Annotated in this window: 58 protein-coding genes and 3 pseudogenes; 22 read left to right on the plus strand and 39 right to left on the minus strand. The window is 68.0% G+C overall.

The annotated features are described in order from the left end of the window. Positions 1–52: 52 nt before the first annotated feature. The 9 genes from J2850_RS26925 to J2850_RS26965 all read right to left on the minus strand — a co-directional run bounded on the left by J2850_RS26925 (position 53) and on the right by J2850_RS26965 (position 11,607). Complete coding sequence (locus tag J2850_RS26925; RefSeq protein ID WP_209989095.1) at positions 53–535, minus strand: hypothetical protein; 483 nt, start codon at positions 533–535, stop codon at positions 53–55. Between the two features lie 118 nt (positions 536–653). Continuing rightward, a complete protein-coding gene (locus tag J2850_RS26930; RefSeq protein WP_209989097.1) occupies positions 654–1,025 on the minus strand; it encodes a hypothetical protein in 372 nt (123 codons plus the stop codon). 2 nt (positions 1,026–1,027) lie between these two features. Next, positions 1,028–1,264 (minus strand): hypothetical protein, encoded by a 237-nt coding sequence (locus J2850_RS26935; RefSeq protein WP_209989099.1) that lies wholly within the window; start codon positions 1,262–1,264, stop codon positions 1,028–1,030. A gap of 210 nt (positions 1,265–1,474) precedes the next feature. Continuing rightward, a complete protein-coding gene (locus J2850_RS26940) occupies positions 1,475–3,010 on the minus strand; it encodes a Dyp-type peroxidase (RefSeq protein ID WP_209989102.1) in 1,536 nt (511 codons plus the stop codon). A 317-nt stretch (positions 3,011–3,327) separates the two neighbouring features. Then, positions 3,328–4,620, minus strand: a complete 1,293-nt coding sequence (locus J2850_RS26945; protein ID WP_209989106.1) for a hypothetical protein — start codon at positions 4,618–4,620, stop codon at positions 3,328–3,330. After that, positions 4,614–7,907: a trypsin-like peptidase domain-containing protein gene (locus J2850_RS26950; protein ID WP_209989109.1), complete on the minus strand. Its 3,294-nt coding sequence runs from the start codon at positions 7,905–7,907 to the stop codon at positions 4,614–4,616. Before J2850_RS26950 ends, J2850_RS26945 begins: the two co-directional genes overlap by 7 nt. A gap of 454 nt (positions 7,908–8,361) precedes the next feature. Continuing rightward, entirely contained in the window at positions 8,362–10,542 is a 2,181-nt protein-coding gene (locus J2850_RS26955) for a TonB-dependent receptor (protein WP_209989112.1), read from the minus strand. 139 nt (positions 10,543–10,681) lie between these two features. Further along, positions 10,682–11,074 carry a DUF2946 family protein gene (locus J2850_RS26960; protein ID WP_209989115.1) on the minus strand — a complete coding sequence of 131 codons (393 nt, stop codon included), beginning with the start codon at positions 11,072–11,074 and terminating at the stop codon, positions 10,682–10,684. A gap of 332 nt (positions 11,075–11,406) precedes the next feature. After that, complete coding sequence (locus J2850_RS26965) at positions 11,407–11,607, minus strand: hypothetical protein (protein ID WP_209989118.1); 201 nt, start codon at positions 11,605–11,607, stop codon at positions 11,407–11,409. Positions 11,608–12,488: 881 nt separating this feature from the next. Between J2850_RS26965 and J2850_RS26970 the strand changes: the two genes are divergently transcribed. Continuing rightward, complete coding sequence (locus J2850_RS26970; protein ID WP_209989121.1) at positions 12,489–14,381, plus strand: multicopper oxidase family protein; 1,893 nt, start codon at positions 12,489–12,491, stop codon at positions 14,379–14,381. A 175-nt stretch (positions 14,382–14,556) separates the two neighbouring features. On the opposite strand, the gene J2850_RS26975 is transcribed toward J2850_RS26970, so the two are convergent. Next, positions 14,557–15,453, minus strand: coding sequence for a LysR family transcriptional regulator (locus J2850_RS26975; protein ID WP_209989124.1), 897 nt, complete (start codon positions 15,451–15,453; stop codon positions 14,557–14,559). A 229-nt stretch (positions 15,454–15,682) separates the two neighbouring features. Here J2850_RS26975 and J2850_RS26980 point away from each other — a divergent pair, with 229 nt between their 5' ends. After that, positions 15,683–16,990, plus strand: coding sequence for an NAD(P)/FAD-dependent oxidoreductase (locus tag J2850_RS26980; protein ID WP_209989127.1), 1,308 nt, complete (start codon positions 15,683–15,685; stop codon positions 16,988–16,990). 80 nt (positions 16,991–17,070) lie between these two features. On the opposite strand, the gene J2850_RS26985 is transcribed toward J2850_RS26980, so the two are convergent. Then, positions 17,071–18,450 (minus strand): aminotransferase-like domain-containing protein, encoded by a 1,380-nt coding sequence (locus tag J2850_RS26985; RefSeq protein ID WP_209989129.1) that lies wholly within the window; start codon positions 18,448–18,450, stop codon positions 17,071–17,073. On the opposite strand from J2850_RS26985, the gene J2850_RS26990 reads away from it, so the two are divergent. The 3 genes from J2850_RS26990 to J2850_RS27000 all read left to right on the plus strand — a co-directional run bounded on the left by J2850_RS26990 (position 18,431) and on the right by J2850_RS27000 (position 21,252). After that, complete coding sequence (locus J2850_RS26990) at positions 18,431–18,649, plus strand: hypothetical protein (protein ID WP_209989131.1); 219 nt, start codon at positions 18,431–18,433, stop codon at positions 18,647–18,649. The genes J2850_RS26985 and J2850_RS26990 overlap by 20 nt on opposite strands. Then, positions 18,646–19,929: a hydroxymethylglutaryl-CoA reductase, degradative gene (locus J2850_RS26995; protein WP_209989135.1), complete on the plus strand. Its 1,284-nt coding sequence runs from the start codon at positions 18,646–18,648 to the stop codon at positions 19,927–19,929. Before J2850_RS26990 ends, J2850_RS26995 begins: the two co-directional genes overlap by 4 nt. A 75-nt stretch (positions 19,930–20,004) precedes the next feature. Next, positions 20,005–21,252 carry an ABC transporter substrate-binding protein gene (locus J2850_RS27000; protein ID WP_209989138.1) on the plus strand — a complete coding sequence of 416 codons (1,248 nt, stop codon included), beginning with the start codon at positions 20,005–20,007 and terminating at the stop codon, positions 21,250–21,252. A 78-nt stretch (positions 21,253–21,330) separates the two neighbouring features. On the opposite strand, the gene J2850_RS27005 is transcribed toward J2850_RS27000, so the two are convergent. Both J2850_RS27005 and J2850_RS27010 read right to left on the minus strand, forming a co-directional pair. After that, the gene (locus J2850_RS27005) at positions 21,331–21,825 is read right to left on the minus strand and encodes a GNAT family N-acetyltransferase (protein ID WP_209989141.1); all 495 of its coding nucleotides are present in this window, start codon (positions 21,823–21,825) and stop codon (positions 21,331–21,333) included. 71 nt (positions 21,826–21,896) lie between these two features. Then, positions 21,897–23,318: an aminotransferase-like domain-containing protein gene (locus tag J2850_RS27010; RefSeq protein WP_209989144.1), complete on the minus strand. Its 1,422-nt coding sequence runs from the start codon at positions 23,316–23,318 to the stop codon at positions 21,897–21,899. A 139-nt stretch (positions 23,319–23,457) separates the two neighbouring features. Between J2850_RS27010 and J2850_RS27015 the strand changes: the two genes are divergently transcribed. Beyond that, entirely contained in the window at positions 23,458–24,390 is a 933-nt protein-coding gene (locus J2850_RS27015) for a DMT family transporter (RefSeq protein ID WP_209989149.1), read from the plus strand. 19 nt (positions 24,391–24,409) lie between these two features. Here J2850_RS27015 and J2850_RS27020 read toward each other — a convergent pair whose 3' ends face one another. Continuing rightward, on the minus strand, positions 24,410–25,624 hold the full coding sequence (locus J2850_RS27020; protein WP_209989152.1) for an MFS transporter: 1,215 nt from the start codon (positions 25,622–25,624) through the stop codon (positions 24,410–24,412). A gap of 149 nt (positions 25,625–25,773) precedes the next feature. Between J2850_RS27020 and J2850_RS27025 the strand changes: the two genes are divergently transcribed. Beyond that, entirely contained in the window at positions 25,774–26,661 is an 888-nt protein-coding gene (locus J2850_RS27025; protein WP_209989155.1) for a LysR family transcriptional regulator, read from the plus strand. A 9-nt stretch (positions 26,662–26,670) separates the two neighbouring features. Here the strand turns inward: J2850_RS27025 and J2850_RS27030 are convergent, their stop codons facing one another. Continuing rightward, complete coding sequence (locus J2850_RS27030) at positions 26,671–29,646, minus strand: PAS domain-containing protein (protein WP_209989158.1); 2,976 nt, start codon at positions 29,644–29,646, stop codon at positions 26,671–26,673. A 316-nt stretch (positions 29,647–29,962) separates the two neighbouring features. Here J2850_RS27030 and J2850_RS27035 point away from each other — a divergent pair, with 316 nt between their 5' ends. The 6 genes from J2850_RS27035 (at position 29,963) to J2850_RS27060 (ending at position 35,199) form a co-directional block, all read left to right on the plus strand. Then, the gene (locus tag J2850_RS27035) at positions 29,963–30,574 is read left to right on the plus strand and encodes a glutathione S-transferase family protein (RefSeq protein WP_209989162.1); all 612 of its coding nucleotides are present in this window, start codon (positions 29,963–29,965) and stop codon (positions 30,572–30,574) included. A 59-nt stretch (positions 30,575–30,633) separates the two neighbouring features. After that, positions 30,634–32,730, plus strand: coding sequence for a 2Fe-2S iron-sulfur cluster-binding protein (locus tag J2850_RS27040; RefSeq protein WP_209989164.1), 2,097 nt, complete (start codon positions 30,634–30,636; stop codon positions 32,728–32,730). 68 nt (positions 32,731–32,798) lie between these two features. Next, on the plus strand, positions 32,799–33,344 hold the full coding sequence (locus J2850_RS27045; RefSeq protein ID WP_209989167.1) for a carboxymuconolactone decarboxylase family protein: 546 nt from the start codon (positions 32,799–32,801) through the stop codon (positions 33,342–33,344). Positions 33,345–33,417: 73 nt separating this feature from the next. After that, entirely contained in the window at positions 33,418–33,882 is a 465-nt protein-coding gene (locus tag J2850_RS27050; protein WP_209989169.1) for a nuclear transport factor 2 family protein, read from the plus strand. A 29-nt stretch (positions 33,883–33,911) separates the two neighbouring features. Continuing rightward, positions 33,912–34,115 carry a hypothetical protein gene (locus tag J2850_RS27055; protein ID WP_209989172.1) on the plus strand — a complete coding sequence of 68 codons (204 nt, stop codon included), beginning with the start codon at positions 33,912–33,914 and terminating at the stop codon, positions 34,113–34,115. 211 nt (positions 34,116–34,326) lie between these two features. After that, positions 34,327–35,199, plus strand: a complete 873-nt coding sequence (locus tag J2850_RS27060; protein ID WP_246513611.1) for a LysR family transcriptional regulator — start codon at positions 34,327–34,329, stop codon at positions 35,197–35,199. Between the two features lie 24 nt (positions 35,200–35,223). On the opposite strand, the gene J2850_RS27065 is transcribed toward J2850_RS27060, so the two are convergent. Next, entirely contained in the window at positions 35,224–36,210 is a 987-nt protein-coding gene (locus J2850_RS27065) for an NADPH:quinone reductase (protein ID WP_209989179.1), read from the minus strand. Positions 36,211–36,325: 115 nt separating this feature from the next. Here J2850_RS27065 and J2850_RS27070 point away from each other — a divergent pair, with 115 nt between their 5' ends. Continuing rightward, positions 36,326–36,658: a winged helix-turn-helix transcriptional regulator gene (locus J2850_RS27070; RefSeq protein WP_209989182.1), complete on the plus strand. Its 333-nt coding sequence runs from the start codon at positions 36,326–36,328 to the stop codon at positions 36,656–36,658. A 199-nt stretch (positions 36,659–36,857) separates the two neighbouring features. Here the strand turns inward: J2850_RS27070 and J2850_RS27075 are convergent, their stop codons facing one another. The 7 genes from J2850_RS27075 to J2850_RS27105 form a co-directional block, all read right to left on the minus strand. Next, on the minus strand, positions 36,858–37,448 hold the full coding sequence (locus J2850_RS27075) for a DUF3102 domain-containing protein (protein WP_209989184.1): 591 nt from the start codon (positions 37,446–37,448) through the stop codon (positions 36,858–36,860). Then, positions 37,441–38,076 carry a ParA family protein gene (locus J2850_RS27080; protein ID WP_209989186.1) on the minus strand — a complete coding sequence of 212 codons (636 nt, stop codon included), beginning with the start codon at positions 38,074–38,076 and terminating at the stop codon, positions 37,441–37,443. Before J2850_RS27080 ends, J2850_RS27075 begins: the two co-directional genes overlap by 8 nt. 201 nt (positions 38,077–38,277) lie before the next feature. After that, positions 38,278–40,707: an ATP-binding protein gene (locus J2850_RS27085; protein WP_209989189.1), complete on the minus strand. Its 2,430-nt coding sequence runs from the start codon at positions 40,705–40,707 to the stop codon at positions 38,278–38,280. Positions 40,708–41,431: 724 nt separating this feature from the next. Beyond that, positions 41,432–42,868, minus strand: coding sequence for a dihydrolipoyl dehydrogenase (lpdA, locus tag J2850_RS27090; protein ID WP_246513613.1), 1,437 nt, complete (start codon positions 42,866–42,868; stop codon positions 41,432–41,434). Next, positions 42,865–44,211 (minus strand): dihydrolipoamide acetyltransferase family protein, encoded by a 1,347-nt coding sequence (locus J2850_RS27095; RefSeq protein ID WP_209989192.1) that lies wholly within the window; start codon positions 44,209–44,211, stop codon positions 42,865–42,867. The genes lpdA and J2850_RS27095 overlap by 4 nt, the downstream gene beginning before the upstream one ends. Before the next feature lie 2 nt (positions 44,212–44,213). Beyond that, positions 44,214–45,227: an alpha-ketoacid dehydrogenase subunit beta gene (locus J2850_RS27100; protein ID WP_209989195.1), complete on the minus strand. Its 1,014-nt coding sequence runs from the start codon at positions 45,225–45,227 to the stop codon at positions 44,214–44,216. A gap of 3 nt (positions 45,228–45,230) precedes the next feature. After that, complete coding sequence (locus J2850_RS27105; RefSeq protein ID WP_209989199.1) at positions 45,231–46,475, minus strand: thiamine pyrophosphate-dependent enzyme; 1,245 nt, start codon at positions 46,473–46,475, stop codon at positions 45,231–45,233. Between the two features lie 222 nt (positions 46,476–46,697). On the opposite strand from J2850_RS27105, the gene J2850_RS27110 reads away from it, so the two are divergent. Then, positions 46,698–47,174, plus strand: coding sequence for an Lrp/AsnC family transcriptional regulator (locus tag J2850_RS27110; RefSeq protein WP_209989202.1), 477 nt, complete (start codon positions 46,698–46,700; stop codon positions 47,172–47,174). A gap of 16 nt (positions 47,175–47,190) precedes the next feature. Here J2850_RS27110 and J2850_RS27115 read toward each other — a convergent pair whose 3' ends face one another. After that, the gene (locus tag J2850_RS27115) at positions 47,191–47,820 is read right to left on the minus strand and encodes a TetR/AcrR family transcriptional regulator (protein WP_209989204.1); all 630 of its coding nucleotides are present in this window, start codon (positions 47,818–47,820) and stop codon (positions 47,191–47,193) included. Between the two features lie 568 nt (positions 47,821–48,388). Between J2850_RS27115 and J2850_RS27120 the strand changes: the two genes are divergently transcribed. After that, on the plus strand, positions 48,389–48,925 hold the full coding sequence (locus J2850_RS27120; RefSeq protein WP_209989208.1) for a hypothetical protein: 537 nt from the start codon (positions 48,389–48,391) through the stop codon (positions 48,923–48,925). A 4-nt stretch (positions 48,926–48,929) separates the two neighbouring features. Here the strand turns inward: J2850_RS27120 and J2850_RS27125 are convergent, their stop codons facing one another. Beyond that, on the minus strand, positions 48,930–49,190 hold the full coding sequence (locus J2850_RS27125) for a hypothetical protein (protein WP_209989210.1): 261 nt from the start codon (positions 49,188–49,190) through the stop codon (positions 48,930–48,932). A 477-nt stretch (positions 49,191–49,667) separates the two neighbouring features. After that, the gene (locus J2850_RS27130) at positions 49,668–63,302 is read right to left on the minus strand and encodes an Ig-like domain-containing protein (protein ID WP_209989217.1); all 13,635 of its coding nucleotides are present in this window, start codon (positions 63,300–63,302) and stop codon (positions 49,668–49,670) included. Between the two features lie 363 nt (positions 63,303–63,665). On the opposite strand from J2850_RS27130, the gene J2850_RS27135 reads away from it, so the two are divergent. Continuing rightward, complete coding sequence (locus J2850_RS27135; protein ID WP_307354555.1) at positions 63,666–65,015, plus strand: glycosyltransferase family 9 protein; 1,350 nt, start codon at positions 63,666–63,668, stop codon at positions 65,013–65,015. 9 nt (positions 65,016–65,024) lie between these two features. On the opposite strand, the gene J2850_RS27140 is transcribed toward J2850_RS27135, so the two are convergent. From J2850_RS27140 to J2850_RS27150, 3 genes are read right to left on the minus strand one after another with little or no spacing between them, the layout of a single operon-like run. Then, positions 65,025–66,890 (minus strand): O-linked N-acetylglucosamine transferase, SPINDLY family protein, encoded by a 1,866-nt coding sequence (locus J2850_RS27140; RefSeq protein WP_209989220.1) that lies wholly within the window; start codon positions 66,888–66,890, stop codon positions 65,025–65,027. Beyond that, complete coding sequence (locus J2850_RS27145; RefSeq protein ID WP_246513615.1) at positions 66,887–68,731, minus strand: tetratricopeptide repeat protein; 1,845 nt, start codon at positions 68,729–68,731, stop codon at positions 66,887–66,889. The genes J2850_RS27140 and J2850_RS27145 overlap by 4 nt, the downstream gene beginning before the upstream one ends. Then, positions 68,706–70,688, minus strand: a complete 1,983-nt coding sequence (locus tag J2850_RS27150; RefSeq protein ID WP_209989226.1) for a tetratricopeptide repeat protein — start codon at positions 70,686–70,688, stop codon at positions 68,706–68,708. The genes J2850_RS27145 and J2850_RS27150 overlap by 26 nt, the downstream gene beginning before the upstream one ends. Between J2850_RS27150 and J2850_RS27155 the strand changes: the two genes are divergently transcribed. Next, positions 70,587–72,182 carry a glycosyltransferase 61 family protein gene (locus J2850_RS27155; RefSeq protein WP_343206900.1) on the plus strand — a complete coding sequence of 532 codons (1,596 nt, stop codon included), beginning with the start codon at positions 70,587–70,589 and terminating at the stop codon, positions 72,180–72,182. The two genes, J2850_RS27150 and J2850_RS27155, sit on opposite strands and share 102 nt — an antisense overlap. A 16-nt stretch (positions 72,183–72,198) precedes the next feature. Here the strand turns inward: J2850_RS27155 and J2850_RS27160 are convergent, their stop codons facing one another. Both J2850_RS27160 and J2850_RS32380 read right to left on the minus strand, forming a co-directional pair. Then, positions 72,199–73,344: a class I SAM-dependent methyltransferase gene (locus J2850_RS27160; protein WP_209989231.1), complete on the minus strand. Its 1,146-nt coding sequence runs from the start codon at positions 73,342–73,344 to the stop codon at positions 72,199–72,201. A gap of 21 nt (positions 73,345–73,365) precedes the next feature. Next, a pseudogene (locus J2850_RS32380) lies at positions 73,366–73,518 on the minus strand (hypothetical protein); the annotation flags it as partial. 68 nt (positions 73,519–73,586) lie between these two features. Here J2850_RS32380 and J2850_RS27165 point away from each other — a divergent pair. After that, positions 73,587–76,370 (plus strand): O-linked N-acetylglucosamine transferase, SPINDLY family protein, encoded by a 2,784-nt coding sequence (locus J2850_RS27165; protein WP_246513617.1) that lies wholly within the window; start codon positions 73,587–73,589, stop codon positions 76,368–76,370. On the opposite strand, the gene J2850_RS27170 is transcribed toward J2850_RS27165, so the two are convergent. Then, positions 76,339–80,166 (minus strand): tetratricopeptide repeat protein, encoded by a 3,828-nt coding sequence (locus J2850_RS27170; RefSeq protein WP_209989233.1) that lies wholly within the window; start codon positions 80,164–80,166, stop codon positions 76,339–76,341. The two genes, J2850_RS27165 and J2850_RS27170, sit on opposite strands and share 32 nt — an antisense overlap. 121 nt (positions 80,167–80,287) lie before the next feature. Between J2850_RS27170 and J2850_RS27175 the strand changes: the two genes are divergently transcribed. The 3 genes from J2850_RS27175 to J2850_RS27185 are packed head-to-tail and all read left to right on the plus strand — an operon-like array spanning position 80,288 to position 86,032. Continuing rightward, on the plus strand, positions 80,288–81,451 hold the full coding sequence (locus tag J2850_RS27175) for a glycosyltransferase family 4 protein (protein ID WP_209989235.1): 1,164 nt from the start codon (positions 80,288–80,290) through the stop codon (positions 81,449–81,451). 1 nt (position 81,452) lies between these two features. Continuing rightward, positions 81,453–84,221: a glycosyltransferase gene (locus tag J2850_RS27180; protein WP_209989237.1), complete on the plus strand. Its 2,769-nt coding sequence runs from the start codon at positions 81,453–81,455 to the stop codon at positions 84,219–84,221. Further along, a complete protein-coding gene (locus tag J2850_RS27185; RefSeq protein WP_209989239.1) occupies positions 84,197–86,032 on the plus strand; it encodes a tetratricopeptide repeat protein in 1,836 nt (611 codons plus the stop codon). Before J2850_RS27180 ends, J2850_RS27185 begins: the two co-directional genes overlap by 25 nt. Positions 86,033–86,127: 95 nt before the next feature. Here the strand turns inward: J2850_RS27185 and J2850_RS27190 are convergent. The 7 genes and pseudogenes from J2850_RS27190 to J2850_RS27220 all read right to left on the minus strand — a co-directional run. After that, positions 86,128–87,131, minus strand: a pseudogene (locus J2850_RS27190) (DDE-type integrase/transposase/recombinase). 290 nt (positions 87,132–87,421) lie between these two features. After that, positions 87,422–89,323 carry a tetratricopeptide repeat protein gene (locus J2850_RS27195; protein WP_209989242.1) on the minus strand — a complete coding sequence of 634 codons (1,902 nt, stop codon included), beginning with the start codon at positions 89,321–89,323 and terminating at the stop codon, positions 87,422–87,424. Next, positions 89,320–90,288, minus strand: a complete 969-nt coding sequence (locus J2850_RS27200; RefSeq protein WP_209989245.1) for a GDP-mannose 4,6-dehydratase — start codon at positions 90,286–90,288, stop codon at positions 89,320–89,322. Before J2850_RS27200 ends, J2850_RS27195 begins: the two co-directional genes overlap by 4 nt. 10 nt (positions 90,289–90,298) lie before the next feature. Next, on the minus strand, positions 90,299–92,233 hold the full coding sequence (locus J2850_RS27205; RefSeq protein WP_209989247.1) for a tetratricopeptide repeat protein: 1,935 nt from the start codon (positions 92,231–92,233) through the stop codon (positions 90,299–90,301). Positions 92,234–92,548: 315 nt separating this feature from the next. Further along, complete coding sequence (locus J2850_RS27210; RefSeq protein ID WP_209989249.1) at positions 92,549–93,346, minus strand: hypothetical protein; 798 nt, start codon at positions 93,344–93,346, stop codon at positions 92,549–92,551. 420 nt (positions 93,347–93,766) lie between these two features. Further along, positions 93,767–94,738 (minus strand): amidohydrolase family protein, encoded by a 972-nt coding sequence (locus J2850_RS27215; RefSeq protein WP_209989251.1) that lies wholly within the window; start codon positions 94,736–94,738, stop codon positions 93,767–93,769. Between the two features lie 79 nt (positions 94,739–94,817). After that, positions 94,818–95,135 (minus strand): annotated as a pseudogene (locus J2850_RS27220) (TRAP transporter large permease subunit); the annotation flags it as partial.

Raw genomic sequence — 95,135 nt, forward strand, 5'->3', positions numbered from 1 at the left:
CTGCCGTCCGCGCATACCCGTGACCTCACCTGACCACCGCAGGGAAAGCGAATCACAACCATGCCGCGCCGGGAAGGGTGTTTTTCAGCAGCCTGTTAGGTGATTGTCGTAAATTTCTGGCATGCACTTCGATAATGCTGATTGCCTCATCGGAGGCTGAAGGCTCAAAATAAAGAGCTTTTGACAAAACGACAATTGCTCCAGATCGCACCGATTCATTCTCAGAAGCCAGCATGCCGACCGCCTCCTTTACTTGAACAGAGGCTTTCAGTCTTAAATCCTGGCGCCTCGTGTCGCTATCTTTAATCAGAGTGTAACCAAAAGAACATAGCAAGGCGACGCCTCCAAGAATTTGCGCGATTGTTTTTGTGTATTCGTTTCTCAGTGATAGTCTTTTTTCGGGATCAAACACTATGTCCTTTGTAACAAAAATCTTAGGAATGAGAATGGCTGACAATAAGAATATGATTGATATCGCAGCAACTAATAGGGATATCTCTGCTATATCTTGATCACTTGTCGCAAGGTTGTCCATTTTTTCCTCCTTCGCCAAGCTCATTGAGCACTGGCGGCAGCCGTCAGACTGCCGCTAACCAATGCATCCGCAATCCAATCAGTTACGCCCGGCGCTTCCGTTTGGAATTCAAACCAGATTACTGACCATTGTTTTGGCTTTGCGTCGGTGCGTTCTGCTGCTCCATGGCGGGTAGATTTGGTGCGGTCAAGCCAATAACGATCCCAACTGCACCTCCCACCACGACCCAGGTTAGGCGAGCTTTTTGTTGGGCGTCTCGGAACCGCCTAATCTTGGCGGGATCACTGCCATCCGGCGCAAACCAGACATCTTCGAGCATGAACCATGCAGGTAAAAGAAACGCCCAAAGGGCTACAGAAATATCACGTAGGGATCGAGGTAGACCCAATTGTCTTTCGAGCGTCACTTGGTGACCGAAAAGCATGCCAACAAGGAGAGCGATTGCACATAAGATCGCCAGAACAATTGCAAAAATATGGAGGCGTGTCACATTCATCTCCTTCTTTTTGGTAGTCCCGACATTGGATTTTTGGAAGACTCGGTTACGAAGTGAATGTCTTGACGCTGGGTGTGTTGCACTGCTTGGCTGTTAACAACCATTGGCTTGAGCTTTCGCCGAATGGCGGGACCGTCTTCAGCGGCGTTGGCAAGATGACAACCGCCCCGCTCGGCCGACTGACGCATGACTGAAACATCCTCAGAATCCGCCAAAGAAAACTGACGGTTCAAGAACCGTTCCTGGACAGTCCATTCCAGCCCCCACGCTGCCCAAGGGAACCTGTCCAAGGGAACCCACCGGCCCCTTTCACGCGTGCCGCCGTGCCAGCGTTGACGGCAAGGCGCGGCACGCGCGGGACCATCCCGTGAACAACCGCTTCGGCAGCCTTAAGCATGGCTGACTATTGGAGGCTGATTGACAACGGACGGAATGGATAGGGGTCAGGTCGGCGGTGTGGCGGCGGCGGCGTCGGGATTCAACAGAAACGGAATCGACGGCGCAAAGAAATAATCGCCGCCCTGCATGGTCACGAAACCGCCGAAACCGTGGGTCACCACTGCGCCATCGACACCGTAGGCGGCTTGCCAACGATGTGGATCGGAGCCTCCCTGCCCAATCACCGGATCGATGCCCACCCCGTTCGTCACGAAGTCGTTCGCGTTGACCCAGGAGTTCTGCATGAAGGCGAACTGGTGCCTGATGCTCGCCTGGAAGCACATGAACAGCAGCCCGACGCCATCCGACGGCAGGTCGTCCAAAGCTTGGAAAGCATTTGGGTGGCGATTGCGCGACCCGAACGGGATGCCGCGCCTGACGATGCGTCGTGATCGTTCAGCGTCGTCGTCGGGCAGCCCAAACCGACGACGGATGTCACCCCGTGGATTGGTCTTGCGGATGTGAGCCTGCAACGGGCACCGTCGGCCCGCTGGACGGTTCTCCGCGTTGACGTCGACTCCATAGTTGAAGTCATTCTCCTTCGGCGGCGAGGCCCCGTCGAACTCCGAGATCACCAATGGCGTGCCGTCCCGGAAGCGGCCGACAGCCATCGCGCCGGCTCGTTCCCGATCACGCTCTTTCAGGCCAAGCGAATCGGCTAAACGCTGCTCCTCGATCGTGAAGCCGCGAACGTTCTGTTCGAGCTTGCGGAATACGAACAGGCTGCCGAACGCTGCGTCGTCGTCGACCAGCGGATCGGACTTGAGGACGAGGCCGAGCGAGGCAAATGGATTCCAGTTGTTCAGGCCGCCACCGCCCGCCTCTTGCGTCGTCGCCGGGTCGATCGATCCGTCCTCGGCCAAACCCGTGAAATCGCTGGTTAGAAACAGCGGTTGGCTTCGGCCGTCGACATAGCCGAAATGCTCGATACCCTCGCCTGTGTCCGTTCGCAGCGCTGAGCCCCGAACGACCTGGGCGATCTCGCAGTCGGCCGCCTCCAGACGGTCCTTGACGTCGCGGCCCCGGCGGCCCAGTTCGCCGACGTCATCGTCGCCGAGCAGGACCAACAGGTCGACCGGGTTGCCCGGCCCACCGAACAACCATCCCGCCGGGTCCGGATCGGCCAAGTCGGACACCGCATCCTCGGCCATGCCGGAGAGAAACGTCGCCTTCAGCGTAGTTTTGCCTTCAACGGTCAAGTCGGTGAATTTGGCGAGCCGGTCGGCGTTAACGCCGAGCGCCCGCAACCCGTGCGCAGTCAGCAGAAGATTACAGAACAGTCGCCCAGGAAGGCCGTTGGCCTTGAAATCATGACGTTCGGCTTCCTGGCGCAGAGCCGAGGTCACCATCGGTGCCAACGCCTTCAACAGCGTCCTGGCACTGTCGGCGTCGGCCGGCAGGCGCACGAACAGGTTGATGGTGTGATCACGGCCATGGCCATTCAGTATGTTGCCCTGCAGCTTGGAAAGCCATTCGCGATGGGCAGGGAGCGCCGGATCGATCGGCTTGGCATTGGTCAGAAGATCAGCGGGTATAGCCATGGAGTCCTCCCCAAGCGCCGTCCAGGCGCGAGAAATGATTGCCGATGCAGCATGACGCGAGGATGAAGTGGCGGCCGCCCGTCATATTGCTTAAAGAAAATGTGTGGATAAAGCGAACATTATCGTCGAAAGTTCTCCGGAATATATAGATTTTCATTCGTGAATGTTACAGTGCATCTCGTAATTTATTTGTGTATTGGGAAATTAATTCGAAGAGCATGAGGGTGTTGTTTTTTAAACCGCTTTAGTGTGCTGCGATCGCGTAGCGCCGGTTATGGCGGTGCGAGCGAGCTGCTGCGCGGGCGGCGGTCGTATGATTACGGCGCAAGGTCAGGCGGTGTGACACCCGCCTGCGCCGCCGCGAGTCGAACCGAAAGAATTGCGCTCTCAACGATTGCGTTTTGTTGCGCCTGGATTGCGTTTTGCACCACCACAGACTTTGTCGCCGATGCCGCCTTCGCCTGCTCACGGTCGTCGATCGCTTGCCGGTAGGCGGCAAGCGCCTTGCGATATGCCTCCAAACCCGTCAAACGCGCTGTCAATGCGGTTCGTCGCTCCTCCTCCGTCGGAAACAGATCGCGACGGAGTGCCGCGGCGATGTCGTCGCCCTGCTTGCCGGACAACAGCGTGCCGAGCGCTGCAAGGACCGGCCGGCCATTTCGGACTTCGACGATGCGCATCTCGATGTTCAGGATGCTTGGCGCCGCTGTGGTGGCGGACGGGGAGGCGGTCCATAGCATCTCCGGCATCCGGGGGTCCGGGCCCCGGAAGACAAGCGAAGTCTGGCCGGGTACGACGATGCCGATCGGCAGCGTCCCCCGACTAGCCTTGTCCGAAGCCAGGGAATTGGGTGCCGAATTGATGCCGAATTCGACAAAGAGGCCACGTTCGCCCCCGACCTGTCGGGTGTCCAGCCCAGCTTCGTACTGGAGGATCGTCGGGCGCAGGCGGTAGACCTTGCCGTCCGGACTGGTAATCAGTTTTGCTTCGAGGAACAGCACCGGACGCTCTGCCAGGAAGATGCCACGGCTGCCGAACTCACCGGAGAGAACGTCGGGGGTTTCGCCCAACGTGTCGGCGAGCATGGGCGAAGCGGCTCCTATAGACGCGGTTTCAGGACCGGGTGCGAAGCGGGCGAGCACGAACTGGACGCATTCGGGCAAACCCTTCTGCTCCGTCGCCGCCGACTGGGGAGGCTTCTCCTCTGGGACGAGCCGACCGCCTGCATCAGCGGGGGCTGGATCGCTGCGGGCTGTGGGGGGGGCGTAGGCACGCGCGGCATAGACCGCCACGGCTCGCTCCGCACCTGCACGGGTCAATATCTTTCCCAAGGAATCTACGGCGAAGTCTAGGAGGGCCGGGGCCAGAGCAGCAATCGCCGCGCCTGAATCCTTGGGTTTGTAAATGCATCGTCCGGTGAACAGGCGGGCGATCTCCCCTGTCACCGGCCCGCCGAGCGCCTGAGGGCTGTCGTAGGAGATGCTGCGCCCATCGACGTTGAGCGTACCCGTCGATGATGCGTTACCGAGGAGGCTGCAGCCATTGAGTGCCCCGGCCACGCTCATCACCATCGCAGCACGGAGCATAGGAAACCGGGCCGGCTTCACCATGAACTGATCTCCTGCAAGCGTCTGGGTGTCAGGTGGATTCCGGCATTGACGTTGCGCAGCGTTGGGTGTTCCGCCCCAGTGAAACTGAAGGCATGGATGCCCACCACCTCCTGGGTCCCGGCGAGCACGATCGGGCCGCCGCTCTGCCCGCTGTCAGTGTCGATCCCACTGTAGAAGATGCGGCCGTCATGGATGTCGGTGACGGTTCCGCGGTGGCGCAGGATCGCTGTATGTCGGGGCGCGTTTTGGAAATGCTCGCTGTAGCCGATGACCTCGATTTCCCGCTGCAGCAGATCCGCCGCCCCCAGGGCCGACGGGCGAAGCATGAGCCTGAAGCGGCGGGCCGCTTCGAGCCGCAACCCGATCAGTTCGGCACCGCCATCCTCGATGGCCGTGCGGAGTACGGTGTAATAGTCGGCCTTCAAGGTCTCCAGCACGTCTTCAGGCGGCTTTCCGCGGAAATGCCGCATCAGGCGGATTGCCGTACCATCCAGGTTGTGGGCGACCGAGAGCAGCAGGCTGGGACCGACGGCGAAGGCAGTTCCGGGGATTCCGGAGGCGGTGGTGAGAGCGAAGACGGCGCCGTGGCGCGGATCCTGCTCCGGCAGTTCCTCGCGGTCGTCCGTTTCACCGGTAATCGATTCGACCGTCGACAGGCGGCCGCGTCCCGGGGCCTCCCCGGTGATCCAGCGGCCCTCTCCCGGCATGGCGGCGGTCGCTCCCGTCCTTGACCCACCGCGGCCGGCAAGGCCCGCCGCCGCTGGGCAGGGGGGGAGCGCCGGCGGCGGCTGCGCCGACAATCGGGCGGCGGCGGTGGCGCCCATTTCGGGTTCCGTCGATCCCTGCGCGGCAACGGTGCCGCCGCCGAACGGCCGTTCAGCCGCCTTGCGGCCTTCTTCCAGCACGCTCTCGATCAGGCGTGCCGACGAAGTGCCGGGCTCCGTCTCTCCAGCCACCCGTTGCAGGTCACGCACGAGGCGCGACACGCGGATGCCCTCATTGGCGAGCCATCGGACATCCTTCAGATCCGCTTCGGCCGCCGAACGGGCGGGGCCGGACTGGTGCACCCACAAACCGTCCTTGTCCAGTTCCGGCACGGCCGAATGATGGAGTGCGATGACTTCCCAGAAATCGTTGAAGACGGGCGAGCCGGAGGATCCCGGTTCCGTGTCGCCAGTGTAGTGGAGGATGTGGTCGGGATCGTCCGGCAGCGGCAGCAGGGTGCTCTCGCGGAACACCACCTCCTTACGCCGCCCTTGGGGATGCTGGATGATGTTGACCGGCTGGCCCGCCATGATCTTGCCGACTTGACCGACCAGCGGCAACCACCCGTGGCTTTCGATGGCGCCGCCGTCCTCGCCCCGCGGCGCCACCGCCACCAAGGCATAATCGAGCTGCTCGCTGGTGATGAAGAGCCGTTCAGGCTCTAGACGGAACACCTCGCCCCGCTGTTCGCGGAACCCCATGTCGAGTTCATAATCGAACTGGACCGCCGACATCTCGGCATCGCGGGGACTGCCCAGGACATGCTTGTTGGTGATCAGCACCCCTGGCGCCACCAGGAAGCCGGTGCCGAAGCCCGCCGCCTGCGGCCAGGTGACGATGCGGCCGACGCTCCGTGCGACCCGGTCGGCGCGCTTCAGGAACAGAACCGACAGGAACTCGTTTGCCGCTCCGATGATGCGTTCGTTAAGCATCTGGCGGGCCGATCCGCCTTCCGGTCCTTCGGCCCCGTGCAGCATGTCGCGCACCAGGGGCGGCAACTCCCGTTGTGCGAAAGTCGGCAGAGCCTCAAGTCCCTGGCGGACTCGCCTGACATAGGCGCTGATACGCCCCTCCTCCTCAGCGGGAGCGAACATGTTGTCCGCCGCCCGCGTTGCGGCACGCTCGCGCTTGTCCTTGGCGTCACGCCAGTGCTGCGCGGCGGCCACCGCCCGCTCCCGGTCGAAGGCCGGGGAAACCTCGGGAACGCCGATGTTCTTCGACCGTGGCCGTACCGCCTCGGACGCCGCAAGAGGCGGTGGGACCGGCCTCCGGGAAACAAGCGACGGGTCGCGGTCGAACATGCCGGTACCGAAGCTGTCCAGCACCGCCACCTCCGGGGGCCGGCCCAGCAATGCTTGGGCATGCGCTTCCGCCTCCCGACGGACCATGGCCTCGTCAACGGTTTGTTCCGGCATGATGCTTTCGGTTATCCCTGTCGGCAGCCGATCAGTCGCACCATGCTTGATCAAGTCGGCGACCGCGTCGATAACCGGAAGCTGATTGCAGAGCCAACCATGGACCCCCTCAAAATAGAAACGGGGCACATTGGCGAATTCCGCCAGGTCGCGGGGCACCGTGCCGTCGCCATCCCTGCTGCGGTCGTAGACGATGACACCGTCTTTCACAGATGCGCGCTGAATCGTTTCCTGCCCCGTTCCTACGATCTGGAAGAATCGTCCGTCAGGCGGGGGAAGGCTCGCTCTTGCCTTGCGGGCACGCTCCAGGACCTCCTTGAGCGGTCGGATGCCGGTGGACGGCCAAAATTTAGGATCGAAAAAATCCTCGCCCGGCCGGAGTTCCGGTGACGGCAGCATCTGCAGCAGGCCCGGGAAGTCACGGAGAAAATCGCTTGTGATTTCCTCGGCGGTCCTCGTCTGGTCGAGACGGGCCAGAAAATGGACCAGGCTGTGCTCGAGCCGAAGCACCTGAACGGGAGAATAGGACCCGTGGTTCGGTGTGCCGATGGTGATCACCCGCGCTATCGCGCTGCGGTCCGGATCGAGTGACGCCATGCCGCGGGCCACCAATCCGCCCATGCTGTGACCGATCAACGTCGCGCCGACGACCTCGCCTGCCTTGAACCTTTGCATCAACCGGCGCGCACAATCCATCGGCGCTCGTCGCCAGTCATAAGGCAGGAACTCCACCCGGAAACCTGCCACGGTCAGGCGCAGCTTCATGCGGAGATAGGCGGTCAACAACACACCGGTCGCGATAACCCGATCGTCGTTTCCCGACCATTTGAGCTTTGAAACACCACCGAGAATGAGATCGTCGGGATCGACCCAGACAAGATCGTTGAACGGAAACCGTGGCAACGACAATTTTGATCCTACAATACCGGGCAGGATGAACACTGTCCTGGCGGCGGTCTCGCGCAGCATTGGGCTCTGGTTCATCGTTCGGGCGGTCTGCGTCAGGTCTTCGTAGAGCAGGTCGCCAAAGAGCTTCCGAAGTTCCGCTTCACGGCTGCCGGTTCTAAGGAAATCTTCTACCTGTGTGTCAGTCAGGTACTCCATCATGGTGCCCCTCCCGAAGACCATGGTGCCCGCCTTTAAAGGGACCGGGTGTTGGTCTCATCGGGTCAGTATTTTCAGGCAATCACCGAACTTCCATGAATCTTTTGATCGCCAAAGTGGTGACGATGTGGCCTAAATCGGCTTTAAGCGCGATTTACTGGATGAGCTTCATCACCTATAGGCGTACAGCGCCGGGGTTATAACCTTGCCGCGAAATCCAACGAGAATCGTCCGGGCGGTCGAGATGTGGCTTGTGGGCGGCCGTGGTTGGCCGAGAGTGCCATTCCTGCCGGCCTGTTGCGGCGAGGCGGGCGGGCAAGGCGGCCCGACCTAACGTCGGCAGCCGCTGCGATCACCGCGCTGCTGCGCGACACCGCCGAAGCGATGCCGACGCAGCGCGACCGGCACCGCTGCTGGAGCCCCGGACCGGGCGATTCAAGCGGGTGGCGCCGGCATCTCAGAACGTCACGGTCAGGCCGGCGAGGAAGGAGCGTCCCGGCCCCGCCAACGGCCCGGCGGTGCCCTGCCGCCCTCCGGCCCGATAGTCGGCATAGCCGATGCCTGCCAGCGGCGGGTAATAGGTCCGGTCCAGCAGGTTCTCGATGCCGGCGTCGAGCCGGACATTGCCCCACTGGTACGAGGTCCGCAGGTTGACGAGGGCGTAGCTTGGGGTTTGCGGTTCGTTGCGCAGTGCCTCCACCCGCTCCTTGCGGGCGGTCAGTTGCAGTTCGACCGCGCTGCTCCAGCCGCCCAGCCGGTGCTCGGCGGTCAGCAGGGCGTTGACCGGCATCATGTGGTAGAGGGCGTCGCCGGTATCGAGGGTGCGGCCCTGCGTCCAGCCGACCGTTCCCGACAGGCGGACCGCGCCGAACCGCTCGTCGTCGTAGACGGTCGCCGCCGCCGAAAGGTTGGCGCCGAAGAGGATCGCGTCGTGGTTGGCGAAGCGCAGCTTGGCGAAGCCGTCGCCGAGCGCGCCGATGCGGTCGACGCCGATGAAGTCCTGCACGTAGCTGTAGTAGGGCGTGAGCTTGACCTCCCACGACTTGCGGGCAGCGTCGTGCAGCGCCAGGGTGGCGCTGGCGGTGTGGGCCACCTCGGGCTTGAGGTCCGGGTCGCCGGCATAGCCGTTGGCGTCGCCGAACCAGCCGTTCATGCTGCTGGACATCGCGCCGGTGCCCCAGGCATAGCGCTCGTACAGGTTGGGCGAGCGGGTCTTGCGGGCGTAGCCGGCCTCGATCTCGGCGTTGTCCGAGGCGGTATAGCGGGCCAGCGCCGTCAGGTCGACATTGACGTCGGTGCGGCCGTGATGGCGGGCGTTGAAGGCGCGGGCATCGGCGGCATCGGGGTTGGCCATCGCCATCATGCCCATGCCGACGGGGTTCCGCCAGGAATAGGGCTGCACCGCCCCGGTGTCCATCCACACCACGTCGTTGCGCAGGCCGAGAAGGGTCGTCCAGGCGGGCGACCAGACCGCCTCCCACTCGGCGAAGGTGCCGATGCGGTTGCGGGTGCCGCCTTTGACGTTCCAGTAGGTCTGCGGCCCCATCATCATGCTGCCCGCCACCGGGTCCCACCAATCGTCCAGGCGGGTATGGCGGAACTCGTTGCCGATATGCAGGGTGTCGCGCGCCGAGAGCGGCAGGCTCGCCTTGACCGAGTAGCCGGCATCGGTGGTCAGGGTGTCCATCGGCATGCCGCCGCCGGCGGTGCCGCCCTTGTCCTCCAGGAAGTTCATGGTGTGCCGGGTCCGCCGCCAGTTGGCGCGGGCGTCCAACGTTCCCCAGTCGAAGCTCCCCTCGTAGCGGCCGTTGAGGAAGCCGCTGCGGTTGTCGGTCAGATCCATCCGCTGGGTGGGGAAGCCCTGGTAGGGCATGGTCTGCAGGCCGCCCTGCAACGTGACCAGATGACCGTCCCGGCGTGCCCCGAAGGTCAGGACGTTGTCCTGCACATTGAAGAGCGTCGAATGGACGGTCCGGCCGTCGCCCGCCCGGTAATTGCCGGCGCGGCTCCAGGAGCCGTCGTAGCGCAGGCTCGCCATGTCGTCGGACACCGAGGCCGTGGCGGCGCCGGCGACGGCGTGGCTGTTGGAGCGGTAGACGGCCGACAGGCTGCCCTCGCCGTGCACCGCCTCGCCCGGCGCGGCGAAGACCGGGGGGGCGCTTTCGACGGTGATGGTCCCGGCGATGCTGTCGCCGCCGACGCTGACCGGGGTGATGCCGGCCAGCACCTCCAGCCTGGACACCCGCGACGGCGAGAGGGTGGACATCGCCGGGTTCATCTGGTTGGGGCAGGCAGGCGCGATCGGGGCGCCGTCGACCAGCAGGTTGACGCGGTCGGCGGCCAGCCCGTTCAGCACCGGCAGGCTCGACACGCCGCCGTTGCCGTAGAGGCTGACGCCGGGCAATCCGCGCAGCAGGGCGGCCGCGTCGCTGGTGGCGGGGCGGCGGGCGGCGAGGCCGGACCCGCCAAGCGCGGCGCCGGACAGCATGGGGGGCTCATCGGGGCTGGCGACGACGGAGATCGCGGGCAGGGATTGAACGGTCTGGGCCAGGGCGGCGGCGGGCGGCAGCCCGACCAGGGCAGCACCCGACAGCAGGGCCGCGCGCAAGGCGTCGGCCGCGGCGAAACGCGACGTCATGAGGAACCTCGATCCGGGGACAGCCGGGCACGGGCCGCGCCCCAAGGGGTGCGGTCGCGTCGTGCGGCTGGGAGTCAGGAGAGACGGCAGTCGCGGTCGATGGCGCGGCAAAGCCGCGCGGCATCCCGCATCCCGGTCGTCAGGCCGGCGGCGCGCGGGCCTGGAGGGTGGAGAGGAACCAGCCGGCGAGGACCAGCCTGCCCGGCAGGGACAGAGGGCTGTGACGGGCGACGGCAGCCTGCGGCACCAGATGGAGCGGCGGCGGCAGATGGAGCCCGCCGACCAGCGGGCACAGAGGGCAGCCTCCGGTGTCCGGGGCCTTGGCCGGCAACTCCTTGCCGGCCGTCCCGGCCGGCGGTCCGTCGACGTCGAGGTGGACCAGCCCCTCGGCGGTGCAGACGATGATCCAGTTCGCCGGCGACGTCCTGGCGGGCATGACCAGCGTCCAACTGAAGAGCTGGAGCAGCAGCGCCAGGACACCGGCCAGCAAGGCGGTGCCGCGCATCCGTCGGCTGACCGTGGCCACGATCATGGGGGACCCTGTCCCGGCTGGCCACTCCGCCGGCAGGGACAGGGCCGGGGCACCCGCGGGACGGGCCGTGTCGGGCGGGGTGTGGGGAAAGGGACCTGAAGCGGATGCGGACGGCAACCGCAGGCATCCCTGCCGGTTCGTCCGGAGAAGCCGGCCGGCCGATCGGCCGGTGCATGGTGCCACACATCGCGCATGGCGGTGGGTATTACACGAACGTCATAGGGTGTAAAGCGACGAACCCGGGCGGGATTCAACCGCAGGATCGGGACTCCCGGCCGTGCTTGGGCTGCGCCGGCAGCATTCCCGTCGGCGCGCCGATTTGTCGCGGCCGGTCAGAGCCGTAAGGCGGCCCAGACCACGCCCGCCGCGACGCAGGTCACCGCCAGGACCAGTCCGGTGAGCGAGCGGCGTCTCTTCGCCTCGCGCTGTTCCACCTCGCGCCGCCGCTTCAACAGGAACTGTTGTTCGGGGCTGAGGAAACGGCCGGCGTCGGCGTTGCCGGCGAACCGGGGGCCGTGCCGCTGGGAGAGCATCGCCGTCGTGCCCTCCCTGGCCGTTCCCCTGGCCGACGCCGACAAGCCGGCGGGCTGTTGCCCCGGGCTGCCGTTCAGCCCGCGCACCGATCCCGCAGCCCTCGCCGGTATCCGTCTTTTGCTGCTCTTCCGTTGTGGCTTGCGCCGCTTGCTTGCCATTCCACGCCCTCGCTTGCCGCCCCTGCACTCGCAGGGGGCGGAGCATAGCGGCTCGGCCCAGCCAAGGCAGCCGGTGACATGGGGGTCTGCTGAAGGTCATACATGGTTGCGGCGGCTCCAGACGCTGCGGCCGGCGCAATCGCTGGCCAAGGCGTGCCGGGGTTGCCGCACCGGTGGCAGTCCGCCGCCTTGGCGGCGGCCGGGCCGGGACAGGGCGCATTGAAGATTTCCCGCGACGATATGGGGTCGAACCCGAGCGTCGCATCGCCAGCCGCCAGCCGTTTGGCTCCGCCCCGATCCGGGTCGGGGTGGACCCTCAGTCGAAGCAGACGGGACTCTTGCTGGGGGCGTCGACCGTCATGCGCTCCGTCTCCTCGGTCGTCCGGCAACCGGATACGACAGGGCGTGCCTGCCCGGAACGTTGCATTTTACCAGAAACTGCCCATCACCGCCGCGTCCTGGGTTGCGCAGGCATTCGCCTGGTTTGCACCCGAAGTGGGTTTCTGCGGATTTGTGTCGAAGGTTGAATCGTGATAATGAAATACACCTAAAAAGGGATATTCTTTGAAACCAGTAAATTTTATCACGACAGTGAGTAGATAACATTCCGCGTAAGCGCATGAAATTTGAAGGAAATATAGCCTCTGGGTTGAGAAGAGGGGATGGCGTGCCGCAAGTCCGGGCGGTCGCCTGCGGCACATGACGTGAACGGGGGAAACGGAATGGTAAAGACGGGACTTGGAAAGTGGTCGATCTCGCGGCGTTCCGCGCTGTTGGGCAGTTCGGCCGCGGTGGCGGCGGCGGTGACCGGGACCGGGTGCACCCAGACCACCGCGCAGACGGCGCAGGGACGGATGGGCGGGACGCAACCGGATGCCGGCCACGCCGGCCACGGGCGGTCCGGCGGGTTGGCGAACGTCGTGCATGATCATCCCGGCGAACTCGGCAGCCGCATGCGGGCGGCGGGCGAGCAGCCGCGGGCGGCGGCGATGGCGGGCGAAGCGCTGCCGATGCCGCCGGTGATCCGGGTGGCCCCCGGCGCCGCCGGGACGCTGGCGATGCGGCTGCAGAGCTGCACGGTCGGCGACCGGCAGGCCAGTGGCCTGCGGACCTACGACACCCTGTCCCAGCGCCAGTATGTGATGGCGCCGACCCTGGAGTTCGGCCAGACCGGCGTTTTCAAGGTCAATCTGGTCAACAACCTGCCGAAGAACCCGGACCAGGCGCAGCCGCACCTCGTCGACATCCCCAGCCAGTTCAACACGACCAACCTGCACACGCACGGGCTGCACGTCTCGCCGAGCGGCCACAGCGACAACGTCTACCTGGAGATTCTGCCCGCGGGCACCGACCGGAAATACGCGCAGAACGACACCACGGTCGTCGGTGCCCTCACCTATTCCTACGCGCTGTCCAACCACACGCCGGGCACCTTCTGGTACCACCCGCACCGGCATGGGTCGGTCGCGGTGCAGGTGGCGAGCGGCGCCGCCGGCGCGTTGATCGTGCGCGGCGGTCCCGGCACCGTCGATGCCGTGGCGGGGATCGCCGGCGTGACGGAACAGGTCCTGCTGCTTCAGCAGGTGATGCTGGACAGCAAGGGCGAGCTGCCGGACTTCGACACCATCTGGAACTCCCCCCACAACGGGGCCGTCGCCGACTGGACGGTGAACGGCACGGTCGGCCGGACGCTCGCCATGCGGCCGGGGGAGGTCCAGCGCTGGCGCATCGTCAACACCGGCTTCCAGAGTGAAGCGAAGTTCCGGCTCCTCCAGCCGGGGGCCTCGGGCAGGGCTCCGACGCCGGTCGCCGTGACGCTCATCGCCATGGACGGCGTGAACTTCACCAGGACGGCGACGGTGCAGGGCGTCTATCTGCCGCCGGGCGGCCGCGCCGACATCCTGGTGCGTGCACCGTCGACGGCCACGACGCTGCAGGCCCAGGTCGGCAGGTATATCGGGAGCAAGGAGGATGTTGCCTACGGCATCGCCGCCGGCTTCGAGATCGATGGCGTCTGGCAGGAGGCGGACTTCAAGGAAGCGCCCACCCACCTGTTCCAGGTGGCCGTGTCCGGAGCGCCGCTGTCGATGCCGCTGCCCAGCAGCGCCCTGCCGGCGCCGGCCGTCCCGGACATCACGGCCGACACCAAGCCCGACGCCTACCGCTACGTCAACTTCAACGTCCTCCAGGTCTCCGATCCCGGCAATCCGCCGTCGAACGGACTGCCGACCTACCGCCCCGACGCTCTGCCCTACTGCTTCAAGCTCCAGATCAACGCGGAGCTTTTCTGTCCCGGCCGCGTCATGTTCCAGCCGCCGCTCGGCTCCGTCGACCAGTATTACGTCGACTCTCCCGGCGTGCATGTCTTCCACATCCACGTCAACCCGTTCCTGGTGACCGAGGTGGCGGGCCGGAGGCTGTCGACGCCGATGTGGCGCGACACCATGCTGGCCGGCCCGCAGGGCTATAAGGCACTGACCAAATACACCGACTATTCCGGCACCTTCCCGATCCACTGCCACATCCTGGACCATGAGGACGCCGGCATGATGACGAACGTCACCGTGGTCGATGCGGCCAACCCGTCGGCGTCCTTCCCGGCGCACGGTCACTAGAGTGTGATCGTTTCAAGCGGTATCGTTTGAAACGTGAATCACACGGAAACCCAAAGGCCTAGGGTCGGTCGGATGCTTGTTGAAGCATCCTCCCCCGACTCCAGCGTCTTGTCTTTCCGTGTGATCGGTTCGGGCGTTTCGGCCCGGACCGATCACGCTCCGAGGCGCGGCGCCCTCACCGGCACTCCCGCGTCTCGGCCAGGATCCAGTCGCGGAAGGCGGCCAGCGGCGGGTAACCCGCCCGCTCGGCCGGCCAGGCGAGGTAATAGGCGTTCCCGCTCGCCATCGGCAGGTCGAGCGCCGGCACGAGCCGGCCGTCGCGCAACTCCTCCTCGATCAGGAACAGCGGCAGCAGCGCCAGCCCGAGCCCGGCGGCCGCGGCCTGGGCGGCGGTGGCGAACTGGTCGAACAGCATGCCGTGCACCGCGTCGGCCGGCGCGTCGTGCAGCGCCAGCCAGCGTTCCCAGGCGTCGGGGCGGCTGGTCAGGTGCAGCAGCGGCGCCCGGCGCAGGTCGGCGGCCTGACGGAAGCCGTGGCGGTCGCGCAGGTCCGGGCTGCAGGCCGGCACGACGGTTTCCCGCCGCAACAGCGCAAGCTCCGCCCCCGGCCAGTCGGGCCGCCCGCAATGGATCGCCGCGTCCATCGGGTCGAGGCGGAAATCGAAGGCCGACGGACGGGTCATCAGGTTGACGGTGATGCCGGGATTGTCCCGCAGGAAGCCCGGCAGGCGTGGCGCCAGCCAGCGGGCGCCGAAGGTCGGCAGGACCGCGATGGTGAGGGTGCCGCCGAACGGGTTGGCGCGCAGGTTGAGCGAGGCCGATCCGATCTTGCGCAGGGCGTCGCGGATCTCCCGCACATAGTAGTCGCCGCCGGCGGTCAGGCGGATCGACTGCTTCTCGCGGTGGAACAGCGCGACCTCCAACTGCTCTTCCAGCGCCTTGATCTGGCGGCTGACCGCGCCCTGCGTCAGCGACAGCTCCTTCGCCGCCGCGGTGATGCTGCCGGTGCGAGCCGCAGCCTCGAAGGCCGACAGCAGGGAGAGCGAGGGGAGGAAACGGCGCGGGCTCTGCATCTCATTCTCTGATGGAATGACCGGTTGAAAAAACAGCAATTGGACAGAGGCGGGAGGCCAAGTCAATCTGAGGCATCAAGCGCAGCGGGATGCGGCGGTTCGCCGTGGCCGGCGGTGCCGGGAACGGAATCCGCACATCATTCCCGACGGGAATGACGGCGGCCCCCCTTCCGGGCTGTCGATGCCACCGCTCCGGCCGCGCCAGGCATCGGAACGGGGACGCGGTGGGATGCTGAACGACAAGCGGACACATGGGCTCTGGGAGCAGACCGCACCGGCCGCACCGGCGACCACCGTCCTGTCAGGGACGGTGAAGGCGGACGTCGTCATCGTCGGCGGCGGCTACACCGGCCTGTCGGCCGCGCTCCACCTCGCGGAAAGCGGGATCGACGCCGTGGTCGTCGAGGCGGTCGAGGTCGGCTTCGGCGGGGCCGGGCGCAATGTCGGGCTGGTCAATGCCGGCATGTGGGTGATGCCCGACCAGCTTGTGGAGACGCTCGGCCCGGTCTACGGCGAGCGGCTGATCGAGCTGCTGGGCAACGCCCCGCGCTATGTCTTCGAGATGATCGACCGGCACAAGATCGCCTGCGAGGACGTGCGCAGCGGCACGCTCCATTGCGGTGTCGGGACGGCGGGGCTGCGCGAGCTGGAGCAGCGGGCGGCGATCTGGCAGAAGCGCGGGGCGCCGGTGCGCCTGCTGGACGCGGCCGAGACGGCGGAGAAGGTCGGCACCCGCGCCTACAGCGCCTCGCTGCTCGACCTGCGCGCCGGCACCATCCAGCCGCTGGCCTATGCCCGCGGGCTGGCCACCGCGGCGCTGGCGGCGGGCGCGCGGATCTTCACCGGCAGCCCGGTGCTGTCGACGGGGCGGACGGGCAGCCAGACGGGTGGCTGCTGGGAGGTGAGGACGGCCGGAGGGGCGGTGCAGGCCGACTGGGTCGTGGTCGCCACCGACGCCTACAGCACCGGACCCTGGACCGCCATCCGCAACGAGCAGGTCCACCTGCCCTACTTCAACCTCGCCACGGAACCCCTGCCGGACGCGATGCAGCGGGCGATCCTGCCGGAGCGCCAGGGGGTGTGGGACACAAGGCAGGTGCTGAGCTCCTACCGGTTCGACCGGCAGGGGCGGCTGGTGTTCGGCAGCGTCGGCGCGCTGCAGGGGACAGGGGCGTCGGTGCACCGCGCCTGGGCGCGCCGCGCGCTGGCCAGGCTGTTCCCGCAGCTTGGGCCTATACGGTTCGAGCAGGAATGGTACGGCCAGATCGGCATGACCAGCGACAACCTGCCCCGCTTCCACCAGCTCGGCCGCAACGTCATCGGCTTCAGCGGCTACAACGGACGCGGCATCGCCCCCGGCACCGTGCTGGGGCGCTGCCTCGCCGAGCACATCGCCGGCAGGCTGCCGGACCGCGACCTGCCGCTGCCCGACAGCCTGACCGAGACGGTGCGGGGACGCGCAGCGCGCGAGGCGTTCTACGACTATGGCGCCCAGGCGACGCATATGGTGGGAGCGCGGCTGCCCGGGCATTTCTGAGGCGGCCCCTCGCCTCTAAGCTTTTGGTCTTCCGTGTGTGTCACGTTTCAAGCGTTAGCGGTTGAAACGTGACACACACTCTATCCGCGATCCCGCCCCAACTCCTCCTCCAGGAAGCGGGTGAAGAGCGGGTCGTCGGCATAGGCGACGTTGATGCGCAGTGCCGGGGCGGCCGGCACCCTGGACGGACGGAACAGCGTGCCGGGCGCCAGGAAGATGCCGCGCTCCGCCGCGCGGCGCGTCAGCGCCTGTTCGTCGACGTGGCCGGGAAGCTCGCCCCACAGGTAGTAGCCGCCGGTCGCCGCCGGCGGCAGCCGCAGGCCGAGGCGGCCCAGCGCCGGCACGGCTCGCTCGGTGTGCTCCTCGATCCGCGTCCGCAGCTTGCGCAGGTGGCGCAGGTAGTTGCCCGAGGCGATGAAGCCGTAGACGATCCGCTCGACGTAGTCGGAGGTGCTGACGACGGTCAGCATCTTGACGTCGCACAGCCGGTCGATCAGCGGGCGCCGCGCCGCCACGTAGCCGACGCGCAGGCTGGCCGAGAGCGTCTTGGAGAAGGTGCCGACATAGATGACCCGTTCGAGCTGGTCGAGGGCGGCCAGCCGCGGGCTGGAGACCGGCAGCACGTCGGCGAAGGGATCGTCCTCGACCACATGGAAGCCATGGCGGCCGGCGATCTGCAGCAGGCGGTGGGCGACCGCCGGCGTGAGCGAGCCGCCGGTCGGGTTGTGGGCCAGCGACTGCGTGAAGAACAACTTGGGCTTGTGGGCCGCGGCGCTGGCCTCCAGCTCGTCGAGGTCGGGGCCGTCGGGCCGGCGCTGCACGCCGACCATGGCGACGCGCGACAGCCGCAGCTTGCCGAACAGAGGATAGTAGCCGGGACTGTCGACCAGCACGGTGTCGCCCGGCTCCAGCATCTGCCGGGCGACCAGATCGAGCGCGTGGTTGGCGCCCTGGGTCAGCAGGATCTGGTCCGGCGACGCCTTGATCGACCGCTCTCCCAATGTCAGGGCCAGCCGTTCCCGCAGCGGCAGGAAGCCCCAGGGCGACCCGTAGCCGTGCTCCGCGGCCAAGCCGCGGGTGGCCGCCATGAAGCGCGGAGGGCTGGCCATCTCGAACCGCTCCGTCCAGGAGGGCGGCGGGCGGCCGTCGCCGATGCGCACGGCGTAGGTCTGCTCAAGCTGCTCCCGCAGCAGGGAGACGAAGTCAACCGCCTCGGCGATGTGCGGCGACTGCTGTCCGGCGGCGGCGCGGCGAACCCGCGCCACGTAATAGCCGGAGCCCTGCTTGGCCTCCAGGTAGCCCAGCGCCACCAGGCGGTCGTAGGCCTCGGCCATCGTGTTCTTGGAGACGCCGTGCTCGACGGCGCCGGCGCGGACCGACAGCAGCCGTTCCCCCGGCGTCAGCAGGCCGTCGCCGATCAGCCCGGCGATCTTGTCGACGATGCCGCCCACCCTGCTCATCCCGCGCACCCCCCTGCCCGTCGCACTGTCCCGCGCCGTCGACTGGGACAGTGTCCCGGATAATCCGGCGAACTGTCCCTTGTCCTGTCCCGTTGTATCACTGATCATCGCAAAGACGAACTGGTCCGGCGCGACCGCGGGCGGCAACGCCGCGACGCACCGCTTCAAGACCACGCCCCACGACAAGGTTCTGGAATGACCAACCCCGACCGCAGTTCCCGCATTTCCGGATTCCACAAGAAGCCGCCGGCGGAGCGGCTGGCGATCGTCGCGGACTTCGCCGGCCTCGATGCCGCCGCCGCCGCACGGCTGTCCGGCACCGGGAGTCTCGACCTCGACCTTGCCGACCGGCTGGTCGAGAACGTCATCGGGTCGATGAACATCCCTCTCGGCATCGCCACCAACATGAAGATCGACGGCGGGGACGTGCTGATCCCGATGGCGACCGAGGAGTCCTCGGTGGTCGCCGCCGTCTGCAACGCCGCCCGCCAGTGCTATGATGCGGGCGGCTTCGCGACGTCGATGTCGGGCACGCTGATGATCGCGCAGATCCAGGCCGTCGGGGTGGCCGATCCCCATGCCGCCCGCCTGCGCATCCTGGAGCGGCGCGACGAGATCAAGGCGCTGTGCGACGGCTGCGACCCGGTGCTGCTGTCGTTCGGCGGCGGCTTCCGCGACGTCGAGGTGCGGGTGATCGACAGCCAGGGCGGGGTGATGGTGGTGACCCACCTGATCGTCGACACCCGCGACGCCATGGGGGCCAACGCCGTCAACAGCATGGCGGAAAAGCTCGCCCCGCACGTCGCCGCATGGACGGGCGGCCGCGTCTACCTGCGCATCCTGTCCAACCTGGCCGATCGCCGGCTGGCGCGGGCGCATGCGGTGTGGCCGCTCGACCAGATCGGCGGCGAAGCGGTGCGCGACGGCATCGTCAGCGCCTACCACTTCGCCGACGCCGATCCCTACCGCGCCGCCACCCACAACAAGGGCATCATGAACGGCATCAGCGCCGTCGTGCTGGCGACCGGCAACGACACCCGGGCGGTCGAGGCCGGCGCCCACGCCTACGCCGCCCGCAACGGCCGCTACTCCAGCCTGACACGCTTCGAGGTGACCGCCGGCGGCGACCTCAGCGGCTCCATCGAGCTGCCGATGGCGGTGGGCCTGATCGGCGGCGCCACCAAGGCGCATCCGACGGCGCAGGCCTGCCTGAAGATCCTCGGCGTCTCCAGTGCGGACCGGCTGGCCCGGATCATCGCCGCGGTCGGACTGGCGCAGAACTTCTCGGCGCTGAAGGCACTGGCGACCACCGGCATCCAGAAGGGCCATATGGCCCTGCATGCCCAGAACATCGCCATGATGGCCGGCGCCGTCGGCGAGGAGATCGACCGCGTCGCCCGCGTCCTGGTGGAGCGCGGCACCGTCCGCCAGGACGTGGCGCAGGCGGTGCTCGGCGAACTCCGCACCCAGGCACGGTAAGCCGCCCTGCCCCAACAAGAGCACCGGCCGGGCGAACGGCCGGTCCGATCAACGAACAATGGGAGGATCAGGACCATGTGGACACATCGTTCGAGTGCCGGCCGCTTGGCCGCCGGGGCTGCCGGAACCGCCGCCGGCTGCCTCGCCCTGCTGCTGGCCGGCGCCGGGGGTGCCGCCGCCGAGATCCCGAACAAGCATGTCAAGCTGGGCGTGCTGACCGACATGAGCGGCTTCGCGTCGGACAGCACCGGCCGGGGGTCGGTGGTGGCGGCGGAGCTGGCGGCGGAAGATTTCGCCAAGGAGCTGCCCGGCGTCACCATCGAGGTGGTCCACGCCGACCACCAGAACAAGCCCGACATCGGCGCCGCCACTACGCGCCGCTGGCTGGACCAGGAGCATGTCGACGCCATCCTGGACGTTCCCTTCTCGTCAGTGGCGCTGGCGGTCAACGAGGTGACCCGCAACTCCAAGGCGATGTTCATCGCCTCCGGTCCCGGCACCACCGAGCTGACCGGCGCCAAATGCTCGGCCAACACCGTGCAGTGGACCTACGACACCTGGGCGCTCGCCAACGGCACCGCGCGGGCGGTGACCGAGGCCGGCGGCAGGAACTGGTATTTCCTGACCGCGGACTACGCCTTCGGCCATGCGCTGGAGCGCGACGCGTCGGCGGTGGTGACCGGCATGGGCGGCAAGGTGGTGGGCAGCGTCCGCCATCCGCCGAGCGCGTCGGACTTCTCCTCCTACCTGCTGCAGGCCCAGGCCAGCGGCGCCCAGATCATCGGCCTCGCCAACGCGGTGGGCGACACCATCTCCTCGGTCAAGCAGGCGACGGAGTTCGGCATCACCAGCAGCGGGCAGCGGCTGGCGGCGCTGCTGATGCAGTTGAGCGACGTGGCGGCGGTCGGGCTGAAGGACGCGCAGGGGCTCTACTTGACCGAAGCCTTCTACTGGGATCTCAACCCCGGCACCCGCGCCTTCGCCGACCGCTTCGCCGCGCGGATGGAGGGCCGCCGCCCCACCGGCAACCAGGCCGGCGTCTATGCCGGCGCCCTGCATTACCTGAAGGCGGTCAAGGCGGCGAACAGCACCGATGCGACCGTGGTCGCCGCGAAGATGCGGGAACTGCCGACCGATGACCCGCTGTTCGGCAAGGGCAGCGTGCGCGTCGACGGCCGGGCCGTGCACGACATGCTGTTCTTCGAGGTGAAGTCGCCCGACGAGTCCAAGGGGCCGTGGGACTTCTACAAGCTGGTCAGGACCATTCCCGGCGACCAGGCCTTCCGCCCGCTGGGCGAAGGCGGCTGCCCGCTGGTAAAGTAGCAGGGCTGGGAACGCCCCCCGTCGCACGAGCGGTCGCGGTGCCGGCGGCACCGCGGCCCGCGCCGCCGCCATGGGGCGCTACGGGGCGAGAACCTTCACCATCAGAAGCTCGTCGATGTAGCGCCCGTCGATCTTCAGGGCGCGGGGTTCCGTGCCGTAGGTCTCGAAGCCCAGGCGGCGGTAGAACCGGACGGCGCGAAGGTTGGTGGCCGCCACGGAGAGCTGCACCTGCTCCACCTGCCCGGCGGCATGGGCGAGGACCGCCGTCAGGAGCGCCTGCGCCAGCGTCCCCCCCTGCCGGGCCTCCCGCACATAGACCCCCCAGAGTGTCGCCTTGTGCCGCTGCTTGGCGGATGGCGGCACCAGCAGTCCGGCGGTGGCATCGAGCCGGCCGTCCACGAATCCTCCGAAGATGCAGCCCTCGGCGAGCCGTTCGGCGAAACCGGCGGCGGACCGCGCCTGCTCCGCGGCGAGATCGGCCCCGAACGCTTCGGGATGGAGCGCCAGCGCCTCCAGCCGGATCTCGCGAAATGCCGGCGCGTCGTCCGGGACAAGCCGTCTCACCAGGTCCATCGTCATGCACTCCGTTGTTGGGCATGCCGGCACCGGGCAACCCGCCCGCGTCGCCGGAAAGGCCGCCTCCCCTACCGCGCAATGGCCCGCGCCAGCACCTCGTAGACGCGGGGATCGGCCATCTGGGCGACGTTGAAGCGCAGGAATCCGGAAGCGGTCTGCGACACGCTGAACACGTTGCCGGGGGCGAGGACGACCTTGTCATGGAGCGCCGCCCGCGCCAGCTCGGCCGCAGCGTCGCCGGGGAAGCCGCCTTGAGAGCCGCCTTGAAAGCCGTCCGGCAGGCTGCACCAGAGATAGAAGCCGCCGCGCGGCATCAGCCAGGGCCGCAGGCCGAGCGCGTGGAGCCTGTCCGCCGTCTCGCGCCGCGCCCGCGCCAACCGGCGGCGCAGCGCTTCCAGATGCTTGCGGTGGCTGCCGTCGCCGAGTGCCGTGAGCACGATGTCGGCGGCGACCGGGCTGGGACCGCCGAAGGCCGTCGCGACCTGGAGGTCGACCAATGCCTCCACCCAGTCGGGCCGCGCCGCGATGTAGCCGCAGCGGATCGAGGCGGACAGCGTCTTGGAAAAGCTGCCGATGCGGATGACCCGTGCCAACCCGTCGAGCGCCGCCAGCCTCGGCGACGGTTCCGGCTCGAAGTCGGCGAAGATGTCGTCCTCGACGATGGTCAGGTCATGGGCGGCAGCCTCGGTGAGCAGCCGGTGGATGGTCTGCGGCGACGGCGTCGCCCCCGTCGGGTTGTGGAGGGCGGAGTTGGTGATGTAGAGGCGCGGCCGGTGCCGGGCGAGGGCCTCGGCGAACAGGACGGTGTCGGGGCCGGTGGAGCGGTAGGGCACGCCGACGATCCGCACGCGGTGGGCGCGCAGCAGGGCCTGGAAGTTGAAGTAGCAGGGGTCGTCGACCAGCACCGTGTCGCCGGGGCGCAGCAGGAAACGGCAGATCAGGTCGATCGCCTGGGTGCCGGACCCGGTCAGCAGGATCTGGTCCGGGCCGGCGTCGATCCCCTCGTCGGCGAACTGGCGGGCAAGCAGGCGCCGCAGGGCCGGCGAGCCGCGCGTGCCGCCATAGTCGGCCAGCAGGGCGTCGCCGGCGCGGGCGAGCTGGCGGATGGCGCGGCGGATGGCGGCGTTGGGCATCCAGTCGGCCGGCAGCCAGCCGCAGCCGGGCTTCAACGTGTCGTCCCCTGCGTCGAGCGACTGCCGCGACACCCAGAGGGGGTCGATCGCCCGGTCCAGCCGCGGCTCCGCATCCGCCAGCGCCAGCGGCGGCATGCCGCCGCTGGCGTAGAAGCCGGAGCCGGGCCGGGAGCGGATCACCCCCTCGGCCGCCAGCCGGTCATAGGCTTCCACCACCGTGGAGGGAGACACGCCCATCGCGGTGGCGAAGCGGCGGATCGACGGCAGCCTTTCGCCCGGCGACAGCGTGCCGCCCGCCATCCTGCGGCGGATGGCGTCCATCACCTCGCCGGTGCGGGTGCCCTTGCGGCCGTCCATACCGGCGCCTCCTGGCAAAGCGTATGGTTTCCATCAGCCATACAGTTCGGCGTGATTGTATGGGACCGTCGCTGTCCCCGCCAGTGCCGTCCGCCTAGGCTCGCCGGATGTCGGACGGAGCATGGCGGAGAGGGTTGGAATGCGGCGGGAGACAGGTCCGGCCGGGACCGGGCGACGCGGCGGCCGGAGTGGCGGCCGGAATGGCGGTCAGGGCAGCGGCTGGGGCAGCGGGCTGCTGGGGGTGGCCATCTTCAGCGGGTCGCTGCCGGCGACGCGGGTGGCGGTCGAGGGCTTCTCGCCGCTGTTCCTGACCGCCGCGCGGGCGGTGATCGCGGCATGCCTGGCCGCCTGCCTGCTGCGCGGGCTGCGGCAGATGCGTCCGGAGCGGGGCGACCTCGCCTCGCTGGCCGTCGTGGCGTTGGGCGTCGTTGTCGGCTTCCCCCTGCTGACCGCGCTGGCGCTCCGCCACGTCACGGCGGCCCATTCGGTGGTCTTCATCGGCCTGATGCCGCTGGTCACCGCCACCTTCGCGGTTCTGCGCGCCGGCGAACGGCCGAAGCCGGCCTTCTGGCTGTTCTCGGGCCTGGGAAGCCTGGCGACCGCCGGCTTCGCGCTGTCGGGCGACCGCGGGGCGTCGGCTGCCGGCGACCTGCCGATGCTGGCGGCGGTCCTGCTCTGCGGGCTGGGCTACGCCGAGGGAGCTGCGTTGTCCCGGCGCCTGGGCGGCTGGCAGGTGATCTCCTGGGCGCTGGTGCTGGCGCTGCCGGTGATGGTGCCGGTTGCCGTCGCGACCTGGCCGGAGAGCTGGCCGGATGTCCGGACATCCACCGGCCTGCCGGCCTGGGCGGGGCTGGGCTACGTGTCGGTGTTCAGCATGCTGCTCGGCTTCGTGTTCTGGTACCGGGGCCTGGCGCTGGGCGGCATCGCCGGGGTCGGGCAACTTCAACTGCTCCAGCCCTTCTTCGGGCTGGCGCTGGCCGCGATGCTGCTCGGCGAGCCGGTGGCCTGGACGATGGTGGCCGCGGCCGGGCTGGTGGTGCTGTGCGTCGCCGGGGCGAAGCGGTTCGCGTGAGGACGCCCCCCTGCGCCTGCTATGCGGCTGCACGGCGGGAACGGGTGGCGGCGGTGGCGGCGAGCGCCGCGACCGCCAGCGTCAGGGGGACGAACGACACCTGGAGCACCGTGGTCCATCCGTAGGCGGCCAGCAGCCCCCCGGACGAGAAGGACCCTGCGGCCATCGTTCCGAACACCAGGAAATCATTGAGCGACTGTACCCGGGTCCGCTCCTCGGGCCGATGGCAGTCCAGCACGAGGGCGGAGGCGCCCAGGAAACCGAAGTTCCAGCCGAGCCCCAGCAGGACCAGGCTCGCCCGGAAATGCGCCTCATCCGTTCCCGCCAGCCCGGCCGCGGCGGCGGCGGCGATCAGGGCCAGTCCGGCGGCGACCACGCACGGGGCGCCGAAGCGGTGGATCAGCCGGCCGGTGACGAAGCTCGGCGCATACATGGCGATCACATGCCATTGAAGGCCGAGGTTGGCCGCCTCCTGCGACAGGCCGCACAGGCGCATGGCCAGCGGGGCGGCGGTCATGATGAAGTTCATCAGCAGATAGGAGACGATCCCGCAGATCACCGCACCGATGAAGCGCGGCTGGCGCAGGATCACGCCGATCGGGCGCCCGCCGGCGACCTCCGCCGCCGTCGGCATCGGCACCCGGATGCCCAGCAGGACCAGCGCCGACACGGCGGCAATGGCTGCCTGCGCCAGGAAGGTGGCCATGAACAGGTGGGGCGGCCACAGTCCCATGGTGTGGGTGACGAGCTGGGGGCCGACGACGCCGGCCACCACGCCGCCCGCCATCACAGCGGACATCGCGCGCGACCGGCGTTCCGCCGCGGTGCAGTCGGCGGCGGCGAAGCGGAAGGACAGCACCACCGCGGCATAGGCGCCGCCGAACACCATGGCCGCGCAATAGAGCCAGAAGGACCCGAGCAGGACCGCCAGCGCGGACAGCAGGCCGACGAGCACGCCGCATCCGGTTCCCGCCAGGAATGCGGCCCGGCGCCCGTGCCGGCGGGCGATGCCCCCGGCCGGCAGGGTGCAGAGCGCCATCCCCACGACGAACACCGAGACCGGAAGCGTGGCCAGGGCCGGGCTGGGGGCAAGCGTGTTGCCGACCACGGCGCCTGTCGCATAGACGACCACCGCGTTGGCACCGGCAAGCGCCTGGGCGATGGCAAGCCGCAACACGTTGGTGAGTTCGTGCGGGCGGGCGGCGGGGCTGGTGCTGGCTTCAGCGTGAGACATCGAACTCCTCGGGGGTCCTCGGGCTGTGCGGGGCGGCCTCCGCCGTCGGCCTCTTCGAAGCCGGGAGAGCGCGGTTGATCCAGGACTATCGGTCGCCCATCATGAACGGAAATGGTTTGTTCTCATGGATGGATGAGCGGAGGTCATGGATGATCGACCGTCAGCTTCTTGCGATCCTGCGCGAGGTGGACCGGCTCGGCAGCGTCACCGCCGCGGCCGGCCGGCTGAACGTCACCCAGTCGGCGCTGAGCCATACAATCCGCAAGGTCGAGGAACGCCACGGCATCACGATCTGGACGAAGAAGGGGCGCGGCCTCCGCTTCACCCAGGCCGGGCAGCATCTGCTGGCGCTGGCACAGCGCGTGCTGCCGCAGTTCGAACACGCCGAACGGGTCCTGGGCGATTACGCCGTGGGCCTGCGGGGGGCGTTGCGGGTGGGGATGGAGTGCCACCCGTGCCAGAAATGGCTGATGCGGATGACCGCCGCCTACCTCGCCCACTGGCCGGACGTGGATTTCGAGGTCCGCACCGCCTTCCGCTTCGATGGCGTCGCGGCCCTTCTGGACAGCGAGATCGACCTGCTGATCACCCCGGACCCGGTCGACCTGCCGGAGGTGCTTTTCACGCCGGTCTTCGATTACGAGCTCGTCCTGGTGGTGCATGACGCCCATCCCCTGGCCGCGCGCGCGATGGTGCTGCCGCAGGATCTTCTGGATCAGGAGCTGATCACCGTGCCGGTAGGCCTGGAGCGGCTCGATGTCTTCACCCGCTTCCTGGTCCCGTCCCATTGCCGGCCGCGCCGCCACCGGACCGTCGAGACCACGGACCTGATGCTGCAACTTGTCGCCGCCGGTCGCGGGGTGACGGTCCTGCCCGACTGGCTGGTGCGCGAGGAGGCGGCCGGGATGCCCGTCCGCACGCTGCGCCTGGGGCCGGACGGGATCGCCAAGAGCATCAATCTCGGCATCCGCCGCGGCGACGGCGGGGAAGCCCACATCGCGGGTTTCCTGGCGCTGGCGCGCCGGATGGGGCACTGACGGTGCCGGTCATCCGGCGATCATCTCGCGGATGCGGGCGGCCAGCACGTCGACGGCGAACGGCTTCGTCAGCACCGACATGCCGGGTTCGAGCTGGCCGTTGTTGAGCAGGGCGTTCTCGGCGAAGCCGGTGATGAACAAAACCTTCAGCCCCGGCCGGCGGACGCGCGCCAGGTCAACCATCTGCCGTCCGTTCATGCTGCCGGGGAGGCCGACGTCGGTCACCACCAGATCGATGCGGCTGTCGGACTGCAGCACGCGAAGGCCGCCGGCGCCGTCGGACGCCTCGATGGCGATGTAGCCGAGATCGTCCAGCAGGTCCATCACGAGAAGGCGCACGCTCGGCTCGTCGTCGACGATCAGCACGGTTTCGCCGTCCCGCGCCGGCGTGCCGGCCGCGCTCTCCGCCTCGACCTCCTCCTCGTCGGCGTCGCCGCGGTGGCGCGGCAGGTAGAGACACACCGTGGTCCCCTTCCCGACCTCGGAGTAGATCCGCACCTGCCCGCCGGATTGCTTGGCGAACCCGTAGATCATCGAAAGACCGAGGCCGGTCCCCTGCCCGATCGGCTTGGTCGTGAAGAATGGATCGAACGCCTTGTCGATCACGTCCTGCGTCATGCCGGTGCCGGTGTCCGACACGCAGAGGGACAGATACTCCCCCTCCTGCATGTCCTGCTGGACGGCGCCGCTGCGATCGATCCAGCGGTTGTCGGTCTCGATGGTGATCCTGCCGCCGTCGGGCATGGCGTCGCGGGCGTTGATGCAGAGGTTCAGCAAGGCGTTCTCGAGCTGGGACGGGTCCACCAGCGTCGACCACAGGCCGGGCATCGCGACCATCTCGATCCGGATGCCCGGCCCGACCGTCCGCTGGATCAGCTCCAGCATTCCGCCGACCAAGCGGTTGACGTTGGTGGCCTTGGGCGCCAGCGTCTGCTGGCGGGAGAAGGCGAGCAGCCGGTGCGTCAGCGCCGCCGCCCGCTTCACGGCACCCTGCGCGGCGACGATGAACTTGTCGACGTCGCCGAGGCGGCCCTGCTCGATGCGTGCGGAAATCCGTTCCAGCGCGCCGGAGATCCCGGCCAGCAGGTTATTGAAATCATGGGCCAGCCCGCCCGTCAACTGGCCGACCGCCTCCATCTTCTGCGACTGGCGGAGCTGCTCCTCGGCCTTCATCAACTCGGCGGTGCGTGCGGCGACCCGCTGTTCGAGCGTCTCGTTGAGGGCACGCAGCGCCGCAGCGGCGCGATCGCGCTCGGCCTCGACGGCGCGCCGCTCCTCCACGTCGAGCACGACACCGGGAAAGCTCAGCGGCGTGCCGTCCGGCGCGTGGTCGACGCGTCCGTTCGCCTCGATCCAGTAGTACCGGCCGTCGGCACGCTTCACCCGGTATTGGTGGGCATAGGCACCGCCGCGGTCGATCGCCTCGTTGATCGCGTCGATCAGGGCGTCCTTGTCGTCGGGGTGGACGGTGGCGACGACCTGCGCAAGACTGAGGCCGTCGCGGCCGAGCGCCGGATCGAGCCCGAAGGCGCGGGCGAACGGCTCGTCCACCGTGAAGCGGTCGCTTGGCAGGTCCCAGTTCCAGGTCCCGATGATGGCACCGGCTTCGAGGGCGAGCTGGACGCGCTGCACGTTCTCGCGGGCCAGCGCCTCGCTGACGCGCAGGGCGGCCTCGGCCCGCTTTCTCGCCTCGATGTCCCGGAACAGCACCGACACCTGACGCCGCTTTGCCGGCTCGACCCGTGCCGCCGACACCTCGATGTGGCGCCCGGCAGCGGCGAAATAGCGTTCGAAGCGGATCGGCTGCCCGGTCTGCAGCACCTGGCCGTACAGCGCGAGCCATTCCTCCGCCTCCGTCGGCGCCAGATCCCGCAGCGTGCGGCCGACGATGTCGGGGATGCCGGTCTGCCGTTCGTGGCCGGGGTTGGCCTCGATGTGGACGTAGTCGCTGAGAGGTCCGCGGGGGCCGTCGATGAACTCGATGATGCAGAAGCCGTCGCTGATGGCGTTGAACAGGGCGCGGTACCGCTCCTCGCTGCGGGCCAGCGCGTCCCGCGCCATCCGCTGCTCGGTCACGTCGCTTGAGGCACCGAACCACTCGATGATCCCACCCTGCCGATCGAGAAGCGGGATCGCCCGGGAGAAGATGTAACCGACACTCCCATCGGCCCGGCGGACCCGGTGCTCCATCTGGAACACGCCCTTGGCGTCGATCGCCGCCTGGATTCGCGCCAGCACCTCCGGACGGTCTTCGGGCTCCAGGTACTCCTCGATCCAGGCGGAGTTCGGCGACTGCGAGTCGGCCAGGATGCCTTGACCATGGAGCACCCGCAGAACCGTCCAGTCCGGGCTCATCCGGTAGACGGTGTCCGAGGTCGCGGTCACCAGCGCGCGGAAATGCTCCTCGCTTTCGGACAGCCGGCGGCCGTCACGGTCCCGCCTCAGGTCAGTGAAGAGGCTGGTTATCAGGCGCTGCGCGTCGAAGGGATCGGCAGGCTCGCCACTGGTGCCGGTGACCGGATCGGCAGTCTCGATGATCGTCGCCAGGATGCCGCCGACGCGTTGCGCCGCGTCGCCCGGCACCGGCCCGATGGCGGCGGAGAAGCCCGCCTCCGCGTCGAGCCCATTGTGGCGGACCGCCAGCCGGAGGCGGCCCGTGCGGCCCGGCGGCCTGTCGCGGCGCGTGGTGTCGAGGAAGGGGCCGAGCGCCTGCTCCGCCTCCGGCCAGCCATCGCGGAGAGGCCGGCCGAGAGCTTCGGGATGCCTGTCGCCGAGGAGCGGACGGCACCGGTCGTTGTAGATCACGATGCGGTCCGGCCCCCACAGGAGCAGTTGCGGGAGCGGGCTGGCCAGCACGAGCCCGACGGCCGACGCCAGCGTGGGCGACCATGTCGCGGGGGATCCGAGGTGGGGGATGGTCCGATCGGCAGCCCGCAGGAGGGCTCCCGCCTCTCCGCCATCCTCCAAGAACACGAAACCCGCCACGTCCGGCTTCCCCCATCCCGATTCCACATGCCGGCAGAATGCCCATCGCAGCCTACCGGCAGGATCGTCGGAGGCAAGGGAAACAGCCGCCTAGGGCGAACGGGCGAGGCTGTGCCGTCCGAACGAGGCTTTGACTCCGGCCGACATGGCGGGCGAGGCGATTCCTCCACCGCCCAGGCGCGCCAGGGTCCCATCATTATTTCATTCTGCGCAATGATGAACTGTTCAGAGCAGCCATTCCCGTCATGGGGCGGATGCAGCAGTCTGAGGATGCGGAGCGGGAATGATCCCCTCCGGACCATCGGAGGACCTGAGGATGAAGCTCTATCATCACCCCCTGTCGGGCCATTCGCATCGCGCCCGTCTCTTCGTCTCGCTGCTCGGCCTGCCCCATGACCTGATCGAGGTCGACCTGAAGGCCGGGGCGCACAAGAGCCCGGAATTCCTGGCGCTCAACCCTTTCGGCCAGGTGCCGGTCCTGGATGACGACGGCGTCGTCGTCGCGGATTCAAACGCCATCCTCGTCTATCTCGCCAAGAAGGCCGGCCGGGCCGACTGGCTGCCGGAGGACCCGCAGGGCGCCGCCGCGGTGCAGCGGTGGCTGTCGGTGGCCGCCGGAGACGTGGCCTACGGCCCGGCGGCAGCCCGGCTCATCACGGTGTTCGGGGCGAAGTACGACGCCGACGAGGTGATCGCCCGCGCCCATGCGCTGCTGGCCAGGCTCGAAAGCCGGCTGAGCGGGCAGGACTGGTTGGCCGGCGGGCGGCCGACCATCGCGGACGTCGCGATCTACAGCTACGTCGCCCGGGCGCCGGAAGGCAACGTCGACCTCTCGGGCTATCCCGCCGTCACCGCGTTCCTCCGCCGCCTCGAGGAGCTGCCGGGCTTCGTGCCCTTCGCCCGGACGCCGGTCGGCCTCGCGGCCTGACCGCCGATCCTGACGCGCCGGCCGGCGCCTCCGCAATCTAAGCCGCAGGGGACATCACGATGACCGCAACACTGACGAAGCTGCCGACATGGCACGAGGGTGAGACGTTCATCCAGGAGAAGGTCGGCGTGGCCGAGCGGATGGCGGCCGTCGGCGAACGGGTGGTCCGCGACCACATGCCGGACCAGCACCGCGACTTCTATGCGCAACTTCCCTTCATCGTGCTGGGCAGCGTCGACCCGCGGGGTGACGCGTGGGCCACGCTCATCTCCGGCAGGCCGGGCTTCATGTCGTCTCCGACCCCGACGACGCTCGACATCGCAGCCCAGCCCGACCCCGGCGATCCGGCCGGTGCCGGGATGCGCGACGGCGATCCGGTCGGCCTGCTGGGGATCGAGATGCATACCCGGCGCCGCAACCGGATGAACGGCATCCTGACCGCCGGCGAGACCGGCTTCCGGGTGAACGTCGACCAGAGCTTCGGAAACTGTCCGCGCTACATCCAGCTACGCGACGTCGGCTTCGCGCGGGATCCGGCCGAAGCGTTTGCCGGCGCCGTGGAGGAACTGCCCCGGCTCGATCCCCCGGCCCGCGCCATGATCGAGCGGGCGGACGCCTTCTTCGTCGCGACCTATGCCGACCGTGCCGAGCGCCGGCAGGTCGACGTGTCCCATCGCGGCGGCAAGGCGGGCTTCGTCCGTGTCGCCGGGGACGGCACCCTCACCGTGCCCGATTTCAACGGGAACCTGTTCTTCGCGACCCTTGGAAACATCGTCCTCAACGGCAAGGCCGGGCTCGTCTTCGTCGATTACGCGAGCGGCGACATGCTGCAGATGACCGGCGATGCCGAGGTGATCCTGGACTCGCCGGAGATCGCCGCCTTCCAGGGGGCCGAGCGGCTGTGGACTTTCCGGCCGCGCCGCATCCTGCGCCGGCCCGGCGCGCTGGCGCTGCGCTGGTCGTTCCGGGCGGACGGCTGGTCCCCCAGTTCGCTCATGACCGGCGACTGGCCGCAGGCGGCGTCCCGCCTGCAGGCGGCCGATCTGGCGGCGCGGTGGCGGCCCTACAAGGTGACGAAGATCGTCGAGGAGAGCCCGTCGATCCGGTCCTTCCATCTGCAGCCGGATGACGGGGCCGGTCTTCTTCCCCATGCTGCCGGGCAGCACCTGCCGATCCGCGTGACGGTGGCAGGCGCCGAAAAGCCCGTCATCCGCACCTATACGTTGTCTGTCGCGCCGTCGGACGGCCTGTACCGCATCAGCGTCAAGCGGGAGGGGCTGGTGTCGCGTCACCTGCACGACACCATCCGGGTCGGCGACATCATCGAGGCGCGTGCGCCCGACGGCCGCTTCACCATCGACCCCTTCGAGCCGAGACCCGCGGTGCTTCTGGCCGGCGGCATCGGGATCACGCCCCTGCTCGCCATGCTGCGCCACGTGGTCTATGAGGGGCTGCGCAAGCAGCGGATGCGGCCGACCATCCTCATCCAGGCCGCCCGTTCGAAGCAGGAGCGCCCATTCGACCGGGAGATCGCGGAACTCGTGGCGGCAGGGCAAGGGGCGGTGCGGTGGGTCCGGGTCCTCGGCGATGCGGCCGGAGCCGAGGACGGCATCGACTATGACGCCGCCGGTCGCATCGACATGGCGCTGCTGACCCGCTTCCTGCCGTTCAACGACTACGACTTCTATCTCTGCGGTCCGCCGGCCTTCACCCAGGCGCTGTATGACGGGCTGCGGAACCACAGCGTCGCCGACCGGCGGATCCATGCCGAGGCGTTCGGACCATCGTCATTGGCGCGCCGGGCGGATGACGGGGCGGCACCCGCTGCCGGCGCGGCGCCCTTGGCTGCCATGGCGGCGGCCAGGCCGGTGGCGACCGGATCGGTTCCCGTGGCCTTCCTGGACTCGCTGAAGGAGGCCCGCTGGACGCCGGCGTCCGGCACGCTGCTGGAGTTGGCGGAGGCCCGCGGCCTGGAGCCCGAGTTCAGTTGCCGCGAGGGCACCTGCGGAACCTGCCGGACCAAGCTGCTCAAAGGCGCGGTGACCTATGTCAGGGAGCCGACCGCCAGCGTCGCCGACGACGAGGTCCTGCTCTGCTGCGCCGTGCCGGCCGAGCCGGAACCCGGCGAGGAGAACCGCATCCAACTCGCCCTCTGACCCCCATCACGACACCGGCCCCCGATCAAGAGCCACAGCTCTGCATCCAGACTACAGGAGACAAGACGATGTCCCACATTCCGACCCCGGCGACCATCGAGGATGCACCCGAGGCGTCCCGCCCGATCCTGGAGGCCGTGCAGAAGCAGCTCGGCCGCGTGCCGAACATCTTCCGCCTGGTTTCGAACAGCCCGGCTGCGCTGGGCGGCTGGACCGCCTTCCAGGGTGCTCTCGGCAAGGGCAAGCTGCCTGCGGCGACCCGCGAACGGATCGCACTGGCAATGGCCGAGGAGAACGGTTGCGACTACTGCCTGTCCGCCCATACCTACACCGGCATGAGGTTCGCCAAGCTCGATGATAGTGAGATCGCGGCCAACCGTCGGGGAAGCTCGAACGATCCTAAGGCCGCGGCGGCGGTCGAATTCGCCAGGGCATTGGCCGTCGCACGCGGCGCCGTCGGGCCGCGCGGCATCGAGGCGGTGCGTACCGCCGGCTACAGCGACGCCGAAATCCTCGAGATCATCGCGCATGTCGCCCTGAATACCTTCACCAACTACGTCAATGAAGCCCTGGAAACCGAGATCGACTTCCCCCGCATCGACGCCGCCGCCTGACCCCGAAAAGCGGGTGGAGGGCCATGCTCCCCGCCGCCCGCCTTTCCCTTACGTCCAGACCAAGGAGACCGTCATGTCGCGCCCGCCGCTTCCCCCCTTCACCGAGCAGTCTGCCATCGAAAAGGTCCGTCTTGCCGAGGATGGCTGGAACAGCCGCGATCCCGCGAAGGTCGCGCTCGCCTACACCGCGGATACCCGATGGCGCAACCGCGCCGAGTTCGTGAACGGCCGTGCGGAGGTCGAAGCCTTCCTGACCCGCAAGTGGAACAAGGAACTCGATTACCGGCTGATCAAGGAGCTGTGGGCTTTTGCGGGTAACCGCATCGCGGTGCGCTATGCCTACGAGCATCATGACGACAGCGGCCACTGGTTCCGCGCCTATGGCAACGAGAACTGGGAATTCGCCGAGGACGGGTTGATGCGGGTCCGGCACGCCAGCATCAACGAACACCCGATTGCCGAGGCGGACCGCCGGTTCCACTGGCCGCTCGGCCGCCGGCCCGACGATCATCCGGGCCTCAGCCATTTCGGCTTCTGAACCCGCATTCCCCGATGAGGATCGCCATCATGGCCGGAGTCACGCTCGACGAACGGACACGGCTGTCGATCGAGATCGCACTGACTGCTCACAGCGGTTGCCTGCCGCTGCTGCAGCGGCAGGACGCCGATGCCAGCAGGCTCGGCATGACCGATGCCGAGGTCGACGCGGCGAGGCGTGGATCCAGCTTCGACTTTTCCATAGCGCAGGCGACCGCGTTGGCGCTCGCGTGAAGCGAGGAGGCTCGCGTGGTCCGGCATGGGCGTGCGGCACGGGCCGCTTGCCGGCCGGCGCGATCGCGCCTGATTTCCCGGCTGTGGCCTTTCCCGTGGTATCTGTTCAGGCTTCGCCCGCCGGCTTGATCTCCGGTGCGGCGGGCCGGGTGCCTCCGGAAGGTCATCAGACGGCCTGGGAAGGGACGAGCGAATGGATCGATGGCAGGCGATGCGCATTTTCGTGAAGGTCGCCGAAACCGCGAGCTTTGCCGAAGCCGCCCGCCACCTGCACATGAGTGCGCCGGCGGTCACGCGGGCGGTGGCGTCGCTCGAGGCCATGATCGGTGCCAGGCTGTTCGTCCGCACGACGCGCTCGGTCAAGCTGACCGAGGCCGGAACCCGGTATTTCGAGGATTGCCGCCGCATACTCTCCGACCTCGCCGAGGCGGAGGCTGCGGCCGGCGGCTCCTACGCGACGCCGACCGGAACCCTCGCGGTCACCTCGTCAGCGTTGTTCGGACAGATGCATGTGCTGCCGATCCTGACCGAGTTCCTGGACGGCCATCCGGCGATGCGCGCGCGGACGCTCTTCATCGACCGGCCCGTCAACATCGTCGAGGAGGGCATCGACGTCGCCATCCGGATCGGCCATCTGCCGGACTCCGGCTTCACGGCGGTCAAGGTCGGGACGGTCCGGCGGGTGGTCTGCGGCTCGCCGGCCTATTTCGAGCGCCACGGCGTCCCGGTGGCGCCGGCCGACCTCAGGGGGCACCGGGTCCTGGTGTCCACCAGCGCGTGGGCATCCCCGGAATGGCGGTTCGCAGGGGACCAGAGGGTGACGATCGATCCCATTCTCCAGTGCAACACCAATGAGGCGGTCATCGCCGCCGCGAGCGGCGGCCGGGGGTTGACGCGGGTTCTCCACTACCAGATCGGCCCCGCCCTTCTCGCGGGGGATTTGCAGATCGTGCTGGGCGATCACGAGGAGCCGCCCCTGCCCATCCATGTCCTCTACCCCGAGGGACGCCACGCCCCGGCGAAGGTCAGGGCGTTCGTCGACCTGGCGGTGGCACGCCTGCGGGAGAACCGGCTGCTGAACTGAGGCGCGGCTACCGGCTGCCAGAAGTCACAGGCCGATCAGTATTTTGCCGATTGCCTTCCCGCTTTCCTGGGCCTCATGCGCCTCGGCTATACGGTCGAGCGGCAACTTCATCGCGATCGCCGGACTGTACGCTCCGGAGGCGACGCAGGCCGAAATCTCCTCCGCCGCCTGCCGCAAGGCCGCTTCCGGCATCGTGTAGACATAGACGAAGCGGAAGGCGAAGCCGCCGCGGAGCGCCGGCAAGAACGGGATCGAGAGCGTCGCCTGCGGATCCTCCGTCGAATAGGCGGCGACCACACCGTCGCGGGCCAAGCAGGCGACCGCGGTTCCGATATTGGCGGTCAGGTCGACGTCGACGATGCGCGCCACGCCGTTGCTGCCGGTTGCCGCCAGCAGCCCGTCCGTCACGGATTCCCGATGGCGGTTGATGACGAGGTCCGCACCGGCCGCCTTGGCGACCGCGGCCTGCTCCTCACGGCTGACGGTGACAGCCACCCAGGCGCCGGCCCATTTCGCCAGCAGGATGGCCGCGGTCCCGACCGCGCCGGCGCCGCCCTGGACAAGGACGCGCCTGCCGCGCAGGTCGCCATCGGCAAACAGGCACCGGTGAGCGGTCATCGCCGCGACACCGAGGCAGGCACCGATGTCGAAGGAGGCAGTGTCGGGGAGCGGGACGGCATGGGCGGATGGTACAACCACGAGGTCCGCGGCGGATCCGAAGGCTTTGCCCGTCTGCGCCTTGTACAGCCAGACCCGCTCGCCGAGGCGTGCCGGGGGCACACCGGGACCCAGCCTGTCGATGGTGCCCGCGCCGTCCTGGTGCGGGACGATCCGCGGGAAAGGCATGGGGGCACCGGCGAAACCGGTACGGGTCTTGATGTCGGACGGATTGAGGCCGGATGCTTCGACCCTTACCCGGACCTCGCCGAAACCCGGTTCGGGATCGGGCAGGGTGCCGATCTTCAGAACCTCGCGGGCCGCCCCCTGCCGATCGAAAAATGCAGCTCTCACGGCGTGTTCTTTCACTGGTTTCGCTGTCGGCAGGGTAATGATCGCGCAGTATTCCCGGCAAGTAGGCGATATTCTTGCCCATAGGGAAGGAAGCTATACCGATGGAGGCAGTGTCATGGACGACGGGGGCAGGTGTCCGGTGGAGATCACCGTCGACGTCGCCGGCGGGAAGTGGAAACCGATGATCATCTACCGCCTGCTCGACGGACCGCGGCGGTTCGGCGACTTGCGGCGGCTGGCGGGCAATCCCAGCCAGCGGTCGATCACCCTCCAGCTTCGGCAACTGGAGGCCGACGGCATCCTCGTCCGCAAGGTGTTCGCCGAGGTGCCGCCCCGGGTCGAGTATTCCCTGACCGAGTTCGGCATGACCCTCGCGCCGGTGCTGGTCGCCATGAGGGACTGGGGGGTGGTGTTCAGGAAGCGGAAAGAGGGCGCCAGCGACGGATAAGCGGCCGACCGCTTCCATGCGCCGCAGGCTCAGCACGGCCTTTCCGCCGTTCCGTTCAGGGCGTGGTGGCCGCGGATGAGCTGGGGGTCGTCGACCATCCTTCGCGGCGGCCGGAGGCGGCACGGAACATCCGGTGGGTGGCGCGGCCGGCGGCAGGGCGGCCGCAGGCCCGGCCTACTGCCTGCCGGCAATGCGCCTTTCAGCGTCTTGCCGACAGCTTCGCCTTCAGCGCCATGATGCGGGCGTCGATGCGGGCGCGCTCTGCCTCCAGCCGGGCCAGTTCCCGCCGATCGGACTCCTCTTCCGTCGCCGGGGATGCGCGCAGGCGCTTCTTGAAGTCGATGACGTCCTGGCGGCGGGTGGCGGGGCTGATCAGCCCCTGCGCCTGAGCCTGCTCCCGCTCGTCCGGGTTCAGCAGGACCATCTCGTAGACGGTGGCGTAGCTCGGCGGCAGACGGTCGGCCGGCAACTCGCCGGCGTCGATGGCGGCGGCAACCTTCATCAGCCGGTTCGCGGTGCTGTAGCGGAAGGGCAGATCGCGCTCCACCATTCCCATGAAGTCGCCATGGTCGAGCACGGTCTTGGCATGGTTGAGGTAACGGCCGATGGCGAGGAAGTTCTCCTCCGCCTCCGTCCATAGCCGGAGGATCGCGTCGGCGAAGTTCGCACGCGTGCGAAGTTTGCCCGGCTCCGGCCGCCGCGTCAGCCGCGGTGCAGGGACGGCGGAGGGGGCCAGCATCTCCGACACCTCGTCGGCGGTGACGATGCGGGGGGTCAGTTTCCTAGCCATGGATCAGCCTGTCGATGGCGGCTGCGAGGTCCGCGAAGTCGCCGCGCACCGCGGCGTCGTCCAGCGGCAATCCGGCGAAGGAATAGTTCTGGTAGGCGACGCGCAGCGGAATGTCGGCATCCAGCAGCGGCACCTTCAGGGCCGAGAGCTGCTCTCGCGCGAAGCCGGCCGCCTGGGCGCGGCGGTTCACCTGCATCAGCACGGCGGCGGCCGGAATGCGGGCATTCGGATCACGGCGCTGTGCCATCCTCTGTTCGGCGACCACATGCTGGTAGGTGCGTGCCGCCTCCAGCGCGTCCTTGAGGTCGGGGCGGCAGGGGATGACCACGGCGTTGGCGATGCCGATGGCATGCACGAGGCCGCGGGCCAGCACGCCGGCGACATCGATCACCACCCAGTCGGCGCGCTGCTCGGCCGCAGTGGCGGCCTCGATGATGTCGTCCTCGTCCACCGTCGTGCAGGTGATCGGCGCCCCGGCCGCCTTCACCCATTGGGTCAGGTTGCGGTTGGGGTCGACGTCGAGCAGCTCGACCCGGTGTCCGGCGCGGCGCCAGTGGTCCGCGAGGCACAGCGACAAGGTGGTCTTCCCCGGGCCGCCCTTGGTGCTGGCTGACGTGATGATCGGCATGGGTCCTACCGTGGCTGGAATGATCGGCAGAAGCTGCGCCACAAGGGCCGGCGAAGTCAACGTGGCGCTTCCGACCGCCCCGCCCGGGGTGGATCGAATGGAGATGGTGCCGTCATCCCGGCGGCTGGCGGCGTCAGTGGCCGATCGGACGAGGGGGTATGTGGCGGCCGGGCATCAGGCAGGCCGGGAGCCCGGCGCCGCTCATGCGCAATGGTCCGACCGGATCGACATCCGATCCCGCCGGACGAGGTCCAATTCGTCCAGCAGCAGGGCGAAGCCGGGACCGACCTGTTCATGGTCCCTGGAGCGGCAGGCGCGGCACAGCGCCCGCGCAGCTTCTTCGACGCCGCGGAAGCCGAGCATCCCGGCCGCGCCGATGAGGGGATGGGCGACCTCGATCAACTGGCCGGCATCCTGCCGGACGGCCGCGAGTTCCTGTCTGGCTTGGTCGATCCGTTCCACGAAGGCGGCCTGAAGCGCCGCCATGCGGGATTCACCTATGGCCGACAGCATCGCGGCCTGCATGGCGTCATCGACCGCCGGCCGCTTTGGCGGCGCGTCGGACGGCGCGGTCTTCGCCGTTATGCCGCAGGCTTCCGGGAAGGGCAGCTCGGTGGCAGGGCGCCCGAGGTGGGTGTCGATCATCGCCAGCAGGTCGGCCGGCCGGAATGGCTTTGCAAGATGCCCGTCCATCCCGGCCGACCGGCAGACCTCGGCATCCTCGCTGGTCGCATCGGCGGTCAGGGCGATGATCGGCAGGCTGCCCCGCCCGCCCTCCATCTGCCGGATGGCGCGCGTGGCCCCCGGCCCGTCCAGCCCAGGCAAATGGACGTCCATCAGGGCAAGGCCGAACCGTCCGCGCCGCACCGCCGCCACGGCATCGGAACCGCTGTCGGCGACCGTGACCCGGTGCCCGGCCTGCTCCAGTACGGTTCGCGTCAGCAGTTGGGTGACAGGGTTGTCTTCGACCAGCAGGATGTTGCCGCATCGGCCGGATGGGACCGGCATGGCCCGGCATGGGGCGGCCGGTGCTGCGGGCATGTCCGCCACTTGGAGCGGAATGGTGAACCAGAAGGTGCTGCCCTGCCCCTCGGTGCTGTCCGCTCCGATTTCTCCACCCATCAGTTCGACCAGCGACTTGCAGATCACCAGACCCAGCCCGGTGCCACCATATTCCCGGCAGGTGGACACGCTGACCTGGCTGAAGCGGCGGAACAGGCGATCGCGTTTCGCGGCGGGGATGCCGATGCCGGTATCGTGGACGGCGACCTGCAGCAGGGGCGGCCCCGACGGTGAGGGGGTCGGCCTCAGCGCCAGGCGGACCGTGCCGGCAGCGGTGAATTTGACGGCGTTGCCCAGCAGGTTGCCGATCACCTGCCGCAATCTCGTCGGGTCCCCCTCGACCCAGGTGGGCAGGTCCGGTGAACAATCGAGCACCATATGCAGCCCCTTGGCGTCGGCGGCCGGCCGCACCAGGGTGGCGGCTTCCCCGACAAGGGCGGGGAGGTCGAAGGCGATCCTCTCCAGCCGGAGGGCTCCGGCCTCGATCTTCGAGCAGTCGAGGATATCATTGATGATGGCCAGCAGGGCCCGGCCGGCGGTCCGTTGGTGCTCGACCCAGTTCGCCTGCGTCGCGTCGAGCGGAGACTTCGCCAGAAGATCGGCAAAGCCGAGCACGGCGGTCAGCGGCGTCCGCAATTCATGGCTTATCATCGCCAGGAACGCCGAAGCTTCACCGCTGCGGCGGTCGGCATCCACCAGCCTGGTCGACAGGTCTTCGGTCCGGCGATCCAGCATGCGGATGCAGTACCAGGTGAAGAGGGCATAGGCGAGCCCGCCGCACAGCACCGCCAACCCGATGCCGCCGACCAGCATCAGCCGCACGGACCGGTATGTTTGCGTCGCCACATCGTCCGGCACCGACATTGCGAGGTACCAGCCGGTCCGCTCCAGCGGAACGACGGTTTCGTAGGTGGCGGCGCCATCCGCGCCAACCCTGCGCTCCACGCCGACCCGGCCAGTCCGGATGGCCTCTGCGACGTGGGGAGCCGCCGGAACGCCGACGAAACGCTCGGTCTGTTCGCTGTGCGCTATGACTGTGAGGTTATGGTCGATCACGGCCACCATCCAGCCCTTCGGCGACGCTTCCGCGTGCAGGAGGTCGCTGAACGTCCGTGTGTCGATCAAGGCCGACAGCACGTAGCGATCTTCACCGTTGCGGGGCAGGGGCCACTGCAAAGCCACCTTGCCGGCATCCCAATGGCCGATCAGGGGGCGGGGAGAGGTTTCGGTTTCGCGTGCGCTCCAGTCGAGCAGGGCGGATGGACCGTCTTGAACGGCTATGGTGTCGAGGGAGGGATGACGTTGCTGTGCGAACCGAGCCGTTCGGCGCAGTTGCTCCAGATCCTCCGAACGCAGCGGTCCGCTCTGCGATGGCCGGGAAAGGGCCAGGCCGGAAAGAAAGGCACCTTCTTCCGTCAGCCTGTGCTGAATGGCCGTCGCCGTCGCTTTGAGCTCTTCGTCGATGCCGTGCCGGATCAGTTCCTTTTCCCGCTCTACGGCGCCGAGCAGCAGGAGCGAGGCCAGCATGAGCAGCGACAAGGCGGTAGCCAGAACCCAAATTCTCCGCATCGCATGACGTCCTTCAGGTCCGGAAGAGCGTACGCATCAGGATATCGACCAGGGCTCACGCGATTATGCCATCGAAGCGGGAAAGATTCACAGAGAAATCATAATATTTTTTAGATTCATATAAGGAAAAAGCAGAATTATAATAAGTCTTCTTCCGGTTAAGACACTCAAGCATGACGAGGGCGCATCATCTCGTCGTTGCATTGCGTCGCAGAAATTTTTGGAAAGCCACTTTCGTATATCTATGACTATTTAGCGCTCGGGTTGCCAGACCCCAAGAGCTTGCGGCTGACGCATCGAACCCGGGAACATCAGCACAATCTAATTCGATGTTGCGCGATACCGCCGGCACCCTGTGGTTGCCCCCGGCCGTCCGCTCCTCCTGCGCTTCATGCTTCCCTGTTGCCGGCAGGGGAGACGACAGAAGCCGGTCTGATGACGGACGCACGGACGGAAAATGCCGCACGCAAAGGGAAAGGCCGCTGGCGCCGCTGGGGGATGCCAGCGACTCCCGGGCATTCCTCGCAGCCGCCGGACAAGCGCCCCGTCCGCGACCGATGCCGAGGCTGGCGGCAGGAGCGCCATGACGGGCCGTGCCCGAAAGCGGGACCGGTCCGGGCGGATATGCTTGCCCCGAGCCTGTCATCAAGGCCGGCAATCGACGATCCCGCGCCCATGCGGCGTCAGTGTGGCGCCGAAGGTCGGCTTTCCGGGAAACGGCGGATCAGATATGGAGCGGCCGTCCTAACAGCCGGAGCGCCGTCTCGTGGAAGGATTCACCCAGCGTCGGATGGGCATGGATGGTTCCCGCCACATCCTCCAGCTCCGCCCCCATTTCCAGCGCCAGCGCGAACTCCCCCGACAACTCGGAGACATGGGCGCCGACCGCCTGGATGCCGAGCAGCCGCCGGTCGTCACGCCGCGCGACCAGCCGGACGAAGCCGCTTTCGCCGACGTCCATCCGGCCGCCATCCAGGGTGAGGGCACGGCCGTTGGCGGCGAAGGGGAACTGGTCGACGATCGCGTCGATCCCCTGCGCCGCCGCCTCGTCGGGCGACAGGCCGACGCTGACGATCTCCGGTTCGGTGAAGCAGACCGCCGGGATCGCGGCCGGGGCGAAGCGGCGGCGGTGGCCAGCGATGATCTCCGCCACCATCTCGCCCTGCGCCGACGCCTTGTGGGCCAGCATCGGCTCGCCGACGAGGTCGCCGATCGCCCAGACGTTGCGCATCGAGGTCCGGCACTGGTCGTCCACTGCGACGAAGGCGCCCTGGCGGTCGACGCCCATCGTCTCGAAACCCCAGCCGTCGAGCCTCGGGCGGCGGCCGGTCGTCGAGAGCACGGCATCGGCCGGCACGCGGACCGTCCCGCCGTCCGCCGCGCGCACGACCATTAGATGCTTCTCCCCGTCCGTCTCCAGCCCGAGAGCGCGGGCACCGAGATGGACGGCAACGCCCGACCGCTCGAACCAGCGCCGCACCGGCGCGGTCAGTGCCGCGTCATAGAGCGGGAGGAGGCGCGGCTGCGCCTCGACCACCGTCACCGCGGAGCCCATCCTGGCGAAGGCGCTGCCCAGCTCCAGCCCGATATAGCCGCCGCCGACCACCGCCAGCCGGCGCGGCAGCCGCTCCAGCGACAGCGCCTCCGTCGAGGACAGCACCGGTCCGCCGAAGGGAAGCGCCGGCAGCGGCACGGGTTCGGAGCCGGTGGCGAGGATCACATGCTCCGCCTTGACGGTCAGAGGGCCGTCGCTGCCCTGGACGGTGCAGGTCTTGGCGTCGGAGAAGACTGCCCAGCCGCGCAGCAGGCGCACCTTCGCCTTGCGCAGCAGGGCGGCCACCCCGCCGCTGAGCCGGTCGACGATGCCGTCCTTCCAGCGCATGGCGGCGGCGAGGTCGAGGTGCGGCGGCGTATCGAGCGCGATGCCGAAGCGGCCGTCGCCGACCGACTGCGCCATCGCCTCGAAGCGGGCGGCGACATGGATCAGCGCCTTGGACGGGATGCAGCCGCGGATCAGGCAGGTGCCGCCGAGCCGGTCGGCCTCGACCAGCACGGTGTCGAGGCCGAGCTGGCCGGCGCGGATGGCGGCGACATAGCCACCGGGACCGCCGCCGACCACCAGGACCTTGGCGGTGACGGTCTTCATGCCGGGTGCGCTCATCGCGGCGGCTCCATGAACAGGGTGGCGGGCTGTTCCAGCAGGTTCTTCACCCGCTGGACGAAGGAGGCGGCGTCCCAGCCGTCGACCACCCGATGGTCGAAGGAGCAGGACAGGTTCATCATCGACCGGACGACGATGTTGCCCCGGCGCACCACCGGCCGTTCGACGATCCGGTTGATGCCGACGATGGCGACCTCCGGCCGGTTGATGATCGGCGTGGTGGCGAGGCCGCCCAGCGCGCCCAGACTGGTGATGGTGATGGTGGAGCCGCTGAGCTGCTCCCGCGTGGCCTGCCCGTCGCGCGCGGCGGCGGCCAGCCTGCGGACCGCGTCGGCCGCCTGCCACAGGTCAAGCGCCTCGGCATGGCGGACGACCGGAACCACCAGCCCGCCCGGCGTCTGGGTCGCGATGCCGGCATGCACCGCCTCGAACCGGTGGACGACGTTCGCCGCGTCGTCGTAGCGGGCGTTGATCTGCGGAAAATCCGGCAGCACCCGCACCAGGGCGCGGATCAGGAAGGGCAGCAGGGTCAGCTTCGGGCGGGCCACGGCGCCGTCGGCGTCCTGGCCGCCGGAGTTGACGTGGAGGCGCAACTCCTCCAGGGCGGTGACGTCGACCTCCTCGATATAGGAGAAATGCGGGATGTGGCGTTTGGCCTCCTGCATGCTCTCGGCGATCCTGCGGCGCAGGCCGCGCACCGGCACCTCGGACACCCCGGTCCGGGCCAGCGGGGGCGGCCGTTCGGCAACGGCGACGCCACCGGTCTCCGCCCCGTCCGCAAGGTGACGGTCGAGGTCGCGATGCAGGATCCGGCCGCCGGGGCCGGAGCCGGTGACGAACTGCAGGGGAATGCCGAGGTCCCAGGCACGACGCCGCACCGCCGGTGAGGCGGTCGGCTTGGTGCCGGGCGGTCGGCGGACCAGCAGGGCGGGCGCCGTCGGGTCCGGCGCGGTTGCCGCCGGTTCCGGCGCGGGTTCGCCCGCAAGCACGGCTGCGACGGCGGTGGCGGTGGCGGACGCCGGAGATGCCGCGGCGACGGGTGCTCCAGGGGCATCTCCTGGGGCATCGGCAGGAGCGGCGGCGTCGGTCCGGTCGCCCGTCCCCTCGACCTCCAGCACCACCAATTCGGAGCCGACCGCCAGCATCGCGCCGGGCTCGCCGTTGATCGAGAGAACCGTACCGGCCACCGGCGACGGGATCTCGACCGTCGCCTTGTCCGTCATGACATCGACCAGGGTCTGGTCCTCGGCGACGCGGTCGCCGGGCGCGACGTGCCAGGCGACGATCTCGGCCTCGGCCGTGCCCTCGCCGACGTCGGGCAGCTTGAAGACATGGCGCGCCATGATCACTCCTCCATAACGCGGCGCAGCGCCTCGGCGATCCGGGCCGGGCCGGGGAAATACTCCCACTCGAAGGCATGCGGGTAGGGCGTGTCCCAGCCGGTGACCCGCTCGATCGGCGTCTCCAGGTGATGGAAGCAATGCTCCTGCACCAGGGCGGACAGCTCGGCGCCGAAGCCGCCGGTCCGGGTCGCCTCGTGCACGATCACGCAGCGGCCGGTCTTGCGCACCGACGCCTCGATCGCCTCGATGTCGACTGGCACCAGGGTGCGCAGGTCGAGGATCTCGGCGTCGACCTGGGCGTCGCGGGCGGCGGCCAGCGCCACATGGACCATGGTGCCGTAGGCGAGGATGGTGACGGCGCCGCCGCTGCGCACCGTGGCCGCCTTGCCGAGCGGGATGGCGTAATGGCCGTCCGGCACCTCGCTGGCGGGATGCTTGGCCCAGGGGACCACCGGGCGGTCGTGATACCCCTCGAACGGGCCGTTGTAGAGGCGCTTGGGCTCGAAGAACATCACGGGGTCGTCGTCCTCGATGGCGGCGATCAGCAGCCCCTTGGCGTCATAGGGGGTGGAGGGGATCACCGTCTTCATCCCGGCGACGTGGGTGAAGATCGCCTCCGGACTCTGGCTGTGGGTCTGGCCGCCGAAGATGCCGCCGCCATAGGGCGCCCGCACGGTGACGGGGGCGGTGAACTCGCCGCCGGAGCGGTAGCGCAGCCGCGCCGCCTCGGAGATCAACTGGTCGCAGGCCGGGTAGATGTAGTCGGCGAACTGCATCTCGGCGACCGGGCGCAGGCCGTAGGCGGCCATGCCGACGGCGATCCCCATGATGCCGGCCTCGGTGATCGGGGTGTCGAAGACGCGGGTGCGCCCATGCTTGCGCTGCAGTCCGTCGGTGCAGCGGAACACGCCGCCGAAATAGCCGACATCCTCGCCCAGCACGACCACGTCGCCGTCGCGCGTCAGCATCTCGTCCATCGCGGCGTTCAGCGCCTGGACCATGGTCATGGTCGCCATCGTTCAGACTCCCGCCTGCCGGCGCTGGCGTTCCAGATGCCAGGGCATGGTCTTGTAGACGTCCTCGAACATCGTGCGGGCGGAATGGAACGGCCCCTTGTCGAGGGTGCCGAGGGCCTCGGCCTCCTTGCCGGCGGCCTGGACCGTCTCCGCCACCTCCCGGGCCAGCGCCTCCTGCCGGGCCTCCGACCAGACGCCGCTTGCGGTCAGGTGCTGGCGCAGCCGGTCGATCGGATCGCCCAGCGGCCAATGCGCGCCGGCATTCTCCGGCCGGTACTTGCCGGGGTCGTCGCTGGTGGAATGGGCGGCGGCGCGGTAGGTGAACAGCTCGATCAACGTCGGGCCGAGGTTGGCGCGTGCCCGTGCCGCCGCCCAGCGCGTCGCCGCATGGACCGCCAGGAAGTCGTTGCCGTCCACCCGTAGGCTGGGGATGCCGTATCCTAGGCCGCGCGCCGCGAAGGTCGTGCGCTCCCCGCCGGCGATGCCGTGGAAGGAGGAGATGGCCCAGTGGTTGTTGACGACGTTCAGGATCACCGGGGCGCGGTAGACCGATGCGAAGGTCAGGGCATGGTGGAAGTCGCCCTCCGCCGTGGCGCCCTCGCCGATCCAGGCCGCGGCGATGCGGGTGTCGCCCTTGATCGCCGAGGCCATCGCCCAGCCCACCGCCTGGCTGTACTGCGTCCCGAGATTGCCGGAGATCGAGAAGAAGCCGGCCTCCCTGCTGGAATAGAAGACCGGCATCTGCCGGCCCTTCAGCCGGTCGCCGGCATTGGAGAAGACCTGGCACATCATGTCGGCCAGCGGCCAGTCGCGCGCGATCAGCAGCCCCTGCTGCCGGTAGGTGGGGAACAGCATGTCCGACCGGTCGACCGCCATCGCCTGCGCCACGGCGATCGCCTCCTCCCCGGTGCATTTCATGTAGAAGGACGTCTTGCCCTGGCGCTGGGCTCGCTGCATCCGCTCGTCGTAGGCACGCACCGTCATCATCGACCGCAGGCCGCGCACCAGCGTGTCGGGATCGAGCCCCGGATCCCAGGGGCCGACCGCATGTCCCTGATCGTCGAGGACGCGGACCAGGCCGTAGGCGAGGTCGGTCATCTCCGCCGCCGGAGTGCCGGTGTCGGGCCGTCGGGTGGCGCCCGCCGGCGGCACCACGAGGGCGCTGAAATCGATCTCGCTGCCGGGCCGCTGCGGGGGCTCCGGAACATGCAGGTTCAATGGTGCCTGAACAGGCACGGGGGCGTCCATGGCAGTCCTCCCAATCGCAGGCGGTGGCATCGGGCTTTCCTGTCCGGGAGACGGCGATGACGGAGAACGAGGGTGATGAACTGATCGTCCCCGCAGGCCGGGAAGGCCGGACCGTCGCCGATTATACCGTTGGCGCAGCGAATTTTCTTTGCGTTCTAATGCCAAAGTCGGCGAGAAGACGCATTGTTCAATTCGTTATCGGCCGCCTCGGAGCAGCTCGTCATGCAGATCGAACTCGATGCCATCGACCGCCACATCCTGACCCTGCTGCAATCCGACGCCCAGTTGTCGAGCGCCGAGATCGCCGAGCGGGTCGGGCTGTCGCAGGCGCCCTGCTGGCGCCGGATCAAACGGATGGAGGAGAACGGCGTCATCCGCCTGCGCGCGACGCTGCTGGACCGGAAGAAGCTCGGGCTGAACGTCCTGGTGTTCGCGCAGGTGAAGCTTGCCGCCCATGGCCGCCGCACCTTGCCCGAGTTCGAGGAGACTGTGCGCCGGCTACCGGAAGTGCTGGAATGCTACACGCTGCTGGGCGCCACCGATTACATCATCAAGGTGGTGGCACGGGACGTGGAGTCGTACGAGCACTTCTTCCGCGAGAAGCTGTCCCAGCTTCCGGCGGTGCGCGAAACCAATTCCGCCATCGCGCTGTCTGAGATCAAGCACACCACGGCACTGCCCCTGACCCTGCTGGAGTAGCCGGGCCACCCGGTGGTCAGGCGCCTGCCGGTGCCTTCGCCGCCGTCAGCCCGCCCTGGATCGTCGCGGCGAAGGTGGCTGCGGCGTCGGCCCTGCCGCACTTGCCGCGCACCACCGCACCCGACAGCGCCTCGCCCGCACCGACGAGGCCGATGCAGAGCCGTTCCAAGTCCGCGGGCGGCAGGGCGCTGTGCGGCTGCAACACCGAGACGAACATCCGGACGCAGTTGTCGAGCAGCTCCTGGAACACCGCGGCCTTCTCCTCGCTGCCTGCGAGCGCCGCACCGATGGCGTGGAATTCGCCGTCGGTTTCGGCGGCACACTCAATGTAGGCGGCCGCGAGAGCCCGGACGGTTTCTTCGCGGCTCCGCTCGCCGGCGGCCATCGCGTCGCGGAAGGCATTGACCCGCTCGACATCGATCAGGCGATAGAGCTCGATCAGCAGACCCGACCGCGTCTCGAAATGGTCGTACGCGACCGGCTTGGACACGCCGGCGCGCTCGGCCAAGCGTCCCAGCGTCAGCCGGTCCGCCCCTTCCTCGCGGACGATCACGAGCGCCGTTTCGAGCAACTGGCGCCGCCGCTCGGCCTTGGAGAGCCGCCGCGCAACCGGCTGCCTGGCGATGTCCATCCGGCCGCTGTCCATTTTTCCTCCGTCGCTTCCCGAAACCTACTAGAGGTAGGTTTTGGGATTGTCTACCGATCGTAAGGTCCCGAGCCGCAGATGGGAAGGCCGAGCCATGTCATCAGGGTCCATTTCGCTCAACGGCGGTCACGATCCCGCAGAGCCCGGGATTGCCCGGTCCGGAACTGCCCGGCCTGGGACTGTCGCGTCCGGCGCGCCGAAGCCTCGCGTCGATCCGGAAGCAGAGGCAAATCCCGGCCGTCATCACGTGGTGGCGTTCTCGGCCGCGGTCCAGACGACCCGTGCGGGTCTGACCCCGGACGGGGCGATCCGCTACGGCTATGACGATCTGGCTCGCTTCCTTTCCGGCATCGGACAAGCGTGCGCGCGGCGCGGGAAAGCGGTGGGCAGATTTGTCCATCTCTCCGGGAGGCCCCATGGGAAAGGGAAGAATCTTCCCAGCGTCCGAGAGCGCCAGCAGCCGAAGAGCGCATTGGACCAGCCGGGAGACGTACACACGTATGCCGGATTCGGGCATGCCCCTTGCAAAACCTCCGGCTGCCGCTATCCCGAACAGGAAGGATGCCTCATGTCCACCATCGCCCTCTCCATCGCGTCCGGCGCGCGCCTGTCCGTGTCTGGCCTCGCCGCCATCCAGGCCACCCCTGTTGCGCCGAGCGCCGCAGAGGCGGACGAGACGGAGGCCTTCCTCAAGGCGGGGAAGTTGTCGAGCACGCGGGTCTTCGCCGACATGGCCGCGCAGCTCGAACGGCAGAACGCAGTGCCGGTCCACAGCGTGTTCCGGAGCGGCGGTACCATCGTCGGGGTGCTGTACCAGAATGGCACCGTTGCCCAACCGTCCGGTACCGGAAGTGTGCTTCCACGCGGTTCGCTGAGCCTGGACGCCTACGCCGGGCGGCTCGGCGCCGCGCTGAAGGCCAAGCACGGTGGCAACCTGACGGTGGAGCAATGGAGGAACGGCGGTGCCCCCACGCAGGGGCAGATGAACGACGCCCTGTTCCGGCCCCATGACCGCCTCGGCGTGAATGCCCTCCAGGACGCCGTGTTGCCGCGGACCAATGTCGCTTTCGATGCGCGGACGCTGGAGGCGATGCTGGGGCTGTGAGGCCTCAGATTTCCAACCGCATGCCCAACTCGGCCGCGCGGTCGGGCGGAATGGAGATACAATCCGACGCGCTGGTCGACTGCTTGGACAGGACGACGAAGGTCGGCTCCTGCCAGCACGGCAGAAGATGCCGGTTGGCAGCGGCTCTGTGGCTTTCCGGCCGCCTACGCCATGCATAGTCGCTACTGGCCGATATCGGGGCACCGAGCACACGGGCCAAGCTGGAAAATCGTTCCAGGTGGTCCTTGATGAAGCGGAACCCCATCTCCTCACTTCCGAGAAGGTGCAGATAGCTTTTTTAAATGTCACGTATCCTGCCGGAGATGCTCCAATTCGCGTCGCAATCGCACGATCTCCGCCGTTCTCGCGTCCGACTTGGTGGGTATGGCGGTGCCGGATAAGCCAGCGACGCGGGACCGTGAGCGTGGCGGGCAGCTTTGCGCTACCCGTCGCGAGTTCCGCAGTAGCGGGGACTGGAGGCTCAACTCCCGTGCGGCATGCTCCGGCGGCGGGCTACTCCCCTCCAGCAGGGCAATGGCTTTACGCTTGAGCTCGCCCGTGAACGACCGCTTTGTCTTCGTCATCAGACCCCTTCCGCTGCACTCTGAGCTTTTGGTCTTCCGTGTGATTCACGTTTCAAGCGATACCGCTTGAAACGTGGATCACACGCTAGCTGAGCTCTCCACCGTGCCGGGGCAAGGTCAGCCGTCCGCCGCCACCCCAGGCAGGAAGCGGCAGTAGGCTAGACGGTGATGAACCAAGCGGCGTTGACTTGCGAAGTTCCGATGCCCTTCAGCGTCACCTCGTCATCCTGTGTGAACACGATGACGGCGTTCCCCGACGTATCCGAGCGTACGCTGTAGGTCCGTCCGGCCGCCAAGCCGATCCGGTCGCCGTCGGAAGCATGGAAGTCGGTGATCACGTCGCGGCCGGATCCGTCGGCGAATGCGAAGAGATCCGCTCCCAGGCCGCCGCTCAGGGTATCCGCTCCGAGGTCTCCCCAAAGCGTGTCGTTGCCGGCATCGCCGAACAGCCAATCGTCGTCGCGACCGCCATGGAGAACGTCGTCGTCACGGCCTCCGTACAAGGTGTCCTGGCCGGTGTTGCCGAGCAGGGTGTCCTGGCCGGTGTTGCCGAACAGCGCGTCGTCACCCTGGTCGCCGGACAGGTGGTCGGCGTCGTTGTCGCCGAACAGGTGGTCGTTGTCGCGACCACCATGCAACTCATCATTGCCGCGCCCGCCATACAAGGTGTCCTGGCCTGTGTTGCCGAACAGCACGTCCTGGCCGGTGTTTCCGAAGACCAGGTCATGGTCCTGGCCGCCGTGGAGCGTATCGTTCTCCTCGCCGCCCTGGACCGTGTCGTTGCCGGCATCGCCGTAAAGGAGGTCGTTGCCGCCGCGCGATCCGACGAAGTCGTCGCCACCACCACCGTGCAGGGTGTCGTCATCCGCTCCCAGCACCATGTACTGGTTGGCGCTGTCGCCGAACACATGCTGCGAACCGTTGCCGCCGGTGACGTGGACCGCGCCGATGACCGCCGCGAAATCGACATCTTCCAGTTCGATTTCCGACCCCGTGGGAAGGTTGCGCGTGTCGATGACCAGAGCCGTCATGGTCGGGTTGGCCGCTGTGGTCGGCGTGGCGCTGATCACCAGCCGCTGGTTGGCAGTGCTCCCCGGCCCCATTGTCGGCACAATGGTCTGGACGAGCAGAGGCGTCGAGGTCGGCAATGCCGAGAGGAAGCTCGAACCGCCTCCGGTCAGGTTCGCCTGATCCGCCGAGCCCTCCGAGGTCCTGGCCTGGATTTCGGTGATCAGATCACTGAGTGAGTTGCCGGCGGCTTTCGGCGCGGTCTGGCCGGATACCTGGAGGCCAAGGCCCACCGGCACCTGTGCCGTCAGCAGGGCTTGCCCGGTCGTGGTGGTGATCAGGGGAATATCCGCAACGCTGTTGTTGCCGACCGATTCGACGCGCGAGCCCGTGACCACTGGAATGGTGATGGTGCGCGAGACCGTGCCGTCGCTGTTGACAGTCTGCTGCTGCTGGATGGCCACGCCATCGACGATCGTCGATACCACCGGTGTCGACGGGGGCTGCGGGGGGGCGGGCTCCGCCATCGTCGTGAAGGCAAAAGCGGGGACGCCACCGACAACGCCGATCCCGGCATGGCCGTTGCCTGCGAGGTCTGTGAAGGCGCCCGAGGGCACGTCCAGGTAATAGCCGGTGTTGTATCCCAGCGAAACCCCGGGATTGATCGTGACCATGCCGCCGTTGATCTGCACCTGACTTGCATCGGTTACCGCAACCGACGCGACCGTGTTTCCGGTGCCCGCCTGCTTGACGAGGATCGTGCCGGTTCCGCGCGCGACCGCTTCGCTGAAGGTCAGCGTCAGGCTCGACGCGGGCGCCACGCCCACCGCATTCTGCGACGGGCTCTGGTCGACCAGCGTGGGGGCCAACGTGTCGAGCGTCAGGATGAAGGGCGCCGAGGCCGGCGAGTCCACCCCGTCCGCATTCCGCACCATCGCCGTCAGCGTCTGGCTCGTCCCCGACAGGGTCCCGGTGGTGAAGGTCCAGGCGCCGCTGCCGTTTGCTGTCGTCGTTCCAAGCAGGTTGGCTCCGGCGTACAGCGTCACCAGTCCGGAAGCCAGCGTGGTTCCGGTCAGGGTCGGCGTTCGGATGTTGGTCCGGTTGTCCCCCTGGGTGCCGCTGTCCGACAGAGCTGCCAGTGTTACCGTCGGAGCCGTGGGCGCCGCCATGATGGTCAGGGTCAATCCGCCGCTCGCGGTGGAGCTGTTGCCCGCCCGATCGACCGCCACGGCGGTGAGGGTATGAAGGCCGAGGGCAAGGCCGGCGGCCACGCCCGACCATACGCCGTTCTCGTCCGCGTCGCTCTCGCCGACCAGTGTCGCGCCGTCATAGAGGCGGACGCGGGCGTTCGCTTCCGCCGTGCCCCCGACGGAGGGCGAGGATATGTTGGTTATCCCGTTCCCGGCGATGCCGCTGTCGCTGTCGGGATCGAGCGTCAGGGGACCCGGCTGGGTGGGGGCGATGATGTCGATCGTCACAGTCAGGCCGGAGGCGGCAATCGTCGTGTTGCCGCTCCCATCGACCGTCACCATCGAGATCTGGTTGGTGCCCGCGGTGTTGCCGGCGACATCCACCGCCTGGATCGAGATCTGCCGCGCGCCCTGGCTGAGGGTGGCGGACGTGATGGTCCAGTTGCCTTGCGCGTCCGCTGTCGTCGTGCCCTTCAAGGTGGCGCCGTCATAGAGGGAAACGCTGCTGAGAGCCTCCGCCGTGCCATGGAAGGTCGGGGTGGCGTTGTTGGTCACGAGGTCGCTGTCGTCGAAACCGCTGTCGGAGGCCACCGCCATGAATAGCGAGGGCGTTGCCATCGTGGTGTCGATGGTCAGCGTCAGCGCGGTCGAGGCGGCGCTGGTGTTGCCGGCTGCGTCCGCCGCGCGGGCGGTCAATGTGTGGGCGGCCTCGCCGAGCACGCTTGTGGTGATGGTCCACGCCCCGGCTCCGCTTGCCGTCGCTTGGCCGACGAGGTTGGAGCCGTCGTACAGCGAGACGACGCTGTTGGCCTCGGCGTTGCCGGTTACCGTCGGGGTGGTAACCTTGGTGATCCCGTCGCTGGCCGAGCGCCCGATGTCCGAGCCGATGGCGAAGGCCAACTCGCTCGGCGCGCCGATGGCGGTATCGATGGTGACGATCAGCGCGGACGAGGCCAGGCTGGTGTTGCCGGCAAGGTCAACCCCGGTCGCGGTGAGGGTGTATGTGCCGTCGGTCCAGCCCGACGCGGTGAAGGACCAGGAGCCGGAGCCGTCGGCCGTGGCGGTGCCGAGCGGGGTTGCGCCGTTGCGCAGCGTCACCACGCTGTTCGCCTCGGCGAGCCCCTGGATGGTTGGCGCTGTGACGTTGGTGATGCCGTCGGTGCTGGAGACGCCGCTGTCGGACGCGGTCACCAGATCGAGGGCGGAGGGTGTGGTCGCCGACGTGTCAATGGTGACGGTCAGGGCGGCGGATGCCGCGCCGGTGTTGCCGGCGACGTCCACGGCGAGTGCCGTCAGGCTGTGCAAGCCTGCCGACAGCGAAGCCGAGGTGGTGATCGTCCACCCCCCCCCTCCGCCGGCGGTCACCGTGCCGAGGCTGGTGGTGCCGTCGTAGAGGGTCACCGTGCTGCCGGCGTCGGCCGACCCGGTGACGGTGGGCGACGTGATGTTCGTCAGCCGGTCGTTGGATAGGATGCCGCTGTCAGAGGCTGCCGCCAGGGCGAGGGTCGGCGAGCCCGGTGCCGTGCTGTCGATGGTGACGAGCAGCGCGCCCGAAGCGTTGCTGGTGTTTCCGGCGACATCGATGGTCCGTGCCGTCAGGGTGCGGGTGCCCTCGGCCAGGCCGCCCGACTGGATCGACCAGGCGCCGGTGCCGTCGGCGGTCGAGATGCCGACCAGCGTCGTGCCGTCGTACAGCATGACGGCGTTGTTGGCCTCGGCCGTACCGGTGACGACAGGCGCGGTGAAGCGAGTGATGCTGTCGAGCAGGCTGCCGCTGTTGGTCGAAGCCGCCAGTGCCAGCCCGGTCGGGTTTGCCGCCACCGTGTCGATGGTGACGACGAGGCCGGAGGACTGGCCGCTGGTGTTGCCGGTGACGTCCACCACGCTGGCGGTCAGGGTATGATCCCCCGATCCCAGGCTGGGCGTGGTGAAGACCCAGGTGCCCAGCCCGCTGGCGGTGACGGTTCCGATGACACCGCCGTTGTCGTAGAGGGTGACGGTGCCGCCCGCCTCGGCCGATCCCAGGATCGTCGGGGTGACGATGTTGGTCCGGTTGTCGGTGGTGTTGCGGCCGCTGTCGGACCCGGCGGCGAGCGTCGGCGTGCTCGGCGTGTCGCCGGCCACATCGATGGTGATCGTCACGCCGTCGGTGCCGATGTTGCCGCTGCCGTCATCTGAGGAGATGCTGACGTTGTGGGCGCCCCCGCCGAGCGGCCCGGCGGTGTAGAGCCAGATGCCGGACCCGTTGGCCGTCACCGTCGCCTGCGGCGTGCCATCCAGCGAGACGACGACCGGTCGGTTGTCTCCCGCGATGCCGGTCAGAATCGGTGTCGTTTTGCCTGTGATGCGGTCGCCTTGGACGCCATCGTCCGAAGAGCTGTCGAGCGCGACGGTGACGCTGTCGGGAACGGTGTCGACGGTGACGATGAGCTCTGGTGTGGACGCGGTGCTGGTGTTGCCCGCCAGGTCCACGATGGTCGCGAACAGGGTATGCGCCGTGCCGCTTCCGCCTACCAGGGTCTGGGTGCTGGTGACGGCCCAGAAGCCAGCACCGTCCGCCGTGGCGCCGCCGAGGTTTTTTATAGGGTTGTGGACGTCGTTCGGGTCTTTCTCGAACAGGGTGACGATGCTGCCCGCCTCGGCCAGCCCGTTAATCGTTGGGGTCTGGCTGGAGGTGCGCAGATCGCCCAGGATGCCGCTGTCGGAGGCCGCAGCCAGCGCCAGCCCGCTCGGCGCCACGGCACCGGTGTCGATTGTCACCATTAGGGTGGAAGACGCGGCGCCGGTGTTGCCGGCCGCGTCGATGGCGACGGCGAACAGCGAATGCGCCGTGCCGGTGTCGGAGCCCGCGAGCGCCGACCCGGCGGTGATCGTCCAGGCACCGCCCGTCGCGGTGGCGGTCCCGAGCGCGGTGGTGCCGTCATAAAGCACGACTGTGCTGCCGGCTTCTGCCGTGCCGGTTACGGTCGGGATGGTCACGGACGTGATGCGGTCGTTCGGGAGCGCGCCGTTGTCCGATGCGCTGCTCAGCGCCAGCGTGTCCGGCGCCCCCGGCGCGGTGAGGTCGATGGTGACGGCGAGCGCGGTCGAGGCGCCGCTGGTGTTGCCGGCAAGATCGACGAGCTTGGCCGTCAGGCTGTGGGTACCGGCACTGAGGCCGCTGCTGGCGACCGTGAACTGGCCATCGCCTCCGGCGGTGCCGATGCCGACGAGGCTGGCGCCGTCATAGAGCTGGACGATGCCGTTCGCCTCTGCCGTGCCGACGCTGCCGACCAGGGTGGGGGTCCCGGTGTTGATCAGGCGGTCGGTGCCGGAGATGCCACTGTCCACCGACAGAGCGAGACCGGTCGGCGTGGCCGCCGAGGTATCGATGGTGACGAGGAAGTTCGCCGAGGGACTGGAGGTGTTACCTGCCCTGTCCATCGCGACGGCGGACAGGGTGTGGGTGGCAGCGGCCAGCGTCGGCAGGCCGAGCGACCAGATCCCCAACCCATTCGCGGTCACTGTTCCGAGCGCCGTGCCGCCATCATAGACGGTCACGGCACTGTTTGCCTTAACCGTGCCAGTGACGGTCGGTGCGGGGTTGCGCGTGATGCCGTCCGTGCTGGACGTTCCGGTGTCCGTCGCGGCCGTGAGCGAGAGCGCCGAAAGAGTGGGTGCCGTGGTGTCGATCGTGACGCTGAGCGGGGAACTCGCCGCGCTGACGTTGCCGGCAAGGTCGGCAACAGTGACCCGGAAGCTGTGCTGGCCGCTGGTCAGGGTGCTGGCGGAGGTGACCGTCCAGTTTCCGGCCCCGTTCGCGAGCGCCGTGCCGATCACCGTGTTGCCGTCGTACAGGGTGATGGTGCTGTTCGCCTCGGCCGAGCCGGTGAAACTGGGCGTGGTGATGCGGGTGATGCGGTCGCTCGAGCTGAGTCCGACGTCCGAACCCGCTGCGAGCGCCATCCCCGTCGCGGCGCTCGGCGCGATGGTGTCGATGGTGACGACCAGGGCGCTCGAAACGTCACTGGTGTTGCCGGCGAGGTCGATGCCGCGTGCGGTCAGCGTGTGGTTGCCGTTGGAAAGCTGGGAACTGGTGACGGTCCACACGCCCGACTGGTCTGCGGTGGCGGAACCGCGCAACGTGGCTCCCTCGTACAGGCTGATCACACCGCCCGGCTCCATCGAGCCGGTAAGGTCGGGGGTCGAGTCATTGGTGACGGTGTCGCTGGTCAGCCCGCTGTTCGTCGCGGTCGACAGGCCCAGCGAGGGGGTGATCGCCAAGGTGTCGATCGTCACCATCAGGGTCGTCGACGCCGCCGAGGTGTTGCCCGCCGCATCGACCGCTATGGCGGTCATGCTGTGGTTGCCGGCCGCCAACGTGTTGGTCTGGATCGACCAAGCGCCCAACGTCGATGCCTCGGCCGTGCCCACCGCCAGGTTGCCGGCGTATACCGTGACGGTACTTCCGGCTTCAGCCGTGCCGTAGATGACCGGCTGGGTCGCCGCGGTGATGCGGTCGCTGTTCGAGGCACCGGTGTCCGAACCCTGCGCCATCGCGATGGTCGGCTGGACCGTGGAGAGGTCTACGGACACCACGAGGCCGCTCGACGCGGTCGAGGTGTTCCCCGCACGGTCGACACTGCGCACGGTCAGCGTGTGGCTACCCGCCGACAGCGCGCTGCTGGCGACGGTGAAGGCGCCTTGCGCGTTGGAGGTGGCCATACCCATCACCGATCCGCCCTCGTAGAGGGTGACGACGCTGAGCGCCTCGGCTGTGCCGACCACGGCGGGCGTGGCGAGACGGGTCAGCCCGTCGGTCTGGGAGATGCCGGTGTCGCTCGCCGCCGACAAGGCGAGGCCAGTCGGCGCGTCGTTCACGGTGTCAATGGTGACGACCAGACCCGCCGAGGCCGCCGAGGTGTTGCCCGCGAGGTCGACTGTGACCGCGCTCAACGTGTGGAGGCCGTTGATCAGGGTGTTGCTGGTCAGTGTCCAGCTTCCGCTGCTATCGGCGGTGGTGGAGCCGAGCAGGCGTGTTCCCTCGTAGAGCTGCACGGCGGCACTCGCCTCGGCCGTACCGGTGACCAGGGGAGTGACGACGTTGGTCAGCCGGTCCGTGAGGTCCAGGCCGCTGTCCGAAGCGAGGGTGAGACCGGTCGGGGCCGCCGTCGACAGGTCGATGGTGACGGTTAGAATGTTGGAGGCCGTGGTGGTATTGCCGGCGCCATCCACCACGACGGCGTCCAGCGTGTGTGGGCCGGAGGCGAGCGTCGGCGTTGCGACGAACCACAGGCCGGCGTTGCTAGCCGTGCCCGAGCCGAGCAGCGTCCCGCCTTCGTACAGCGTTACGATCGCACCGGCCTCGGCGGTGCCGGCGACGGTCGGCGCCTTGACCCTGGTGATGGCGTCGGTGGACAATCGCCCGCTGTCGGTCGCCGCCGTGAGCCCCACGCCCGTCGGGACGGGCGTGGTGGTATCTATGGTCACCAGCAGCGTGCCCGAGGCGACGCTGGTGTTGCCGGCGGTGTCGACCGAGCGAGCGGTCAGAGTATGGATGCCGTCGGCGAGGCTACCGGTCGTAACCGTCCAGGCGCCGGTCGTCACGTCGGCAGTGGCGGTGCCGACGCTGGTCGAGCCGGCATAGAGCAGGACAGTGCTGGCCGCCTCCGCCGTTCCGGTCAGTGTCGGCGTCACCACCTTGGTCAGGCGGTCGCCCACTGTGGAACTGTCGGAAGCTGGATCAAGGGCGAGCCCGACCGGCGCATCGGGCGCGGAGGCGTCGATGCTGATGACGAGGTTGGCCGAGGCGTTCGAGCTGTTGCCGGCCAAGTCGACCAGCCGCGTGGTCAGCGTATGGTCACCGGCAGCGAGCGGCGCCGTAATCTCCCAGAGCCCAGCGCCGTTCGCCGTGGTCATGCCGACGAAGCCGCCACCGTCATAGAGCGACACCTGAGCACCGGCTTCGACCGTGCCTGTGATGGTCGGCGACAGAAGCCGCGTGCGGTTGTCGCCGATCGTACCGGTGTCCGATGTCGCGGCCAGCACCGGGGCCGCCGGATCCGTGACCGTCAGGTCGATCGTCACCGTCAGTGTTCCCGCACCCGTCGAGGTGTTGCCGGCCAAGTCCGCGGCGGTGGCGGTCAGGGTGTGCTCGCCCTCTGTGAAGCCCGACGCGGTGAAGGACCATGCGCCGGTGCCGTCAGCCACCGCCGTGCCGAGCGGCGCCCCCGATCCGTTGTCGTACAGGGTGACGGTGCTGTTTGCCTCGGCCGAGCCGGTGAGCGACAGGGTCGTTGCCTTGGTCCGGCGATCGCTCGGCGACAGGCCGGTATCCGACGCGGCGGTCAGCGCGAGGCCGCTCGGGTCCGGCGTGGCGGTGTCGATGGTGACGACCAGCCCTGCCGAAGCGGCACCGGTGTTGCCGGCCGCATCGACGGCCTTGGCGGTGAGGGTGTGGGGTCCCGCCGCCAGCGTGCCGGCCGAGATGGCCCAAGTGCCTCCGGTCGCAGTTGCTGTCCCCAGTACCGTGGTGCCGTCGTAGAGGACGACGCGGCTGTCGGCTTCGGCGGTCCCGCTGATCGTCTGCGCCGCGATGTTGGTGATCCCGTCGCCCGTGGCGGCGCTGTCCGCGGACAAGGTGAGGGCGCCCGGAGCGTCGGGAGCCATCGCGTCGATGGTGACGGCAAAACTCCCCGACATCGGGCTGGTGTTGCCGGCGAGGTCCACCAGGCGGGCCGTCAGATCGTGCGAGCCGTTGCCGAGCGCGGAGGTGGTGATGGTCCAGGCGCCCGCATTGTCGGCGGTGCCGGTGCCGAGCAGGTTTCCGCCCTTGTAGAGCGACACGGTGCCACCGGCCTCCGCCGTGCCGGCCAGCGTCGGGGCCAGCACATTGGTGATTCCGTCACCCGTCGTGCTGCTGTCGGAAACCAGCGTCAGGATGGCCGGCGTGTCGCCGGTGCGGTCGATGGTCACCGTCAGCGTGGCCGAGGCCGGGCTGGTGTTGCCGGCCACGTCGACCACCTTGGCGGTGAGGTCGTGCGTGCCGGCGACCAGCGTGCTGGTGACTGCCCACTGGCCACCAACGTCGCTGGTCGCCAGACCGACCACGGTCGAGCCGTCCGTATCGTACAGCGTGACTATGCTGCCGGCCTCAGCGCTGCCGGTCACGATGGGGTTCGCGGCGTTGGTGATGCGGTCGGTGCCGGACAGGCCGCTGTCGGACCGGGTCTGCAACCCCAAGCTGCTGGGCATGTCCGGAGCGGTGACGTCGATGGTGATCGTCAGGCCTGACGAGATGCCGAGCGCCGTGCCATTATGCTGGCCGCTGGCCCTGAGGGTGTGGGTGCCCTCCGGCAGCGTGGTTCCTGGGCTGATCGTCCATTGGCCGGTGCTACCGTCGGCGACCGCGGTGCCGATGACGACGTTCAACTCGGTGGACAGGGTGACGGTGCCGCCGGCCTGCGCGGTGCCGGTAACGACCGGCGAGACATTGCTGGTGATGCGGTCGCTGTTCGAGGCACCGGTGTCGGACAGGCTGGTCAGCGCCAGCCCACCAGGGATACCGACCCGGCCGGTCAGCGTGACCTGGAGTTCGGAGTCGGTGCTGGTGTTGCCGGCGGCGTCCACCGCACGTGCTGTTAGCGTGTAGGTTCCGCCTGCGAATTCCGGAGTCGTGATCGACCACGCACCGCTGCCGTCCGCCGCTGTTGCGATGCCGAGCAGGGTGGTCGCGGCGGAGCTGTCATAAAGCGAAATCACGCTGCCAGCTTCGGCAGTGCCAGAGATGGTTGGCGCAACTAGGTCGCCGTTGCCGGTCAGCACCCCGATGTCCGGCGCGCTGGTGTCGATCGTGATGGCCAACCCGGCGGAAGCGGCACTGGTGTTTCCGGCCACGTCCACGGCGCGGGCGGTCAGTGTCTGGAGACCGGGGCTCAGCGCCGAGCTGGTGACTGACCACAGGCCGCTGTTGTTGGCGACGGCGGTGCCGACGGCCGATCCATCGCTGTAGAGCGTGACCGTGGCCCCGGCCTCGGCGGTGCCGGTGACGGTCGGGGTGATGACGTTGGTCAGGCGGTCGGTGCTGGAACTGCCGCTGTCCGACGCCGTGGTCAGCGCGAGACCGGTCGGCTGGTCGGACTGGGTGTCGATGGTGACGATCAGGGTGGCTGACGCCGCGCCGGTGTTGCCCGCCGTGTCGGTCGCCTTCGCAGTCAGCGTGTGCGCCCCGGCGCCAAGCGATGAGGTGACGATCGACCACGCCCCGGTGCCGGAATCCGCGAGCGCGGTCCCCAGCAGCGTGGCGCCGTCGTAGAGCGACACCGTGCTGCCGACCTCGGCCGTGCCGGTGATCGTCGGCGTCTCGATCCGCGTGCCGTCGTCGCCGGGCGTGCCGCTGTCCGAGCCGGAGGCGAGCGCGACCCCGACCGGGGCGTCGGGGGCCACCACGTCGACGGTGATCACCAGCGCCGCGCTGTCGACCGAAGTGTTGCCGGCCAGATCGACCGAGCGCGCGACCAGGGTGTGGTTTCCGCCCGACAAGCCCGAGGGGATGATGGTCCACTGGCCGCCGGCCGCGGCTGTCGCCTGGCCCAGCACGGTCGAGCCCTCGTAGAGGGTGACGACGCTCGATCCTTCGGCCGTACCGGCGACTGCCGGTGCGGTGTCCTTGGTGATGCGGTCGCCCGGAACGCCGGTGTCCGACGCGCCGGTCAGCGCCAGCCCGGTCGGGGGCGCCGCGTTGGTGTCGACTGTGACGACGAGGTCCGAGGAGGCGGCCCCGGTGTTACCAGCGGCGTCGACCGCGCGGGCGGTCAGCGTATGGTCGCCGACGGACAGGCCGCTGGTCGCGAATTCCCAGTTGCCCTGCGCGTTGACGGTGGCCGAGCCCAGCAGGGACGCCCCGTCGTAGAGTGCGACGGTGCTGCCGAGCCCGGCGGTGCCGGTGACAACGGGCGAGGTGTTGCTGGTCACGCCGTCGGTCGTGCTGCGCCCGCTGTCGGTCGCCGCCGTCAGCTTGACGCCGCCCGGCGCGTCGGGCGCCGTGGTGTCGATGGTGACAAGAAGGCTGCCGGAACCGTCGCGCGTGTTGCCGGCGGCGTCGCGCGAGCGGGTGGTGAAGGTGTGGCCGCCTTCGCCCTGGGCGCTGGCGGTGATGGTCCAGAGGCCCGAGAGATCGGCTGTCGCCGTACCGACGACGCTGCCGCCGGTCAGCAGGTCGATGACGCTGCTTGCCTCGGCGGTCCCGGTGAAGGTCGGGGCGGTGACGTTGGTGAGGCGGTCGGAACTGGACGAGCCGCTGTCCGACCCCGCCGTCAATGTCGGTGCCGAAGGCGCGGTCGGCGGCGTGGTGTCGATGGTGATCGTCAGGGCGGTGGACAGGCCACTGGTGTTGCCGGCCTGGTCGACCGCCTGCGCCGTCAGCGTGTGCGCGCCTTCGGACAGCGCGCCCAGCGTCGCCTGCCAGACGCCGCTCGGGTTCGCGGTGGCGCTACCGACGAGGGCGGAGCCGTCGTAGAGGCTGACGACAGCATTGGCTTCCGCAGTGCCCGAAATCGCCGGGGTGGTGATGGAGGTCAGCCGATCGCCGGCCGTGCCAGTGTCGCTCGCCGGCACCAGCGCAAGCCCTGTTGGAGCCGTTGCGTTGGTGTCGACCGTGACGACGAGGCCGGACGACGCGGTGCCGGTGTTGCCGGCCGCGTCGACCGCGCGGGCGGTCAGCGTGTGAGCGCCCACCGAGAGGGCCGACGTGGCGAACGACCACGCTCCGGCACTATCCGCGGTCGTGGAGCCCAGAAGCGAGGTGCCGTCGTAGAGGCTGACAACGCTTCCTGCCTCGGCGGTGCCGGTCGCGGTCGGCGTCGTGACCCTGGTGATGCCATCGGTGGAGGAAACGCCGCTGTCGCTCGCGGGGGTGAGCGACAGCGATGGTGCGGACGGGGCCGTGGCGTCGATGGTCACCAGCAGGGCGGCGGAGGCGGCGCTTTCCATGCCCGAGGTGACGGTCTTAGCCGTCAGTGTCCACACGCCATCGGCGAGGACGGTGTTGGCGGTGATTGCCCACTGCCCCGAACCGTTGGTGGTGCCGCTGCCAAGCGCCGTACCATTGCCGTAGAGGTTGACCACGCTGTTGGCGGCGGCCGTCCCGGTCAGGGTCGGCAGCGTCATACTGGTCCGGGAATCGCCCAGGACGCCGGTGTCGGAAGCGAGGCTTAGGGCGGGCGTGGATGGGGGGACTGCAGCGATCGGGAAGGCGACGAGTTGGTCCGCGCCGTCGAGATCGATGGACTGGTTGCCGAAATAGACGGTTTCCACACCCGATACGAACACCGTACCGGACGGTTGGTTGAAAATGAAAACATCCGTGCCGGTGCCGCCGATCAGCGTCTCGACCGCCGCAACCGCTACGGTCACGCCGCGCAACGATGCGGCGGCGGTGAGGCTGACGACGTCCTTGCCGGTGCTGCCGACCAGGGTCTCCAGCGCCTCGATCGCTACCGTATTGCCGATGTCGCCGAGAATCATCGTCTCGGCGCCGGCGCGGCCAACCAGCGTCTCGACCGCCGAGACGCGCATCGTGGAATCCTGATTGTACAGGGACACCACCGCGTCGTCGCCGGAGGAGCCGATGATGGTTTCCAGCAGCGACACCTGCATGGTGTTGCCGACGGTGTTCCATGCGATGGGCGTGGTGCCGACGATCGGCGTGCCGTCCCGCAGCGCCATGGTGATGACGTCGTTGCCGCTGCCGCCGATCAGGGTGTTCAGGCTGGCGACGGTCATCGTGTTGCCGACATCCAGCAGGACGCCGGCGTTCTTGAAGCTGGTGCCGCCGACGAGCAGTTCGACCGAGGAGACGGCAACTGTGCCACCGCCGGTCTTCAGGTTTGCCGAGCCGAGCACGTAACCGTAGGTCACGACGTCGCGGGCGCTGCTGCCGATCACCGTCTCGACGTAGGAGACGCCGATCGTGCCGCCGCCGCCGAGGGTCAGGACGTCGCTGACGTTGGCGTTGCCGTTGCCGAGGAAGACCTCGATGCCCTGGAGCGTGACGGTGTTGCTCGTGCCGCCGACCGTGGCCAGGATATCCGCATTTCCGTCGGTCCCGATCACCTTCTCCACATTGCCGATCGCGGCCGTGGTGCCACCCTCGCCGGCCGCTCCGAAGGTGATGATGTCGTTGCCGCTGCCGCCGACGATCGACTTCAGGTAGCCAACCGACATCGTGTTGCCGGTCGTACTGGTGAGGACGATCAGGTTGGTGCCGGTGGAGGCGCCGATGATCGTCTCGATGCTCTCCACCGCCATGGAGGAGCCGGTGCTGGACAGCAGGAGCACGTCCTTGCCGTTGCTGCCGTACATCGTTTCCAGCAGCCGGACGCTGATGGTGTTGCCGCCGTTGTAGGGCAGCAGCGTGACGACGTCCTTCACCACCGAATTCGGTGGATTGACGCCGCCGATGATGTGGTCAAGCCGCGAGACGTAGAGCGTGTTGCCCATGGTCTGGAGCACGATGCCGCGCGTGCCGGTTCCGACGATTCCGGTCCAGGCTTCGCCCTTGGCGAAGAAGTAGTCCGTTGCCCCGACCGGCAGTGTCAGCGTTTGTCCAGCACCCACGACAGACCCCACATGTTAGCTTTCGAAAATAGCTTTGTCTTTGCACAGCCAAACCACGCGCCCTATCTTGAGCTTGGCTGTGGAAATAGGCGGAAAGAACGAGGTTACCCCAAAAGGGATAGTCCCTCGGAGATTATACGAGAGGATCTTTAAGAAAGTCTAAGATCGAAATGTATCGGTCGGTGACAGTCCCAATTTTTAAACATTTAGATATTTCTAATGGAAAGGAGGGCGCCTGGTCCGGTCAACAACCCTAAATAAGTGTACGACTGGGCCTCATGACATTTTTGAGGCTGATCCAGGCAAGGAGGCTATCGGGAAGGTGGATGCCTCGAAGGTATGTTGAGAGCGGAAGGTATTACTGTGGAAACGCCCGACTTTATAAAGTACGCTGCTGGAGATACCCAATTTGGTGCCCAGTTCTTAGGCATGCTTGAGGCGATTTTGCGTGCAGATCCCCGTGACGCGGGCGCCTGGAGCACGCTGGGGGTCCTGCTGCGCCGGTCGGGCAAGCTGAATGCGGCGATCGCCTGCCACAACCGCGCGCTGGAGTTCGCTCCGGAAAACGCCAGCATCTGGACCAACCTGGGAAATGCCCTGACGGAGGCGGGTCGCTTAGCGGAAGCCGTGGACGCGCAGCAGGAAGCGCTGCGGTGGGAGCCGTGCAATCCCAGAGTGATGTTCAACGGCATCGTCGGCCTGCGCCAAGCCGGCCGCTTCGCCGAAGCCCTGGCGCTGATCGACCGGGCAGGGGGGCAGGCCGCCGATGCTGCCCTCCGCTGGGAGCGTGCGCTCGTCCGGTTGCAAATCGGCGACTACGTCCATGGCTTCGGAGATTACGGCGCGCGCCGTTCATTGCCGTCCTATAATGGACGGAACGCCGTGCTGCCCGTCTGGGACGGTAAGGCCCTGCGGGGACGGTCGGTATTCTTGACCTCCGAGCAGGGCCTCGGTGATGCCCTTCTGATGGCACGCTACCTACCCCTGGTGAAGGCACTCGGCGGACGGGTGCTCTATGAGGGGCATGAGGAACTGCGGCGTGTGCTGTCCGCCTCCGGGATCGACGAGTACCGTAGCTGGGGCGGGCCGGTGGACGGCGATGTCGAAGCCTCGCAGATGGATCTCCCGGGCCTGTTCGATACCACGATGGCCAGCATCCCGCCACCGGTCCGGCTGAGGGTGCCGGAGGACGCCCGGCGCAAGGCGCTGGGGATCCTGGGGCCGAGGGAGCCGGATATCTTGAGGGTGGGCATCGTCTGGTCGGGGCGAGTGACCTTCGCCGACAACGCCCGGCGCGCGACCGGTCTGGCCCCCTTCCTTCGCTTTGCGGAAATCCCGGGCGTCCGGCTCTACAGCCTCCAGAAGGGACCGCCGGAATCCGAATTGGTGGAGTTGGGGCCGGCTGGACGGCTGGTTGTGCCGCTCGGGCCGGACCTGGAGGATTTCGCGGACACAGCCGCGATGGTGGAGCAGCTCGACCTGATCATCATGACGGACAGCTCCGTCGCTCATCTTGCCGGCGCGCTCGGCAAGCCGGTGTGGAACCTGGTCCAGTACGTTCCTTACTGGATCTATGGCTTCAGCGGGACGTGGACGCCCTGGTATCCGTCGATGCGCCTGTTCCGGCAAGGCGTGGATCTGGATTGGCGGCCGGTGTTCGATGCCGCGGCCGCGGCCTTGCGCGATGAGGTGCGGCGGCGAACCGGACGTTGAGCCGGGTGATCAGCCGCTGTCCACCCATCGGCGCCACATCGTCCGATAGGCTGCCTCGACGGACCGCGCGAAGCCCCGTGGGTCGCCCAGCGGCGAGCGCTCCAGCCGGTTCCGCATGCCGAGCCGGAGCGCGGAGAGCCGCGGCAAGTCCCGCGCCAGGGCCAGCGCCGCCGCGACGTAACGCGACTCGCTGTCTGCGACCAGATCGGCCAGCCCGCAGCGGGTCAGCAGGCTGGCGCCGACCCGCGCCACATGATGGCGCCCGGCCAACGTGACGACCGGCACGCCCATCTTCAACGCTTCGCAGGTCGTGGTGGTGCCGTTGTAGGGGAAGGGGTCGAGTGCGATGTCCACCCGGTCGTAGAGCCGTAGATGCTCCTCGGTCGACGGAACTTGGGCCTGGAGATCAAGGCGTTCGGCCGCCACCCCGTGCCGGGCGAAGCGCCTGAGATGGTTGTCGCGTGTCGGCCCGTCCGCGAAGGCCGCGCTCTTGAGGAGCAGCCGGGAAGAGGGCAAGGCGGTCAGGATCTCCGACCAGAGCCGCAGCACCGTCGGAGTCAACTTGGCGACGGTGTTGAAGGACCCAAAGGTGACGAACCCGTTCCGCTGCACCGGTGGAGGGGCGGGAGGAGCGAGGCCCCCCCCCACCGTGAAGGCGAGGAAGCCGTTCGGCAGGCGGACCAGCCGCTCGGCATGCCAGCCATCGGTCTCCCCCGGCGGGTCGGCAACGGCGTCGGTCAGCCGGTAGTCCATTGCCGGCATGCCGGTGCCATCGGGGTATCCGAGCCAAGTCACCTGGATCGGGGCTGGCTTGCGCGCGAAGAGCAGCAGGCGGCCGCCCGCCGTATGCGCGGCCAGATCGACCAGGATGTCGATCCGGTCCTGTTCGATCCGCCGCGCCGCTGCGTCCTCGTCCAGCCCGGTCAATGGATGCCATGCATCGGTAAGCCTTCGCATCCGCTCCGTTGTGCCGTCCTGCCGTCGCGAGGTTGGGTATCCGACGACTTCCACTGCCCCCCGGTCATGGTGGTGCAGCAGGGGTTCGATGAAGCCGGCGCAGGCGTGCTCGCAGAAATCCGGGGAGACGTAACCCACCCGCAGGCGCCTTTCCGCGGTCCGGTCATTGGCGAAGGGTGTGCAGCGCCCCAGTCCGCGCGCGTGCCGGTCGTTCCAGTGCGCGTGGGCGCGGGCGATGACCTCCGGTGGAACCAGCGGGGAATAGTGGAGGGCGAGCAGCAGGTTGGAATGGAGGAGCGGCAGGGCGGGGTGCCGCTCCAGCCCGTCCTGGAGGACGGCAATCGCCTCGGTCACGCGGCCCTGGTCCTTCAGCGCCTCGCCCAGGTTGACGATCGGCTGCGGCAGGTCCGGCTGCAGCCGGATCGCGGTCCGGTAACTGAGAATGGCGAGACTGAGCTCGCCACGGCGTCGCTGGGCATCGCCAAGGTTGCTGTAGGCGCCCGCCATCGCCGGATCGAGACGGACCGCCCGCTGGTAGGCCGCCATTGCCCCGCAGAGGTCGCCGTAGGCCGTCAGCATGTTGCCGGTGTTGAACCAGCCGTCGGCTTTACCGGGGTGCAGGGATAGCGCCACGCGCGCTGTCGCGATGGCCTCGGTGCAGTGCCCTTGCTCCTCCAGTGCGCAGGCGAAGTTGTTGCGCACCGCCGCGTCCTCCGGCCGGGCCGTGATAGCCCGTCGATAATGCGCGGCGGCTTCCTGCTGCCGCCTTGTGGCGCGCAGCAGGACGGCGAGGTTGTTGTTGGCATGCGGGTGGTCGGGGTGACGGGCCAGCAGCGCGCGATAGCCGGCCTCCGCCAGATCGAGCCGTCCGGCCTCGTGATGGGCTAGCGCGTCGGCAAACTCGTCATCGACAGTCATCCGCGCAGCCCCGCCTCGTCGAGGATGGCGAGCAGCCGGGCGGCTGAACGTTCCCAAGTGAAGCGTTCCAGAAGACGCGCACGTGCGGATTTCGGCGCACCATTTCCCCTGATGATGGTTTTCAGGATGTCCGACGCTGCGTCCTCATCCGGTATCCACCAATCGAGGCTGTGGAAGGGCGGATAATATCCCCCGCCGCCCGGCAGTAAGGCCGGTCCGACCTTGGCCGGGATCATGTGAGCGTTCGTGTCGTCAAGGTAATCGACATAGGCGGAGTGCCGGGGGGCCACCAGCGTCAGACCCATCGCCCCGGCCTTGGACATGGGCAGGTCCCAGCCCTCTCCGTGCGACAGGCTCCAGTAATGCGTCGCCGCGCGGTACAGCCCGGTCATCCCGGCGTCATCCATCGCGCGGTCTATCAGGTTGATCGGCGCCGCCTGTGCCAGCCGCTTTCCAACGTCCGCCTCTGCCAGACGCAGCAGTTCACCAAGTGCGGCACGCATCGCCGCGTCGCCACCGCCCTTGCCCAACTTAAGGATCAGCACCGCATCATCGGATGGAGCCGTGCTGCGCAGCCACACCCGCAACAGGCCGATTATGTTCTTGCGCGGGATGAAGTCGGAGATGTTGAGAAACCGGTGCCGGTAGCTCGACACGAGCCGCCCGTTCGGATCAACCAGCGTCGGGGCGGGGGCGTCTTCTCGTGTTGCGTCCTCGGGATCGACGCCGAGCGGGCAGACCCGCAGACGCTCGGCGGGAAACCCTTGCGCCTCCCAGGCGAGGCGGGAGGACTCAGTCGGTACGAGGACGAGATCGCTCAGCATGCTCTGGCGCTGCCAGGCCGGAGGGATCCGCGTTCCCTCGAACATGGAAAAGGTGACGGTGGCCAGACCCGGCACCGGTTCGGTCGCCAGCGGAATCAGGCAGTTCACCATGGCCCGCGCTGGCACCGGGCGGTCGAGGTCCTCCTCCGGCCAGGATTCCGGACCGAGGACGCCGATGGCTTGGAGCGGCACCCCGTCCCGCCGCAGCCTCTGGATCAAACGGCGGCAGAAATGCCCGTAACCGCTGTGGCTGTTGAAGGCACCGCGCATCGCGAAGCCGCCGGTCCGCACCGGCTGCGGCCCGGCCGGTTCAGTGCGCGCCATTGCGGTGGCTGCGGCGTAGCGTCGGCAGCGTGCCAGACCGTCGCCGGCTCCGTACGCCTCGGGATCCACGCGCAGGGCGCGGGCAAGCACCTTGGCTGCCTCCTCCGGCCTTCCCAGCCGCAACAGGACCTCGCCGAGCTGGCGATGAGCAAGGGCACCGTCAGGAGTGTCGGCGATCGCCCGGCGGAAAGCGCCGTCGGCTTCGGCGAAGGCGCCGTTCAGCAGTGCGATCAGTCCAAGGTTCAGCCAGTCCAGGGCCGAGGGGCGCGCAAGGCGGACCGTACGGCGCAGAAGCCGAGCGGCGCGAGCGAGATCGCCCCGCTCCTTCACGACCGAACCCAGCCGGCCATGGGCGAACCCCAGATCAGGCGACAGGGCCAGCAGGTTTTGCAGGGAGCGCTCGGCCGCCGCCCAATCCTGGCGGTGCTGAAGAACGATGGCCAGATTGGTCAGCGCCGCGGCATGCCCCGGCTGAAGGCGGACGGCCTCGCGCAGCGGCTCGACCGCCGTGCCGTCCTCCCCTGCCGTGAACAGCGCCGCGCCGAGCAGGTTGAGGGCGTCCGCCATCTGGGCCGGAGTCTGCGACCCGGCCTGCAGCAGCGCCCGACACTCGGCGACAGCCTCGGCCAGCCGCCCGGCACGGTAATGCTCCTCGGCCTTCCCAATGCTAGGGTTCACGCCGTTCTCCCTCATGCCCGCCCGCCGCGATCAGCGCGCGCACCGCCTCGGCGATCCTTTCCATCGTCCCGTCCCAGTCGTTCCGCCTCGCCATCCGGAACAACCGGGTGGCGGGATACCATGGCGTGCGGTCGGACAGGCGCATCCAGCGCCAATCGGCCAGCCAGGGCAGGGCCAGGAATACCGGCTTGCCCATAGCTCCCGCCAGATTGGCGACGACGGAATCGCAAGCGACAACCAGATCCAGGCAGGCGACGATGGCGGCCGTGTCGACGAATCCCTCGGCCCCGCCGCGCCGTCCCGGAAGAGAGACGATCCCCATGCCCTCGCCCAGCCGGTCGAGCTGGTCGAGGCCGATCCCCTGTTGCACGCTGTAGAGCCGCAGGCCGGGAATGTGTGCCAGCGACTCGAAATGCTCCAAGGGGATTGACCGATTGTCGCCGTCCGCGCGCCATTGGATGCCGACCCGGAAGTCGCCGTGCCGGCCGCGCCCTGCGACTTCCTGTTCCCAGTGCGCCGTCCGTTCGGAATCAGGCCGGAGATAGGGCACGCCGCCCGGAATTGTCCGCAGCGTCGTGCCGCACCGGAAGGGCAGGCTCATCAGCGACACGCAGCAGTCGAATGCCGGCAGCGGCTCGCCCTGCGCGACCAGCACGTCGACGCCGGGAACACTGGCGAGAACCTGCTTCAGCGCAGGCTGGCATTCGAAGATAGTCCGCGCGCCGCGCGCCTTCAGCAGGCTCAGATAGCGGATGAACTGGAAACTGTCGCCGAGCCCCTGTTCGAAATGTACGAGGATCGTTTTCCCGGCGAGCGGTCCGCCGTCCCAGGCCGGCTTTCCAGGGAAGTTGCGGCTCCATTGCCAGACCGCCTGCCCGGTCCGCCATTCATATTCCCGTGCGCCCTCCTCGAACTCGCCGGCGGTCAGTTGGCAGATGCCGAGATTCTTGTGATGCTCGGGACGCGTCGGATCGATGCGGATGGCGTGGCGGAAGCTCTCCACCGCATCGGCCGGACGGCATTGGGCGAGCATCGAGCCGCCCAGGTTGTTGTTGGTGTCGGGGGAGTCCGGTTTCAGCAGGACCGCCAAGCGGTAAGCGATTTCGGCCTGTTCCGGCTCCTCCATGGCCATCAGCGCGTTGCCCAGCATGAAAGCGGCGTCCGGATGATCGGGCCGCAGACGAACCAGCCGGTGCAGCATCGGCAATGCCTTCCCGGTACAACCCTGTTCCATCAACAGGCTGGCGAGGTGGAAAAGCGCATCGGGGTCTTCCGGGCGCAGCCGGAGCGCGGCCCGCAACGCCACCGAGGCGTTTGCGTTTTGGCCGAGCGTTCGCAGCGTCATTCCCAGGACGAACCAGGGGACAGGATGGTCAGGTCGCAATGCGGCGGCGCAGCGCAGACTGGACACGGCGTCGTGCAGCCGTTCGGCGTCAATGTGGCGCATGCCTTTGCTGAAGTGTTGGACGAAGGCATTCTCGACGATGGGAAAGACCGCTCCGGCCATGCGGGTTCCCCCATGGGATGTCAATGCAGCTTGATGTAACCTGGGGCAGCAAGGGTGGTCAACCGGACGGCCCGCCCATTCCTGCCGCCGCTTCTCCTGATGCCGCATGCCCCACCCTCCACCAGCATGCGCCTTATCGAAGCGCTCGGCCTCGCGCTGACCCTCTATGAGACCGGTCGCGTGTCCGAAAGCGGGGAGATTTGCCGCGCCATCTTGCGCAGCCTGCCCAACCAAGCCGAGGCGGCATGCCTTCTGGGGAGTGTGGAGGCGGCCCAGGGCCGCAAGGCCGAAGGGCTGCGGCGGTTCAAGGCAGCCATCGCGCTGAAACCCGATTTCCGGGACGCCTATCACAATGCGGCGCTGCTGGAACAGGAGCGGCCGGAGGATGCGGCGCGCCTTTACCGCCGGGTTCTCACCCTTGATCCGACCGATGGAACGGTTTGGTATGCGCTGGTCCTGCTGCATGGGAGGATGGGGGACGAGAAGGGCGCTCTGGCTGTGCTCCGCCACGGTATCCGTCGGGTGCCCGCAGATGGCCCGTTGCGCGACCTTCACGCCGCCGCTTGCGAGCGCGTTGCCATCCGCGCCTTGGAGCGGAGTGATCCGGACGGGATGGCGGCGGCCTGCATGGAAGCACTCCGGGGATTGGCCGATGCGCCAAAGAGCGTCGTGCTGTACGAAGGGCTTGAGCGGCTCGTCCGTCTTGCCCTGCTGGCCGGGCGGACGGACCTTGCTGTGGAGCTGCTTGTCATCAAGGACCGCTACGATTTCCCCACCGTGCCCCCTTCGGCAATCGACCGATTCCCCCTGCGCCTGCTGGGATTTGCTGGTTGGTGTGCCGCCGCCGGCCTCCGCCACGAGTTGTGGACCCCGTCGACCCACTCCCTTTCCGCCGCCTTCTCCCTTGCACAGCCCGAGTGGCTGCGGGTGCATGTCGAGGGGCTGGCTCGGATGGGCACCGAGTCGGTCGGGGTTGCGCTCGATGCCGAGGTCGAGGTGGTGCAGGGATTCTACGTCAAGGACAAGTACGAGAGTTTCGTTCTTTCGGGCCGCCGGACGATGCTGTGCGAAACCACTGCGACAGTGGTGAAGAACGGCTGCGTGCCGCTGGTCGGGGTGACGCCAGGGGCGATGGCAGCCGTCTTCCGTCTGCCTCGCTCCCTCTACCGGACGGTGGAGATCGACCAGCCCGTCCTGTTCCTGCCGTCCACCCCGAATTACTGGCATTTCCTGGTCGATGTCCTGCCGAGGTTGATGGTGCGCGACCGGGTGCCGGAAACCCGCGAGCTGCCGCTTCTGCTGTTCGACCTGCGCCGCTACCAACACGAGATGCTGGAGCTGGCCGGGATTCGTCCCGACCGCATCCTTGATGCGCGTGCACTGGTCGGGTCGGGCGTCATGCAGGTCCATTACCGGCTGGCCCGCGCGGCGGTGCCGTCCGCCGTCGGCTACCCGGCAGCCTATCGCTGGCTGCGGGAACGGCTGTTGCCGCTCTGCCGGCCTAGCTCCCAGTCCGATGGCGGGCGGCGCCTCTACCTGTCCCGACGCGGCTCAGCCCCCAAGCACCGGATCGCCAACGACGAGGAGGTCGCGGCGCTGATTGCCAGATATGGTTTTAAGACTGTTCAGCCGGAGCAACTGGGAGTTCTCGAAACTATCGAGCGGATCGCTGCTGCCAAAATCGTAGTGGCTCCGATCGGCGCGGCCACGGCCAACCAAGTCTTCCTACCGCCGGGCGGCATTTGGATCCACCTTCACAACCCTGACTTCTTCCATCCGGAATCGCTATGGAACCCGCGGATGGGAACACAGGTCCCGATGCTTGGGCGGCTCCGTCATCTGGCCGGGCGCTTCACCGACGAGCCCGACGACCGTCCGGCCGACCTGCTGGCGCGGCTGGACATTCCGGTCCACATCGACCTCGACGCACTCGGGCGGCTGATCAGGGAAGTCCTCTGAACGGCCGGCCAGCGCCTCAACCGGGCGAGGCAAGCCCCAGCAGCGCAGCATAATCCGGGCGCTCGGCCCGTGCCGCGTCGTAGGTCTCTGCATCGACGACCCCGATCCGGGGCAGGGGAAACAGCAGCTTCGTACCAGCCATGATCGTCGCACGCTCACGTTCCAGGAATTCCTGGCGGAAATGCCAGGGCAGCACCAGGTACCAGTCGGGCTTCAGCGCCCGCGATTCCGCCTCCGAGCGGATCGGGATGCCGGTACCGGGCGTGCTGGCTCCCACCTTGGCCGGGTTGCGGTCGGCGGCGCAGTCCACCAATGACCCGTCGATGCCGCACCATTGCAGCAGGACGTTGCCCTTGGTCGAGGCGCCGTAGACATGGATTCGCTCGCCGCTCGCCCGGATTTCGCGCAGCCGTCTGGTCAGTTCGTCCCGCAACGCCTCGGCCCGCGCCTGGAAGGCGTGATAGGGCCGCGCGCCGCCCAGGCCCATGCCGTGCTCCCGTGCCCGGAGCGCGTCGAGGAACGCCCGGTCCCCTGGCGTGCCGAGGCGGGTGTTTCCATCGTGGCAGACGAAGCAGCGGATGCTGCCGCCGTTCATGCCGTTGATTGCGGCTCGGAAGATCCGCAGCCCCGCCGCCGCCGCGATATGCTCCAGCACCGCGAGGCTGTAATATTCGAGATGCTCGTGACAGATAGTGTCGAAAGCGTTCTGAAGCAGCATCAACGGAAGGTAGGACAGTTCCAGGATCCACACCCCGTCCGGTGCCAGCAGCCCGGCGACGGCGCGTGCCGCCATGACGGGATCTTTCAAGTCGTAGAACATGGCGACGGAGGTCACGGCGTCGAACCGCAGGCCGCCGAGGCCGGCCAGCGCGGCGTCCGAGGGAAAGAAGGAGGGCACGAGGGTTATCCCACCTTCCGCCATCGCCATGGCGGCGACGTCCGACGGATCAACGCCGAAGCGGGCCGAGCCCGCCGGAAAGTGCGACAGCAGGGTGCCGTCATTGCAGCCGATGTCGAGGACCGTCGGCGCCTCCACGCCGGCGAGTGCCATTGCCTCTTCGGCGATACCCGCGAGGTGGTCGCGCATGGTGGCGTTCAGGCCCGAGCGGTACCGATAGGCTTGGTACAGCCGTTCGGGCGGCACGCTTGCTGCGGTCTGCAACAGGCCGCAGCCTCCCTCGCACAAGACCAGCCGCATGGGCAACCCCGGATCCGGAGGGACCGGCGGGCCGGGCTTGGCGAAGCCCCCTTGCAGAACCTGAGGCCCGAGGTCGATGGCTGGGGTAAGGTTGGGCGACCCGCAGACCCGGCATGTCTGTCTTTGGCGATGGAGCATCTCGCGTTGATAACAGTATGGACGCCTCTCTGTCGCAGGCCATGTTCAAACCCCGCGGGCGACATGCCATGACGACTGCCCATCGCTTCGCCATCGTTACGGCCGCAGACGACGCCTATTTCCCCCTGCTTCAGGGGCTGGTGCGTTCGATCCAAGGCTTTCCTCAGGGGGCCGTGGCGCCGATCGTCGTGCTCGACGTCGGGCTCGGTCCTGCGGCGCGCGACTGGCTGGGCGCCCAGGCTGTCCGCCGCCTGGAGCCCGGCTGGGATCACCGGCCTGACCGGCTGGTACCCGACTACATGAAGGCGATGCTGTCGCGCCCGCACCTGCCGCGCCATGTGCCCGAGGCGGAACTCATCCTGTGGCTCGATGCCGATTGCTGGGTCCAGGACTGGAACGCGGTGGAACTGCTGCTGAGAGGGGCGGAGGCGACGGGCTTCGCGATCGTACCGGAACTCGATCGCTCCTACACGCCCCTGTACAACGGCGCGCCCTACGCGCTGCATCTCTACGAATGGTACAAGGCCTGCTTCGACGAAGCGACGGCGCGCCACCTCCACGTCTATCCGCTGCTGAACTGCGGTGTGTTCGCGGCACGTCGGGACGCGCCGCACTGGGATCTCTGGGGGCGGCTGCTGGCGGATGCGCTGCGCCGCGTTATCCTCTTCGTCAGCGAGCAGGTCGCCCTCAACGTCGCTCTGCGGACCGGCGGCCTGCCGTTCAGCCAGTTGCCGGCAGCCTGCAACTGGATCTGCTTCCGGGCGACGCCGCTCTGCTCGGAGGACGGCCGGTTGCTGCTGGACCCCCAGCTTCCCCACGCGCCACTCGGTATCGTCCATCTGGTCGGCTACCACCGCGCCCACAAGGCCGAACCGCGCAGTCTGTCCACACCTGGCGGCGGCACCATGATCCGCCCGCTCGCCTATGTCGCCGCCGCGCCGCCGCCGAGCCTGCGCGACATGCCGCTGGCCCAAGCCCTGGCGCTGGCGTTCTCGCTGTACCAGGACGGGCGGGCGGCGGATGGGCGGGCTGTCTGCCGTGCCATCCTGGCCGTGCGCCCCGATCAGGTCGAAGCCTCCTTCCTGCTCGGCGTGACAGAGTTTGCGCTGGGCTTCCCGTCGGCGGCACGGTCCCGCCTTGCCGTCACCGTCGCGTTGAAGCCGGATCTCGCCGATGCCTATTCCAACCTCGCCCTGCTCGCAAGCGCGGCGGAAACCGTACCGTTGCTGACCTATGCGCTTCGGCTGCTCGGCGGGCAGGCATCAGCCCAGACCGTCACGCAGTTGGGCACCGCGCTGCGTGAAACGGGCCGGGCCAGAACGGCCGTCGCCGTCCACCGCCGCTCCCTCGCCCTCCAGCCGGAGTCCGCCAACGCCCATCGCGAGATGGGGCACGCCCTGCGCGCCTCTGGCGCCCTGTCGGCCGCCGCGACCGCCTACGGCCGGGCCTGGGTGCTGGCGCCCGATCAGACGGGCGCACTGAGCGACCGGCTGTTCGCGACCCTGTCGGCCTGCGATTGGCGCGACCATGCCGCGCTCAGCCGATCGATCCTCCAGGTCATCGACGGCGACCTTGGCCTTGCCATGCCCCTGCTCACCCTGCTGATCGACAGCAGCCCGGCGCAGCAGGACCGCTCCGCCCGGATTTTCTACGAGGCGATGGTCAGGCCCGCAGAACCGGCGGAGTCCACGCCGTGGCGGCCGGTCGGGGCCGACGGCCGCCTCACCGTCGCCTACCTGTCCGCCGACTTCCACGAGCACGCCACCGCCCATCTGACGGCCGAGCTGTTCGAACTGCACGACCGCGCACGGTTCCGGGTCCTCGGCTACTCCCAGGGTCCCGACGACGGCAGCCCGATGCGCCGCCGGCTGGAGGCGGGATTCGACCTGTTCCGCGACATCCGGGGATTGGACGCGGCGTCGGTGGCGGCGGCGCTCGCCGCCGACGGGGTGCACATCCTGGTCGATCTCAAGGGCTACACGCGCGATGCCCGGCTCGATCTGCTCGCCCGGCGGCTGGCGCCGGTGCAGGTCGCCTATCTGGGCTACCCGGGCACGTTGGGTGCTGAGACGATCGACTACGCCATCGGCGACCGCATCGTCACCCCGCCGGAGCACCAGCCCTATTACCGCGAGCGGCTGGTGCGGATGCCGGACGCCTATCAGGTCAACGACCGGCGGCGCCCCCTGGACGCCCCCGTTCCCAGCCGTGCCGCCTGCGGCCTGCCGCCGGACGGGGTCGTCCTCTGCGCCTTCAACGCGCCGTTCAAGATCACCCCGACCATGTTCGCCCTGTGGATGCGCGTCCTGGCGGACGTCCCCGGCAGCATCCTCTGGCTGATGGACGCCAACCCTGAGGCCACCGCCAACCTGCGGCGCGCGGCGGCCCGCCACGGCATCGCCCCGGACCGCCTAGTGTTCGCTCCCCACCGGCCGCAGGCCGAGCACCTCGCCCGCTACCGTCTCGCCGACTTGTTCCTCGACAGCTTCCCCTACACCGGGCACACCACGGTTTCGGACGCGCTGTGGATGGGACTGCCGGTTATGACCCGCCTGGGCGACACCTTCGCGTCGCGCGTCGCGGCCAGCCTGCTGACCGCCACAGGCCTGCCGGAGACGATCACCGGGAGCCTCGCGGAGTATGAGGAGCTGGCGGTGCGGCTCGCCCGCGCTCCCGACCGGCTCGCCGCCTACCGCGACCGGCTGGAGCGGGGGCGGGTAACCGCCCCACTGTTCGACACGCCCCGCTTCGCCCGGCACCTCGAAAGCGCCTACCGGCTCATGTGGGAGCGGTACGCCGCCGGTCTGCCGCCCGAACCTTTCACCGTGCCGGTCCTGCCTGCAGGCGGATGAGCGCCGTCCGGATGTCGGCGACGACCTCATCCCAGGACCCTGGCCGATCCTGCCGGAACAGGCGCATGGTCGGGTACCAGGGAGTGCGCTCCCCTCGGTCGAGCCAGCGCCAGTCGCCGACGTCACGCAGCAATGTCCAGACCGGCCGGCCGAGCGCACCGGCCAGATGGGCCACCGCCGTGTCCGCGGATATGACGAGATCCAGATTGGCGAGGATCGCCGCGGTGTCGGCGAAATCCGTGATCTCCTCACCCAGATCGGTGAAGCGGGGCGGCAACTGATCCCGCCAGTCGTTCAACTCCCGTCGCCCGCCGCCCTGCTGGAGACCGAGGAACGACACCCCCTCGACCTCCATCAAGGGTAACAGCGCGGGCAGCGGCAACGAGCGTTGCCGATCCTGCCCGAAATCCGGGTTGCCGGCCCAGACCAGCCCCACCCGCAACCCCGCGAGCGTTGCCAACCGCGCGCCCCACCGCTCCGCCAACTCCGGTTCGGCACGCAGGTAGGGCACCTCCGCCGGAACTGTGGCAAGCGTGGTGCCCAGCAGATGTGGAAGGCTCATCAGTGCGGCGTGCGCATCGTGCGGCGGAAGCGGAGCCGAGCGGCCGACCACCCGTTCCACCCCGTCCAGCGTGGCGAAGAGGCGGACCAGCGCGTCGTTGCAGGCCACAACCACCCGTGCCCCCAGCCGGTTCAGCGTCCCCGCGTAGCGGACAAACTGGATACCGTCGCCAAGCCCTTGCTCGTCGTGCAGCAGGATCGTCCGCCCCTGCGGATCCTCGCCGCGCCAGGGTGGCGTGACCGGGTCACGCAGCCCGATGCTGCCATCGTCGAGGCGGGTGCGCCACTCGTATTCAGCGAACCCTGGCCCCAGCTCGCCTCGGCGCAGCAGGCAGGTGGCGAGCGTGAGATGCGCAAGCGCGTTGTCCGGTTGGCAGTCGAGGACCGTCCGGCACCAGCTCTCCGCCGCCTCGCCCTCTCCCAAGGCGGCCAGCGTAAGGGCGAGGTTGAGCCTAGCATCGGGAAAGCCGGTTGCCAGCGCCACCGCGCGTCGGAGGACGCGGACGGCTTCGCCGTGGCGGGACTGATCCGACAGGGCGAGGCCGAGGTTGCTCAGCGCCCCCGGCTCCGCCGGATGCAGCGCGAGCGACCGGTGTCCGGCTGCCTCCGCCTCGGCGGCGCGCCCGACCTTCCTCAACGCCACGGCGAGATTGCCATGGACGCGATGGTCTTGCGGTTCTCGGACGGCCAGTTCCAGCAGGATCTCCAGCGCCTCCGCATGGTGGCTGCCGATCAGGCAGGCGTGGGCAAGGGCGAAGCGGTGGAAGTTGCCCCAGGGGTCGAGGACGACGCAATGCCGCAGCGGTGCCAGCGCGTCGAGGCCATCAACGAGGTTTGCCAGACCGTCGAAGGCATCGATGCAGGCCGGATCGAGGGCCGCAGCGCGGCGGTAGGCGTCCGCCGACCGCTCGGGCCGCCCCGCCGCGGCGTGGCTCCGCGCCGTGGCGAGCAGATCGTCCCGGCCGGGCGCCGGCTGTGGCGTGAGCCAGCCCATCTGCCGGAAATGGGCCAACCGCCTGCGGATCGCCGCCGGATGGGCATCGGCGGGAATCGGCGCCAAGCCGGTCCACATGCCGGGCACCGGTCCACCCTCGAAACGGCCGGTCGCGTAGAAGCGGCGAAGCCGTTCGAGATTCTCCTCGGCTGCCTCGTCGATGCCGGCGATCATCTCCCGGTGCGCGAAGGATTCCAGCTTGGCGCGGAAACGCTCAATGCCGCCCATCCAGGTGAAGTGCCAACCGGCATCCGGCACGACCTTTCCGATTCCCTGCTTGGCCAGATAGCGCGCGCGGTTGGGTCCGATCCGGCGGATCAGGTTCCAGGGGGCGGCGGCCACCGACACCCAGGGCTCGGGCGACTTCAGGTCGAGGAAATAGAGGAAGATATCGAGTTGCGGCGCGAAGAGGTCGTCACCGCCGGCGATCTCGTGGCGCAGCCGCTCGACCACCGGCGCACGCAGGATCTCGTCGGCGTCGCCTACGATGATCAGGTCGCTGGCGTCGCACCCCTCAAGGGCGCGTGCGATGGCCTCGCGCTGGTGGGCCTCGCGCTGCCAGGCGAAGCCGCCGGGATCGTCGGCGACCACCACGTGGATTATCTTGTCGGCGTATGCGGCGAAGCGGGCGCGGTTGTCGGCATAATGGAGCGGCTTGGGATCGCCGGCGTGAGTGTAGGTCGCCTCCACCAGCACGAATCGGTCCACCACCCCGGAAAGTTCGGCCAGCCGCACTTCCAGCAGTTCCAGCTCGTTGTGGAACTGGAAGCAGTCGAAGACCCGACGCCCACCGGGCGGAACCGGTACGCGCGGCAGGGTCGGCAGGACCGTGCGGTGGGCAAGCCACGCGTCGTAGCCACGCAGCGTCGCCCAGACGCCGGACCGCCGGTCCTCCGCGTTGTGGTCGAGGCGGAGCGACCCCTCGATCAGCGCGATCAGTCCACGCGCCTCCGCCTGCCAGCGGGGATCGGCGATCCGGCCGTCCCCCGCCTGTGCCCCGGCGTTGAGATGGGCGTTCAAGGCGTCGAGCAGATGCGTCTGGGATTGTGCGATGGCGGTCGCGACCCGCGATCTGGAGGCGTCGTCCTCAAGGATGGGCGGTGCGGCGGCGCGGACCGCCGGCCGCCGCCGCAAGTCCTCCAGCCAGTCCAGCCAGTCTCGCGCCCGCCCGTTCCAGCCCATCGTCGCCGTCGCGTGATCGACCTGCTCGCGAAGCAGCCGGTCCCAGGCGGGACGGTCCCCGTGCAACGAGCCGAACGTGTCCGTCACCGCCTCCGCGAAGCGCAGGGCATGCTCGGTCGGGTCCGCCGGGACCGGGATCAGCCGGGCGAAGCCGTCCGTGGTTTCGGCGAGTGCGCCGAGCTGACTTGACACCACCACGCAGCCGGCCGCCATCGCCTCCATCGCCGCAATGCAGGAGGTTTCGGCGAACCGGTTGAGATATGCCAGACCGGTCGTGGCCCTGAGTTCGTCCGCCAGATCGGTCTGCGCCAGTGCGCCGACATACTCGACGCCCTCGGTGTCCCGGCAGCGCTGGTAGAGCGCGCGGTAGGGGTCGGCGTCGGCCGTGACCTGATACCCCTCCAGGCTGGAGAAGACGCGCAGCCGCGTTCCGGGCAGTGCTGCGCGGATGCGGGGCAGGCTGTCCAGCAGCACGCTCAGCCCCCGGAAGGGTGCGCTGGTATAGGCCAGCACCGGCGGCCAGGGCTTGGTCGCCAGCACGCTCTCGTCCGCAGCGAAGAGGCCGGCGAAGGCGGGGGCGGTGCCGTTGCGCAGGACGACGCTGCGCGCGGGCTCGATGCCGAAGGCCGCGTGGTACGTCTCCATCTGCCATCGGCTGACGAAGGCGAAGCCGTCCCAGCAGGCCCGCAGGGCCGGAGCCTCAAGACCCCGCATTGCCGGCTCGTCGGCTGCGTGCTGGGTCCACAACACCAGCCGGCGTTCGCCTGGAGCTGCGCGCAGGCGCGACACCAAGTCCGGCGCGCAACCGTTCAGCAGGATGACGACGTCGAAGCCGCAAAGCGTGTCGAGCGACATCGACGCCATGGGAACGCAGCGCACGCCACGCACGACCTCCGGCGTCCGCGTGCCGTTAACCAGCGTGACCGTCGCACCGGCGTCCGCCAGCCGCTCCGTCAAATAGCAGAGCGCCGATTGGGATCCTCCAAGCGGCTGGCGGCGGGGCGTGTCCGGTGTATAATCGCCCCGCGTCGGGTCGATGAAGGCGATCGAGAAGGTCATCCGAATCCAGCGCCGAGCAACCAGGAACCGAGCGTTTCGATAAGCGATCCCGTTACCATAGCAGCCATCGCTACCGGTATGAAGGTCATCGGCGTTCGCGACCGGCGTCGAAGGACCTTGCATGCAACAGACTATCGTCCTGACTTGGCAGCTTTCGGAAATCCACGGCTGGGGGCTGGTCGGTCTCCACACGGCACTCCATCTGCTTGACCAGGGACGGACGCCGCTGTTGGCGGAGCGGCCTCTGCTCGACGCGCTGCGGCCGGCGAACCGCATGCGGGTCGAACCGCTGCTGGACGCCCAGCAACGGCTCGCCGTCATCGTCCGGCAGGCCGGCGACAACGTTCTGTGCCTGGAGGGGACCACCGTGCTCCAGGCTCTCGGCAACGGTTTCGTACCAGGTGTGGCCGCCCGCCTGCGGGGAAGCCGCACAGTCGGGGTGATCGCCTTCGAGAACACTCTCTTCGACGCGGACGTGCTGGGGCGCGCGCAGGAATACGACCGGATCGTCGTACACTCAACCTATAACCTGTCCCTGCTGACCGAGCAGGGGTTCAGGAATGTCGGGCTGGCGTTCCAAGGCGTCGATCCCGATGAATTGGCTCCGGCGGCGGCGGTCGGGCGCTTCGGCGACCGGTTCGTCGTCTTCTCGGGAGGCAAAATCGAATTTCGCAAGGGGCAAGACATCGTGCTCGCCGCCTTCCGCCGCTTTCGGGAACGCCGCCCCGACGCGCTGCTGGTTACCGCATGGCATAACCACTGGCCGGGCACCTCGGCCAGCATCGCCGAATCCCCCTACACGCCGACACCGCCGGCCATCGGGGAGAACGGTCGGCTGCGCATCGTCGAATGGGCGATGGCGCATGGCGTCGCGCCGGACGGCTTCATCGACATGGGCGTCCTGGCCCGCGACCAGCTCGCCCCTATCCTGGCCGACTGCCACGCTGCCGTCTTCCCCAACCGCTGCGAGGGCGCTACCAACCTCGTCGCGATGGAAGCAATGGCCTGTGGCGTGCCCGTGATCCTGTCGGCCAATACCGGTCACCTCGACCTGATCCGCGAGGGCAACTGCCTGCCGTTGAGCCGCCAGCCGTCTCTTCCCGATCCCGACGGCAGCCGCCGCGGTTGGGGAGAATCCTCGGTCGACGAATTGGTCGAGCAGCTCGACCGTCTCTATACCGACCGGGCGGCCGCACGCGATTGCGCGGAGAAGGGCCGCGCCTTCGTGCGCGGCGAGCGGACGTGGCGTGCCTTCGCCCGCTCCTTCGTGGAGGCAGTGGATTGACATGACGACCGGCTTGGCGACCGACATGGATCCGCGTCCCGCCCTGCTTGCCGACCCCGCGGACGCGGTCGCGTTGCAACGCACCGCCCTTCTGGTCGCGAAGGCGGGAAACCGGGCCGCAGCCCTCCGCCTGCTGCTGCGCGCCGCTTTGCTGCACCGGAACCAAGCCGTGCTGGACCGGCAGATCGACGACATCCTGTTACCCGCCCTCAACGATGCCTTGACGCGGCTTCACGCCGGTGCCACGGACGATGCCGCCGCGATCCTTGATCCTCTGGCCCAGGTCTTGGAACCGGGAGGTGGCTTCGCCCGGGTGCTGGCAACCCTGCGGCTGGTCCAGGGGTGTGACGAGGAGGCTGCGCGGCTCGGCGCGATCTTGAACCGCGAAGACAGCGGGCTGGCGGTCGCCCTGGCGGCGGTGGAGACTCGGCGGGCCGATGCCTTCGTCGGTACCGTCGTGCTTCCCGTCTTCAACATGGCCAGCACCATCGAGCGCGCGCTCGACAGCGTGCTAGCGGCGGCGGATTACCAGCGCAGCCGAGACCCGGCGGCGCGCATCCACATCTGCGTGGTCGACGACGCCTCGACCGACGACTCGCTCGCCCGGGCGCTCGGCTGGGCTCGTGCCCATGCCGGACAGAGCGTCGCCGTCATCGCCGCCAACCGGAATCTTGGCGCCGGGCCGGCACGCAATCTCGGCGCCGCCTCGGCGCGGGGCCGCTACCTGTGGTTCCTCGACTCCGACGACGTCTTCCTGCCTCCGCACCTCTTCCTGACCGCCCGTGTGCTGGATGCCGCACCGGACGCCGGCTTCGTCCGTACCGGCATGCTCTTCGACCGCATCGACGCGACGATCACACCGGACTGGCGCGACGCGGCGGAGAACAGCTACCCCTGCAACCTCTGCGTCCGGCGGGACTGCCACGACTTCATCGGCGGCTTTCCGGAAGAGGCGCCATTCCTGCCGGCGTTGGCCGAGGATGTCGCCTATTCGCGCGCACTGAACAGCCTGTTCGGTGGGGTCAAGATCGCGGAGAAGACCGTCCACTATATGATGCGGGAGAACAACGCACTGGCCCGCCAGAGCGCCGAGATGACCGGCGGTCCCCCGTCCCCGGAGCGCACGCGGCCGAACCCGCGCTTCTTAGGCATGGAGATCCTGACGCTCCGACGCATCGAAGCGCTGAAGGCGAAGAAGGTGGCCATGGAGCGTGATGGGAGGCGGGGGAACGAAGGAGTTCTTCCGTTCCTCCCGCATGTCATGCCGCCCAGGGCGCCTTCACTCGCGGCGTTGATCGGAAAATCGAAGGACTGCATGCAGCGCGGAGAGCCGCTACGGGCCTTCGATCTTCTGCACCGCGCGGTCGCATTGGAGCCGGGGGCCATCACCGCGTGGTTCGAACTCGGAGTGGCCGCCCACCGGCTTCAGCGTCACGTCCCGGCGCTGCGCGCCTTCCGCATGGTAGCCAATCTGCAGCCGCTGGCACCGGCCGCCCGCTTCAACGTCGGCTCTCTCCTGGTCGAGGGAGGCCGTTACGCCGAAGCTTCTGGGGTTCTGCGTGACACATTGGCCTTCCAGCCGGCCTATCCCAACGCCCTGCGCCTCCTCGGGTGGGCGCTCCAGCGTCTTGGCCGGAAGGTCGAGGCCTATGGAATACTCGCACGCGGGCTGCGGCTGGAGCCGGACAATGTCAGCCTGAACGCGCTGTTCGCGGAGGTCGCCTTGGAGACCGGCCGATCCGGCGAGGCGGTGCGCCACGCCCAGCGTTCCTTGGCCTTGGCGCCGGACCTGTTCGACGCGCAAGTGGTGCTGGCTGGCGCGCTCGAAACGCAAAGCGCCCACCGTGCCCCTGATGTTGCCCTGCCGTGGTGGGAACGAGCCATCCGCTGCAATCCTGGCCGGGCCGACGCTTTCACCGGCCGTACGGTCAACCTGCTCACCCGCACTTTCGGATCCCCAGCCCCTCGGCCTGCCGGACCGGCCGGGCATCGCCTTGCCTCGACGCTCTTCGGCCGGCATGGCCGGTTCGGCAACCAGCTTCTCCAATACGGCGTGCTCCGCCTTTACGCCGGTCTCCATGGGTTGACGCTGGAGGTGCCGGCGTGGCCCGGGCGCTATCTGTACGGCCTGGATGATCCACTGCCGGGCGCTCCTCTGCCCCTTGTGCCCGAGGCCGACGGGGAAGAGGCCGTTGTCGCCGCGTTGGCGGGCCGGAACGTGCCGGTTCTGGCCGACCGTGACGTCACGGGGTATTTCTGCGGCGGCACCGGCTTCCTGTCGGCGCGCCGTGATGCCTTCCGGGGCTTCTTCACGCCGGCTCCGTACCTGCGGGCCTATGCCGACGGCATCGCCACCCGGCTGCGTGCGAGCGGTGGAACGGTCGTAGCGCTCCATTTGCGGCGCGGAGATTTCGGCTGGGGACGCTTCTGGATCGCACCCGAAGCCTGGTATCTGCGCTGGCTGGAGGGGATATGGCCGGGACTAGATCGACCGGTCCTCTACGTCGCAACCGACGACCCCGCCCTTCTCACCGCCTTCGCGCCCTACCGGCCGCTGTGCGCCCGCGACCTTGCCGAACCAATCCGGGGAGCCGAGTTCTTCACGGACTTCCACGCTCTGTGCGTGGCCGACCAAGTCGCCATCTCCAACAGCAGCTTCTCCTTTACCGCCAGTATGCTGAACCGGACGGCCAAGAAATTCCACCGCCCCGACCACGATCGGCAGGTGTTGGTTCCATACGACCCATGGAACAGCCCGGTGCTGTTGTGACGACCATCCACCAGCCCGATCCGGCCGCGCTGTTGCAGGCCGGCATGGCCCATCACGGCGCCGGACGGTCTGCCCAGGCTGAGGCGCTGTACCGGCAGGCGCTGGACGTCCGGCCGAACCATCCCGACGCCCTGCACCTTCTGGGCGTCCTGGCTCTCCAAGCCGGAAACCCGACCGCCGCCGCCGGACTGATCGGGCAGGCGATCCGCTTCGACCCCGGAAACCCAATCTTCTTCTCCAACCTCGCCATCGTGCTGCGCCGCCTCGGCCGGCGCGAGGACGCGGCGGCGATCTGCCGACGGGCGCTGGCGCTGGCCCCGGATTTCGCCGACGCGCTCAACAACCTGTCCAATATCCTGTCCGACCAAGCCGATTATGGGCGGGAAGCGACCGCGTTGCACCGCCTGCTGCTGCTCAAGCCGTTTCTGACCGACCAACGGATGCAACTCGGCCGCGCCCTCCTCATGGCCGGGCGGCCGGAGGAGGCGGTCGAAGCGTTCATGACGCTGCTCGGCATCCTGCCGGCTTCGGCAGCCGGCTACACCAATCTAGGCGTAGCGCTCCGCCGGCTCGGCCGATTGGACGAAGCCGTCGCCGCCTACCGCAGTGCGCTGGGCTTCTCTCCCAATGAACCCGGGACGCTCAACAACCTCGGTATCGCCCTTCAGGAACGTGGCGCCTACGCGGAGGCGGTTGCCTGCTTCCACCATGCAATCGCGGTAAAGCCGGAGGATGCGGCCACCCACCTCAACCTCAGCCTGGCCGCCCGTGACGAGATGCGGGTGGATGCATCGATTGCTCTCGCCAGACGGGCGGTCCTGCTCGACCCACTGCTGGCAGAAGGTCACACGGCGCTCGGTTTCGGCTTGCTGCTGCAAGGCCGGTTGAAGGAGGGCTTCGCCGAGTACGAATGGCGTTCGCGCATGGCGGACTTCCCGTCGCCCCGTCGCGGCTTTACCTCGCCCACCTGGGACGGATCTGAATTGACCGGACGGACGCTGTTGATTCACGACGAGCAGGGTGTCGGCGACACGATCATGCTCGCCCGTTACGCCCCCCTGCTGCAAGCCAGGGGTGTGCACGTCCATCTGGAATGCAACAAGCAACTCGTCCGCCTGCTATCGTCCATGCCGGGGATCGACGGAGTGATTGGCCGTTTCGAGCCGCCGCCGCCGCACGATGCTCACATCGCCCTTGCCAGTGTGCCGGACCGAATCGGTACGACGCTCTACACCATTCCCGACCAGGTACCATATCTGCGGGCTGAGCCGGCGTTGGTGAAAGCGTGGAGCGGGCGGTTGCCCTTGCCGGGCGACGGGAGGTTGCGGGTCGGCTTGGTCTGGGCCGGCAACCCGGAATTCAAGGGCGATCGCCTGCGCTCGCCCGGCTTGGCGGCCTTTCGCCCGCTGCTTGATGTTGGCGGGGTCGCGTTCTACGGCCTGCAGAAGGGACCAGGCCGTCGCGATCTGGAGCAAGACGGCCCGCTTCCGGCCAATTTCACCGACCTGGGCGCCGCGATCGGGGATTTCGCCGATACCGCCGCGATCATGGAGCAGCTCGATCTGGTGATCAGCTCCTGCACTGGCCCGGCCCATCTGGCTGGCGCGCTCGGTCGTCCGGTCTGGACCGTCCTGCCCTTCGCGCCTGACTGGCGTTGGCTGGAGCATGGCGTCTGCACCCCGTGGTACCCGACCATGCGCCTGTTCCGGCAGGAGCGGCCGGGCGATTGGACCGGGGTCGTGCACCTCGTCCGGACTGCGCTCGCCGCCCGCGCGCGCGACAAGTCCCTGGAGGTCCTGGGCGAACGCTAGAGTCTGGGTGCTTATTGAAGCACCAGCCAGACTCTAAGCTTTTGGTCTTTCGTGTGATTCACGTTTCAAGTGATACCGCTTGAAGCGATCATACTCTAGTTGTCAGGTTGCGACATCTCCTTGGCGCTGAAAACCATCAGCTGGGCCGCGATTTTGGTTTTGGTCAGGGAGCAGGGATCGGGAGGTCGATGGGTTGGATTGGTCAGCTCCGGCCTAGCTTTCAGGCGCTCGCTCACGACCTCGTCGGGGATCGGCCATCCAAGACCCGTTGGCGACGGGCGTTGTAGGCGAGATTGTAGCCCTTCAGCAGGCACTCCAAGGTCTGATGGGTGCCGATGCACATCACCAGTACCTCCCGACCGATCCGGCCGTTGAAGCGCTCGACCATGCCGTTGGTCTTGGGGGTGTAGGGCTTGGTCTTCCGGTGCTCGATGGCAAGTGCACTACAGGCCGCCTCAAACGCGTCGGCGGTGAAGCAGCTGCCGCGATCGGTCAGGACGTGGGTGATCGTGAAGGGAAAGGTGGCGGCTGCCTCCTTCAGAAAGGCAGTGGCGCAGGCCTCGGTCTCTTCGTCCTTGACCGCCAAGTGAACCCGCGGTGAGGCGCGGTCGATGGCGACGTAGAGGTAGCGCTTGCGCGGCACGCCGCCGATGACCTGCCACTTGGGCAAATGCTTGATGTCGATGTGGAGGAAGCCGAGATCATACTCCTTGAATTTCTTCACCTCTTTCACCGGCTTAGTCGATGGAGGCGGTGGCAGGCGGCCCAGCCCTTCGGCCTTGAGAATGCGGTAGACGGTGTCGCGGTTCAGATGCGGCAGGAAGTGGCGCAGGGTGAAGGTGAGATCGTCCAACGCAAAGCTGGTCATCCGGCGCAGCTCGCAGACGATGGCACGCTCCTCCTCGGAAGCCCGCCACCGCAGATGCTTCGGGCAGGCGGAATGGTCCTGGCAATCCTCCACGCCCCGCCGCCGCCATTTCCGGATGGTTTCGGTGCTCACGCCGTAGCGTTTGTCCAGCACGCCCGAGGGCTCGGCGGACGAGGCGTTGGCGGCGCGCACGGCCGGGGTGGTGCGGGCGTTGGGATGGATCTGGTACACGACGGCTCTCCATGGCCGGGAAGAAACCCGCCGTCGTCGCCATGGCAGAGGTTACCCGTTGCCGCCCCGCCATCAACCCTGGCCTTAGCGGGCCGCCGCCTTACGGCGGCTCATGGGGTTGACGGCGGGGCGGACGCCGGGTCAGCTTTGCTCATCATGGCATCGACGGACAGGTCTGCGCCGAGTTCCGGCACGCCGACGCACGACGTCATAAGGCGTCGCTCGAACCACGCGCCGTGTTTCCAGATAGCCCAACAGCTCACGTCCCAACAACGTTCCGCACCAAACAATTAAGGCGTCCAGGGCGTAAAGGGCCGAATCCGCTTTGCCTCCACGTCCGGCTCGACGAACAGCTCGGCGCGCCGGTTGAGCCGGGCGGCGAGTTGGCTGAACCCGCTCGCCGCGCTAATGCCGACGATGTCCGCCTGGGTCAGAACGTGGAAATCCTGCAGATACTCCAACCCCGGCCAATCGGGTGCCACGTCAGCCCGCACCACCGGTCGGAACTCGGCGAAGGCTCCCCGCACCGCCGCCAGATCGTCGCTGGCCAGATAAAGCACCGGCCGCGCGAGACCGGGCCAGATTTCCCGCAGCCACGCCAGATACCAGTCCGTCTCGGTTATCGGATAGCCGAAGGTGAGAAAGTCACCCCGCCGGATGTGGATTGCCACGACGGTCGCTCCTCCCTCTCGCAGGCGCCCGACCGCCGGATCGAGCCAGGGTGCCCAGACGGCACGCGGCTTGAGCCAGGATTGCACGTGCTCGCGATACCGCTCCTTGTGCTCGAAGAGGAAGAGCGGGGACAGCATGTCGCGGTTGGCCAGGGGCGGGGCGACCGCCCGCCCCGTAATCCATTCGTTGAGCCGGTACCGTGGAAAGAGCAGCGGCGGTAGAGGGCCGCTCTGGGGTGGGTCGTTAACGTCGAAGAACGCGCCGCCAACCCAGTCCGGTGTTTCCAGGACATAGCCGAACTGCTCGGCATAGAGCCGCAGCATCACGTATTCGAGTGCGTTGTGGGCGAATCGCCCGCGGTTTGCCAGCGTCGAGGAGGTAATGCGGAGACGCGTGCCACGCGGTCCAGCCGCTGGCCGCCGCAGTCTCACCCCCTTGTCTGCGAGAGCGGTGTGCAGTGCGGCAAGAGACTTGACGGTGAAGAACCAGCCGTGCTCGCTTCGGACCGGCGCCAGCCTTGCTGCGGCGGCGCGCGGGGTACCCTCGGCGAGGTCGACCGCCGCCAGGGCCGTCAGGCATTCCCCGAGATGGCGGACACCCGCGAACGACGTTTCGGCCAGCCTCTGGAAAAGGGCGCGCGCCTCCCCCAGCCGGTTGCTCCGGATCATGGTATTGGCCAACAGTTCGAGGAACTCAGGGACCGGAGCGCCTGGCGTCTCCAGGCTGTTCAGCAGCAACCGTTCCGCCTCGTCCTGGCGCCCGAGATCGGAGAGCGCATGCGCAAGGCGTGGCAAGGCGACGCCCAGCCCGCCAGCGGCGGCGCGCCGGTAGGCGAAGGCCGCCCCCATCGCATCGCCGGCCTCGTGATGGGCGTGGCCGAGGTTGTACCAGCATTCCGCACTGTCCGGCGCCAGGGCGGAGGCCTGCCGCAAGGCTGCCGCAGCCCTGCGGCCGTCTCCCCGCTCCAGGAGAGCCGATCCCAGATTCATTTGGGCCTGCGCGAGACCGGGCTCGACAACGACGGCGTTGCGCTGGCTGGCGATCGCCTCGTCGAGCCGCGCCGCGTGACGCAGCACGAGCCCGAGGTCGTGGTGTGACAGGCCCGTTCCGGGTTGAAGCCGGACCGCCCGGCGCAAGGCCGCGATGGCGTGGGGGGACATCGCGCTGCCCTGACGTTCGAGCGCTCCGCCGAGCCCGTGCCAAGCTGTCGCCCAGGCAGGGGCGAGGACGACGAGACGGCGCCATTCGGAAGTAGCCTCCACCGTGCGGCTGGCCTCGTTCAGGATGTTGGCGCGGTTGAAGCGCGCCTCCAGGAACTCCGGATTGAGCTGAAGCGCGCGGCCGATCAGCGCCAGCCCATCCTCGATCTGCCCGGAGCGCCGTAGGACGAGGCCGAGCAGATGCAGCGCATCGACCGCATTCGCGTCGGTGTCGAGCACGTGGCGGTAGAGAGCTCCGGCCTCGGCGAGGCGGCCGGCGCGGTGATGTTCCAGCGCCTTGGCCAGGAGATCGGCGATCACCGGCCGATCCGCCGAAGGTCGGCCTCGACCATCTCGACAACCAGCTCCTCAAGCCTGGTCAGCGGTTCCCAACCCAGTTCCCTCCGGGCCTTCGACGCGTCGGCCTCGATGCAGCGAACCTCTCTGGGACGCACCAGCACTGGATCGACTACGACATGGTCCTCCATGGCAAGGCCGACATGCCCGAAAGCGATCCGGCAGACATCGTGGACCGTGGATGTCCGGCCAGTCGCGATGACGTAATCGTCAGGCCGGTCCTGCTGAAGCATCAGGTGCATCGCGGATGCGTAGTCGCGGGCATGCCCCCAATCGCGGCGGCTGTCCAAATTCCCGAGCCGCAGCGTTTGCGCTTTCCCGAGCTTTATCCGGGCGACACCGTCCGCGATCTTGCCCAGGACGTAATCTGTGCCCCGTAAAGGCGATTCATGGTTGAACAGGATGGCGCAGCTAGCGTGAAGCCCAAGGGTGTCGCGGTAGTTGATGGCCGACAGATGGGCGAAGAGCTTGGCGACTGCGTAGGGGGAGCATGGAAGAAAACGGGTGGCTTCGTTCCGCCGATCCTGTTCGACGCTGCCAAACATTTCCGAGGATGAGGCTTGGAGAAATCTCGCCGAGGGCCATGATAACCTCAACGCCTCGAGCATCGTCAAAGCGGTCTGGGCCGTATCCTTCGTTGCCTGGATTGGGGCCTGCCAGGAAGCCCGGACCACCGATTGCCCCGCCAAATTGTACACCTCGTCCGGCCGCTCCCGCCCCAGCAGGTGCGACAGCCCGGACAAATCGGTCAGTTCCATTCCGACGACCCTGACGTCGCCGGCGACGCCGAGCGCCTGTAAACGGGGCAGGGGAGCGCCGAGCCGCTCCTTCCTGACGATACCGACGACCTCGTAGCCGTTGTCAAGGAGCGACCTTGATAGATAGGCGCCGTCCTGACCGGCAATTCCGGTGATCAGAGCTTTGGTCATCCTCGATGCCTCATGCCGCCAGCATCGACAGTTCCTGGGCGACACGCTCGACGACCGCGCCCCAGTTGCCGGATTCGGTTTGCTGGAACAGGCGCATTGTCGGATACCAGGGAGTGTCGGTACGGTTCTGGAGCCAGCGCCAGCAGCCGTCGTAGCGCGACAGCACCCACACCGGCTTGCCCAGCGCCCCAGCCAGATGAGCGACGGAGGTGTCGACGGTGATCACCAGATCCAGGCGCAGGATGAGCGCCGCCGTATCGGCGAAATCCTCGACCTCCCCCATCCCGTTCCAGAGCCTCATCCCTGCAGGGGGAGCATCGAGTTGGGTTGCCGGAGCCCCCATCTGAAGATTCACCAGAGTCACATTCGGAATCCGGGCGAGCGGCTCGAAATCGCGCAGCGTCATGCTGCGGCGCCGATCGGTCAGATTGGCGCGCAGCAAGCCGGGCCGCGGATCCCCTGACCACACCAGTCCAACCCGTAGGCCGGCACCGGGAAGTGGCTTGCCCAGCCATTTGCCGATGCTTGTCACCGGCGGAAAAAGATAAGGGACTGCACTGGGAATGCTATCCAGTTCCGTTCCGAAGACCCGCGGTAGCGACATCAACGAGCACAGGAAATCCGGCGCCGGGAACTGTTCGTTCAGGCCATGCACGGTTGCAACCTTCGGCATCTGTGCCACCAGCCGCTTCAAGGCCGGTTGCACCACCAGCACGACACGACCGCCCCGATCAGCGACAAGGGGAGCGTACCGTACGAAATGCAGGGTATCACCGTGCCCCTGTTCGGCGTGCAGCACGATGGTGGCTCCCTGAAGCGGTTCGCCTTGCCAGGGACGGCCGATGGGGGCGACAGCCGGAAGCTGCCCGGTTTCCCAACGGGCCTCGTAATGCTCCCATGCCTCCTTCAACTGCCCGGCTTTCAGCAGTGCGAGGGAGAGGTTGAAGCGCGCATCGGGATGCTTGGGCTCGGCCGCCAGCGTACGGCGGAACAGGGTCTCGGCCTGCACGAGGTTGCCCAGGTCGAGATGGATGATTCCAAGGTTGTTGGTCGCCGAGACATGGGAGGGCGCGATCCTCAGCGCTCTCAGGCACTGCGCCTCGGCGGATGCGAAGTCCGCCTGATCCTGGGCCTGTGACCTTACCACGTAGCCGAGGTTGGCGTAGGGATCGGGGTGGTCGGGCTTCAGAACGATCGAACGGCGGCATAGGCGGGTCGCAGCCGGTCCGTCGTTCATTTCCCAAACGACACTGGCAAGGTTGTTCCAGGCGCCGGCATGCTCGCGCGACAGCGTAAGCGCCCTGCGGTAGGCCACTGCCGCGTCCGGATAGACCTTCGAACGTGAGGCGACAGCGCCGATGTTGACGTAAGCCTGCACCGAAGCCGGGTCGATCGCGATCGCCGCCCGATAGGCCAGACGCGCCTCGCCCAGTTTGTTATTGAGGAGGCGGGCGTCGGCCATCGTGATCAGATCGGACACGGTGGGCACGCGCAGCCGCCAGAGCCATGTCTGCAAGGGCGGTTGTGCCGACAGCCGAGGGGATGGGGGAGCCTGTTTCAATAGATTCGCCAGCGCCTCCCAATAACTTGGATTGAGCGCTAAGGCCCGACGATACTCCTGGCTGGCCATGTCCTGCTGGTTGGACGCGCGATATGCCTCACCGAGGCTGTTCCTGTACATCGCCTGTGCTGTGTTGATCCTCAAGGCACGGCGGATCCACACCAATGCCTGATCCGTCAGTCCTTTTTGCAGTGCCACCAGCCCATGAAGGTGGAGTGCGTCGGACTGCGACGGATACAATGCCAGGATGCGGCAATAGAGAGCGTCAACGTTCGCATCGCCGGCGCGGTGACGAGCAATGGCAGCGGACAGCAGAGCGGATGCATCTGAGCCGGCGGCCGATGCCGATGAACCGTGGTCCCACCATTGCCGGGCCTGAACCATGACTTTCCTTTCCTAGTCGCGGGCAATTTGCAGCGCGCATATTCTTCTAGAAAGGGTACTTTGTATTTTTTGCCGGAGAAATGATCAATTCCAAACCCGAGGGTCGGGCCGGAAGCAGCATACTCCGCAACAAGTAGAGGATATGGAGGTAGTCACGAGGCTGCAAAGCCACCGTTATGGTGAAAGCTGCCAGGTCGGCCTTTGCGACTGTACGGTGTGTGATGACGGGATTTATCCGCTATTCAACCCCCTATCCTCGACAACGATGAGCTTTCGCTGCGTTGCCGGCAACGCTGTCAATTCATCAGCGCCCGGCTATGCCTTGAGGTCGAGCAGCCCCTCGGTTCCGGCCGCCCCCGTGGGCATGCCGTCGCAGAACAGAGGCAAGTCCGTCAGATCCTCGATATAGCCGCCGGTGGCAACGGAACCGGCGGCCTTGTCCCTGAGACCTTCCAAAGCGTCCTTGATCATGCGGACCAAAGGGCTATCGCTGTCGGCATTGTCAGGTGCCTGGCCGTTGTCCCACATGAACTGCTCATAACCGAACTGGACCGCGGCCCGTTGGGCCGCCCAATTGCTGGAGGCCTTCTCGTCGTCGCTGGCTCGCTTCAGAAAGGCTATGCCGGCGCGATAGCGGGCGGAAGGATTTCTGCCCGTCGGGTCGGCCGCCATCATGGCTTCGCCCTGCTGCTGCGACATGATCGATTGGGCGGTATCCTGTTCGTCCTTGGAAAAGCTGCCGCTGCTGTTGCTTGCAATGGCGAAGGGGGACCGGCGGTCCAGCCCGCCGTAAACGGTATCCCAACTGTCCTGAGTGGCGTGCATGTAGTCCATCGGCGTGCCTTGCGCGGCCATTTCCGCGTATTTAGCATCGATGGCCGCCCGAGTGTCCCGGGTGGTGGTCGCAAAATCCTTGTTTCCCACAGCCTGATTACTGAGGGAAAGTTGAGCCATCGTCGACAGCGTGATGATCGCAGCCAAGCCACGCACGCTGCCGGAAGAGCCGCTGCTTCCAGTCTTTGCCTCTGCCTCGCTCATGAAGGGGGATGGCTTCATGGCGAATGAAGCTGGTGGCTGCTGAGTTGCACTTGTAACAGGGGCGATCATCTTCATCGCTGGCTCGCCCGCGGGCGCAGACTTGCCGACACAGCGGCGCGTCGGAAAACCATAGAGCCTTCCGGTGGACGTGATGATCGTTTATCCTGCTTCAGGATGTGGCGAGGGCCAAGCCTCAAACTTTGAAGTTGACAACTCGGTCGCAACTTCAGCTGTTCCCACCCATGGCTTCCGTAGGTTGTGCGCGGCCTTGTGTCGGATGTTGGCCGCCTCTGGTGCTGGTGAGCCCGCTTCTGTGCCGGCCAGCCAAGCAACAGGCCTTTGCCGGGTGTTGTTCGACGTGATCCTCCTTGATCTTGGGATCTCTGGAGGAGGGCGGCGTGGCGGGCCGGATCGGCGCCTGCCGCTGCGCACCCTGCGCTCCCGAGGCTATGCGTTCGCAGCGCCGGTGGCGCAGTGACGGGACCGTCCGGCCGCTCAGCGCGACAGTTTCAGCAGGCGCTCGGCGTTGCCGTGGCAGACCAGTGAGCGCACCTCCTCCGCAAGCGGGGCGCTCTCGATGAAGTCCGCCGCGATGGCCGTGGATTCATACGGATAGTCGACCGAGAACATCACGGCCTCCGGCCCCATTTCGTCGATCGCGCATTGCAGGGCCGCGGGCGAGCAGACACCGGACGTGGTGATGACGATGTTGCGTCCGAAATACTCCGATGGCCGGTGCGCAAGCTGGATGCCGTGCGAATAGACCGCAAAGCGGCTGTCGAAGCGCCAGCGCAGCATGGGAAGCCCTTCGCCCATATGGCCAAGGATCAGCTTGAGGCGGGGGAAGCGGTCGAACACGCCCCCGAACAGCAGCCGCAGGGCATGCGTCCCGGTTTCGACACCCCAGCCCCACACTGCGCCGCTCAGCTCGGGATGGCCGGCATAGGCGGCGGGGAGCGGCGACGGATCGGTGGGGTGCAGGTAGAGCGGCACGTCCAGCGACTGCATGCGGTCCCAGAACTCGTCATAGGCGGGGTCGTCGTAATAGACCCCGTTGGTATGGCCGTTCACCAGGGCGCCCTTGAACCCCAATTCGGTCACGGCGCGGGTCAGTTCGTCGGCCGCGGCCCGCGGCGATTGCATGGGGAGCGAGGCGAAGCCGGCCAGGCGGTCCGGGTGCCTCGAGACCTGTCCGGCCAGGAAGTCGTTGTTCTCCTGCGCGTAGCGGACAGCCAGCGCTGTGTCGGGCTCGGCCTGCACGCTGGGGCCGGTCTGCGACAGGACCGCCACATCGATGCCTGCGAGATCCATCTCGGCCAAACGCTGATCGTCGAAATCCGCCAGCCGGGCTGCCAGCCGGGCTTGCGAGGCGCTGTCCATCAAGCTCGTGAACACCTTGGAGTAGCGCTCGAAACCGGGAGCCGTGAAATGCTCCTCCAGGGCGATCTTGCGGATCCTGTTCGTCATCCTCACCATTCCTTGCATGTCTTGGTGTCTTTGTGGCCGGCAGGCCCCCGGCAGTCGGGAGGATGCCGGGGGGCGCCCGTCAATTGCCTTTCTGGAACGGGCGCATGGCGTCGAGTGCCGGATCCGGATCCGGTTCCGGAGGGGCGTCGCCGCCTCCGATGCTGCCCGGGTCGAAGGGCTGCACGCCGCTGGAGATCTCGGGGATCTCGATCCTCACCTTGTCGAGGTCGATCGCCGGTCCGCGGTCCAGGCCTGAGAGGACGAGCTGCGGGAAGGCGATGACCAGCGCCACCATCACCAGTTGGATGCAGACGAACGGCACGGCACCCCAGTAGATCTGGCCGGTGGTGATCTTGCCGATCGTCTTGCCGGTGATCTTGTCGATGTAGTCGGTCTT

This window comes from Azospirillum picis (genome assembly GCF_017876115.1).
GTDB classification, from domain to species: domain Bacteria; phylum Pseudomonadota; class Alphaproteobacteria; order Azospirillales; family Azospirillaceae; genus Azospirillum; species Azospirillum picis.

Bases quoted from the DNA above. Each gene is read 5' to 3' on its own strand.
- J2850_RS27110 (WP_209989202.1), top strand. From the start codon at position 46,698: ATGCAGATCGAACTCGATGCCATCGACCGCCACATCCTGACCCTGCTG.
- J2850_RS27070 (WP_209989182.1), top strand. From the start codon at position 36,326: ATGGACGACGGGGGCAGGTGTCCGGTGGAGATCACCGTCGACGTCGCC.
- lpdA (WP_246513613.1), bottom strand. From the start codon at position 42,868: ATGAGCGCACCCGGCATGAAGACCGTCACCGCCAAGGTCCTGGTGGTC.
- J2850_RS27005 (WP_209989141.1), bottom strand. From the start codon at position 21,825: ATGGACCTGGTGAGACGGCTTGTCCCGGACGACGCGCCGGCATTTCGC.
- J2850_RS27045 (WP_209989167.1), top strand. From the start codon at position 32,799: ATGTCCCACATTCCGACCCCGGCGACCATCGAGGATGCACCCGAGGCG.
- J2850_RS27080 (WP_209989186.1), bottom strand. From the start codon at position 38,076: ATGCCGATCATCACGTCAGCCAGCACCAAGGGCGGCCCGGGGAAGACC.
- J2850_RS26975 (WP_209989124.1), bottom strand. From the start codon at position 15,453: ATGCAGAGCCCGCGCCGTTTCCTCCCCTCGCTCTCCCTGCTGTCGGCC.
- J2850_RS27000 (WP_209989138.1), top strand. From the start codon at position 20,005: ATGTGGACACATCGTTCGAGTGCCGGCCGCTTGGCCGCCGGGGCTGCC.
- J2850_RS27165 (WP_246513617.1), top strand. From the start codon at position 73,587: ATGACGACTGCCCATCGCTTCGCCATCGTTACGGCCGCAGACGACGCC.
- J2850_RS27095 (WP_209989192.1), bottom strand. From the start codon at position 44,211: ATGGCGCGCCATGTCTTCAAGCTGCCCGACGTCGGCGAGGGCACGGCC.
- J2850_RS27085 (WP_209989189.1), bottom strand. From the start codon at position 40,707: ATGCGGAGAATTTGGGTTCTGGCTACCGCCTTGTCGCTGCTCATGCTG.
- J2850_RS27035 (WP_209989162.1), top strand. From the start codon at position 29,963: ATGAAGCTCTATCATCACCCCCTGTCGGGCCATTCGCATCGCGCCCGT.
- J2850_RS26960 (WP_209989115.1), bottom strand. From the start codon at position 11,074: ATGATCGTGGCCACGGTCAGCCGACGGATGCGCGGCACCGCCTTGCTG.
- J2850_RS27215 (WP_209989251.1), bottom strand. From the start codon at position 94,738: ATGACGAACAGGATCCGCAAGATCGCCCTGGAGGAGCATTTCACGGCT.
- J2850_RS27040 (WP_209989164.1), top strand. From the start codon at position 30,634: ATGACCGCAACACTGACGAAGCTGCCGACATGGCACGAGGGTGAGACG.
- J2850_RS27015 (WP_209989149.1), top strand. From the start codon at position 23,458: ATGCGGCGGGAGACAGGTCCGGCCGGGACCGGGCGACGCGGCGGCCGG.
- J2850_RS27100 (WP_209989195.1), bottom strand. From the start codon at position 45,227: ATGGCGACCATGACCATGGTCCAGGCGCTGAACGCCGCGATGGACGAG.
- J2850_RS27055 (WP_209989172.1), top strand. From the start codon at position 33,912: ATGGCCGGAGTCACGCTCGACGAACGGACACGGCTGTCGATCGAGATC.
- J2850_RS27105 (WP_209989199.1), bottom strand. From the start codon at position 46,475: ATGGACGCCCCCGTGCCTGTTCAGGCACCATTGAACCTGCATGTTCCG.
- J2850_RS27060 (WP_246513611.1), top strand. From the start codon at position 34,327: ATGCGCATTTTCGTGAAGGTCGCCGAAACCGCGAGCTTTGCCGAAGCC.
- J2850_RS26980 (WP_209989127.1), top strand. From the start codon at position 15,683: ATGCTGAACGACAAGCGGACACATGGGCTCTGGGAGCAGACCGCACCG.
- J2850_RS27150 (WP_209989226.1), bottom strand. From the start codon at position 70,688: ATGCAGCAGGACCAGCGCATACCAAACCGTTCCATCGGTCGGATCAAG.
- J2850_RS26990 (WP_209989131.1), top strand. From the start codon at position 18,431: ATGCCGCCCACCCTGCTCATCCCGCGCACCCCCCTGCCCGTCGCACTG.
- J2850_RS27075 (WP_209989184.1), bottom strand. From the start codon at position 37,448: ATGGCTAGGAAACTGACCCCCCGCATCGTCACCGCCGACGAGGTGTCG.
- J2850_RS27200 (WP_209989245.1), bottom strand. From the start codon at position 90,288: ATGACCAAAGCTCTGATCACCGGAATTGCCGGTCAGGACGGCGCCTAT.
- J2850_RS27010 (WP_209989144.1), bottom strand. From the start codon at position 23,318: ATGGACGGCCGCAAGGGCACCCGCACCGGCGAGGTGATGGACGCCATC.
- J2850_RS27210 (WP_209989249.1), bottom strand. From the start codon at position 93,346: ATGAAGATGATCGCCCCTGTTACAAGTGCAACTCAGCAGCCACCAGCT.
- J2850_RS26950 (WP_209989109.1), bottom strand. From the start codon at position 7,907: ATGATGGAGTACCTGACTGACACACAGGTAGAAGATTTCCTTAGAACC.
- J2850_RS26945 (WP_209989106.1), bottom strand. From the start codon at position 4,620: ATGGTGAAGCCGGCCCGGTTTCCTATGCTCCGTGCTGCGATGGTGATG.
- J2850_RS26940 (WP_209989102.1), bottom strand. From the start codon at position 3,010: ATGGCTATACCCGCTGATCTTCTGACCAATGCCAAGCCGATCGATCCG.
- J2850_RS26955 (WP_209989112.1), bottom strand. From the start codon at position 10,542: ATGACGTCGCGTTTCGCCGCGGCCGACGCCTTGCGCGCGGCCCTGCTG.
- J2850_RS27025 (WP_209989155.1), top strand. From the start codon at position 25,774: ATGATCGACCGTCAGCTTCTTGCGATCCTGCGCGAGGTGGACCGGCTC.
- J2850_RS27180 (WP_209989237.1), top strand. From the start codon at position 81,453: ATGACGACCGGCTTGGCGACCGACATGGATCCGCGTCCCGCCCTGCTT.
- J2850_RS27185 (WP_209989239.1), top strand. From the start codon at position 84,197: ATGGAACAGCCCGGTGCTGTTGTGACGACCATCCACCAGCCCGATCCG.
- J2850_RS26970 (WP_209989121.1), top strand. From the start codon at position 12,489: ATGGTAAAGACGGGACTTGGAAAGTGGTCGATCTCGCGGCGTTCCGCG.
- J2850_RS27050 (WP_209989169.1), top strand. From the start codon at position 33,418: ATGTCGCGCCCGCCGCTTCCCCCCTTCACCGAGCAGTCTGCCATCGAA.
- J2850_RS27175 (WP_209989235.1), top strand. From the start codon at position 80,288: ATGCAACAGACTATCGTCCTGACTTGGCAGCTTTCGGAAATCCACGGC.
- J2850_RS26985 (WP_209989129.1), bottom strand. From the start codon at position 18,450: ATGAGCAGGGTGGGCGGCATCGTCGACAAGATCGCCGGGCTGATCGGC.
- J2850_RS27170 (WP_209989233.1), bottom strand. From the start codon at position 80,166: ATGACCTTCTCGATCGCCTTCATCGACCCGACGCGGGGCGATTATACA.
- J2850_RS26965 (WP_209989118.1), bottom strand. From the start codon at position 11,607: ATGCTCTCCCAGCGGCACGGCCCCCGGTTCGCCGGCAACGCCGACGCC.
- J2850_RS27020 (WP_209989152.1), bottom strand. From the start codon at position 25,624: ATGTCTCACGCTGAAGCCAGCACCAGCCCCGCCGCCCGCCCGCACGAA.
- J2850_RS27120 (WP_209989208.1), top strand. From the start codon at position 48,389: ATGTCCACCATCGCCCTCTCCATCGCGTCCGGCGCGCGCCTGTCCGTG.
- J2850_RS26925 (WP_209989095.1), bottom strand. From the start codon at position 535: ATGGACAACCTTGCGACAAGTGATCAAGATATAGCAGAGATATCCCTA.
- J2850_RS27140 (WP_209989220.1), bottom strand. From the start codon at position 66,890: ATGACTGTCGATGACGAGTTTGCCGACGCGCTAGCCCATCACGAGGCC.
- J2850_RS27115 (WP_209989204.1), bottom strand. From the start codon at position 47,820: ATGGACAGCGGCCGGATGGACATCGCCAGGCAGCCGGTTGCGCGGCGG.
- J2850_RS27125 (WP_209989210.1), bottom strand. From the start codon at position 49,190: ATGGGGTTCCGCTTCATCAAGGACCACCTGGAACGATTTTCCAGCTTG.
- J2850_RS26995 (WP_209989135.1), top strand. From the start codon at position 18,646: ATGACCAACCCCGACCGCAGTTCCCGCATTTCCGGATTCCACAAGAAG.
- J2850_RS27145 (WP_246513615.1), bottom strand. From the start codon at position 68,731: ATGAGGGAGAACGGCGTGAACCCTAGCATTGGGAAGGCCGAGGAGCAT.
- J2850_RS27205 (WP_209989247.1), bottom strand. From the start codon at position 92,233: ATGGTTCAGGCCCGGCAATGGTGGGACCACGGTTCATCGGCATCGGCC.